At 70.6% G+C, this 113,846-nt stretch carries 98 protein-coding genes and 1 riboswitch (1 of these 99 running past the window's edge); of the genes, 53 read left to right on the top strand and 45 right to left on the bottom strand.

Annotated elements, in window-relative coordinates; all coding sequences use genetic code 11:
- The 4 genes from OO69_RS11320 to OO69_RS11305 all read right to left on the bottom strand — a co-directional run.
- On the bottom strand, positions 1-756 hold the start of the coding sequence (locus tag OO69_RS11320; protein WP_033280383.1) for an ABC transporter substrate-binding protein. 786 nt of this gene lie to the left of the window's left edge; the window shows 756 of its 1,542 coding nt (coding positions 1-756); the start codon lies at positions 754-756; its stop codon lies beyond the left edge, outside the window.
- A complete protein-coding gene (locus tag OO69_RS11315; RefSeq protein ID WP_033280382.1) occupies positions 753-2,834 on the bottom strand; it encodes a hypothetical protein in 2,082 nt (693 codons plus the stop codon). Before OO69_RS11315 ends, OO69_RS11320 begins: the two co-directional genes overlap by 4 nt.
- Positions 2,835-3,209: 375 nt before the next feature.
- A complete protein-coding gene (locus tag OO69_RS11310) occupies positions 3,210-3,923 on the bottom strand; it encodes a DUF4232 domain-containing protein (RefSeq protein ID WP_033280381.1) in 714 nt (237 codons plus the stop codon).
- Between the two features lie 369 nt (positions 3,924-4,292).
- Positions 4,293-5,570, bottom strand: a complete 1,278-nt coding sequence (locus OO69_RS11305; protein ID WP_033280380.1) for a multidrug effflux MFS transporter — start codon at positions 5,568-5,570, stop codon at positions 4,293-4,295.
- A 155-nt stretch (positions 5,571-5,725) separates the two neighbouring features.
- On the opposite strand from OO69_RS11305, the gene OO69_RS11300 reads away from it, so the two are divergent.
- Positions 5,726-6,220, top strand: coding sequence for a MarR family winged helix-turn-helix transcriptional regulator (locus tag OO69_RS11300; RefSeq protein WP_033280379.1), 495 nt, complete (start codon positions 5,726-5,728; stop codon positions 6,218-6,220).
- Between the two features lie 41 nt (positions 6,221-6,261).
- Here the strand turns inward: OO69_RS11300 and OO69_RS11295 are convergent, their stop codons facing one another.
- The gene (locus OO69_RS11295; RefSeq protein WP_033280378.1) at positions 6,262-7,443 is read right to left on the bottom strand and encodes a cytochrome P450; all 1,182 of its coding nucleotides are present in this window, start codon (positions 7,441-7,443) and stop codon (positions 6,262-6,264) included.
- A gap of 607 nt (positions 7,444-8,050) precedes the next feature.
- Here OO69_RS11295 and OO69_RS11290 point away from each other — a divergent pair.
- On the top strand, positions 8,051-10,588 hold the full coding sequence (locus tag OO69_RS11290; RefSeq protein ID WP_033280377.1) for a SpoIIE family protein phosphatase: 2,538 nt from the start codon (positions 8,051-8,053) through the stop codon (positions 10,586-10,588).
- 76 nt (positions 10,589-10,664) lie between these two features.
- Positions 10,665-13,385: a SpoIIE family protein phosphatase/ATP-binding protein gene (locus tag OO69_RS11285; RefSeq protein ID WP_033280376.1), complete on the top strand. Its 2,721-nt coding sequence runs from the start codon at positions 10,665-10,667 to the stop codon at positions 13,383-13,385.
- Between the two features lie 64 nt (positions 13,386-13,449).
- Here the strand turns inward: OO69_RS11285 and OO69_RS11280 are convergent, their stop codons facing one another.
- Together OO69_RS11280 and OO69_RS11275 are read right to left on the bottom strand one after the other, a co-directional pair.
- Positions 13,450-14,937: an FG-GAP-like repeat-containing protein gene (locus OO69_RS11280; protein ID WP_033280375.1), complete on the bottom strand. Its 1,488-nt coding sequence runs from the start codon at positions 14,935-14,937 to the stop codon at positions 13,450-13,452.
- A 126-nt stretch (positions 14,938-15,063) separates the two neighbouring features.
- Positions 15,064-16,899 carry a glycoside hydrolase family 15 protein gene (locus OO69_RS11275; RefSeq protein ID WP_033280374.1) on the bottom strand — a complete coding sequence of 612 codons (1,836 nt, stop codon included), beginning with the start codon at positions 16,897-16,899 and terminating at the stop codon, positions 15,064-15,066.
- Between the two features lie 153 nt (positions 16,900-17,052).
- Between OO69_RS11275 and OO69_RS11270 the strand changes: the two genes are divergently transcribed.
- The 5 genes from OO69_RS11270 to OO69_RS11250 all read left to right on the top strand — a co-directional run bounded on the left by OO69_RS11270 (position 17,053) and on the right by OO69_RS11250 (position 21,688).
- A complete protein-coding gene (locus tag OO69_RS11270; protein WP_033280373.1) occupies positions 17,053-17,241 on the top strand; it encodes a hypothetical protein in 189 nt (62 codons plus the stop codon).
- Positions 17,242-17,310: 69 nt separating this feature from the next.
- Entirely contained in the window at positions 17,311-18,714 is a 1,404-nt protein-coding gene (gene sthA / locus OO69_RS11265; RefSeq protein ID WP_033280372.1) for a Si-specific NAD(P)(+) transhydrogenase, read from the top strand.
- Between the two features lie 225 nt (positions 18,715-18,939).
- On the top strand, positions 18,940-20,412 hold the full coding sequence (locus tag OO69_RS11260) for an APC family permease (protein ID WP_033280371.1): 1,473 nt from the start codon (positions 18,940-18,942) through the stop codon (positions 20,410-20,412).
- An 11-nt stretch (positions 20,413-20,423) separates the two neighbouring features.
- The gene (locus OO69_RS11255; RefSeq protein WP_033280370.1) at positions 20,424-21,383 is read left to right on the top strand and encodes a hypothetical protein; all 960 of its coding nucleotides are present in this window, start codon (positions 20,424-20,426) and stop codon (positions 21,381-21,383) included.
- A 44-nt stretch (positions 21,384-21,427) separates the two neighbouring features.
- Entirely contained in the window at positions 21,428-21,688 is a 261-nt protein-coding gene (locus OO69_RS11250) for a hypothetical protein (protein ID WP_033280369.1), read from the top strand.
- Positions 21,689-21,691: 3 nt separating this feature from the next.
- On the opposite strand, the gene OO69_RS11245 is transcribed toward OO69_RS11250, so the two are convergent.
- The 3 genes from OO69_RS11245 to efeU all read right to left on the bottom strand — a co-directional run bounded on the left by OO69_RS11245 (position 21,692) and on the right by efeU (position 26,358).
- Positions 21,692-22,852 (bottom strand): HoxN/HupN/NixA family nickel/cobalt transporter, encoded by a 1,161-nt coding sequence (locus OO69_RS11245; protein ID WP_199810924.1) that lies wholly within the window; start codon positions 22,850-22,852, stop codon positions 21,692-21,694.
- A gap of 147 nt (positions 22,853-22,999) precedes the next feature.
- Positions 23,000-24,271 (bottom strand): iron uptake transporter deferrochelatase/peroxidase subunit, encoded by a 1,272-nt coding sequence (gene efeB / locus OO69_RS11240; protein ID WP_033280368.1) that lies wholly within the window; start codon positions 24,269-24,271, stop codon positions 23,000-23,002.
- A 56-nt stretch (positions 24,272-24,327) separates the two neighbouring features.
- Positions 24,328-26,358: an iron uptake transporter permease EfeU gene (efeU, locus tag OO69_RS11235; protein ID WP_033280367.1), complete on the bottom strand. Its 2,031-nt coding sequence runs from the start codon at positions 26,356-26,358 to the stop codon at positions 24,328-24,330.
- A 210-nt stretch (positions 26,359-26,568) separates the two neighbouring features.
- Here efeU and OO69_RS11230 point away from each other — a divergent pair, with 210 nt between their 5' ends.
- Genes OO69_RS11230 through OO69_RS11220 form a run of 3 tightly spaced genes read left to right on the top strand, consistent with a single transcriptional unit; the run spans position 26,569 to position 28,552 of the window.
- Entirely contained in the window at positions 26,569-27,246 is a 678-nt protein-coding gene (locus tag OO69_RS11230) for a DedA family protein (protein WP_033280366.1), read from the top strand.
- On the top strand, positions 27,243-27,848 hold the full coding sequence (locus OO69_RS11225; RefSeq protein WP_106971003.1) for a phosphatase PAP2 family protein: 606 nt from the start codon (positions 27,243-27,245) through the stop codon (positions 27,846-27,848). The genes OO69_RS11230 and OO69_RS11225 overlap by 4 nt, the downstream gene beginning before the upstream one ends.
- The gene (locus OO69_RS11220) at positions 27,845-28,552 is read left to right on the top strand and encodes a phosphatase PAP2 family protein (RefSeq protein ID WP_033280365.1); all 708 of its coding nucleotides are present in this window, start codon (positions 27,845-27,847) and stop codon (positions 28,550-28,552) included. The genes OO69_RS11225 and OO69_RS11220 overlap by 4 nt, the downstream gene beginning before the upstream one ends.
- 58 nt (positions 28,553-28,610) lie before the next feature.
- Here OO69_RS11220 and OO69_RS49785 read toward each other — a convergent pair whose 3' ends face one another.
- From OO69_RS49785 to OO69_RS11200, 4 genes are all read right to left on the bottom strand, one after another.
- Positions 28,611-29,294, bottom strand: a complete 684-nt coding sequence (locus tag OO69_RS49785) for an ATP-binding protein (RefSeq protein ID WP_063744427.1) — start codon at positions 29,292-29,294, stop codon at positions 28,611-28,613.
- 143 nt (positions 29,295-29,437) lie between these two features.
- A complete protein-coding gene (locus OO69_RS11210; RefSeq protein ID WP_051800920.1) occupies positions 29,438-30,442 on the bottom strand; it encodes an MEDS domain-containing protein in 1,005 nt (334 codons plus the stop codon).
- Positions 30,443-30,531: 89 nt separating this feature from the next.
- On the bottom strand, positions 30,532-32,847 hold the full coding sequence (locus OO69_RS11205; protein ID WP_234444404.1) for an ATP-binding protein: 2,316 nt from the start codon (positions 32,845-32,847) through the stop codon (positions 30,532-30,534).
- 223 nt (positions 32,848-33,070) lie between these two features.
- Positions 33,071-35,179, bottom strand: a complete 2,109-nt coding sequence (locus OO69_RS11200; protein ID WP_033280364.1) for an alpha-galactosidase — start codon at positions 35,177-35,179, stop codon at positions 33,071-33,073.
- A 169-nt stretch (positions 35,180-35,348) separates the two neighbouring features.
- Between OO69_RS11200 and OO69_RS11195 the strand changes: the two genes are divergently transcribed.
- The 8 genes from OO69_RS11195 (at position 35,349) to araD (ending at position 46,553) form a co-directional block, all read left to right on the top strand.
- Complete coding sequence (locus OO69_RS11195; protein ID WP_051800918.1) at positions 35,349-36,419, top strand: LacI family DNA-binding transcriptional regulator; 1,071 nt, start codon at positions 35,349-35,351, stop codon at positions 36,417-36,419.
- A gap of 142 nt (positions 36,420-36,561) precedes the next feature.
- Positions 36,562-37,875 carry an ABC transporter substrate-binding protein gene (locus OO69_RS11190; RefSeq protein WP_033280362.1) on the top strand — a complete coding sequence of 438 codons (1,314 nt, stop codon included), beginning with the start codon at positions 36,562-36,564 and terminating at the stop codon, positions 37,873-37,875.
- A gap of 77 nt (positions 37,876-37,952) precedes the next feature.
- The gene (locus OO69_RS11185; protein ID WP_199810923.1) at positions 37,953-38,918 is read left to right on the top strand and encodes a carbohydrate ABC transporter permease; all 966 of its coding nucleotides are present in this window, start codon (positions 37,953-37,955) and stop codon (positions 38,916-38,918) included.
- Positions 38,915-39,769 carry a carbohydrate ABC transporter permease gene (locus OO69_RS11180; RefSeq protein WP_033280361.1) on the top strand — a complete coding sequence of 285 codons (855 nt, stop codon included), beginning with the start codon at positions 38,915-38,917 and terminating at the stop codon, positions 39,767-39,769. Before OO69_RS11185 ends, OO69_RS11180 begins: the two co-directional genes overlap by 4 nt.
- Positions 39,770-39,855: 86 nt before the next feature.
- Positions 39,856-42,420, top strand: coding sequence for a CBM35 domain-containing protein (locus tag OO69_RS11175; protein ID WP_234444403.1), 2,565 nt, complete (start codon positions 39,856-39,858; stop codon positions 42,418-42,420).
- Between the two features lie 129 nt (positions 42,421-42,549).
- Positions 42,550-44,232 (top strand): ribulokinase, encoded by a 1,683-nt coding sequence (gene araB / locus OO69_RS11170; RefSeq protein WP_106971002.1) that lies wholly within the window; start codon positions 42,550-42,552, stop codon positions 44,230-44,232.
- A 46-nt stretch (positions 44,233-44,278) separates the two neighbouring features.
- Positions 44,279-45,796 carry an L-arabinose isomerase gene (gene araA, locus OO69_RS11165; protein ID WP_033280360.1) on the top strand — a complete coding sequence of 506 codons (1,518 nt, stop codon included), beginning with the start codon at positions 44,279-44,281 and terminating at the stop codon, positions 45,794-45,796.
- 37 nt (positions 45,797-45,833) lie between these two features.
- Positions 45,834-46,553, top strand: coding sequence for an L-ribulose-5-phosphate 4-epimerase AraD (gene araD, locus OO69_RS11160; RefSeq protein WP_033280359.1), 720 nt, complete (start codon positions 45,834-45,836; stop codon positions 46,551-46,553).
- 25 nt (positions 46,554-46,578) lie between these two features.
- Here the strand turns inward: araD and prcB are convergent, their stop codons facing one another.
- From prcB to OO69_RS11145, 3 genes are all read right to left on the bottom strand, one after another.
- Positions 46,579-47,433, bottom strand: a complete 855-nt coding sequence (prcB, locus tag OO69_RS11155) for a proteasome subunit beta (RefSeq protein WP_033280358.1) — start codon at positions 47,431-47,433, stop codon at positions 46,579-46,581.
- A 72-nt stretch (positions 47,434-47,505) separates the two neighbouring features.
- On the bottom strand, positions 47,506-48,468 hold the full coding sequence (locus tag OO69_RS11150) for a lysylphosphatidylglycerol synthase transmembrane domain-containing protein (RefSeq protein WP_033280357.1): 963 nt from the start codon (positions 48,466-48,468) through the stop codon (positions 47,506-47,508).
- Positions 48,465-49,946, bottom strand: coding sequence for a hypothetical protein (locus OO69_RS11145; RefSeq protein WP_033280356.1), 1,482 nt, complete (start codon positions 49,944-49,946; stop codon positions 48,465-48,467). The genes OO69_RS11150 and OO69_RS11145 overlap by 4 nt, the downstream gene beginning before the upstream one ends.
- 328 nt (positions 49,947-50,274) lie before the next feature.
- Between OO69_RS11145 and OO69_RS11140 the strand changes: the two genes are divergently transcribed.
- The 4 genes from OO69_RS11140 to OO69_RS11120 all read left to right on the top strand — a co-directional run bounded on the left by OO69_RS11140 (position 50,275) and on the right by OO69_RS11120 (position 54,253).
- Entirely contained in the window at positions 50,275-51,057 is a 783-nt protein-coding gene (locus OO69_RS11140; protein ID WP_033280355.1) for a peptidoglycan-binding protein, read from the top strand.
- Positions 51,054-51,911 carry a helix-turn-helix domain-containing protein gene (locus OO69_RS11135; RefSeq protein ID WP_051800916.1) on the top strand — a complete coding sequence of 286 codons (858 nt, stop codon included), beginning with the start codon at positions 51,054-51,056 and terminating at the stop codon, positions 51,909-51,911. Before OO69_RS11140 ends, OO69_RS11135 begins: the two co-directional genes overlap by 4 nt.
- A 319-nt stretch (positions 51,912-52,230) precedes the next feature.
- Positions 52,231-53,823 carry a peptidoglycan-binding protein gene (locus OO69_RS49385; RefSeq protein ID WP_051800915.1) on the top strand — a complete coding sequence of 531 codons (1,593 nt, stop codon included), beginning with the start codon at positions 52,231-52,233 and terminating at the stop codon, positions 53,821-53,823.
- Between the two features lie 127 nt (positions 53,824-53,950).
- On the top strand, positions 53,951-54,253 hold the full coding sequence (locus OO69_RS11120) for a hypothetical protein (RefSeq protein ID WP_033280354.1): 303 nt from the start codon (positions 53,951-53,953) through the stop codon (positions 54,251-54,253).
- 78 nt (positions 54,254-54,331) lie between these two features.
- Here OO69_RS11120 and OO69_RS11115 read toward each other — a convergent pair whose 3' ends face one another.
- Complete coding sequence (locus OO69_RS11115) at positions 54,332-55,036, bottom strand: GntR family transcriptional regulator (protein ID WP_078652381.1); 705 nt, start codon at positions 55,034-55,036, stop codon at positions 54,332-54,334.
- Positions 55,037-55,344: 308 nt separating this feature from the next.
- On the opposite strand from OO69_RS11115, the gene OO69_RS11110 reads away from it, so the two are divergent.
- The 4 genes from OO69_RS11110 to OO69_RS11095 are packed head-to-tail and all read left to right on the top strand — an operon-like array spanning position 55,345 to position 59,471.
- Positions 55,345-56,787, top strand: coding sequence for an MFS transporter (locus tag OO69_RS11110; RefSeq protein WP_033280353.1), 1,443 nt, complete (start codon positions 55,345-55,347; stop codon positions 56,785-56,787).
- A gap of 52 nt (positions 56,788-56,839) precedes the next feature.
- Entirely contained in the window at positions 56,840-57,742 is a 903-nt protein-coding gene (locus OO69_RS11105) for an ABC transporter substrate-binding protein (protein WP_051800914.1), read from the top strand.
- Complete coding sequence (locus OO69_RS11100) at positions 57,739-58,764, top strand: ornithine cyclodeaminase family protein (protein WP_051800913.1); 1,026 nt, start codon at positions 57,739-57,741, stop codon at positions 58,762-58,764. Before OO69_RS11105 ends, OO69_RS11100 begins: the two co-directional genes overlap by 4 nt.
- Positions 58,761-59,471: an aspartate/glutamate racemase family protein gene (locus tag OO69_RS11095; protein WP_033280352.1), complete on the top strand. Its 711-nt coding sequence runs from the start codon at positions 58,761-58,763 to the stop codon at positions 59,469-59,471. Before OO69_RS11100 ends, OO69_RS11095 begins: the two co-directional genes overlap by 4 nt.
- A 144-nt stretch (positions 59,472-59,615) precedes the next feature.
- On the opposite strand, the gene OO69_RS11090 is transcribed toward OO69_RS11095, so the two are convergent.
- Positions 59,616-59,831: a DUF6243 family protein gene (locus tag OO69_RS11090; RefSeq protein ID WP_199810922.1), complete on the bottom strand. Its 216-nt coding sequence runs from the start codon at positions 59,829-59,831 to the stop codon at positions 59,616-59,618.
- 291 nt (positions 59,832-60,122) lie between these two features.
- Between OO69_RS11090 and OO69_RS11085 the strand changes: the two genes are divergently transcribed.
- Positions 60,123-60,506, top strand: a complete 384-nt coding sequence (locus tag OO69_RS11085) for a BlaI/MecI/CopY family transcriptional regulator (RefSeq protein WP_033280351.1) — start codon at positions 60,123-60,125, stop codon at positions 60,504-60,506.
- A 112-nt stretch (positions 60,507-60,618) separates the two neighbouring features.
- Here the strand turns inward: OO69_RS11085 and OO69_RS11080 are convergent, their stop codons facing one another.
- Positions 60,619-61,401: a LysR family substrate-binding domain-containing protein gene (locus OO69_RS11080; protein ID WP_033280350.1), complete on the bottom strand. Its 783-nt coding sequence runs from the start codon at positions 61,399-61,401 to the stop codon at positions 60,619-60,621.
- Between the two features lie 58 nt (positions 61,402-61,459).
- Between OO69_RS11080 and OO69_RS11075 the strand changes: the two genes are divergently transcribed.
- Together OO69_RS11075 and OO69_RS11070 are read left to right on the top strand one after the other, a co-directional pair.
- Positions 61,460-61,843, top strand: a complete 384-nt coding sequence (locus OO69_RS11075) for a DUF5997 family protein (RefSeq protein WP_033280349.1) — start codon at positions 61,460-61,462, stop codon at positions 61,841-61,843.
- A gap of 29 nt (positions 61,844-61,872) precedes the next feature.
- Positions 61,873-62,646 (top strand): GntR family transcriptional regulator, encoded by a 774-nt coding sequence (locus tag OO69_RS11070; protein WP_078652380.1) that lies wholly within the window; start codon positions 61,873-61,875, stop codon positions 62,644-62,646.
- Positions 62,647-62,668: 22 nt separating this feature from the next.
- On the opposite strand, the gene tmpA is transcribed toward OO69_RS11070, so the two are convergent.
- Both tmpA and OO69_RS11060 read right to left on the bottom strand, forming a co-directional pair.
- Entirely contained in the window at positions 62,669-64,303 is a 1,635-nt protein-coding gene (gene tmpA, locus OO69_RS11065; protein ID WP_033280553.1) for a TauD/TfdA family dioxygenase, read from the bottom strand.
- 120 nt (positions 64,304-64,423) lie between these two features.
- Positions 64,424-65,035, bottom strand: coding sequence for a TetR/AcrR family transcriptional regulator (locus OO69_RS11060; protein ID WP_033280348.1), 612 nt, complete (start codon positions 65,033-65,035; stop codon positions 64,424-64,426).
- Between the two features lie 152 nt (positions 65,036-65,187).
- Between OO69_RS11060 and OO69_RS11055 the strand changes: the two genes are divergently transcribed.
- Entirely contained in the window at positions 65,188-66,063 is an 876-nt protein-coding gene (locus OO69_RS11055; RefSeq protein ID WP_033280347.1) for an LLM class flavin-dependent oxidoreductase, read from the top strand.
- A 14-nt stretch (positions 66,064-66,077) separates the two neighbouring features.
- Here the strand turns inward: OO69_RS11055 and OO69_RS11050 are convergent, their stop codons facing one another.
- Complete coding sequence (locus tag OO69_RS11050; RefSeq protein ID WP_033280346.1) at positions 66,078-66,473, bottom strand: YybH family protein; 396 nt, start codon at positions 66,471-66,473, stop codon at positions 66,078-66,080.
- 114 nt (positions 66,474-66,587) lie between these two features.
- On the opposite strand from OO69_RS11050, the gene OO69_RS11045 reads away from it, so the two are divergent.
- On the top strand, positions 66,588-67,268 hold the full coding sequence (locus tag OO69_RS11045; protein WP_033280345.1) for a nucleoside/nucleotide kinase family protein: 681 nt from the start codon (positions 66,588-66,590) through the stop codon (positions 67,266-67,268).
- An 8-nt stretch (positions 67,269-67,276) separates the two neighbouring features.
- Here the strand turns inward: OO69_RS11045 and OO69_RS11040 are convergent, their stop codons facing one another.
- The 6 genes from OO69_RS11040 to OO69_RS11015 all read right to left on the bottom strand — a co-directional run bounded on the left by OO69_RS11040 (position 67,277) and on the right by OO69_RS11015 (position 75,571).
- On the bottom strand, positions 67,277-69,115 hold the full coding sequence (locus OO69_RS11040; protein ID WP_033280344.1) for a hypothetical protein: 1,839 nt from the start codon (positions 69,113-69,115) through the stop codon (positions 67,277-67,279).
- A 53-nt stretch (positions 69,116-69,168) separates the two neighbouring features.
- Positions 69,169-70,887: a hypothetical protein gene (locus tag OO69_RS11035; protein ID WP_033280343.1), complete on the bottom strand. Its 1,719-nt coding sequence runs from the start codon at positions 70,885-70,887 to the stop codon at positions 69,169-69,171.
- Positions 70,888-70,889: 2 nt separating this feature from the next.
- A complete protein-coding gene (locus tag OO69_RS11030; protein ID WP_033280342.1) occupies positions 70,890-71,792 on the bottom strand; it encodes a carbohydrate ABC transporter permease in 903 nt (300 codons plus the stop codon).
- Positions 71,789-72,703, bottom strand: a complete 915-nt coding sequence (locus OO69_RS11025; protein WP_033280341.1) for a carbohydrate ABC transporter permease — start codon at positions 72,701-72,703, stop codon at positions 71,789-71,791. Before OO69_RS11025 ends, OO69_RS11030 begins: the two co-directional genes overlap by 4 nt.
- Before the next feature lie 122 nt (positions 72,704-72,825).
- Positions 72,826-74,148 (bottom strand): ABC transporter substrate-binding protein, encoded by a 1,323-nt coding sequence (locus OO69_RS11020; RefSeq protein ID WP_033280340.1) that lies wholly within the window; start codon positions 74,146-74,148, stop codon positions 72,826-72,828.
- Positions 74,149-74,425: 277 nt separating this feature from the next.
- Positions 74,426-75,571 carry an ROK family protein gene (locus tag OO69_RS11015; protein ID WP_033280339.1) on the bottom strand — a complete coding sequence of 382 codons (1,146 nt, stop codon included), beginning with the start codon at positions 75,569-75,571 and terminating at the stop codon, positions 74,426-74,428.
- Positions 75,572-75,855: 284 nt separating this feature from the next.
- Between OO69_RS11015 and OO69_RS11010 the strand changes: the two genes are divergently transcribed.
- The 5 genes from OO69_RS11010 to OO69_RS10990 all read left to right on the top strand — a co-directional run bounded on the left by OO69_RS11010 (position 75,856) and on the right by OO69_RS10990 (position 82,458).
- A complete protein-coding gene (locus tag OO69_RS11010) occupies positions 75,856-76,755 on the top strand; it encodes an N-acetylglucosamine kinase (RefSeq protein WP_033280338.1) in 900 nt (299 codons plus the stop codon).
- 220 nt (positions 76,756-76,975) lie between these two features.
- Entirely contained in the window at positions 76,976-78,904 is a 1,929-nt protein-coding gene (locus OO69_RS11005) for a phosphatase PAP2 family protein (RefSeq protein ID WP_033280337.1), read from the top strand.
- 92 nt (positions 78,905-78,996) lie between these two features.
- Positions 78,997-80,730 (top strand): ArnT family glycosyltransferase, encoded by a 1,734-nt coding sequence (locus tag OO69_RS11000; RefSeq protein ID WP_033280336.1) that lies wholly within the window; start codon positions 78,997-78,999, stop codon positions 80,728-80,730.
- 67 nt (positions 80,731-80,797) lie between these two features.
- The gene (locus tag OO69_RS10995; protein WP_019064418.1) at positions 80,798-81,718 is read left to right on the top strand and encodes a MurR/RpiR family transcriptional regulator; all 921 of its coding nucleotides are present in this window, start codon (positions 80,798-80,800) and stop codon (positions 81,716-81,718) included.
- A 365-nt stretch (positions 81,719-82,083) separates the two neighbouring features.
- A complete protein-coding gene (locus OO69_RS10990) occupies positions 82,084-82,458 on the top strand; it encodes a hypothetical protein (RefSeq protein ID WP_033280335.1) in 375 nt (124 codons plus the stop codon).
- Between the two features lie 253 nt (positions 82,459-82,711).
- Here OO69_RS10990 and OO69_RS10985 read toward each other — a convergent pair whose 3' ends face one another.
- The 3 genes from OO69_RS10985 to OO69_RS10975 form a co-directional block, all read right to left on the bottom strand.
- Positions 82,712-83,371 (bottom strand): peptidoglycan-binding domain-containing protein, encoded by a 660-nt coding sequence (locus OO69_RS10985; RefSeq protein ID WP_033280334.1) that lies wholly within the window; start codon positions 83,369-83,371, stop codon positions 82,712-82,714.
- A gap of 76 nt (positions 83,372-83,447) precedes the next feature.
- A complete protein-coding gene (locus tag OO69_RS10980) occupies positions 83,448-84,287 on the bottom strand; it encodes a hypothetical protein (protein WP_033280552.1) in 840 nt (279 codons plus the stop codon).
- An 80-nt stretch (positions 84,288-84,367) separates the two neighbouring features.
- On the bottom strand, positions 84,368-85,483 hold the full coding sequence (locus tag OO69_RS10975; RefSeq protein WP_033280333.1) for a substrate-binding domain-containing protein: 1,116 nt from the start codon (positions 85,481-85,483) through the stop codon (positions 84,368-84,370).
- Between the two features lie 178 nt (positions 85,484-85,661).
- Here OO69_RS10975 and OO69_RS10970 point away from each other — a divergent pair, with 178 nt between their 5' ends.
- The 3 genes from OO69_RS10970 to OO69_RS10960 all read left to right on the top strand — a co-directional run bounded on the left by OO69_RS10970 (position 85,662) and on the right by OO69_RS10960 (position 89,882).
- The gene (locus OO69_RS10970; RefSeq protein WP_078652379.1) at positions 85,662-86,333 is read left to right on the top strand and encodes a TetR family transcriptional regulator; all 672 of its coding nucleotides are present in this window, start codon (positions 85,662-85,664) and stop codon (positions 86,331-86,333) included.
- 150 nt (positions 86,334-86,483) lie between these two features.
- Positions 86,484-86,897: a Zn-ribbon domain-containing OB-fold protein gene (locus tag OO69_RS10965; RefSeq protein ID WP_033280331.1), complete on the top strand. Its 414-nt coding sequence runs from the start codon at positions 86,484-86,486 to the stop codon at positions 86,895-86,897.
- A 198-nt stretch (positions 86,898-87,095) separates the two neighbouring features.
- Entirely contained in the window at positions 87,096-89,882 is a 2,787-nt protein-coding gene (locus OO69_RS10960) for a hypothetical protein (protein ID WP_033280330.1), read from the top strand.
- Between the two features lie 79 nt (positions 89,883-89,961).
- Here the strand turns inward: OO69_RS10960 and OO69_RS10955 are convergent, their stop codons facing one another.
- Genes OO69_RS10955 through OO69_RS10945 form a run of 3 tightly spaced genes read right to left on the bottom strand, consistent with a single transcriptional unit; the run spans position 89,962 to position 91,625 of the window.
- Positions 89,962-90,432, bottom strand: coding sequence for a DUF1003 domain-containing protein (locus OO69_RS10955; protein ID WP_033280329.1), 471 nt, complete (start codon positions 90,430-90,432; stop codon positions 89,962-89,964).
- Positions 90,433-90,469: 37 nt separating this feature from the next.
- On the bottom strand, positions 90,470-90,856 hold the full coding sequence (locus tag OO69_RS10950; protein WP_033280328.1) for a PPOX class F420-dependent oxidoreductase: 387 nt from the start codon (positions 90,854-90,856) through the stop codon (positions 90,470-90,472).
- Positions 90,857-90,866: 10 nt separating this feature from the next.
- Positions 90,867-91,625: a type 1 glutamine amidotransferase domain-containing protein gene (locus OO69_RS10945; protein WP_033280327.1), complete on the bottom strand. Its 759-nt coding sequence runs from the start codon at positions 91,623-91,625 to the stop codon at positions 90,867-90,869.
- Positions 91,626-91,872: 247 nt separating this feature from the next.
- Between OO69_RS10945 and OO69_RS10940 the strand changes: the two genes are divergently transcribed.
- A complete protein-coding gene (locus tag OO69_RS10940) occupies positions 91,873-93,240 on the top strand; it encodes a S1 family peptidase (RefSeq protein ID WP_033280326.1) in 1,368 nt (455 codons plus the stop codon).
- Positions 93,241-93,383: 143 nt separating this feature from the next.
- On the opposite strand, the gene OO69_RS10935 is transcribed toward OO69_RS10940, so the two are convergent.
- Entirely contained in the window at positions 93,384-93,569 is a 186-nt protein-coding gene (locus OO69_RS10935; RefSeq protein WP_033280325.1) for a hypothetical protein, read from the bottom strand.
- Positions 93,570-93,668: 99 nt separating this feature from the next.
- Entirely contained in the window at positions 93,669-94,829 is a 1,161-nt protein-coding gene (locus OO69_RS10930) for an ROK family transcriptional regulator (RefSeq protein ID WP_033280551.1), read from the bottom strand.
- 182 nt (positions 94,830-95,011) lie between these two features.
- On the opposite strand from OO69_RS10930, the gene OO69_RS10925 reads away from it, so the two are divergent.
- From OO69_RS10925 to OO69_RS10910, 4 genes are all read left to right on the top strand, one after another.
- Positions 95,012-95,929: a carbohydrate ABC transporter permease gene (locus OO69_RS10925; protein ID WP_033280324.1), complete on the top strand. Its 918-nt coding sequence runs from the start codon at positions 95,012-95,014 to the stop codon at positions 95,927-95,929.
- Positions 95,930-95,944: 15 nt separating this feature from the next.
- Positions 95,945-96,901 (top strand): carbohydrate ABC transporter permease, encoded by a 957-nt coding sequence (locus tag OO69_RS10920; protein WP_199810921.1) that lies wholly within the window; start codon positions 95,945-95,947, stop codon positions 96,899-96,901.
- Between the two features lie 10 nt (positions 96,902-96,911).
- Positions 96,912-98,255: an ABC transporter substrate-binding protein gene (locus OO69_RS10915; protein ID WP_234444402.1), complete on the top strand. Its 1,344-nt coding sequence runs from the start codon at positions 96,912-96,914 to the stop codon at positions 98,253-98,255.
- Between the two features lie 98 nt (positions 98,256-98,353).
- Positions 98,354-99,553: a Gfo/Idh/MocA family protein gene (locus OO69_RS10910; RefSeq protein ID WP_033280322.1), complete on the top strand. Its 1,200-nt coding sequence runs from the start codon at positions 98,354-98,356 to the stop codon at positions 99,551-99,553.
- 32 nt (positions 99,554-99,585) lie between these two features.
- Here OO69_RS10910 and OO69_RS10905 read toward each other — a convergent pair whose 3' ends face one another.
- Positions 99,586-100,284 carry a L,D-transpeptidase family protein gene (locus OO69_RS10905; protein ID WP_033280321.1) on the bottom strand — a complete coding sequence of 233 codons (699 nt, stop codon included), beginning with the start codon at positions 100,282-100,284 and terminating at the stop codon, positions 99,586-99,588.
- 336 nt (positions 100,285-100,620) lie between these two features.
- Between OO69_RS10905 and proP the strand changes: the two genes are divergently transcribed.
- A complete protein-coding gene (gene proP, locus OO69_RS10900) occupies positions 100,621-102,105 on the top strand; it encodes a glycine betaine/L-proline transporter ProP (protein ID WP_106970999.1) in 1,485 nt (494 codons plus the stop codon).
- Positions 102,106-102,189: 84 nt separating this feature from the next.
- Entirely contained in the window at positions 102,190-103,590 is a 1,401-nt protein-coding gene (locus OO69_RS10895) for a pyridoxal phosphate-dependent decarboxylase family protein (protein WP_033280319.1), read from the top strand.
- On the opposite strand, the gene OO69_RS10890 is transcribed toward OO69_RS10895, so the two are convergent.
- Positions 103,564-104,367 (bottom strand): SDR family NAD(P)-dependent oxidoreductase, encoded by an 804-nt coding sequence (locus tag OO69_RS10890; RefSeq protein WP_033280318.1) that lies wholly within the window; start codon positions 104,365-104,367, stop codon positions 103,564-103,566. The genes OO69_RS10895 and OO69_RS10890 overlap by 27 nt on opposite strands.
- 50 nt (positions 104,368-104,417) lie before the next feature.
- Between OO69_RS10890 and OO69_RS10885 the strand changes: the two genes are divergently transcribed.
- On the top strand, positions 104,418-104,945 hold the full coding sequence (locus OO69_RS10885; RefSeq protein WP_033280317.1) for a hypothetical protein: 528 nt from the start codon (positions 104,418-104,420) through the stop codon (positions 104,943-104,945).
- A 9-nt stretch (positions 104,946-104,954) separates the two neighbouring features.
- Here OO69_RS10885 and OO69_RS10880 read toward each other — a convergent pair whose 3' ends face one another.
- From OO69_RS10880 to OO69_RS10870, 3 genes are all read right to left on the bottom strand, one after another.
- Positions 104,955-105,869, bottom strand: coding sequence for an SDR family oxidoreductase (locus OO69_RS10880; protein WP_033280316.1), 915 nt, complete (start codon positions 105,867-105,869; stop codon positions 104,955-104,957).
- Between the two features lie 87 nt (positions 105,870-105,956).
- Positions 105,957-106,586 carry an MBL fold metallo-hydrolase gene (locus tag OO69_RS10875; protein WP_033280315.1) on the bottom strand — a complete coding sequence of 210 codons (630 nt, stop codon included), beginning with the start codon at positions 106,584-106,586 and terminating at the stop codon, positions 105,957-105,959.
- Positions 106,586-107,674 (bottom strand): S-(hydroxymethyl)mycothiol dehydrogenase, encoded by a 1,089-nt coding sequence (locus OO69_RS10870; protein ID WP_033280314.1) that lies wholly within the window; start codon positions 107,672-107,674, stop codon positions 106,586-106,588. The genes OO69_RS10875 and OO69_RS10870 overlap by 1 nt, the downstream gene beginning before the upstream one ends.
- A gap of 158 nt (positions 107,675-107,832) precedes the next feature.
- Here OO69_RS10870 and OO69_RS10865 point away from each other — a divergent pair, with 158 nt between their 5' ends.
- On the top strand, positions 107,833-109,587 hold the full coding sequence (locus OO69_RS10865; RefSeq protein ID WP_033280313.1) for an ABC transporter ATP-binding protein: 1,755 nt from the start codon (positions 107,833-107,835) through the stop codon (positions 109,585-109,587).
- A 79-nt stretch (positions 109,588-109,666) separates the two neighbouring features.
- Here the strand turns inward: OO69_RS10865 and OO69_RS10860 are convergent, their stop codons facing one another.
- Entirely contained in the window at positions 109,667-109,963 is a 297-nt protein-coding gene (locus tag OO69_RS10860; protein WP_033280312.1) for a hypothetical protein, read from the bottom strand.
- 171 nt (positions 109,964-110,134) lie between these two features.
- Here OO69_RS10860 and OO69_RS10855 point away from each other — a divergent pair, with 171 nt between their 5' ends.
- The 3 genes from OO69_RS10855 to OO69_RS10845 all read left to right on the top strand — a co-directional run bounded on the left by OO69_RS10855 (position 110,135) and on the right by OO69_RS10845 (position 111,704).
- Positions 110,135-110,500 (top strand): nuclear transport factor 2 family protein, encoded by a 366-nt coding sequence (locus OO69_RS10855; RefSeq protein WP_033280311.1) that lies wholly within the window; start codon positions 110,135-110,137, stop codon positions 110,498-110,500.
- A complete protein-coding gene (locus tag OO69_RS10850; RefSeq protein ID WP_033280310.1) occupies positions 110,488-110,712 on the top strand; it encodes a hypothetical protein in 225 nt (74 codons plus the stop codon). The genes OO69_RS10855 and OO69_RS10850 overlap by 13 nt, the downstream gene beginning before the upstream one ends.
- 37 nt (positions 110,713-110,749) lie before the next feature.
- Positions 110,750-110,834, top strand: a riboswitch (ZMP/ZTP riboswitch).
- A gap of 21 nt (positions 110,835-110,855) precedes the next feature.
- Positions 110,856-111,704: a bifunctional 5,10-methylenetetrahydrofolate dehydrogenase/5,10-methenyltetrahydrofolate cyclohydrolase gene (locus tag OO69_RS10845; RefSeq protein WP_033280309.1), complete on the top strand. Its 849-nt coding sequence runs from the start codon at positions 110,856-110,858 to the stop codon at positions 111,702-111,704.
- On the opposite strand, the gene OO69_RS10840 is transcribed toward OO69_RS10845, so the two are convergent.
- Together OO69_RS10840 and OO69_RS10835 are read right to left on the bottom strand one after the other, a co-directional pair.
- Positions 111,705-112,604, bottom strand: a complete 900-nt coding sequence (locus OO69_RS10840) for a CU044_5270 family protein (RefSeq protein ID WP_033280308.1) — start codon at positions 112,602-112,604, stop codon at positions 111,705-111,707.
- Positions 112,605-112,691: 87 nt separating this feature from the next.
- Positions 112,692-113,213, bottom strand: coding sequence for an RNA polymerase sigma factor (locus OO69_RS10835; RefSeq protein WP_033280307.1), 522 nt, complete (start codon positions 113,211-113,213; stop codon positions 112,692-112,694).
- 105 nt (positions 113,214-113,318) lie between these two features.
- On the opposite strand from OO69_RS10835, the gene OO69_RS10830 reads away from it, so the two are divergent.
- Positions 113,319-113,846 (top strand): cbb3-type cytochrome c oxidase subunit I (locus OO69_RS10830; protein WP_234444401.1); only part of this gene is annotated, 528 nt, incomplete at its 3' end.

Genomic DNA, 113,846 nt, shown 5'->3' with positions numbered 1-113,846 from the left:
GTCGTTCCGCGCGTCCTCCACCAGCACGGTCTGCCGCACCCCGACCCCGCGGTCGGCGTGGGCGAGAGCGGCGGCCTGGTCGGTGTTGCTGGGGTTGACCCGGACCAACCCCTCGTAGTCGTGCGGGTGTTGGGGCGTGTTGGCGATGTCGTCGGCGGTGAGCGCGCCGCCGACGACGGGGATCTTCTTCTCGTTCGTCAGATAGGCGATGGACTGCTGGGTAGTAGGCAGGCTGATGTCAAACCCGAAGACGGCACGCAGCCGGTGCTCCGGCGAGGCCGCCATCTCCGCGAGCTGGTCGGCGACCGGGCGCCAACGACCGCCCCCGAGACCGGGGTTGGCCAGCACCAGACGGATGGCCGGTGCCTGGCCGTTGGCCCTGTGGTTGGCGCGGTACTGGGCGAAGTAGGCGCCCTGTACCTCCCACAGCACGTGTTTGCGATCGACCGGAGCCGTCGGACCGGCGACGTCCATCGGGACCATCAGCGCGATCGTGGCGTATGGGGCACCTGAGTTGGTCACCCTGTCGTTCTCGGCCTTGACGCGGGCGAACACCTGGTCCAGCGCGGGGTCGAAGCTCACGCTGCCGTCGGTGACTCCGACGCACTCGTGCGGGGACGACTCCTCGTGGACGCCTTCGCCGCAAGAGGTGTCGCTGTAGACGCGGTACCCGAACCAGGAACCCGCCGACACGACGAGCAGGAACACCGCGAGCAGCGCGTGGCGGGTCAGCCGACCCGGGGTGCGGAACCTCATCGCCCGCTCCCTTCCGGCACGGTCAGGTACGGGGCCTGAACCCCGTCGCGCAGCAGCGCGGACCAGTGCCGTAGAACGTGCCGGAAGGCGTCGGTGGCCTCGTGCTCGTGCAACGTGCGCAACGCGGACTCCACTTGGTCGATTCGGTCGGGGCAGGGCGCGTTGAGCGGGTCCGACTGCTCCCACAGGGCTTCCACCAGCCGGGCGACGGCCCGGTGGACGACCTCGTCCCGGGCGGCGAGTTGGCCCTGTCCGCAGCCGCCGCACGATCCCTCGTCCGGTACGGCCTCGGCCTCGAACCCCGCCGGAGGACGCGGCGCGGCGCAGACGATGTTCACGGCCGACAGCCACACGGACGGTGTGCTGTGGCCGAGCCAATGGTGCAGGGAGCGGACGACCGGTTCCGTGAGCCCCAGCGCGAGGGTGTGGTGCAGATACGCGAACGGGATCGGGCCCAACTCGCCGTCCGGCAGCGGCTCCCGCGGCACGTAACCGCTCCGCAGGTGCTGATGGATCTGCCGCCAGCGTTCCGGTGCGGTCCCGGTCCGCAACTGGTGGAGCAGCAGGCGCCGTAGTCCCCGGTCCGCGACGAGAGGCACGGACCCGTCGGTGCCCGGCCAGGGAGCGGATTCCCAGCAGACGTCCTCGAGCAGTTCGAGGGCATCGTCCACGCGCCGCGCCAGGGTGTCGCCGGGGTGGAGTCCGGTCCACAGCCGACGGGCGGCCGCGATGTCGAGGGCCGGGGCCAGCAGTGTCAGCCGGGAGCACTTGGCGGGGTCGGGCAGCAGCACGGCCAGCAACCGCTCCACCGTCGTACCGCTCCCGTCCCGCGCGGTGGCGTCGAGCAGCGAGGCCGCAGGCTGTGCGTCGGGCGCTCGGCCGTGGGGAACGGCGTCCGCCGCCTCGGCGAGGGTCCGGGCGCTGCCCGCCCGGCCGCCGGCGAACCGGTCGATCAGCAGCGGCAGATACGCCGGCCGGTCCGAGGCGCCGAGGATGCGGCCGATGTCGCCGCGCTCCAACGAGGGCAGCCCCAGGCGCAGTTCACCGTCCGCCAGGACGGCCGCCGGGTCGGCGACCTCGCGCAACGCACGGTGGGCCGAGGCGTCGCCGAGTCGTGCGGCCACGACGACCGGCCCCATCGCATCCTTGTCGGCGCCCTTTCGCCGCAGCGGTCCGAGGAGCCGCGAACCGAGGGGCACGTGCGCGTTGTCGAGGAGGATCAGCGGCGGGGGCACGTCGTTCTTGCGGCGCAGCGGGCCGTAGTGGTGGGTGATGTCCGCGATGAAGGCGCTGATCAGGATCTCTTCCAGACGGGCCTGGTCGCCGCCCGGCCGACGGAAGTCCCGTACGAATCCGAAGAGTTTCTGTACGGCGTCGCCCTGCTCGTGTTCGAGATGGTCGCCCCACCAGCGCAGCGCGCCGCGATTGACGCGTGACCGCAGCAGCCGGGGCGCGGCGGTCCTGAGCGCGGCCCGGCCCGCGCCCTCCAGCGCGCCGAGGCCCGACACCCCGGCGGGAACGGCCCGTTCGGCGGCCTGGATCCACTCGGCGAGCCGGGCCTGGCGCTCCGGTCCGCCGTCTCCGTTCTGGCTGATGACGTCCTTGAGGCGTCGCTCCGCGCGCCGCAGATCCTGCGGAGCCAGGGCGGCGCCGGCGTCCTCGGAGGCCCCGTCGGGGCGCCAGACCGTCACGGCCAGCAGTCCGAGGGCGAGGCGGGGGAAGCGCAGGGGCTGAGTGGTCCGTCGTACCCTCAGGCCGAGTTTGTACGACAGCAGGTACAGCAGGTCGGTGAGGCGCGAGCCGTCGGGGCGGGCGTCGGGCAGACCGGCGAGGAGCGGGTCGCCGAAATCGGGTGCGGCGAGGTCCGCGCGCACGAGCGGGACGAGGGGTGCGTAGGCGGCGGCCAGGGTCGCGAGCACGCTGGTCTTACCGCTGCACCGGCCGCCGACCAGTTCGATGACGGGGTTCCCGCCGGCCAGTTCCACCCGGTCACACCGACCGTCGTTCCGGTCGATCCCGACGACACCGGGCACCAACCCGTCGAGCAACGGGTCCACCCCGTAAAGCCGTTCAGCCACTGTCTCCTCAACCCCCTTGGCACCGGCGCCGCGTGGGCTCGGCACCGAGGGACCGAAGGTAGGGGCAGGAAAGGGCGGAAATCCGCGTCATCGCCGATGTGGCGGATTGTGGGCGTCTTGCGCGGCCAGCCCGGCGGATGACGGCGGTTTCCTGACCGGTTTCGACTTCCTGACCGTTTTCGACGCGTGGGCCTCCTACGAGTCGAAGCAGCGCGGGACCAGCACCGGATCGACACCGCCCTCACAGGCGTCTCCGGTGCGCGACGGTCGCGGCGTATCGCGCCCGGGCGGCGAAGAACTCCTAGTCGCGATCGGGCCGAAGGAGTTGGCGGCGGTAGAAGCCCTCAAACAGGGCGTCGCTCATCCCTGGGCCGGTCAGCCGCCCTGCCCCGCGCTGCCGACCGGGCCGACCGTCACGGAGGTGCCGGAACCGTCCGTGACGGGCAGGCTGGCGGCGCCCGGCCAGTTGAGGGTGACCGACTTGGTCTCGTTCGGCGGGGTCACCACCAGGCCGGTGATGCGGACGCCGGAGCCGCCCGACTTGTTGAACGGGTAACTGATGGGGAAGTAGGTCGACTTGCCGTTCTTGAGGACGGCCGACGTGGTCTCCTGGCCGGTGCGCTTCGCGGACACCGTCCCCGCGTTGGTCTTCAGGTCGACGCCCGCGTACCCGGAGATCGTGCAGTCCCGGCCGCCGCCGTTCTTGAACTCGACCACGACGGTCCGGTTGGCGTCGCCGTCGATGGTGTTGTCCGTCGCCGTGACCTCCAGTTCGTCGGTACGGCACCTGCCGGCCTTGGCGTTCGCGTCGGAGCCGGTACCGGCCGCCGTACCCGTACCCGTACCCGTACCCGTGCCGCCGGAGCTCGACCCACCGGAGCTGGTTCCCGTGGTGGCCTTCGCTCCGCCCTGGCTTGAGCTGCCCGAGTCCGAACTGCCGCCCGACGACGAGACGTTGGACGCGGGCGACGCCGTGGGCGCGGACGACGGGTCACTCTTTCCCGTGCTGGTGTCGTCGCTCTGGCAGGCCGTGAGCGAGAGACCGGCGGCGACGGCCAGGGCGGCGAAGGTGAGCTTGTGAACGCGCATCGATTCATCCTCAGGATCGGTGGTGTCAGTGCCTGCCGCGCCGTACGGATCGTCGGTACGAGCGGGCGTTTCTGATCATCAAGAGCGGCTCGGCCGGGTCGACCGTTCCGCACAACCACCGCATAGGACATTCCTGTTACACGCACCTCCCCGTACGGCGCCCGCCATCACCAGGCACAACGCACCGGAACCCCTCAACCGCAAGCCCGCACGGCCGTTCCCGCCGCCGTCGCCAACTCGTCGGCGGTCACGGTCCGTTGGGACAGACCCGTAACCCGGGAACCACAACCGATCGCCGGCCTTGAGCATCCCGCCGACCGAACGAAGGAACTCGCGGAAGACTGAAGGCCCCAGACGGACCGTCAGTTCCTATGCGGCCGAGGTCGGTTCACCCTGCCCCTCCCACGGCCTTGCCAGCCCCACCAGTGCGACTCCCGCCGCCGCCACGGCGATCAGCATGATCACCGCCATCGGCAGGGAACTGTCCTCCCCGAACGCCCCCACCAGCGGTGCCGCGACCGCGCCGAACAGGAACTGCAGTCCGCCGAGGAGGGCGGAGGCCGCGCCCGGGGCGTTGCGGCCGAGGGCCTGGCCGATGCTCAGGGTCGACGGGAAGACCATGCCGATGCCGCCGGCCGTGATGAACAGGGCGATCCAGGTGCCGGCGAGGGTCTCCCCCACCGTCAGCACCAGCAGCACCTGCCCCAGCGCGCCGACCGCGGCGACGGCGACCGCGCCCACGAGGAGGTTGTTCAGCCGTACCCGTCCGGCCAGTTGGGAGAAGGTCGCACCCGCGATGAGCATCGCCACGGCGTTGCTGGCGAAGATCAGGGAGTACGTCGTGGCGGACACCCCGTGCAGGTTCTCGAAGACGAAGCTGGAGCCGCTGATGTAGGCGAACAGCGCCGCCGAGATGAACGCGAGGACAAGGACGTAGCCCATGAACGCACGGCGGCCGAGCAACTCCCCCATCGCGCGGAAGGTGTTGGTGATCCCGCCGGCGTGCCGCCGCTCCGGCGGCAGGGTCTCCGGGACCTTGCGGACCACACCGAGCAGCAACAGGCCGCCCATCACGGTCAGTACGACGAACACAGCGCGCCAGGTCGACACGGCGAGGATCGCGCCGCCGAGCACCGGTGCGGCGACCGGAGCGACACCCATGATCTGGGAGAGGACCGCGAAGTAGCGGGGCAGTTCGGCCCCCTGGAAGCGGTCGGTCAGGACGGCGCGGGCCAGCACCATGCCGGCCGCGCCCGACACGCCCTGGAGGAACCGGGCACCGGTGAGGAGCTCGATATTGGGGGCGAGCGCGCAGGCGACGGAGAAGACCGTGAACGCGGCCGTTCCGGACAGCAGCAGTCCGCGGCGGCCGAGGCTGTCGCTGAGCGGGCCGATCAGCAGCTGACCGACGACGAGTCCGGCCAGGAACGCGGTCATCGTCAGCTGCACGGCCGAGCTGCTCGCCCCGAGCGTGTCCCCCATCGCGGGGAAACCGGGGACGTACATGTCGGTCGCGAGCGGGGCGACCGCGGTCAGCGCGGCGAGGACGGCGACCAGGGCGACGGCTGTGCGCCGCGAGGGGTCGGTGGAGTCGGCCGGCGCGGTGGGGCGCGCGGCGGCGGAACTGGAGGGGGACGGCGATACCATGACCGTAACGGTAACCGATGGTTCACCGGTTAACAATGACGGACCGGTGAAGGCCGATGAAGGCCCTCGTCAGCCCGTGAAGACCCATGAAATCCTGCGGACCGGGCCTGCGAAGGCCTACGAAAGCCCGGTCCAGGAAGCGAGAAACGAGCCGCATGTCGCCCTCCCCCGCCGACGTCCGCGCCCAGTGGACCGAGCACAACCCCGGTCTCGACACCTCGCCCATGGAGCTGATCGGCCTGCTCAAGCACGCCACCGGCCTCCTGAACCGCGCGGTCGAGCCCCTCTACGCGGGCGCCGAGCTCACCGCCCCCGAGGTCGACATGCTGATCCCCCTGCGGCACGCGACCGACCCGGTGATCGCCCGCCGCCTCGCCGAATGGCTCGGCCTGTCCCGCGCGGGCGTCAGCAAGGCCCTGGGCAAGCTGGAGCGGCGCGGCTTCATCGCCCGCACCCCGAACCCGGCCGACCGGCGCGCCGCCCTGGTGACCATCACCCCGGCCGGCGCCAAGGCCGTGGACGACCTCTTCCCGCGCCAACTCTCCGCCGAGGTACAGCTGTTGGCGGGGCTGGGCGGGGACCGGGAGCAGGTGCTGAGTGCGCTGGGGCGGCTGGTGGAGGTCATGGAGCGCCAAGTGGGCCGTGAGTGAAGGGTCTCTGACGGGTCGTCAGAACGGTCGCACCCCTCGTGTCAGGTCACGGCGTCCCACAGGACGTGCAGCGTCGGCGGCTTGCGGAACACCAGGCCGTGCGGGGCGGTCGGGTGGTCCGGGTCGAGGCGCAGGGCGGGGAGTCGTTCGAGGAGGTGCCGGAGAGCGATACGGGTCTCCAGGCGGGCCAGGTGGGCGGCGAGGCAGTAGTGCGGGCCGTGGGCGAAGGCGAGTTGGAGGCGGGCGTTCTCGCGGCGGACGTCGAACCGGTCGGGGTCGGGGAAGACGGCCGGGTCGCGGTTGGCGCCGGTGAGGGAGACGGTGACCAGGTCGCCCTCGCGGATCGTGGCCGGGCCGAGGACGGTGTCGCGGGTAGCGTAACGGTCCACGACGGCGGCGCCGGGTTCGAGGCGCAACGACTCCTCGATCGCGCCGTCCAGCAGACTCATGTCGGCCTGGACGAGGGCGAGTTGGTCGGGGTGCCGGAGCAGATGCAGCAGCGCGTTGGTGATCATCGCCTCGGTGGTCTCGATGCCGCCGAACATCAACACGGCTGCGTTGGAGGCCACTTCGGGCAGTGTCAGCTGCGCGGCGGCGGAGCCGAGGAGTGAGGCTCCGCCCCGGTAGGCGACGGTCGCTTCGACGGAGGCGCGCAGTTCCGCGTACGCCGTGGTGCCGTCGGCTCCCGCCTCGTGCCCGGCCGTGATGTCCGAGACCGCGCGCACGATCGCGTCGTACCAGGCGAGAACCGTGTCCGGGGTGGTGCCGGTCAGTCCGAGGGCCTCGGTCACGACGGCGACCGCGAGCGGGCCCGCGAAGGCGCGCCGCAGTTCACCGGCGCCGGCCGGCCGCAGCGCGGTGACGAGCCGGTCGGTCTCGCCCTCGATGAACGAGGCGAAGCCGTCCCGTACTTCGCGCGGGCGGAAGGGCGCGGTGAAGGGTTCACGGTGCCGGGCGTGCCGCTCCCCATCGAGGGACAGCATGCTCGGCCCGACGACCTGGGCGGTGGAGAAGCGCGGGTCGTCCACGGTGAAGGTGACCGCGTCCTTCATCACGCCGAGCGCGAGGTCCCGCCGGGTGACCAGCCAGCCGTCCAACTCCGGCAGCCAGGACACGGGTTCACTCTCCCGGAGCCGCGCCAGCCGGGGGTGCGGGTCGTGGGCGAGTTCGGCGAGCGTGGTCTCGGCGCCGAGCGGGAAGGGGGCGGCGGCGGTCGTACTCATCGCGAGCCGTGACGGAGCAGGGGGTAACTGGGCATGACCGAGGCTAACAATCGGGGTGCGAGTGAGATGGGCGGGGGCTGTGGGCGCTGGTCCGCGGTACATGGCCGGCGAAGCGGAGGCCGACCGGTCACTACCGGCTAGGGCAACAGATCGAATTCGCCCCGCGCGAGGCGTAGTTTGCGCCATCCTGAACGCCATGGGTCGAGGACCGATCGCTGACGCGGGTCGGATCTCAACTCCCTTTTCCTGCCTGCCTGCTCATCTTCCCTGTCTGTTCACTTGTCGCGTCGATCCGAAAGGGCTCAGTCCCATGGCCACACCCCGGTCCGCCGGAAGGACGCTCGCGTGCGACAACCGCACCCCCGGCGACCGCGGCACCGCCCCTGGTCGGCCCGCCCCCGTCGCCTGACCCGCGAAACGCCGGCGGCACCCCGTACCCGACCCCATCCACACGTGAGTCACTCTTGATCACTTCATCAGCCCCCGACGGACCGGCGATACCCGTGCCCCACCAGCCCATCCCGTCCGCCCAGGTGACCCCGGCCGCGTCCTGGCGCATTCTTGCTGTGTCACCCACCCGGCGCCACAGGGACGAGGTAGAGCCCCAATGACTGGGAGTGCCGAGCGCGAGAAGGGGACGCCCGGACGGCTCGCCGAGCCGCTCATCGACGCCTCGACGGAGGCGATCGACGCGGCCGGCGGCCACTCCGGGGGCGTCTACCTGCGGTCGAGCACGCCCGGACTGCTGCGTCTCGGCGTGCTGGCGGGGCTGCCAGGGCCGCTGTTCCGGCCCTGGGGGCGGCTGCACGTCGACAGCAAGTTCCCCGTCGCCGACGCCTACCGCCTCGGCGTCCACGTGGTCCTGCCGAACGCCACCGAGACCATGCGCCGCTATCCCCAGTTCGCCGCGAGCCTGCCCTTCCAGTTCGGGTCCCTGTACGTCCCCGTCATCGGCGGGTCGACGGCGTACGGCGTGCTCACCGTGCTGCGGCCCTCCGCCGCGGACGCCACCGAGGTGCTGTCCGGCCTGGACCGGATGACCCGGCTGGCCGAGGAGCTGGGCCGGGCGCTGGCCGAGCTGGAGGACGAGCACAAGGACGAGGACGGTCCGTACGTCGCCTGGGACGGCGAGCCCGTGTGCGTCCGGACGGCGGCCACGCATCGCCCCGAGGGGCGCATGGCACGGTTCTCGTGGGATCCGAGGACCGCGGCCGTGACCGGGGACGGCTCCCTGCACGCCCTGATGGGGGTGGAGCCCACGGAGTTCCCCGGCACCGCGCAGGCGCTCGCGGACGTCGTGGCGCCGGGCGACACCTACCAGGTCATGGCCGCGCTGCGGGCCACGGCCGCCGGGAAACCCCCGCCGCTGCCCCTTCGCGTGCGGGCGGCGGACGGTTCGGCCCGCCTGCTGGACCTGTGGACGCCCGCCACCGGGCCACTCCCGCCGGACGGCGGGTACCCGGTCAGCGGTGTCGTCGTCGACCCGGGATCCGGACCGCTCGCCGACAGCGTGGCCGATCTGCTGCCGGACGGCGTGTTCTGCCTGGACCGGCTGGGGCTGGTCACCTACGTCAATCCGCGTGCCGCCCGGCTGCTGGGCCGGCCGCGCGAGGAGCTGCTGGGCCGCCCGCTGTGGGAGGGCGTGCCCTGGCTGAACCAGATCGGCTGCGAGGACCAGCTGCGCGGCGCCCTGCTGTCGCTCGGTCCGGTGCACTTCCACGTCCGGCGCCCGGACGAGCGGGAGCAGGGCGAGGAGACGTACGAGAGCGACTGGCTCGCGATGGCCGTCCATCCGGGGCAGGACCAGCTGACGTGCACGGTCGCCCCCTCGACCCGGGTGGTGGGACCGCCGCTCGTACCCGTGCACACCGACGGGGACAGCGCCCCGGGGAACGGCGTCACCTCGCTCGCGCCGCTGTACCGGCCGATCGTGCTCGCCATAGCGCTGACGGAGGCGGTCACCGCCCGCCAGGTGTCCGCGGTGGTCATGAAGGAGCTGCTGCCCGCGTTCGGCGGACGGCGGCTCGCGATCTATCTGCTCCAGGAACGGCATCTGTACCTGGCCTGGGAGACCGGCTTCCCGCAGGGCTTCCTCGCCCCCTTCGACGGCGTCGGACTCGACACCCGGCTGCCCGGGGTCGAGACCCTCACCACCGGACGCCCGCTCTTCTTCGACTCCATGCAGCAGCTCGCGGACGCCTACCCGGGCATCCCCCTGGACGCGGAGGAGGGCGCCCGCGCGTTCCTGCCGCTGATCGCGTCCGGGCGCCCGGTCGGCTCGGCCATCCTGGGCTTCGACCGGTCCCGCAGCTTCAGCACCGAGGAGCGCGCGGTGCTCACCGCCCTCGCCGGACTGATCGCCCACGCGATGGAGAAGGCCCAGCGCTACGACTCCGAGGCCGCCCTCGCCCGCGGCCTCCAGCAGGCGCTCCTCCCCCGCCGGCTCTCCGCCCACCCGCAGGTGGAGACCGCGGGACGCTATCTCCCGGGCACCCAGGGCATGGAGGTGGGCGGCGACTGGTACGACGTCGTCGAGGCCGGTGACGGTCTCGCCCTGGTCATCGGCGACGTCCAGGGGCACGGCGTCCAGGCGGCCGCCACCATGGGTCAACTCCGCAGCGCGGTCAGGGCGTTCGCGCTCGGCGACCGGCCGCCCGACGAGGTGATGAGCGGTACGAACCACCTCCTCATCGACCTCGACCCCGGGCAGTTCGCGAGCTGCTGCTACCTCCGCCTGGACCCGGCGAGCGGGCTGGTCCGGGTCGCGCGGGCCGGGCATCCGCCGCCGCTGATCCGTACCCCGGACGGGCGCACCCGCGTCTGGGACATACCCGGGGGCGTGGTCCTCGGGGTGGACCCGCACGCCCAGTACCCGGTCGCGGAGCTGTACCTGGAGCCCGACTCCATCCTCGCGCTTTACACGGACGGCCTCGTCGAGCGGCCCGGTGTCGACATCGACGACGGCATCGCCGCCCTGCGCGTCGCCCTCGCGAAGGCGGGCGGGCCCGCAGCGCGGCCGGGCGGGCGGTCCCTGGCCGGTGTCGCCGACCGGCTCACCACGGCGGCCCGGCACGCGGCCGACCGCCCCGACGACATCGCGCTGCTGCTCGCCGCCCGCCGCGCCAAGCCCGGACGGCACCCATGACCCCCCGCCGGCCACGGCCTGTCACCGCCTGTGACGCCCCTCGCCTCCTGAGGTCGGGCAGTGTAGACATGGGCACATGGTCCGCCTGACGGGTCGGCCCGGGGCCCGGTCGACCCACCGCCCCGACGGTCTGCGCGCGCAGCGCCCGTACGACCGTGCCCGTCGGACGCCCGAACACCGGCGGGCGCCGCTGGGCGGCCGCAGCGTCGCCGGGCAGGTGTTCATGCTGCAGGTGGTGATCGTGCTGCTGCTGGTCGTGGCGGCCGTGGTGGCGCAGGTCCTCCAGGTGCGGCACGACAGCACGCAGGAGGCCCGCAACCGCTCGGTGGCCGTCGCCGAGACCTTCGCCAACGCGCCGGGCACGGTCGCGGCCCTGCGCAGCGCCGACCCCACCGCGATCCTGCAGCCGAGCGCCGAGGCCGCGCGGAAGACGTCCAAGGTCGACTTCATCGTCGTGATGAACACCGAGGGGATCCGCTACACCCACCCCAAACCGGACCGCATCGGCAAGAAGTTCGTCGGGGACATCGCCCCCGCGCTCGCCGGGCACGTCGTCACCGAGGAACTCACCGGCACCATCGGACCGCTGGTGCAGGCCGTGGTCCCGGTCAGGGGCCCCGGGGGCAAGGTCGTCGGTCTGGTGTCGGCCGGGGTGACGAAGGCGAACGTCGGCGGCGCCGCCGACCAGCAGCTGCCGCTCCTGCTGACCGCCGCGGGTGCGGCACTCATCCTCGCCCTCGGGGGCACGGCCCTGGTCACCAGACGCCTCCAGCACCAGACCCATGGCCTGGGCCCGCACGAGATGACCCGGATGTACGAGCACCACGACGCGGTGCTGCACGCCGTACGGGAGGGCGTGATCATCGTCGGCGGCGAGGGCCGCCTGCTGCTCGCGAACGACGAGGCGCGCCAGCTGCTCGACCTGCCCGAGAACGCCGAGGGGCGTCTGGTCCTCGACCTCGGGCTCGACGCCGACATGACCGCGCTGCTGGCCTCCGGGCGGGTCGCGACGGACGAGGTGCACCGGGTCGGCGACCGGCTGCTCGCCGTCAACCAGCGCCCCACCGACCTCAAGGGCGGCCCGGCCGGCAGCGTCACCACGCTCCGCGACTCCACGGAACTCCGCGCCCTCTCCGGCCGCGCCGAGGTCACCCGCGAACGCCTCAACATGCTCTACGACGCCGGAGTGGGCATCGGCACCAGCCTGGACGTCACCCGCACCGCCGAGGAACTCGCCGAACTGGCCGTCCCCCGCTTCGCGGACTTCGTCACGGTCGACCTCTACGACGCCGTCCTCAGCGGCGAGGAACCGCAGCCCGGCACCGACCTGCGCCGCACGGCCTCCAGCGGGGTCCGGGACGACGCCCCGCTCTACCCGGTCGGCAAGCAGATCCAGTTCATCGCGTCCTCCCCGCAGGCACGCAGCCTGGACACCGGCGAGGCCGTCGTCGAACCCCGGCTGAGCGACGCGCCCGGCTGGCTCACCCAGGACCCCGAACGCACCGCGCAGGTCGTCGAGTACGGCATCCACTCGCTGATCACCGTGCCGCTGCGGGCCGGTGCCCTCATCCTCGGCGTGGTCAACTTCTGGCGCTCCGACAAGCCCGACCCCTTCGACACGGAAGAGCTGGCCCTCGCCGAGGAGTTGGTCGCCCGCGCGGCCGTCTCGATCGACAACTCCCGCCGCTACACCCGCGAACACGGCATGGCGGTGACCCTCCAGCGCAGTCTGCTGCCCCGCCGGCTGCCCGAGCAGAGCGCCCTCGAAGTCGCCTACCGCTATCTCCCCGCGAAGGCCGGGGTCGGCGGCGACTGGTTCGACGTCCTGCCCTTGTCCGGCGCCCGCGTCGCCCTGGTCGTCGGCGATGTCGTGGGCCACGGTCTGCACGCGGCGGCGACGATGGGCCGACTGCGCACGGCGGTCCACAACTTCTCCGCGCTGGACCTTCCCCCCGACGAACTCCTGGGCCTGCTGGACGAGTTGGTCGGCCGCATCGACCAGGACGAGACGACCGAGGACAGCGTCGCCCCGGTCACCGGAGCGACCTGCCTGTACGCGATCTACGACCCGGTGACCCTGCGCTGCACCGTCGCCCGCGCCGGCCATCCGCCACCGGCGCTGATCCGGCCGGACGGCACCGTCGAGTTCCCCGACGTCCCGGCCGGTCCCCCGCTCGGCCTCGGCGGACTCCCGTTCGAGACGGCCGAGTTGGAGCTGGCCGAGGGCACCCGGCTGGTCCTGTACACGGACGGCCTGGTCGAGGACCGGGAGCGGGACATCGACGTCGGCCTGGAGATGCTGCGCACCGCGCTCACCGACTCCGGCGACTCCCCCGAGGACACCTGCCGGGCCGTCCTGGACTCGGAGTTGTCGGTACGCCCGAGCGACGACATCGCCCTGATCGTCGCCCGCACCCGCGCCCTGGGCGCCGACCGCATCGCCGAGTGGCGCGTGCCGTCCGACCCGGCGGCCGTCTCCGACATGCGTGCCTCGGTCACCCGCCAGCTCACCCACTGGGGCCTGGACGAGCTGACGTTCACCACCGAACTCATCCTCAGCGAACTGGTCACCAACGCGATCCGCTACGGCAACGACCCCGTCCGCGTACGCCTGTTGCGCGACCGCACCCTCATCTGCGAGGTCTACGACGGCAGCACCACGTCACCGCATCTGCGGTACGCGGCGATGACGGACGAGGGCGGCCGGGGTCTGTTCCTGGTGGCCCAGCTCTCGGAGCGCTGGGGCACCCGGTACACCCCGGCGGGCAAGGTCATCTGGGCCGAACAGGCGCTGTGATCGCCCCAGTTGACGGACGGCGCCCGTACCGGCTGCCGAGCCGGTACGGGCGCCACCATACCGCTTACTCGTCGATCGCCGCCCCGAAGTGCGCGCCCTTCGCCGCGCCGCCGAGGTCGGCCGCGCTGTAGAGCGAAGAGCCGTCCGCGAGCAGGCCGTTGGGGCCGGCCTGGAGCAACCAGACATAGCCGTCGGCGGAGTTCTCGCCGGGCGCGGAGGCGACCAGTTCGCTGCGGCCGTCCGCGTCCGTGTCGGCCAGCCGGACCTGGGTGCCCCAGGCGTCGTCGGCCTCGGCGGTGCCGGGGATGCCGGCGGTGTTCTGGTCGAAGGACTGGGCGCCGGTCGCGGTCACGCCGTTGCCCGAACCGCGCAACAGCCATACGGCGCCCGCGTCCTGGACGGTGCCGATGTCCTCGCCGGGCGCGCCGACGGCGATGTCCGCGTAACCGTCGCCGTTGACGTCACCGACGGAGAGGTCGTTGCCCCAGGCGTCGCCGTGCTCCGAAGTGCCGGGTACGCCCGGGGAGTTCTGCGACCACCAGTCCGCGGGACCGGCGGCGCCCTCCGAACTGCCGTAGTAGACGGCGATCTTGCCCCCGTCGTCGCCCTCGGCCTTGTCGTCGGCGCTGCTCAGCTGTCCGACCACCAGGTCGTCGTAGCCGTCGCGGTTGATGTCGCCGGACGCGGTGCCGAGGCCGCCGTTCAGGTCCTGACGGTACGTCAACTCGGTGTCGCCGCCCGCGTAGAGGGCCGACCAGCCCTGCTGGTAGTCGTCGTCGGGGCTGTAGCCCGAGATGACCAGGTCGGCGAAGCCGTTGTTGTCGTAGTCGCCGGTGGTGAGGTAGGCGGGCTGGATGCGGTGGCCGCCGGGGGCCGTGGTCGTGTTCAGCGTGCCCATCAGGTGCAGGATGTCGGTGTGGTAGGCGAAGATCTGGGCGCCGTTGTCGTCGAGGACGGCCATCTCGTCGGCGTCGGTGGCGCCGGTGAAGCGGGCCGCCGTCACGGCCTGGCCGAAGCGGGCGCCCGCGGCGGGCTTGGTGGAGGTGAAGGAGGTGTTCGCCTCCGCGCCCAGGCCGGCCTTGGAGCCGTAGAGGACGGTGACGCGGCCGGCGTTCTCGAGGCTGCCCTCGTCCTCGCCGGGGGCGCCGATCAGCGCGTCGTCGTAGCCGTCGCCGTTGACGTCGCCGGTGGCGATGGCCTGGCCGAAGGAGTCGTAGGTCTCCGAGGTGCCGGGGACGCCGGGCGTGGACTGGCTGATGACGGCCGTCTTGCCCTTGGGGACGGTGTTGTTGGTGGCGATGCCGTTCGGGGCGCCGTACTGGACGGTGACGTAACCGGCGCCCTGCTTGCCGTCGACGGTGCCCTCCGGGGCGCCGATGAGGACGTCGTCGTAGCCGTCCCCGTTGAAGTCGCTGTTGCGGTCGACGGCGCTGGTGCCGCCGGGGACGCCCGCGTAGCTGGCCGGGGCGGCGACGATGCCGGCGCCCGCCAGGAGCAGGAAGGCAGCGGACGCGACGGCGGCGGAGACCTTCTTGCGTGACACGTTCGTCATGATGTGTTCCCCCGTGGATCAAATGTGTTGCGGTCAACGGGTTCGACACGGGACATGACGCGGTAGTTGTGGCGTCACGGAGGGCTGTGACACCTCAGTGACGTTTGTTGCGCGACACGGACGGGATCAGCCCAGGGCCTTGTCCAGGTTGAACGCGGCGCTGATCAGGGCGAGATGGGTGAACGCCTGGGGGAAGTTGCCCTGTTGCTCGCCGGTGCGGCCGATCTCCTCGGCGTACAGGCCGAGATGGTTGGCGTAGGTGAGCATCTTCTCGAAGGCGAGGCGGGCCTCGTCGACGCGGCCGGCGCGGACCATGGCCTCGACGTACCAGAAGGAGCAGATCGAGAACGTGCCCTCGTCGCCGCGCAGGCCGTCGGGGCTGGCTTGGGGGTTGTAGCGGTAGACCAGGGAGTCGGAGACCAGTTCCTCGGTCAACGCGTCCAGTGTGGAGAGCCACTTGGGGTCGGTGGGGGCGATGAACTTCGCCAGCGGCATCATCAGCAGCGCGGCGTCGAGGACGTCGCTGCCCTCGTACTGGACGAAGGCCTGGCGTTTGACCGACCAGCCGCGGTCCATGATGCGGCGATAGATGGTGTCGCGGCACTTCAACCAGTGCGGGAGGTCGGCGGGCAGGCCGCGGCGGTTGGCGAGGCGGATCGCGCGTTCGATCGCGACCCAGCACATCAGGCGTGAGTAGAGGAAGTTCTTGCGGCCGCCGCGGGTCTCCCAGACGCCCTCGTCGGGCTGGTCCCAGTTGTCGCAGACCCAGTCGACGAGGGCGCACACGTCGTCCCACTGGGAGCTGGAGATGGGCTCGGCCCACTTGTCGTAGAGGTAGATGGAGTCGATCAGGGCGCCGTAGATGTCGAGTTGGAGCTGGTCGGACGCCGCGTTGCCGACGCGGACCGGGGCGGATTTCTGGTGGCCTTCGAGGTGCGGGAGTTCGCGTTCGGTGAGTTCGGTGCGGCCGTCGATGCCGTACATGATCTGGAGCGGGCCGGAGGGGTTGCCGTCGCCGGGGCTGATGTAGCGGGTCACGAACTGCATGAACGCCTTCGCCTCGCCGGTGAAGCCGAGGCGCAGGAGCGCGTAGACGCAGAAGGCGGCGTCGCGGATCCAGACGTAGCGGTAGTCCCAGTTGCGCTCGCCGCCGAGCTGTTCGGGGAGGCTGGTGGTGGGGGCGGCGACGATCGCGCCGGTGGGGGCGTAGGTGAGCAGCTTGAGGGTGAGGGCGGAGCGGTGGACCATCTCGCGCCAGCGGCCGCGGTAGCGGGACTGGGAGATCCAGCGCCGCCAGTAGGCGACCGTCGAGACGAACTCGTCCTCGGCCTCCTGCCGGGCGCAGGGGCGGGAGGCCACCTCGCCGTCGACCTGGTCGAGGGCGAACACCTCGGACTCGCCCTCGTCGAGCTTGAAGTCGGCCCACACGTCGACGTCGTCGCACTCCAGGGGGACGGTGGCGGTCAGCGCGAGGGACCTCTCGGCGGACTCGAAGAGGGCCACGTCGCCGACCATCCGCGCGGTGTGCGGAGAGGCGCCGTAGTCAAACCTCGGGGCGACCCGCGTCCGGAACGGGACCGAGCCGCGCACGCACAGCACCCGCCGGATCAGCCGGTGCCGGGCGGACGCGTCCGACTCCCCGGTCACCGGCATGAAGTCCTGGACCTCGCCGACGCCCTCCTCGGTGTAGAACCGGGTGATCAGGACGTTGGTGTCGGGGAAGTAGAACTGCTTGGTGCGCGCGGGCACGGAGGCGGCGAGCTCGAAGGAGCCGCCCCGCTCCGCGTCCAGGATCGCGGCGAAGACGCTGGGGGCGTCGAAGGACGGGCAGCAGTACCAGTCGATCGTGCCGTTGGTCCCCACCAGGGCCACGCTCCGCAGATCGCCGATCAGTCCGTGCTCGGCGATGGGCAGATATCCGGGTCCGGTGGGGGTGTCCTGCTCGGGCGGGGTCTCGACCATCGCGGCAGCCTCCCTGGTTCGGGCCCGCGGGGGCCGGTTCCAGCTTAGGTTCAGGTTCTCGATCGGCCACTCTTCCGGATGCACACTGGGGATGGGCGGGGAATCGTGGGAGTGGGACCCACGGCACGTGCCCAGTCTCAGGGAGGAAGCACCATGTCGACAGCACAGCCCGACGACCGCGCCACACCGGACGCCCTGCTGCACGCCCGCACCGGTACGGAGGTGGCCCCGGAGGACGTCGTACTCGCGGCCGGCCGGGACGTGACGCCGGAGAATCTGGAGTGGGCGCGGCGGAAGATCGAGGTCGAGGGGGCGGCGGCGCTGGACAAACTGCTTCCTTAGCCGTCTCGCCGGCACCTGGTTACCCGTTCACCCTTTCGGAGAAGGCACCCCGGCTGACAGACTCCGGAGGTGCCCGACTTCGACATGCTTGTCATCGGTTCAGGACCGGGTGGCCAGAAGGCCGCCATCGCCGCGGCCAAGCTGGGCCGCCGGGTCGCCGTCGTAGACCGCCCCGACATGGTCGGCGGGGTCTCCATCCACACCGGGACCATCCCCTCCAAGACGCTGCGCGAGGCGGTGCTCTATCTCACCGGTCTCACCCAGCGCGATCTGTACGGGCAGAGCTACCGCCTCAAGGACGACATCACCGTCGGCGACCTCACCGCGCGCACGCAGCACGTGGTCAGCCGTGAAGTGGACGTCATCCGCAACCAGTTGTCCCGCAACCAGGTCTCCCTGTTCGCCGGCACGGGCCGCTTCGTCGACCCGCACACCGTCGCTCTGACCGAAATCACCGGCCACGAACGGCTGTTGACGGCCGAGAACATCATCATCGCCACCGGTACGCGTCCCGCGCGGCCGGACACCGTCGAGTTCGACGGGCGCACCATCATGGACTCGGACAACGTCCTGGACCTGCCCAAGGTCCCTCGGTCCATGGTCATCGTCGGCGCGGGCGTCATCGGCATGGAGTACGCCTCGATGTTCGCGGCGCTCGGCAGCAAGATCACCGTGGTGGAGAAGCGCGCCGGGATGCTCGACTTCTGTGACCTGGAGGTCATCGAGTCGCTCAAGTACCACCTGCGGGACCTCGCCGTGACCTTCCGCTTCGGGGAGACCGTCGCCGCCGTCGAGCGGCACACCAACGGCACCCTGACCGTCCTGGAGAGCGGCAAGAAGATCCCGGCCGACGCCGTGATGTACTCCGCGGGACGGCAGGGCCTGACCGACGAACTCGACCTGGACAAGGCCGGGTTGTCCGCCGACCGGCGCGGCCGGATCGATGTCGACGAGAACTTCCGCACCGCGGTGCCGCACATCTACGCCGTCGGCGACGTCATCGGCTTCCCCGCTCTCGCGGCGACCTCGATGGAACAGGGCCGTACGGCCGCGTACCACGCCTGCGGTGAGCCCGTGCACCGGATCGACGACCGCCAGCCCATCGGCATCTACACCATCCCGGAGATCAGTTTCATCGGGAAGACCGAGGACCAACTCACCGAGGAGTGCGTGCCGTTCGAGGTCGGGATCTCCCGCTACCGCGAACTCGCGCGCGGCCAGATCATCGGCGACTCGCACGGCATGCTCAAGCTGCTGGTCTCCCCCACGGACCGCACCCTGCTCGGCGTGCACTGCTTCGGCACCGGCGCGACGGAACTCATTCACATCGGCCAGTCGGTGATGGGCTGCGGCGGCACGGTCGACTATCTCGTGGACGCGGTCTTCAACTACCCGACGCTCGCGGAGTCTTACAAGGTCGCCGCCCTCGACGCGACGAACAAACTGCGGCAGATCGACCGACTCGGCGACTGACCGTTCACAGGAGATTACTCGCTGGTCAATCTTGAAAGGTCAAGAGGTACGGCTATCATCACACCCACACACGGTGTGACCGTCCGCCGACGCAGCGGTTCAACGGGTATCCACCACCCCCTATTTGTTGTTCCGACCGGCCACTGACCCGAGGCCACCCCTCTCCGGGTCCGGGGCCGGTTCGCGCAACCCCCCACGTCGTGCAAGACGGAAAGCAGCGCATCCATGAGCAACAACAGGGGCAGAGGGCTGCAGGCCAACGCCCTCGGTACGTTCGACACCGTGGTGATGGCCGTGGCGGGCAGCGCACCGGCGTACTCGCTGGCCGCGACCACCGCGGTCCTGGTCGGTGCGGTCGGCCTGGCCAGCCCGGCGGCGCTCCTCTACTGCGCGATACCGATGCTGGGTATCGCGCTGGCGTTCAGCTATCTCGGCCGTATCGACGTGAACGCGGGGGCGAGTTACTCCTGGGTGGGCCGCACCCTGCACCCCTTCCTGGGCTTCATCAGCGGCTGGGCCCTCGTGGTCTCCGCGACCATCTTCATGGTCGCCGGGTCACTGCCCGCCGGGTCTATGACACTGTCGCTCTTCGACCAAGGCCTCGCGGACAACACGGCGTTGTCGACGGTGGTCGGCGCCGCGTGGTTCGTCATCATGCTGCTCGTGGTGCTCGGCGGGGCCAGGCTCACGGTCCGGGCCCAACTCCTCATGTCCGGTGTGGAGTTGAGCATCCTGGCGCTGTTCGCGGTGTTCGCCCTCGTCCACACGGACAACGCCCGTGCCTTCGACTGGTCCTGGCTGGGCTTCAGCCACTTCGACGGGGTGTCCGGCTTCGCGTCGGGCGCGCTCATCGCCGCGTTCTACTACTGGGGCTGGGACGTCACCAGCAACCTCAGCGAGGAGACCCGCAACAGCCGTCGTACGACCGGACTCGCGGGCCTGATCGGCGTCGGCATCGTCTTCCTGCTCTTCGAGGTGTTCACCATCGCGGTGAACATCATCCTGACCTCGCGGCAGATCGAGAACAACGACGCCAACGTACTGGCCGTGCTCGGCGACGAGCTGTGGCCGGGCTGGGGCGGCAAGTTGCTGATCGTGTCGGTGATGCTGTCGACCATCGCGACGCTGGAGACCACCCTCATCCAGGTCACGCGGTCGCTGTTCGCGATGGGCCGCGACCGTACGATGCCGGCCGCGCTGGGCAAGGTGCACCGCACCTGGAACACCCCGTGGGTCGCGATCACCGTGGTCGGCGGGGTGGCGCTGATCATGTTCATCGCCTCGAACGCGCTCGGTTCAGTGGGCGAGATCCTCTCCGACGCGATCTCGGCGATCGGTCTGCAGATCGCCGTGTACTACGGCCTCGCGGGCCTCGCGGTCGTCGTCGCCTACCGCAAGATGCTGTTCAAGTCGGCGGCGAACTTCCTCTTCGGCGGACTGTGGCCGCTGCTCGGCGCCCTGTTCATGTTCTGGATCTTCGTCGAGTCGCTGGGCGACCTGAGCAACGCGGCGATCACCATCGGCATCGGCGGACTGGCCGTGGGGCTGGTCCCGATGTTCTGGTACTGGAAGCAGGGCAGCGACTACTACCGCCCCTCACGCCTCGACGCCACCCGCACCGTCGAGACGGACTACGTCCCGGACGACTTCGTGCCCGAACAGTCCCGGGTCCATCAGGGTCTCCCGACCGACTTCTGAGGGGCACCCCGATGGCGCGAGACCGCTACACCCCCGACTTCGACCCCGACTGCGGGGACGCTCCGCTCAGTTCGGCCCGCCAGGACATCGTCATCGGCCGCTGGCAGGGCCTGCGGGACCTACTGCGGAACACCGGCGCGCACTGGCTGGGCCGGGGCCACCGGGTCCGGACGCTCGCGCAGGCCTGCGCGAGCAGTTCGACGGTCGAGTCGTGGCTGGCCGCCGAGCCCCACAGCGGCGACGCGCTCACGCTGCGCGCGGCGACGGAGACGGCCCGCGCGTTCAACATGGCCATCGCGGCGGGCCGGGGCGTGCCGATCGACCGGAACCGCATCGACGCCGCCGTGATGGCCTGCCTCCAGGCCTCGGAGGCATACCCGGACGACCCCACCCCGTGGATCTCCCTGATCTCCGTGGCCCGCCTCTATCCATCAGGCGTACGGCGCCAGGAACTCGCCCGCTGGTGGGACGAGTTGCACCGCCGCGACCCCTACAGCGTCGAGGGCCACCTCCAGGTCCTCCACTACTACTCCTCCCGCTGGCACGGCAGCCACGGCCTGATGTACGACTTCGCCCGCGACGCGGCGGGCGTCGCACCGCCCGGCTGCACCCTTCCGGTGCTGGTGCAGTACGCCCGCGTCGAGGAGTACCGCTACGCCCTCGACGCCGCGAAGGGCCACCAGGCCGCGGTGGGCCTCGGCCAGCACTGGACCCACGACGGCGCCGTCAGCGACGTCCGCCGCACCTGGCAGCGCTGGATCACGGCCCGCGAGGACGGCCCCTTCCCGCCCGGCGAACTCCGCGACCTCAACTACCTTGCCCACGCGGCCTGTTACGCGGGCACGAAGGACATCTCGACGACGGTCCTGGGGATGATGGGGCGCCGGGCGACGACGACTCCGTGGTCGTACACCGGGGACGCGGAGAAGCAGATCGTGAAATGGCGGAGGGAGTTGGGGGTACGGACGTGACACTGGGATGAGCCGAAAGTCGCCGCACAAGGAGGTCGTACGCCATGACTGACTCCGAGCTGGCCGCGCTGCGGGAGCGGGCCCGAGGCGGGGACGTGGACGCCGTGGACGAGCTGGTTCAACTCGCCGCCGAGCGGGGCGACTTGGCCGAGCTGCGGCGGCTCTCCGATGGCGGGAGCGCGACCGCCACCGACCAGCTCATCGAGACCGCCACGGAGCTTGATGATCTGGACGAACTGCGGCGGCTTGCCGACGGGGGCAATGCGACCGCCGCCGAGCAGCTTGCGGACCTCGCCGCTGAATAGCCGTTATTCCGCGGACTGTTCCGCCGGTTGGGCCAGGTGCGCCGTCCACTTGTCCTCGATGCGGCCGAACTTCCAGACCAGCAGGGCCACGATCCAGGTCGCGAAGAACAGGCCGACGATGAGGAAGCCGATGACGTTGAGGTCTAGGCCCGCGACCCAGTCCCAGAAGAAGCCGTGGAGGTCGAGCTTCTCGGCGAACAGGCCCAGGAGTTCGACCGTGCCGATGATCAGGGCGACGGCGACGGACAGGCCGGTGATCGTGAGGTTGTAGTAGACCTTGCGGACCGGCTTGGAGAAGGCCCAGCCGTAGGCGAAGTTCATGAACGTGCCGTCGATCGTGTCGAGCAGCGACATACCGGCGGCGAACAGGACCGGCAGGCACAGGATCGCGTACCAGGGCAGGCCGGACGCGGCGCCCGAACCGGCGAGCACCAGCAGCGCGATCTCGGTCGCCGTGTCGAAGCCGAGGCCGAAGAGCAGGCCCAGCGGGTACATCTGCCAGGACTTGGTGATCGACTTCATGAAGCGGCCGAGGATGCGGTTCATGAAGCCGCGGTTGTTCAGCTGCTCCTCCAGCGCGGCCTCGTCGTAGTGCCCGGAGCGCATCTGGCGGAACACCTTCCAGATGCCGGCCATGATGACGAGGTTGATGCCCGCGATGACGTAGAGGAACGTGCCCGAGACGGTCGTACCGATCAGGCCTGTGACGTCGTGGAGTTGGGAGTTGTCGTCGCGGACCGGGTTGGCCAGGGCCTTCACGCCGAGGGAGAGCAGGAGGGTCAGGCCGAAGACGATGCTGGAGTGGCCGAGCGAGAACCAGAAGCCCACCGACAGCGGTCGCTGGCCCTCGCTCATCAGCTTGCGGGTCGTGTTGTCGATCGCGGCGATGTGGTCCGCGTCGAACGCGTGCCGCATGCCGAGCGTGTACGCGGTCACGCCCATGCCGATGCCGAAGGACTTCTCGCCGACGCTGTAGTGCCCCGGCGCCACGATCCACACGAGCGTGAACCAGCCGATGACGTGCAGCCCCAGCACGAACGCGGCCATCCCGCCGACCCGGGTCCACTCCTGCCGCGTCATCGACGTGCGGACGCGGTGCCAGAGCGAGGGCTTCGCGCCGGCCGTGACGGGGAGGGTCGACGTGGATTCAGGGGCGGCCGTCATCTAGGAGGGTCTTTCTTCCGGGTACGGGTGTGGCTGTGCGGTTGCCGCGAGCAACCTCGTGCCATCCTCCCGTACCTGCAACCCATTCGCAGTAACGGTCGGCAAAGACCACGGCAGGTCTTGCCCAAAGGGAGGAAAAATCCCTGGTCAGGTCGCCAGCAAACCCCTGCCGAGCCAGTCCTTGGCGTCCTTCACACCCGGCAGCGCGTAGAAGTAGCCGCCGCCGGTCGGGGAGATGTAGTCGACAAGAGGCTCATCGATCAGCCTCGTCTGGGTCGCCTCGAACTGCCGCCGCACGTCCTGCTGGTAGCAGCAGAAGACCAGGCCCATGTCGAGGTTGCCCACGGCGTCGACGCCCCGGTCGTAGTTGTAGCCGCGGCGCAGGATGCGCGAGGTGTCGGTGGCGGCGGTGCGCGGGTTGGCGAGGCGGATGTGGGCGTCGAGCGGGATCGCCGTGCCCTTGGGGTCCTTGGCGTAGTGCGGGATGTCCGTCTCCTTGGCGCCGTCCAGCGGGGCGCCGGTGTCCTTGCGGCGGCCGAACATCAGCTCCTGTTCGCTGAGCGAGACCCGGTCCCAGAACTCGACGAGCATGCGGATGATCCGGATCACCTGGTAGCTGCCGCCGCTCGCCCAGGCCGGTTCGTCCTGGCCGTCGCCGACCCAGATCAGCCGGTCGGTCTCGCGGGTGGACTTCACATCGGGGTTGGCTATGCCGTCCTTGAAGCCGAGCAGGTTGCGCTGGGTGCCGGTGGGGCGCGGGGTGTTCTGGAAGCCGTCGACGCGCCACTTGATCTGCACGCCGCCGCGCGTGTGCCGGGCGATGTCGCGCAGCGCGTGCAGCACGGTGTCCTGGCGGGCGCCGCACACCTGGAGCGACAGGTCACCGTGGCACTCGGCGGCGCGCAGGTTGTCGTTCGGGAACGTCTTCATCGGGGTCAGCCGACGCGGCTTGGCCTTGGCGAGCCCGTAGCGGTCGTCGAAGAGGGACGCGCCCACACCCACGGTGACGGTGAGGGCGTCGGCGGGAACGTCCGGTCCGAGGATGCCGTTGTCGGCGGGCGGCGCGCCGACGCCGAGGTCGGCGGGGGTCCCGCCGGAGGTGAGGAACCGGGCCCGTCCGGTGATCGTCCGCAGCAGCTCGGTCAGTTCGGCCCGGTTGTCGGCGATCACGTCGAGCGAGACGAAGGTCGCGGCGGCCGGGGCGGGGGTGAGGATTCCGGCCTGGTGGGCGCCGTGGAAGGGCACCTTGGCGGCGTTGGTCGTGTCCGCGGCCTGAGCCTCTGCACTCCCGCCGGTCTCGGCGAGCGCGAAGGCTCCGCCGGCCAGCACCGCCCCGGCGGCCCCGGCACCGAGCGCCGTCCGCACGAAGGAGCGACGACCGGCTCCAGCCGGACAGCCAGGGGTTTCGGCGGACTGCATCGGACGGGTCCCTTCATTGCGCGCGTTCTCGGAGCCAGGTGTGTTCTCGGTACTCATCAGGCGGACTTCCTGATCTCCAGCAGGTCGGGCACCGGCGCCAGATCCTCCAGCAACTGCCCGGTGGCACCGTCGAGTCGAGCCTTCGCCGTACCGTCCAACTGCTCGACCGGCGTCCAACTCCCGCCCCGGTGCGCCGAGTCGAGGAGCTTCTGCAGCCGGGCGATGTCGGCGTCGACGCCGGGGAGCAGCTTCGGCGACTCCTTGGTCAGCAGCGGCTTGAGTACGGTCAGCAGCTCACGCGTGCCCGCGAGGTTGCTGTCGACGGTCGCGAGGTTGGTGCCGCTGCCCTCGTCGGTGTCACCGGTCAGCTCGAACTGCAGGGCGTTCTCCAGGATTTCGTGGGCCCGCAGCGGCAGGTCCCCCGGGTCGAAGTCCTGAGTCGGGAACGCCTTCCGCAACCCCACCACCGCTGCGGCGAGTTGCTGCGCGGGCACCTTCAACTCGCCCGCCGACTGGCCGTGCCAGAGCCCGTACTCGATGCGGTGGAAGCCCGCGAAATCCTTGTCCTGGACGCCCCCGGCCAGCCCGTCGGCCCTGCCGTTGATCTTCTGGTCGAAGTCCTCGAAGGTGCCGTAGGCCGCGCCGAGGGAGGAGTACGTGCGGTGCGCGGTCAGCCAGTCGGTGCGCGCCTTGGCGAGGTGGTTGCCGGCGATGTCGTCGCTGAGCTGCCGGGTCTGGGTGACGAGCGTGGCCAGGCCCTGGTCGACGTACGCCTTGTAGGTCTTCAGGGGTGCGGCCAGGTCCTTCTCGGAGACGGGGACGACCGCCTTCACCGCGCCTCCCCCACCGCTGACATGGACCGTGGCGGAGGTGACGGCCTTCGCGCCGGTGGGTACGCAGCGCCAGGCGTACGAGCCGCCCGCGACGGTGGCGACCAGGTCCCGGGTGGTGCCGGGAGCGAGGCCCTCGACCTCGCCGTAGACCGCGTTCGTGGCGGGGTCGATCAGGTACACCTCGGCGGTCTTGTCGCCGGTGTTGTGCATCTGGAAGGTCTGGCGGCCGGTGTCGGGCGCGGTGAAGCCCTTGCCGCACTCCGTCTCGGAGACGGCCACCGTCTGCGAACTCGCGGGCTTGGGGCGGGAGATGGCGACGACGAGACCGGCCACGACCGCCGGTACGGCCACCACGGCGACCGGGACGACCCAGACGGGCCGGCGGCGCGGCGACGGGGCGGGCTCGCTCAACTCGGCGGGCGTGGGCGCGGGTTCGGGCGCCTTCGTCTTCACACCTCGCACGAACAGCGGCATCACCACCGCCAAGTAGCCGACGTAGCCCACCACTTGCAGCCAGGTCATCGTGGGCATCAGGTTGAACACGCCCTGGATGAGGGTGCTGTACCAGGAGCCCGCGTCGACACTGCCGCTCAGGTCGAAGGCGTAGGAGGTCAGGCCGGGGAGGACGCCGCCCTCCTGGAGGTCGCGCAGGCCGTAGCCGAGGACACCGGCCGCGATGACGATGAGGACGACGCCGGTGGCGGTGAAGAACTTCGTCAGGTTGATCCGGAGGACCCGGCGGTACAGGCCCCAGCACAGGGCCGCCGCGAGGACCAGCCCGATAGCGGCGCCGGTCAGGGGGCCCGCGGACTCGCCGGCCGCGCGGGCCGTGGTCCACAGGAACAGGGCCGTCTCCAGGCCCTCGCGGCCCACCGCGAGGAACGAGGTGAGCATCAGCACGCCCGCGCCCATGCCGAGCGCGCCGGTCACCTTCTCCTTGATCTCGCCGGAGAAGGTGCGGGCCGAGCGGCGCATCCAGAACACCATCGCGGTGACGAACGCGACGGCGATCACGCTGAGGACACCGCCGAAGGCCTCCTGGGCCGTGGCGGAGAGGTTCGCCGCGGTGAAGGTGAGGACGGCGCCGAAGCTCAGCGCGAGGGCGATCGCGGCCAGGACGCCCGTCCACACCTGCGGCAGCCGGGACTTGGCGTCGGCGCGGACGAGGGTGGCGACCAGGATCGAGACGATGAGTCCCGCCTCCAGCCCCTCCCGCAGCCCGATCAGAAAGCTCGGAAACGCGTCGTCCCACATTGGGTGCGACCCCTCCTGGGTTAGTGCAGGCATGCCTTACTTCGCGGACCATCATGACTACATGCGTGTAGTCGATCAGTCATGAATCGGCAACGTCCGGGCAAAAGTGCGGAACTCCTCGCCCTCTGCAATCGTCTACAGTTGAGTAGACCGTCTACAGATTTGTAGTCAGAGACGTTTGTAGTCATACCTGCGGAAGGGCGCGCGCCGATGACCACACCCCTCGACCTGGCCTCCCAGCTCGCGGTGAACGTGCTGGACGCCAGGTCACTGCTGGCCGCCTTCGGTGTGCTGGGTGTCGGCGTGGTGATGTTCGCCGAGACGGGGCTGCTGATCGGGTTCTTCCTGCCCGGCGACTCCCTGCTGTTCACGGCGGGGCTGCTGTGCTCCGGCGGCGCCGACAGAGCCGTGAAGCTGTCGTTGCCGCCCCTGCTGGTCGCGGCGGCGGTGGGCGCGCTCGCCGGGGCACAGTGCGGGTATCTGCTCGGGCGGAAGGCGGGCGGCGCGCTGCTCGCCCGCAGCCGCTCGGCCCGCCTGCACGAAGGCGCCCGGCGGGCCGAGGAGTTGCTGGAGCGGTACGGCTACGCGAAGGCGGTGGTTCTGGCGCGCTTCGTGCCCGTAGTACGGACGGTGCTGAATCCCGTGGCGGGCGCGCTCGGGGTGCCCGTGCGGACGTTCACCGTGTGGCAGGTGGCCGGTGGTCTGGTGTGGAGCCTGGGGCTGACGCTCGCCGGGTATGCCCTGGGTTCCTCGATCCCGAACGTCGACAAGTACCTCCTGCCGATGGTCGCCCTGATCGTGGTCGTGTCGCTGCTGCCTCTCGTCGCCGAGGTGTACCGCTCCCGCAAGGCGTCTCGGGCGGCGAAGGCCGGGGAGGTGCGCGGATGATCCTCGTCGCCTTCCAGGGATCGTCGATCGACGGCGAGGCCTACACGGATGTGGTCAACTCCGCCCAGCACGCGCCCGGTTGGCTGGACGGCGCGGTCTCGGCGTGGTCGACGTACGGGCTCGTGGTGTTCGCCGTGCTGATGGTCGTGGGCTGGTGGCGGGCGCGCCGGGTCGGTGCCGAGGCGGCGGTGACGGCGCTGGCCGTGCCGGTGGTCGTGGTCGCCGCGTACGGCATCGACTCGCTGCTCAAGTCGGCGGTGCGGGAGAGCCGGCCCTGTCAGACCCTCCGGGTGGTCACACTGGAGGCGTGTCCGATGCGGGGCGACTGGTCCTTCCCCAGCAACCACGCGACCATCGCCGCGGCGGCAGCGGTCGCCCTGTTCTTCGTCTCCCGCCGCCTCGGTGCGGTCGCCGCCGTGGCCGCGCTCGCGATGGCGGGCTCCCGGGTCTGGGTCGGCGTCCACTATCCGCACGACGTCGTGGCGGGCGTGGCGGTCGGCGCGCTCCTGGCGCTCGGTGCGATGGTCCTGCTGAAGCGCCACCCCGGCCCCCTGACCCGGCGGATCACGGCCACCCGGCTGCGACCGCTGCTGGTGTCATGAACCGCAAGGACGTCTCCGAGCTGGCGGGCAGCGCGGGCCTCGGCGCCTGGACCGCGTTCGGCGTGCTGACCATGGTGGTGCTCGGGCACGAGGGCGCCCCGCTCTTCGGGGACGAGGACGCGGTGTCCTGGTCCGTCGCGCACCGCCCGGACGTGGCGCTTGCGGTCGCCCGCGGTCTGACCGCGACCGGCACGGGCGTCATCCCGTACGCGCTCCTGATCCTCGCCGGACTCCTCACCGGCCGCACCGCCCGCCAGCGCCTCCTCGCCGCGACCCTGGCCCCGGCCTGCCTCGCCACCGGCCAGGGCCTGCGCTACGGCGTGATGGAACTGGTCTCGCGGCCCCGCCCGGCGCTGGGCAACTGGGCCACGCACGCCTCGGGTTGGTCCTTCCCCTCCGGCCACACCACCACGGCGGCGCTCACCGCCGGTCTGTTGATCCTCGCGATATCCGTGCGCGCCCCGCACGGCAGAACCCCGCTCTGCCTGGCCGTCGGCTGCTGGGGTGCGTTGGTCGGGCTGACCCGGGTGTATCTGGGCGTGCACTGGTTCACGGATGTGGTCGGTGGCTGGCTGTTCGCCGTCGGCTGGCTCGGGGTGTGCGTGTGCGCGGCGGCCTGGTGGCTGCCGACGCGGCTGACAGCCGACGAGGCGGATCCGGCCGGGCCCAGCACGGAACCACCGCGTGAGCGGACCCGCCCGTAGCCGCGCTCAGCGGTAGGCGTGCTCGAACCGGTAGGCGTGCTCAAAGCGATAGGCGTGCTCAAGCGGAAACGGCGGCCGGTGCCGGACCATGGGCCGCCCGGGACACCGTGCCCGGCACCGGACGCCGTGGGCGGTGCCGGCCGAGCAGTCCGAGGTCCTCGGTGCGGTCGCCGTCAGGGCTGTAGTGGTGGTCCGCCCGCTCGTGATCCAACTCGGCGCAGCCGTGCGCTACTTGAGCCCGTGGCCCGGCCGGTGCCGGAAGGTGCACATCTGTCCTCGCCGCGTCGTCACCCGTGCTGTCCGACGCGTCAATCTCCAGCTCGAACCACACTTCCTTGCCCTCCTCCACGAGCCGGCTGCCCCACCGGTGGGCGAGCGCGTCGACCAGGAACAGCCCGCGGCCGTTCTCGCTGTCGGGGTCCACGTCGAGGCCGTCGTCACGCTCGACCCGCCGGTGCGGCGGCCGGGGAAGGTGTCGCCGCTCGTCCGCGACCTCGCAGCGCAGGATGCCGACGCCGAGGGACAGGGTGAGCCGGTAGCGGCCGCCCGCGTGCACGACGGCGTTGGTGGCGAGTTCGCTGACCAGCAGTTCGGCGATGTCCACCAGGCTCTGGAGGCCGTACTCGGCGAGCCGTTTGCGGACGAGTTCCCTGGCCTGGCGGACCGAGGACTTTCCCGGGCCCAGGATCGTGGTGCAGCCGTCGCCCACGGTCGGCAGGCCGCGTGGACGGTCGTTCGGCATGGTCGTTTCCCTTCGGCCCCTGGGGCGTTCGGCTCGTGCGGTGCGAGGCCGGGTCCGCCAACAGACCCGGCCTCCTGTCCACCATGCGTCCGCCCTGCCCTTCGAGGCGCGGGGGGAACTACCCGAATCCGCGGGCCGGTTCGTCAACCTGCCGATACGAGAGCCGTCTCCATACGGATGGTCCACCCCTCCTTCGCCCCGTCGCCGGACCTCATGTCCACGAACTCGCAGACCTGGCGGGTGTGCCAGAGCCCGTCCTCCGGCCGTACCTCGGCACCTGGCGGCCGGAAGCCTAGGAACGGGTCGGTGATACGGCCGCGCTGGGCGCGCAGTTCGCAGATGACGCGCTGCCGGGTCGACCACAGCCGCAGGTCTGCGCGGTCGCAGCCCTGGGAGGCGGCATACCGCGTGGCGCCGGACACGGCCTGCCCGAAGCGGGCCGCCTCGTCGGGTGCCATGCCGCGCGCCCGCGCCTGCTCCGCCGCGAACCGGTGACCGGCGGTCAGGTCCCCGTCGAGGCCGACGCCGACCGCGTCCCCGGGCGGTGCGGGCAGCGGCCCGAGGCCCTGCATCGCGTAGACGGCGGGTTCCGTGAAGAGCGAACTGGGCTGGACGCCTTGCCGGTTGAGTTCCGTCGGGTGGGTGTGTCGGGCGGCGTCGACGACGTCCGGCGGTGCGGTCCGGGTGTCGTACAGGCACATCAGGTCGGGCGGGGCGCCGGTGAAGAGCTCGGTGGCGAGGGCCTCGTACCGCTTCCACTCGGGGATCTGGCGCGGCGTACGGCCGTCCCAGACCGGCTCGCCCGTCATGTGGAGCAGGCCCTCGGGGCTCGCGTGCGTGACGTAGTAGTCGAGGGCGGTGGCCATGCTGTTGGCGGGGCTGCCGCGGTACCAGCGGGCCGAGTCGCGGAAGTCGACCTGGCGGGCGTCCGGGCCGAGCGTGTCCCGTAGCAGGTCGAGTTTGCGCGGGGTGGTGATGACCACCGGGTCCGGTTCGTCCTCGGCGACGATGCCGTCCCTGAGGAACGGCACCACCACCGCCAGGAACTCCTCGTCGGACGAGTGGATGCCGGCGTGGTGCTTCACGGGCGGGACGGGTGGGACAGGTGTGTTGGGCGTGGTGGGTGTCGTGGGTTCTCCGTGTGCCATCGGTCTGCCTTCCTTCTCGTTCGGTTCGCGGCCGTACGTGATCTCTGCAGTTCGTGGTCCCGGCGGTACGCCGTCCCAGCCCTACGGCATCAGGGGCGGGTGGCCCGGCGCGACTGGGCCCAGACGGCGACCTGGCTGCGCGAGGTGAAGCCCAACTTGCTGAGGATGCGCTCCACATGGCCCTCCGCCGTGCGCAGCGCGACGACCAGCCGGTCGGCGATCTGCTGGTTGGTCAGCCCTTCGGCGATCAGTTCGGCGACCTCCGTCTCGCGGCGGGTGAGCGGGCTGTCGAGCACCGGCCGGGGCGCGGACTCCCGCTCGCCCAGCGCGTAGGCCACCGCGTGGTCCGAGGTGAGGTCGAGGCCCTCGCGGTAGGCGCACTTGAAGCCGTCGCCCAGCAGTGCGCGGGCGCCGTCCTCGGCCTCGGTGCGCACCGGGCCGTGGGACGGGGTGCGGTCCAGTGCGACGTGGGCGTCCTGCCAGATCCGTTTGGCGGCGCCCAGCAGCACGGCGGCGGAACGCCCCTCGCCCTCACGGGCGTTGACGGCGGCGAGCAGTTCCAGCGTCATGCCGATGCCGAACACGTCACCGACCGCCCGCTTGAGCCGCAGGCACTCCCGGGCGTGCACCCTGGCCACGACCTGGTCGCCCTTGGCCCACTCGGCGAAGGCCAGGATGCGCAGGAGGTAGGAGTGGATCCACTGTTCGCCGTAGGTGCGGCAGACCTGCCGGAACTCCTCGCACAGGGCCATGGCACGGTCGAACTCGCCCTGGATCGCGAGGACATGGGCCAGTTCCACGTACTTGAAGCCGACGAGGCTCATCGACTCGCCCTCGCGCGGCGGGAGCGCGAGCGCCTCCTCGTACACGGCCCGTGCCCGCGTGTAGTCGCCGCTGATCAGGAGGGCACCGCCACGGCCGAAGAAGGTGTGTGCCACCTCGGCCTCGTCGCCCAGCCGCAGGGCGAGTTCGCGGGCCTCCTCGACGAGGGGTGCGGCCCGGCCGGCGTTGCCCTGGCTGAGCAGCATCAGGGCGAGGGCCCACAGGGCGCGGGCCCGTGCGACGCTCGGCTCGGGGGCGGCGGCGAGCAGGCGCTCCAGCCAGTACCTGCCCTCGACCAGGGCGCCGGTCGCGAACCAGAAGAACCACAGGTGCCCGGCCAGCTTCAACCCGGCCCGCAGCTCCCCCGGTGTGTTCAGGCAGAACTCGAACGCCGAGCGGATCAGGTCCGACTCCGCGTGCAGCCGCCGTACCAACTCCGGCTGGTCGGGGCCGAACCAGCGCTCCTCACACTCCTCGACGAAATCCAGGCACCAGTCCCGCACCCGGCGCCGGGCCGCCTCCTCCGCGCCCGCCCCGTCCTCGCGGAGCCGGTCGAGGCCGTACTGCCGGATCGACTCCAGCATCCGGTACCGGGCATGGACGGCGTCGCCGTCCCGGACCAGCAGCGACTTGTCGACCAGCCCGGCCACGGCGTCCACCAGTTCGTCGCGGTCGAGACCGGGCCCGGCACAGACCTCCTCGGCCGCGCCCAGGTCGAAGCTCCCGGCGAAGGCCGAGGCGCGCGCCCACACCGTCTGCTCCTCCCGGGTGCACAGGTCGTGGCTCCAGTCGACGGCCGCGCGCAGGGTGCGGTGGCGCGCCAGAGTCTCGTCACCGCCCGTGCTGTCGGCCAGCAACCGGTAACGGCGGTCGAGGCGTTCGAGCAATTGCTGCACTCCGAGGGCGCGCATCCGTACCGCCGCCAGCTCGATCGCGAGCGGCAGCCCGTCCAGCCGACGGCACAGGGCGGCCACCGCGTCCTGGTTGGCCGTGGTGAGGGCGAACCCGGGCAGGACGGCGGCGGCCCGGTCGGCGAAGAGGGCCAGCGCCGGGTACTCCAGCGCGGGCCTGGGAGGCAGCGGCTCGCCCGGCGTGGGAGTCGCCAACGGCTGTACTTCCAGGACGTGTTGGGCGGTCACGTCCAGCGGATGTCTGCTGGTGGCCAGCACCCGCACCGCCGCGGTCTCCGCGAGGAGCGTTTCGACGAGCCGCGAGCACGCATCCGCCAGGTGTTCGCAGTTGTCCAGGACGAGCAGCGACTCCCGGTCCTGAAGATGGTCGACGAGGACCCGCACCGGTGAACGGCCCGACACGTCACGGATGTTGAGCGCCTCGATCAGGGCGAGCGGCACGAGCGAGGCGTCCCGCACACCGGCCAGCTGCACGATGTGCACCCCGTCGGCGAAGGCCCGCTCCAGCCGGGGCACGGCGTGCAGCACCAGCCGGGTCTTGCCGACACCGCCCGTCCCGGTCAGGCTCACCAGCCGGTGGGCGGCCACCAGACGCTTGACCTCGGCGGTCTCCTGACGCCGGCCGACGAAACTCGACGCCCTGACGGGTCGGCCGATGTTCTGCCTTGTCACGGATACCTGCACAATCGGTCCCGCCTCCGAAAGTGGACTTCAAGAACTCTAGGGGCGGTACGTGGATGAAGCATCCACAGCCCGGCATTGCCACCTGAAGGCGCTTTCCTGACGGAATGTGCACGAAATCTGTCGCATGGCGATCACCAGTGGATCAGCCGTGCACCGACGGCGCTGGAGTCCCCCGGCCCACCGGACGGGAGGACTCCACCGGCCGTACGACTCAGCCGGCGCTCAGCCGGACGAGCACAGCGGTGTTCGCACGAGGCAGCGACACCGCCAACTGCCCCTCGGCCGCGTCCCATTCGGCGCCCGCGTCCGAGGTCCCCGGATACAGCACGGTCGCACGGACAGCGGCACCGCGCAGATGCGGGACCGTGAGCGTGCGGCCGGTGTCGTCCGACTGCCGCCGCCAGACCATCACGTACGTCGAGTCCGCCCCGCGCAGCCCGTGCGCGATCCACCCGTCCTCCCACCCGGGAAGCCCCAGCGGCCAGAACGGATGTCCCGTGCCGATCTCCTCCCGGACCTCCTTGTAGGTGGAGACGGCCGAGCGGACGAGGTCGAACTGCTCGTCGTTCATGAGGTTGATGAAGCCGGAGAGGTGGATACGGCTGAGCAGCGGACCGGTGAGGGTGAAGGCGATCTCGTCGAGCGTCTGGTCCGGCTGGGGGTACGCCCACACCGCGGCCTGTTCGGGTGTGGCGGCGGTGGCGGCCGCCGCGGTGATGGGCGGATAGCGCAGCGGGTCCTGCTGGTCGCTGGTGGACTGGAGCTGGGCGACGGCCAGTTGGGCGTAGTCCATGCGCAGACCGCCCGATCCGCAGTTCTCCAGGACGAGTTCGGGATGACGGTCGAGGAGTCCGGCCATCCAGTCGAGGTGGGCGCGGTGGTGCCCGAGCAGTCCGGCGCCCGGGCTCTCGGTCCCGTTCTCCGTGCCGGGGCCGATGTTGATGTTGTAGTCGAGCTTCAGATAGCCGACGCCCCACTCCCCCACCAGCCGGTCCACGACCTCGTCGAGATGCGCGCGGGCGGCCGGGTGGCGCAGGTCGAGGTGGTGCCGTCCGTGTTCCGTGACGCGCAGACCGCCGCGCCGGAAGAACGCCTCGGGGGGCAGGGTCCGGGCCAACGGGCTGCGCACGCCCACGACTTCGGGTTCGAGCCAGAGGCCCGGGGTCATCCCGCGCTTGGTGATGGCGTCGAGGACTTCCTGTATGCCGCCCGGGAAACGGTTGGGCGCGGGCTCCCACGCGCCGACGGAGTCCCACCAGCCCTGGGCGTCGTCGTCGTACCAGCCCGCGTCGATGACGAAGACCTCGGCGCCCGCGTCCGCCGCCGACTCCACGAGCGGCAGGAGCCGTTCGGTGGTGGGGTCGCCGTTCAGGGTGTTCATGTAGTCGTTGAAGATCACCGGGAGGGTGTGGTGGTCGGGGTGGTCGCGGCGGATGCCCCGGCGGTAGTCCGTGAGGGTGCCGAAGGCAGCGTCCAGGCCGCCGGTCTCCGCGCGGACGAGGACGGCGGGGACGGTGGTGAACTCCTCACCAGGAGCGAGGAGTTGGTGCCACTGGTGGTGGGCGTCGTCGGGGCCGAACAGGGCGAGGTAGGCCGCGCCCTCGCGTTCGCCGGTCTCGTAGCGCCAGCCCGCGCTGGACTCGATCTGCCACAGCCAGGCATTGCCCTCCGGGTCGGTGAGGGCGGCGACCGGGAGGTGCCGTCCGGTGGACCAACTCCCCTGCGAATAGCGCTCGAAGCAGCCGCGTCCCTCACGCCCGTGTGCGAACCGGCTCAACGGCACGACCTCGTCGCGGAGTTCGGCCCGGCGCCAACGGCATTCGGCGAGCCAGTCGTTGTCCGCCCAGTGCAACGTCAGTCCGTCGAGGCCGTCTTCGGAGCGGGAGGAGGTGATCCCGCCGAGGGTCAGGGTCGTCACGCTCTCCAACCGGAGCGGTTCCACACCCTCGTTGGCCAGCCGTACCCGCGAGCGCAGGAAGGACGCGCCTGGGTTCGCCTCCAGGGTGACCTCGGCGGCCAGGCCGGTCACCGGGTCCGCGAGCCGGATCGTCGTACGCTCCAGGCCGCCGTCCCGCAGTGTCCGCGTCTCGTGGTCGCGGTAGGCCAGGCGCTCGCCGATGGCCGTCTCGATAAAACGTTCCCCCGACCACAAACGCCCGTGACCGGTCGCGGTGACCTCGACAAGGGGGACGAGGCGGTCCCAGTCCTGGCCGGAACTCCCCAGTCTCACCGACCCGTTGGCGTCCAGGACGGCGTGCAACCCGAGCTCCGGGTGCGACCAGATACGGGACCTCTCGGCTGTTTCGACGACACCGGTCAACGCAATTTCCCCTTCTGGGACGGTTCGGTACTGCGGCTCTCGTATGGACGCTGAGCTGGTGCTTCTCGCCCGGTCGGCGGGAACTCGCCGCTCCGGCCGGTGTGTTCGAAAGGTAAATCCCCAGTTACGGTCTCTTGACGCCCACGTTGTGACCGCTCACAATCCTCGCATGGATGTGACCGGTCACACAAGCTCCGGCGGCCACGGCGACCCCCCTCAGGGACCGCAGAAAGCCGCCAGTATCCGCGACGTCGCGGCTGCCGCAGGCGTCTCCTACCAGACGGTCTCGCGGGTCATCAACGGCCACCCGAACGTCAAGGAGGAGACCCGCAAGCGCGTCGACGCGGCCATCCAGGCCCTCGGCTTCCGGCGCAACGCCACCGCGTTCGCCCTCGCCAGCGGCGTCACCCGATCGGTCACGGTCATCACCTCGAACACCGTCCTCTACGGCTACGCGGCCACCCTGCAGGGCCTGGAGGAGGCGTCCCGCGCCGCCGGATACGCGCTCGGTGTGCGGGTGGTGACCCCGGAGGACGACCTGGACCGGACGATCGCCTCGGCCGCCGACACCGGTGGCGGCCTGGTGGTCATCGGCTACGACCGGATCGGCGCCGCCGCCCTGGACCGCGTACCGGCACATGTGCCGTGCGCGGCGCTGGTGGAGGCGCCGCCGCCGGGCCGGACACCCGGCCGTCCGGCGGTGTGGGCCGACGACCGCGAGGCGGCCCGTGCCGCCACCGAGCACCTGCTGTCGCTCGGGCACGCGAACGTGCACTACGTAGCGATTCCCGCCTCGACCGGAACCCGGCGCCTGGCGGGCCCCCGCGCCGAGGGCTGGCGCCAGGCACTGGAAGCGGCCGGCGTCACCCCGCCCCCGCCGTCCGGCAAGGGCTGGGACGCCCAGGCCGGTTACGAGGCCGGGAAGAAGCTCGCCCGGGACAAGGACGTCACCGCGATCCTGTGCGGCAACGACGACCTGGCACTCGGCGTGCTGCGCGCCCTGCACCACGCGGGCCGACGGGTCCCGGAGGACATCAGCGTCATCGGCTTCGACGACGCCCCGCACTCCGCCTTCGTCACCCCGTCCCTCACCACCGTCCGCATGGACTTCCACGGTCTCGGCCGCGCCGCGTTCGGACTGCTGCGCGCCCAACTCGACGCCGATCAGCAGGAATTGGCGCCGGTACCGGCCGAACCCACCCTCATCCTCCGGGAGAGCTCGGGGCCGCGGGACGCGTGAACCGGGCCGGACGTCCGACCTCGCCGTATCCGTTACGCCCGCCCTGCCCGCGCCCGCCTTACCCGTCAGCCGCCCTCCCCACAGGCATCGCACCTCCGCAGTACCGCCCCGCCTCCCTTCCGCGTACGAACAAGGATCCGCCATGAGAAGAGCCGTCTCCGTCCTTGCCACCGCCTGTGTCCTCGGGCTGACCGCGACCGCGTGCAGTGACAGCACCGGTGGCGCCACGACCGCCGCGCCCGAGGGCTCGGTCAACCCGACCGCCTCCCTCAAGGGCGTCAGCCTCACCATGTGGGTCGCCCAGAACAGCGTCTCGGAGCCCAAGCAGGCCATCGAGGCGTTCGAGAAGGCCACCGGCGCCAAGATCAACACCGAGGTCATACCGGACCCGTACGAGTCGAACGTGCCGACGAAGCTGGCCTCGGGCGTCAAGCCGGACCTGATGTTCTGGCAGCCCACGGGCAGCACCCTGCCGTTCGTGCAGCCGGCCAAGAACCTGCTCCAGCTCGACAACGAGGACTGGGTCTCCAAGCTCGGCACCACGGAGAAGACCCTCGGCCAGGTCGACGGCCACCGCTACGCGGCCATCGTCACCAGCCCGGCCGTGCTCGGCGTCTACTACAACAAGGACGTCTTCGCGAAGGCCGGCATCACCACCATGCCGACCAGCTACGACGAGCTGCTCGCCGACGCCGCGAAGATCAAGTCGAAGGTCTCGGGCGTCGCCCCGTTCTTCGAGGTCGGCGGCGACAAGTGGCCGCTGCAGTGGCAGGTGCAGGCCCAGATGACGGATCTGCCGCAGTCCTTCTGGGACAACCTCAACAAGAACAAGGACAGTTGGACCAACAAGACCATCGTCGACGCGATCACCAAGTACAAGACGAAGGTCCTCGACGGCGGTCTGGCGCAGAAGAACTACAAGACGGCGACGTTCGTCGACCAGGGCAAGGCGATCATGGACGGCAGCGCCGCGATGGCCGTCAACGTCACCGCGCTCCAGTCGGAGATCCAGGCCACCGCCAGCACGGCGGACATCGACAAGAAGCTCGGCTGGTTCCCCATCGCCAACAGCTCGGCGAAGGCGGAGTACTCGCCGGACCAGACGAACGGCGTCGTCGCCTTCAACACCGGTGACACCAAGCGGCAGAACGCGGCCCGGCAGTTCATGTCCTTCTGGCTCGGCCCGGACTACCCGGCCTACATCAAGGCCAACAAGCTGGTGTCCGTGGAGCCTTCGGTGGCCAACCCCGACGGCCTGCCGCAGACCGCGATCGCCCAGGCCAAGGCCCTGTCCAGCGCCTCCGGTGTCTTCCAGGTCAAGGCGCTCACCGCCCCGGACATGCACCTCGCGCTCGCCGACATGATCTACGGCAAGAAGACCCCGCTCCAGGTCGCCCAGGCCGCCGAGGACCAGTTCAAGCAGGTCCTCAAGGCGCGCGGCGTCACCGGTTTCTGACCGGCGCCACTGAGCCAGCCCTTCCCCCCGGGCCGCCCGTCGGCGGTGTGCCCGGGGCCCGTACCGGAGGTAAGAAAGTGGTGGACACCGCCACGATGGACGCTCTCGACGCCCCGCGCGCGAAGAGCCGGGAACAGGACGAGGCCCAGGTCCGGCCGTCCCGGCGCAACCGGCTCCGAAGCAAGGCCAACCAGCCGTGGTGGTTCGCGCTGCCCGCGCTCGCCGTGTTCGGCGTGTTCTTCCTGCTGCCGAACCTGCTGAACTTCGTCTACCCGTTCACCGACTGGTCGGCGTTCCACTCGCAGATCGGCTTCGTGGGACTGTCGAACTTCAGCACCATCCTGCACGACGGGTCGATGGCCCGTGACATCCGCATCACCCTGGAGTACGCGGTCCTCGTGGCCGTCTTCCAGAACGGCTTCGGGCTCGCCCTCGCCCTGCTGCTGGAGCGCGACACCCGCTTCAACCGCTTCTTCCGCGCGGTGTTCTTCCTCCCGGTCCTGATCTCCGCGCTCGCCGTCGGCTACATCTTCCGCGCCCTGCTCGCCCAGGACGGCGCGCTCAACAGCGTGCTGTCCTCGCTCGCGGGTCACCATGTCGACACCCCCTGGCTCGGCTCGACCACCTGGACGCTGGTCGTGGTGACCCTCATCCACGGCTGGAAGTGGATGGGCCTGGCCATGCTGATCTACCTGGCGGGGCTGAAGAGCATGCCGGGCGATGTGCTGGAGGCGGCCCGGATCGACGGGGCCGGCTGGTGGCGCACCTTCTGGTCGGTGCGGTTCCCGCTGCTCGCGCCCGCCGTCACGTTCAATGTGACGACCGCGCTGATCGGCTCCATGAACACCTTCGACATCGTGCAGGCGACCACCGGAGGCGGTCCCGGCAGCGAGACCGAGGTCTTCAACATCTACATGTTCCGCATCTTCGGCCAGGGCCTGTACGCGCAGGCGTCCGCGATGAGCCTGGTGCTCTTCCTCATCGTCGTCGTCCTCGCCGTGCCCGTCATCGTCGGCCTGCGCCGCAGGGAGAACAACCAGTGACCACCGCTACCGCGTTCGCCCCCGCGCACCGGCGCCCGCTGCGCTGGGTCCAGCCGCTCGTCGTCCTGATCGTCGCCGGCGTCACCATCGGCATCCCGCTCTGGCTGGTCGCGGTCACCTCGTTCAAACCGCAGGCCGAGGCGATCAAGCCCAACCTCTCGCTGCCGCACCACGTCCAGGCCGCCGCGAACTACAAGCAGAGCTTCGACGAGGGCAAGATCGTCCAGGGCTTCGTCAACAGCCTCCTGGTCGTCGCCCCGTCCGTCGTCCTCGTTCTCCTCCTCGGCGCGGGCGCCGCCTGGGTGTTCGCCCGCCGCAAGGGCCGCCTGGTCAACACCCTGTACGCGCTGAGCATCAGCGGACTCCTGCTGCCGCCCGCCGTGATCACCATCGTCATGGAACTGCGCCAACTCGGCCTGGCCGGCACCCGTCCCGGCATGATCGGTGTCTACGCCGGGATGTACCTGTCCACCTCGATCTTCTTCATGACCGGGTTCATCCGCGCCCTCCCCGAGGAGCTGGAGGAGGCCGCCCGCATGGACGGCGCCGGTCCGGTCCGCGTCTTCTTCCGCATCATCCTGCCGCTCCTGCGCCCGGTCATCGCCACCGCCACGATCATGGTGATGCTCTACGCCTGGAGCGACATCTTCTACGCCTTCTTCGTCCTCGGCGGCGGCGACAAGGCCACCCTGCCGCTCAACCTCTACCAGGTCGCCAACGCCCAGCTGTACCTCAACAACTGGCACCTGATCTTCGCCTACGTCGTGATGATGAGCCTCCCCATGGTCCTCGTCTTCGTCATAGCGCAGCGCCGCATCGTCTCCGGCATCACGAGCGGCGCCGTCAAGTAGCCCCGGGGCCAGGCCAGTTGAGCCGCCCCGGTCCCCCGAAGTACCCCGACAGCCTCCCGCAACGCCGCGGGAGGAGGAGGACAGCCATGCCTCGAACACCCCGTAGATCCCGTTCCGTTCGCGCCCTCATGGGCGTGACCGTGGTGACCGCCGCCCTCCTGGGCACGGCGCTGACCGTCCCCGCCGCGCAGGCGGCCACCCCGACGCTGAGCGTCGACCTCGGCACCACCACCGGCGCGGTCATGCACGGAGCCAACGGCGCCCTGTACGGCCTCAGCGACGACGGAGTCCCCGGCGACAACCTGGTAACTCCCCTGCACATGACGTCCATTGCCCAGAAGGCACCGGACGGCGCCCAGCACCCGAACGGTGACGCGCTGGTCGTGCAGCCGGAGTTCGCCCGCGGTGGCGGCGGCGACAACCTCATCTACATGCAGGACATCTACGCCTCGTGGCCGTACGAGAACCTCGGCCTGAGCGACTACCTCACCAAGGTCACCACGATGGTCACCAAGGTCGCGGCCCGCTCCGACGCGAGCACGTTCGTGTGGGTGCCGTTCAACGAGCCGGACGGCAACTGGTACACCGGGCTTGGCAGTTCGACCACGTCGACGTACAACAGCGCGCTCGCCAGCTTCGAGAGCGACTGGACGACGGTCTACAACAAGATCCGCTCGATCATCCCGAACGCGCGGATCGCCGGCCCGAACGAGACGCACTACGACGCCCGTCTCATGGGCGACTTCTACCCGTGGGCCAAGGCCAACAACGTCCTTCCGGACATGACCACTTGGCACGAGCTGGACCCGACCTCCCTCTCCAACTTCGAGGGCAACCTCGCCGCCTACCGCACCATCGAGACCAACGCCGGCATCAGCCCCCGCCCGGTCAACATCAACGAGTACGGCGACCGCCGCGACCTCTCCGTGCCGGGTCAGATGATCCAGTGGATGTCGATGTTCGAGCGGAACAAGGTCTACGCCGACCAGGCGTACTGGGACATCGCGGGGAACCTGGACGGCAACGTCAGCCAGACCAACATCCCCAACGGCGACTGGTGGCTGCTGCGTTGGTACGCGGGCCTCACCGGCCAGACCGCCAAGGTGACCCCGCCGCAGGCGAACGTCACCGACACGCTCCAGGCCATCGCGTCCCTCGACACCGGCCGCAAGCAGGCCCAGGTGCTCCTCGGCGGCGGCACCTCCGGCTCGGCGAACACGGTCGTCAAGAACATACCGTCGTCGTTCGGCAGCACCGTCAACGTCTCGGTGGAGCGCACCGCTTGGAGCGGCTACGAGGGTGCGGGCCCCGCGCCGACCGTGCTGGCGCGCAGCACCTACACGGTCGCTTCTGACGGCAGCATCACCGTCCCGCTGACGAACCTCGACCCGATGTCGGCCTACCGCATCGTCGTCAACCCGGCCGGCACCGGCACGCCCACCGCCGCGAGCACCCCGTCGACGTCGTCGTACGAGGCCGAGAACGCGACCATCACCGACGGCACCGTCTACACCCAGGGCAGCGTCACCAACGCCTACGGGTACGCCACTTCGGGCACCAAGGACGTCGGCAGCCTCAACCAGACGGACAGCAAGGTCGCCTTCACCGTCACCGCCCCGACCACGGGCACGTACAACCTGAACGTCTTCTACGGCAACCAGTCCGGCGGCCCGGCCACCCAGACCCTCACGGTCGACGGCGGTTCCGCCCAGACGGTCACCTACACGCCGACCCTGAACTGGACCTACCGCTCCACGGCGAGCGCCTCCGTCTCCCTGACGGCGGGCACGCACACGATCACCCTGGCCAAGGGCACAAACGAGGTCACCCTCGACAAGATCGACCTCACGGCCGCTTCCACGGCGGACACGTCCTACCCGGCCACGTACGCCGACATCACCGGCTCGCCGACGTACAACTACACCGCGTCCGGTACGACGGGTGCCGGCGCGCTGGCCCTGACCTCGGGCACCTCGGCCGCCTTCGACGTGTACGCGCCGACCGACGGCTACTACACCGTGCACACCGACTACTCGTCCAACGGGTCGGGCACGCTCACGCTGGACGGCGCGACCGCCGTCACGCTGGCCTCCACGAGCGGCACGCTGACCGACAAGAGCTCCCGGCTGTACCTGTCGGCGGGCAACAACCGCATCACGGCGGCGACTTCGGGCTCCACCACGCTGACCCTGCGCGATCTGCGGGTGGCCGCGAGCGGTGACACCACCGGCGTCTCCGCCTACGAGGCCGAGAGCGCGACCCTCGCGGGAACCGCCGTCGCCACCTCGGACAGCTGGGCGTCGGGCGGCAAGTACGTCGGCTATGTCGGCAACGGCTCGGCCAACACGCTCACCTTCCAGGTGACCGCGGCCAGTGCCGGGCGGTACGTCATGAACGTCCGCTACGCCAACGACCAGGTCTCCGGCTCCGGGAACTACAACACCAACGTCGTCTCCCGGGCGGCCCAGATCTCCGTCAACGGCGGTACCGCGCAGACGGTCATGTTCCGCAACAACTACAGCTGGTCCAGCTACTGGGACCTGCCCGTCCCGGTCACCCTCACGGCCGGCACCAACACGATCAGTTTCGCCAACGCGAGCGCCTACGCACCCAACATCGACCGCATCACGGTCGCGCCGGTCTCCGGCTGACCGTCAACTCCGGTCGGGGCCCGGGCACTTGCGCCGGGCCCCGGCCGGGGGTTCCATCCCAGAGATTTACCCTGCACCACATTCGACACCTCGAACAACGACTGAAATATCGAACAGAAGGGCGGCCCGGTGGTGAACGCCGAGAACAGCGAACACACCCATCCCGACACCTACGTCATCGGAGTCGACTACGGGACGCTGTCCGGACGGGCCGTGGTGGTCCGGGTCGCCGACGGCGCCGAACTGGCCGCCGCCGAGCACCCGTACACCCACGCCGTCCTCGACCGCGCCCTCCCCGACGGCACCCCGCTGCCGCCCGACTGGGCGCTACAGGTCCCCTCCGACTACATCGACGTCCTCCGCACCGCCGTCCCCGAGGCACTGGCCCGCTCCGGCGTGCGCCCCGACCAAGTCGTCGGCATCGGGACGGACTTCACCGCCTGCACGGTCCTGCCGGTCCTCGCCGACGGCACACCCCTGTGCGAACTCCCCGACCTGACCAGCCGCCCGCACGCCTACGTCAAACTCTGGCGCCACCACGCGGCACAGGCCCAGGCCGACCGCATCACCGCACTGGCCGACGCCCGCAAGGAGCCCTGGCTCCAGCGGTACGGCGGGAAGATCTCCTCGGAGTGGGAGTTCGCCAAGGCCCTGCAACTCCTCGAAGAGGACCCGGAACTCTACGAGTTGACCGAGCGCTGGATCGAGGCCGCCGACTGGATCGTCTGGCGGCTCAGTGGCACTTACGTCCGCAACGCGTGCACCGCCGGGTACAAGGGCCAGCTCCAGGACGGCAGTTACCCCTCCTCCGACTACCTGGCCGCGCTCAACCCCGCTTTCGCCGGCTTCGTGGTCGACAAGCTGGACCAGCCGATCGGCCAACTCGGCGACCTTGCGGGCGGGTTGACGGCAGAGGCGGCGGCCTGGACGGGCCTGCCGGAAGGCATCGCCGTGTGCGTCGGCAACATCGACGCACACGTGACGGCACCTGCGGCCACCGCCGTTGAACCGGGCCGGATGGTCGCCATCATGGGCACCTCCACCTGCCATGTGATGAGCAGCGACCAGTGGGCCGAAGTACCGGGCATGTGCGGGGTGGTTGAGGGCGGCATCCTCCCGGGACTGTGGGGATACGAGGCCGGACAGAGCGGCGTCGGCGACATCTTCGGCTGGTTCGTGCGCACCGGGTTTCCGGCGTCGTACGCCGAAGAAGCCGCCGCACTCGGTCGTGACCCGCACGAGCACCTCACCGCCCTCGCCACCCAACAGCGGGTGGGCGAACACGGGTTGATCGCCCTGGACTGGCAGAGCGGCAACCGTTCCGTGCTCGTCGACCACGACCTGAGCGGCGTCCTGGTGGGCCTCACCCTGTCCACCCGCCCCGAGGAGATCTACCGCGCCCTGCTGGAGGCGACAGCCTTCGGCACCCGCACGATCATCGAGGCGTTCGAGACGTCCGGCGTTCCGGTGCGCGAACTGATCATCGCGGGCGGCCTGATGAAGAACCCGCTGCTGATGCAGATCTACGCCGACGTCACCCGGCTCCCCCTCGGCGTCATCGACTCGGCGCAGGGCCCGGCGCTCGGCGCGGCGATGCACGCGGCGGTCGCGGCCGGGGTGTACCCGGACATCCGGGCCGCCGCCCACGCGATGGCCAAGGCCCGCCCCGCCGTCTACCAGCCCGACCCCGAGCGGGCCGCCGCCTACGACCGGCTGTACGCCGAGTACCGGCTCCTGCACGACTACTTCGGGCGTGGCGCCAACGAGGTCATGCACCGTCTGCGCCACCTCCGCGCCGAGGCCTCCGCCTGAGCCGCACGCTCCGCCCGGTGGTCAACTCCCTTTGAAAGGAACCCTCATGGACACCAACGCCACGCCCTACCCCGACCAGGAGATCTGGTTTCTCACCGGCAGCCAGGGCCTGTACGGCGACGACATCCTGCACCAGGTCGCCGAACAGTCCCGGAGCATCGCCGAGATCCTCGGCGGCCCGGGGAAGATCCCGGTCAGGATCGTGTGGAAGCCGGTCCTCACCGACGCCGACGCGATCCGCCGGCTGTGCCAGGAGGCGAGCGCCTCCGACACCTGCGTGGGCGTGATCGTGTGGATGCACACCTTCTCCCCGGCCAAGATGTGGATCGCCGGACTCAGCGCCCTGGACCGGCCGTTGCTGCACCTGCACACCCAGTACAACCTGTCGCTGCCCTGGCCCAGCATCGACATGGACTTCATGAACCTCAACCAAGCCGCCCACGGGGACCGGGAGTTCGGGCACATCGAGTCCCGGCTCGGCATCGACCGCAAGATCGTCGCCGGTCACGCGACCGACCCGAGGGTCGTGCGGCGCGTGGCGGCCTGGGCCCGTGCCGCCGTCGGCCGCCACGCCTCACGCACCCTGCGCCTGGCCCGCTTCGGCGACAACATGCGCGATGTCGCCGTGACCGAGGGCGACAAGGTGGAGGCCCAACTGCGGTTCGGCTACTCGGTGAACACCTACGCGGTCAACGACCTGGTGGCCGTCGTGGACGAGGTCGAGGACAAGGAGGCCGCCGAACTCGCCGCCGAATACGTCGAGTTGTACGACGTCGCCCCCGCCCTGCGCCCCGGCGGCATCCGCCACGACTCGCTCGTGTACGCGGCCCGTCAGGAGATCGGCCTGCGTACCTTCCTCACCGAGGGCGGCTTCACCGCGTTCACCACCAACTTCGAAGACCTGGGCGGACTACGGCAGTTGCCCGGTCTCGCCGTCCAGCGCCTGATGGCCGACGGCTACGGCTTCGGCGGCGAGGGCGACTGGAAGACCTCGGCGCTGCTGCGCACGATGAAGGTCATGGGCGCGGGTCAGCCCGGTGGCACCAGCTTCATGGAGGACTACACCTACCACCTGGGCCCCGGCACCCCGCGCATCCTCGGCGCCCACATGCTGGAGGTCTGCCCCTCGGTGGCGGCCGAGCGCCCGCGCTGCGAGATCCACCCGCTGTCCATCGGCGACCGCGAGGACCCGGTCCGCCTCGTCTTCAACGCGGCCCCCGGCCCCGCCGTGGTCGTCGGCCTCTCCGACCTCGGCGACCGCTTCCGGCTGACCGCGAACACGGTCGACGTCGTCACCCCGAGCGAGCCCCTGCGCCGGCTGCCGGTGGCCCGGGCCGTGTGGAAGCCGCGCCCCTCCCTCGCGGAGTCCGCGGAGAGCTGGCTGCTGGCCGGCGCCCCGCACCACACCGTGCTCAGCTCGGCCGTCGACACCGAGACGCTGACGGACTACGCCGCGATGGCCGGCGTAGAGCTGCTGACCATCGACGAGACCACCAGCACCGGGCAGTTCACCAAGGAGATCCGCTGGAACGCTGCCTATCACCGGCTCGCCCAGGCCCTCTGACCCCCATGATCCTGATCCACGCGCAAGGAGAACACCGATGACCGCGCGAGTCCGTGACGGCCTGCGGCAAGAGGTACTGGACGCCAATCTGACCATCCCCCAGGTCGGTCTGGCGACGCTGACCTGGGGCAATGTGAGCGGCGTCGACCGTGAGGCGGGGGTGTTCGTCATCAAGCCCTCGGGAGTCCCCTACGAGGATCTCGTCCTCGACGATCTGGTGACCGTCCGGCTGTCCGACGGCAAGGTGGTCGACGGCGACCTCCGCCCCTCCACCGACACGGAGACCCACCGCTGCCTCTACCTGGCGTTCCCGTCCATCGGCGGCGTCACCCACACCCACTCGACCCACGCGGTGGCCTTCGCGCAGGCCCGCCGTGACATACCGGTGCTGGGCACCACCCACGCCGACACCTTCAACGGGCCGGTCCCGTGCACCCCGGACCTCACGGCCGACCAGTGCGCGAAGGACTACGAGTACAACACCGGCCGGGTCATCGTCGACATGCTGAGAGGCGACGACCAGCGGGCGGCCGAGGTCCCGGCCGCCCTCGTCGCCAACCACGGCCCCTTCACCTGGGGCGCGACCGCCCGCAAGTCCTTGGAGCACGCGATCATCTGCGAGGCCGTAGCCGACATGGCCATCAACACCCTGGCCCTGTCTCCCCCGGCCCCGCCGCCCCCGCATCTGCTGGCCCGGCACTACACCCGCAAGCACGGACCGGACGCGTACTACGGCAACCCAGCCCCCGTCCTCTGACCGAGGCCGCGGCCACCCGTGTCGCTCAGGGCGCGACGGTCGGACCGTCCGGGTGGCTGCTGCGGTGTTCGACCATCTCCCGGGTCAGGGCCTCGGTCTCCGACTCCGGGAGCCGTTCGAAACCGTCCTCGGTGATGACCGAAACGATGGGAAAGATACGGCGGTTGATGTCCGGGCCGCCGGTGGCCGAGTCGTCGTCGGCCGCGTCGTACAGGGCCTGGAGCGCGGTCAGGGCCGCGTCGCGCCGGGTCATGCCCCGGTGGAACAGCTTCTTCAGGGCGCCCCGGGCGTACGGGGAGCCGGAGCCCTCGGCGTGGAAGTCCGGTTTCTCGTAGGTGCCGCCGACGACGTCGAAGGTGAAGATACGGCCCTTGGCTCCTTCGGGGGCTACGGGGTCGTAGCCGACGAGGAGTGGTACGACGGCGAGGCCCTGCATGGCCTGCCCGAGGTTCTGGCGGATCAGTCCCGCGAGGCGGGTGGCCTTCGCGTTGAGGGTCATCGGGATGCCCTCGATCTTCTCGAAGTGTGTGAGTTCGACCTGGTACAGCTTCACCATGTCGACGGCGAGGCCGACCGTGCCGGCGAAGGCGACCGCGGTGTAGTCGTCCGCGGGGTGCACCTTCTCCAGGTCGCGCTGTGCGATGACGTTGCCCATGGTGGCCCTGCGGTCGCCGGCGATCAGCACGCCGTCTCGGTAGGAGAGGGCCAACACCGTGGTGCCGTGCGGGAATTGACCGTCGGTGGCACGGACGCCCTCCGGGAACGGGCGGCGGGTCGGCAGCAGTGCGGGCCGGTGCGTCGCCAGGAACTCGGTGAAGGACGAGGTCCCGGGAGTGAAGAACTCGTCCGCCAACCGGCCGCTCGTCTCGTTCTCCGCCATCCAACTCCCTTTCACCCGCTGACAGATATCGGACTCCTACCTGAACCGGCCGCGCGGGAAACGCAGTTGAGGTCAGAGCGCCTTGCGCCGGACCAGCACCCCGAGCACCAACAGGCCCGGGATCAACGGCAGCCACACGGTGAGCAGCCGGTAGCCGAGGACGACGGAAGCGGCGGCCGACGCCGTGGTCCCCGAGGCGGTGAGCGCGAAGACCAGGGCCGCGTCGAGGGAACCGATGCCGCCCGGCGTGGGCAGCAGCGCGGCGGCGCTGCTGGCGGCGAGGTACAGGAGCGCCACCCGGGCCGGGGACAGCGGCAGTTCGACGGCCTGGGTGACACAGATCAGCACCAGGCAGTTCAGCGCGGCGAAGGCCAGCGAGCCGCCCCACAGGGCGGCCGCCCTGTGCGGCCGAACGTGCACGGCCCGGATGTCGACGAGTACCGTCGCGAGAGCGCGCCGACACCGGGGCCACAGCGGGCAGTTGAGCAGCACGGCGACGAGTACGACGACCGCGAGGACGACACACACCACGCCCAAGGAGATGTCCGGGACGCGCAGCACACCCGGGCAGACCGCGGCGAGCACGCCGATCAGCACGATCCGGACGGCCACGCCCGCGGTCGCCTTCACGGCGAGCGCGCTGGCCGAGCGGCCGACCGGCAGCCCGCAGCGCATCAGGAACCGCAGATTGACGGCACCGGCGCCGAGTCCGGCGGGCAGTACATGATTGGCGGCGGACGCGGCGAGCTGCGAGGCCACCAGCCTTCTGCCGGGCAGCCGTTGGGGCACGGCACCCTGCTGGGCGAGTGCCGAGGACACCCATGTCCCGAGGGCGGCGGTCCCGGCCACCAGCAGCCACCCCTGATCGGCGACGGCGAGCCGCCCGGCCCCGCTCTCGAGCACGGGCCAGTGCCGCCGCACCATACAGACGACGGCGACCAGGACGGCGAGGGTCAACGCGGTCTGCCAGTAAGCGTGTCGGCGACGGCGGGTGGTGGTGGTCGTCGTCCGGTTGGGGGCGGGCGGTGCCGTCATCCGCCTCCGCCCTTCTCCGCGCTCGGAGCGACACGTAGCTCCAGCGCGCCGAAACGGTGGGCGGGCCAGTCGCGGGCGTACGCGGGTGGGCGGCTGCCGACCGGCGTGATGTCGGCGACGGGCATACGGCGGGCCGTACGGTCGAGGGTCGTCCGGGACGTGTTGGCGTTGTGGCCGCCGGTCGCGGCCGAGGCACAGCCCGCGTAGAAGCCGATCGGGATGGCGTCCTGACCGGTGAGCAGGCAGGGCTTGCGTACGCCGAGGCGGTGGAGTTCGGCGACGGTGCGGGACCAGTCGCGGTGCTGGGCGTTCGTACGGCTCACCGTCCGTTCCAGGACGGCGAGTTGGACCGCCAGATGCCCGGCGAGCCCCACCACGAGCAGGGTCACGGCCACCCGCCGCCATGCTCCGGTCGGCCTGGTGACCAGGTGGATCAGGGCGTCGGCGACCGGGATCGCCACCAGCGCGTAGGCGGGCAGGAGGAAGCGGGGAGCCGCGTACCCGATCATGAACAGGTACGGGAAGGCGGCCGTGGCGGCGCAGGCGAGCGGGACGAGGGTCGCCGTGGCGCGCCGGGCGCGGACCGCCACGACGAGGCCGATGACGGCGAACACGGGCAGCACGAGCCACCACACGTCGACCGCCGGGTTGGGCATCGCCCCCGTGCATGGGCGGCAAAGGGCGCGTCCGCCCAGGCTGCGCAGTTGGTCGAGCACCGCGACGTTCCAGCCCAGTCCGCCCTCGATGGCCGAGGCGTCGTGCAGCCGCTGGGTCAGGCCGCCGTAACTGACGTAGGCCTCGATCACCCATTCCAGGGCGCCGGACGCGAGCCCGGCGAGGAGGGCGACGAGGAGGCGCCAGTGGCGACCGGCCACGAGGAGCGCCAGCAGCGGCAGCGTCGCCCAGACCGCGTCCGTCGGGCGCATCCACGCCATCAGGGACGCGCTCGCCGCCAGTCCCCACAGCGCGGCCCGGTCGGAGCGGTCGGCCCTGGCGCGCAGGCAGCAGCCGGCGGCGGCGAGGGCGCCCACGGCGACCCAGTAGTTGGGCATGGCCTGGAGGCCGTAGAGGAGGGTCACCCAGAGGGAGGCGAACAGGGCGCCCGCCAGGGCGAGGACGCGGACCGGGAACAGGCCGCGCCAGACGCGGAGGGCGACGAACAGGGCGAGGCCGGAGAGGACGGCGAGGTAGACGCGCAGCAGGGTGGTGGACGAGGACCAGGAGGTGACGGGGGCGACCAGGAGCGAGATGCCACGGGCCCTGGGTGCGCTGAAGAAGGCGGCGGGGGCGTGCGCGCTGAGCTGGCTGACGTAGACGGTCTCGTCCCAGCCGAGGCCCAATCCGGGGCGTACGAGAACCAGTTGGGCCAGGGTGAAGGCCGCCGCGACCGCGGCGAGCGGGTACTCCGAGCGGCGGGACGCGGTCGGCGGTCCGAGCCGTCGGGTCCCGGCGAGTGTGGCGTACGCGCTGCCGGACATTGCCCACCCCTCCCCCTACAGTTTGTAGGGTTTCCAGCACCCTACAGCCTGTATTTCTGAAGGCAGGAGCCGGGGAAAACATGGACAAACTACCTCGCGGCAGGCGGGACCGCGTCCTGCGATTCAGCCAAGCGGCTGACGGCCCCACACGTCGCGGAGCGGCGGGAAACTGAACCGATGCGCCTGAACTCGTTGAACGCTCCGCGCGTGCCGCTGGGCCAACGCCTCGGAAACATCGGCCAGTTGAGGCCGGAAGAGGTCCGGGATGGGATGATCCGAGCCGCTATGCTTCGCGCCGGAAGAGGGCGCAGTCTTCAAAGGGGGCGGGATGGCGCGGTGGCGTGCCTTGCCTGCGGGGATCGACCCGGCGGTGGCCGCACTGGTGGCGCACCTGCGTAAGGTCAAGGACTTCAGCGGGTTGTCGATCAGGGAACTGGCCTCGGCCACCGGGTACAGCACCTCCTCCTGGGAGCGCTATCTGAGCGGCCGCGCGCTGCCGCCTCCCGCGGCGGTACGGGCCCTCGCGGAGGTGGTGGGCGCCGATCCGGTACGGCTCCTCGCGCGCCTGGACGCGGCTGTGAACGCGCGGAGGTCCGGGTCCTCCTCGGAGCCGGCCTCGGCGTCCGAGCCCGAGACGACCGAGGCCGGGGCAGCGGTTGACGACCGTCCGGACACCGTCGTGCACAGCGCGCGTCACCACCTCGCCGGGTGGCGGCAGTTGGGATTGGTCGGCTGCGGGGCGGCCGTGGGCGCCGCCGTGGTCCTGCTGCTCGTACAGCCCAGCCAGGTCGCCGCGGCCCGCAACACCAGCGGTACGACGACGGCGGCGGTCCCCGCGCCGACGGCCTTCACCTGCGCGTACGCCCGACGGGACGGGCGCTGGTACGCCGGGAACAGCACGACGCGTACACAGCAGCTGGTCGTCGACATGTCGGGACCGGCGGTGGCCGAGCTGCAGTGCCTGCTCCAGCGTGCCGGCATCACCCCCGGCGGCATCGACGGGAACTTCGGGCCCCTGACCGAATCCGCGGTGATCCAGGCGCAGAAGAAGTACCACCTGGACGTGGACGGACAGGTGGGGCCGCCGACCTGGGCCGCCCTGCGCGGATGAGCGGGGCCCGCCCGGAGTTCGTCCTGCTGGCCGCCGAACTGCGGACACTTCGCGGACGTGCCGCGCTGTCCATCACCGAACTGGCCGACAAATCCGCGTACAGCAGATCCTCCTGGCACCGCTACCTCGGTGGCACCGCGCTGCCGCCGTGGCTCGCCGTACGCGCCCTGTGCCGGCTGGCCGACGAGCCCACACCCCGGATACGGGCGCTGTGGGAACTGGCCGAGGCCGCGGCCAGCGGGCGCGGCGCCGTGCGGGAGGCGCCGGTGACAACCGCCCCGGCGGAGACGGTAACCGCTCCCCCGCAGCAGCCCGCGGCGGAGGCCGGTCCCGGACCGCGCCGACGCGGGCGGGGCCGGTGGAGTCCGGGAGCGCCGGCGGTCATCTGCGTACTGGCGCTGTGTGTGGCCTTCGCCGTGACGACGGCCTGGCAGCGGGTCCAGACGCCGGATGGCGCCTCACCGGGAGCGGCCAGGCCCAGCGCGTCCGGTTTCCACGTCGGCTGCGTGGCCGGGGCCTGCACCGGCCACGATCCGGGGGTGAACCTGTGCGGGGTGGAACCGCAGACGCTGCTGCACCGGCTGACCCCGAGCGGTGCCGGACTCGAGGTCCGCTACAACCCGCTGTGCCGGGCCGTCTGGGCCCGGGTCTGGAACACCCGCCTCGGAGACAGACTCACGCTCTCCGAACCCGGGCAGCCGACACAGAGCATCGCGGTGCACGACACCCACGAGTTGGACGCCTTCGTGTACACCCCGCTGCTCGGCCTCCACCGTGGCGGCACTCCCCTGACCGCGTGTCTGTCGGGGTCTTCGCACACCGCCGCCACCTGTTACCGCCTCACCGCGCACTGAGGCAAGCCGGACCAACACACCGCCCAACTGGGCGGCGGCCGCCCCGGAACCGTCCCGCTCAACCGTCACGCTGCTGCGGATACCGGCAGGTCAGCGCCGGTGCCGTCCCGCGATCCCACCAGATCTCGACCCGCTGTGGACACGACCCGGACCGGGGCCCAAAGATCACCTGCAGCGCTGCTTCCGACTGGCACCACCCAAGCACCGACCCGGCACCGCCCAAGCACTCGACAGTTGGCTCCGGCAGGACTCGCATGCCGCGTCGCCCAACGGCCCCACGTTGCTCACCGCATTCAGACGTCAAGGATTGGAACGTGTCATGGACCTGTTTGACAACGGCCGTCATCTGTCCCGCCGCAGACTCCTGACCCTCGCCGGCGGCGCCGCGGTGGCCACCGCGACCGGCATCGGATTCGCCCAGTCGGCATCCGCCGCTTCCCCCGCGGCCGCGGCGACCGGCTACGGGATCGACTACTCCGACGCGTCACTCACCGCGGGTTCGGTCGCCTCGGCGGGCTACGGCTTCGTGTGCCGTTACCTCAGCTGGCTGCCGAACCCGAAGGTCCTCACCCTGTCCGAGGCTCAGGCCCTGACCGCCGCGGATCTCGGCATCGTCTCCAACTGGGAGTCCGACGGACTCCAGGACTGGCAGAGCGGCGTCCCCGCGGACCCGTACTCCCAGGGTGCCGGGCATGCCACCGAGGCGGAGCGGCAGGCGCTGGCCAACGGGATGCCGTCGACGCGGCCGATCTACTTCAGCGTCGACTTCGACCTCCAGTCCTCGATGTACTCCGCGCTCAACTCCTACTTCGACGGCGTCGCCTCGGTGATCGGCCGGTCCCGGACCGGTGCGTACGGCGGCTACCACGTGATCAAGGAACTCTTCGACAACGGGAAAATATCCTGGGGCTGGCAGACGTACGCGTGGTCCGGCGGGAGCTGGGACAGCCGCGCGCAGTTGCGTCAGGTCCAGAACGGCATCTCGGTCGCCGGGCACGACGCGGACCTCGACCAGGCGATGGCCGCCGACATCGGACAGTGGGGCGGCTCGGGCGGCGGCGGTACCGGTGTCATCCTGCCGTCCTGGCCGAACATCACCGACGGCATGACGGGGCCCAGCGTGCAGGCGGCGCAGTACCTCCTGCGCTACCACGGCGCCTCGATCACCGCCGACGGCCAGTTCGGGGCGGACACCCTCGCCGCGACCAAGAGCTTCCAGTCCGCGCACGGCCTCGGCGTCGACGGCCAGATCGGCCCGCAGACCTGGTCCGCACTGATCGTCCAGGTACAGACGGGCTCCACCGGCGACGCCGTCCGGGCCGCCCAGGTGGAGTTGAACCGCTTCGGCTACGGCCTCACCGTCGACGGCAACTTCGGCTCCGGCACCGACACCGCCGCCCGCGCCTTCCAGTCCGCGCACGGCCTCGGCGTGGACGGCCAAGTCGGCCCGCAGACCTGGCAGATGCTCGTGGGTACCGGGAACGGCGCCTCGGGCGGCAGCACCGTCGCGCCGCCCTGGCCGAACGTCATCGACGGCGACACCGGGAACAACGTGCTGGCCGCGCAGTACCTGCTGCGCTACCACGGTGCGTCGATCAGCGCCGACGGCCAGTTCGGGGCGGCCACCCTCGCCGCGGCCAAGAGCTTCCAGTCCGCGCACGGGCTGAGCGTGGACGGCGAGATCGGCCCGCAGACCTGGTCCGCACTGATCGTCCAGGTACAGACGGGCTCCACCGGCGACGCCGTCCGCGCCGCCCAGGTCGAACTGAACAAGTTCGGCTACGGCCTCACCGTCGACGGCACCTTCGGCTCCGGAACCAACACCGCCGCCCGCGCCTTCCAGTCCGCGCACAGCCTCGGCGTCGACGGCCAAGTCGGCCCGCAGACCTGGCAGATGCTCGTCGGCAGCTGACCCCTCCGGTGAGAAGTGTGCGGGGCGGAGTGACCGCGACGGTCGCTTCGTCCCGCACTCGCTCACCACGGCGCGAACACGCCCGCTTCCCGGGTCCTCAAAGCTGCGGGAACTAACCTCACTTCACATGAACGCGCCCAACTCACCCGCCGCGCTCACCCGTTCGGTGGCCGAGAGCATCGCACGACGCATCGCACGACACCTCGCCGACCAGAAGATACCGGCGAGGTCACTGGCATCGGTCGTCAATCTGGTCGAGAACGACGAGACCGAAGAGGCCCTGGACGATCTGGCACACGTGATCGCATACTTCCGCATCTCCATCCACCGCACCGAGTACGACCAACTCGTCGCAGCGGCACAGCAGTTGGACGCGATGGACTCACTCACCAACCTGAAAGTGGAGCAGTTCGTGACCGAGCAGACCTGATCCGGGTCTCCACTCGCAGACCACAGGGCTCGGGCAACGAACCAGGGCTACCCGCTCGGCCGAGTGACAGACCACCGGTCACCCCGGCCCACCCTCCTCGGCGGGGTCGACACCGGCCGGCAGCACCCCGGCCAGCGACTCCAGGGACGGCCGCCGCCCCCGCTCCACGTGCACGAAGGCCAGGGACGCGGCGAGTTCGGTGTCGCCGGCGCAGATCGCCTCGTGCAGTTCGCGATGTTCGGTGCACAGGATGCCCGGGTCGCGGTCGGAGGTCAGCCGGAACAGCCAGCGCACCCGCGCGCTGATGGGCGCCATCATCGAGTTGAGCAGGCGGCTGCCCGAGAGCCGCACGATCGCTTCGTGGAAGGCCGCGTTGGCGGCGGCGATCTCGGCCTGTTGCCCTTCGGCCGTGGCGAGTTCGGCGCGGGCGAAGGCGGGTGAGAGCAGCGCGGTGGAGCGCTCGGCGGCCTGCCCGCTGGCGAGCCGGGCGGCGAGCACTTCGAGGCTCGTGCGCACGCTGAACAGTTCGTCGATGTCGCGCAGGGTCAGCTGGGTGACCATCGATCCCCGCCGGGGCAGCGTGGTGATCAGCCCTTCCGCCTCGAGCTGCGGCAGGGCCTCGCGGATCGGGATCCGGGAGACGTCGAGGCGCTCGGACAGCTCGCGCTCCAACAGCCGTGTGCCGGGCGGCAGATCGCCTTCGATGATGCCGTCGCGCAGGTACTCGTAGACCTTGTGGACCAGGGAACGGCCATCGGCGCCGGAGGAGTCCGTAAGTGACATGGCATACAAGATAGCCGAGGCTCCGCTTGGGCCATCAAGCCCCTTGATCAACATTCACGCCACTCGCATCCCTCAGCTAGCGCCCCCACCTGGCATTTTAACCGGGATGGAATCTGAAGCCCCCACCTCTTACATCGAGTTAACATCGCAGCCCTGTGGCCACCGGACCGCCGTTGGTATACCAATAGCACTCACTGGTTGACGGAGGCCCTCATGGATCGCACCGAACCGAGTCACCTGGACAGCACGACCCCGACCTCGACCCCGATCACCGCACCGGCATCCCCGGCATCCCTGGCAGGTGCCGCATGAGCGCCCCGCAGCTCTCCGCGCCGACGGCGGCGCGCCCGGCGACCAACACCCTCGCGCGGGCCCTGGACGAAGCCGGCTTCACCCGGGCCCAGTTCTGGGTCCTCATGATCATTCTCGCCGGGATGTTCTTCGACACCCTGGAGCAGAACTCCGTGGGGGCGATGGGCAGCCTCATCAAGTCGTCCCTGCACATCGGCAACAACGAACTGACGGCGATCAACAGCTTCACCGTGATCGGCGGCCTGATCGGCCGGTTCGCGGGCGGCTGGATCGCCGACCGCTACGGCCGCCGCACCTCGCTCAGCGTCAATCTCCTCGTCTACACCCTGGGCGGCCTGCTCAGCGCCGCGGCGATGAACTACCCCACCCTGCTGGCGAGTCGGCTGGTCGTGGGGATCGGCCTGGGCGGCGAGTTCACCATCGGCATCGCGATGCTGTGCGAGATGGTCGCCACCCGCCACCGCGGCACGCTCGTCGCCATCCTCAACGTCGGCTCCGGCGGCGTAGGCAACTTCCTCTCCTACGGCCTCTTCCTCCTGCTCCTGGGCCCGCTCGCCCCCGCGCTCGGCGGCGACCACCTGGTGTGGCGCTGGACGTTCGTGCTCCTCGCCCTGCCCGCCCTGATCGTGGTGGTATACCGAAGGCGGCTGCCCGAGACCCCCCGCTTCCTCCTCTCCCAGGGCCGCGTCGACGACGCCAACCACTCCCTGGCCCGCCTGACCGGCGACCGGCTCGACCCGAAACACCTACCGGCGTCCGTCCCGCCCGTACTGACCGAGGCGGACATCCCCGCCCGCCAGGTGAAGGCGTCACCGGCGGCGGTCTTCGGCCCCTCGGTCCTGTCCCGTACGGTCACGATCGGCGCCGCGTCCTGGATGGCGTTCGGCGCCCAGGTCACCCTCAACTTCCTGATGCCGACGCTGCTGACCGAGCGCGGCTACACCCTGTCCGACAGCCTGCTCTACACGATGATCATGAACGTCGGCTCGCTCCTCGGAGCCTGCGCCTCGGCCCTGCTCGCGGGCCGCTACGGCAGGCGGTCGGTCATCGGCGTGGCCGGCAGCCTGGGCTGCCTCACCGCCGTCGCCTTCGCGGTGTTCGCCCACGAGACCGCGGCGATCCTCCTCCTGGGCGCGCTCTTCCAGTTCTTCACCATGCTCACCAACACGACCCTCGCCGTGTGGTCCCCGGAGCTGTACCCGACCCCGATCCGGGCCAGCGGCACCTCCATCGTCAACGGCATCGGCAACATCGCCGGAGCCGTCATGCCCTTCGCCGCCGTCGCGCTGTGGGACCGGTTCTCCTTCGCCGGTGTCTTCGGGATGGTCGCGGTGATGTACGCGGCGCTCGTCATCGCCTCCCGGTTCGCCCCCGAGACCCGCAGCCGCACGCTCGAAGAGGTCAACGAGACGACGGCCCCCACCCCGACCCACGCCTGACCAGCGGCACCCGCACCCCGTACCCCTTCACCCCCTAGAGAGGACCACCAACATGGACAAGCTCACCATCTCCGCCACCGCCAACGGCCTGAACTACCTCCCCGAATACCTCGCCGACCAGGAAGGCCTCTTCCACGACGCGGGCCTCGATGTCACCGCCGTCGCCTGCGACCCCTGGACCGGCGTCCTCGACGACCTCGAATCCGGCCGCGCCGACATAGCGCTCGGCGGCCTGTGGGTACCGGCCATGTACGCAGGCAGCGAGCGCGAGTTGAGCGTCGTGTGCCAGCTCAACCACCAGTTCCCGATGGCCATCGCGGTACGGGACGGCGGCTCCGACAATTTCTCCCTGGAGGACCTGCTCGGCAAGGTCGTCCTGGCTCCCGGCGCGGGCGGCAGCGCCCCCTACGAGTTCACCGCCGGACTGCTGCGCGAGGCAGGCGTGGACCCGGTCGGCATCCGCTTCGTCCGCGACCTCTCCACGGCGATGCTCGTGGAGTTGTTCACCGCCGGACTCGGCGACGCCATCATCGCCGACCTGGTCACCGCCACCGAGTTGGAGGCGTCGGGCGCCGCCCGGATCGTCTTCCGGCACCTCGACGACGGCGGCATCATGCCCAACAGCGTCTACTACTGCCGCACCGAGCGCGTGGCCGAACTCCGCGACCGCATCACCCAGTTCGTCACCGGCATCGACACCGCGATGCGGCTGCTGCCGACCGTCGACCCGAACACCGTCGACGCCGTCCTCAAGCGCCGCTGGCCCGAGAAGGACCAGGGCATCCTGCGCGAGGCACAGCGCCAGATGGCGGAGAGCGCCGTATGGGACACCGTGGCCATCGACGAGAGCGCCAGCGACCGCTGGATGCGCATCTTGGCGGAGGGCGGCCTGGTACGCACCGCGCCTTCCTACGACTCCCTCGCCGACGACAGCTTCATGGCGGACTACCGATGACGCTGCTGCTCGGCCCCGCCGACCTCACCGGGCTGGTCAGCCGCGCCGAGGTCATCGCCGCCGTACGCACCGCACTCATCGACCTCGCCGAGGGCCGGGCCGAACAGCCCGCCCCCGCGGCCTTCCCCGGCACCGGCACCACCCAGTTCCTCCCGATGACCGCGACCTCCCACCGGCTGGGCCTCTCGGCGGTCAAGGTCATGTCCGACGCACCCGACAACCGCGCCGCCGGCCTGCCCACCCAGCGCTCCACGGTCCTGCTCCTGGACGCACGCACGGGAGAGTGCCTCGCCGTACTGGACGGCGAGGTAGGCACCCGGACGCGCACGGCGGCGGCAAGTGCCGTGGCCACCGACGCCCTCGCCCGCCCGGACGCCCGCGTGCTGGGCCTGGTCGGCGCGGGGCGGCTGGCGATCGAGCACGTGCACGCGCTGCGGGAGGTCCGCGCCCTCGACACCGTGCACGTCTGGTCCCGTTCCGCCGCGACCCTGTGCGCCTTCCACGACGCGGTGGGCGACGTCGTCGAGGTCGTCGAGGAACCTGATCCGCGGCGAGTGGTCAAGGCGGCGGACATCGTCTGCACCCTCACCCCCGCCCGCCTCCCAGTCGTCCACGGAGAGTGGTTCCGCCCCGGCCAGCACATCAACGCGGTCGGCGCCCCGCCACGCCCCGACCACCGAGAGATCGACGCGGCGGGCATGGCCCGCGCGACGGTCGTCGTGGACAGCACCGCCACCCAACTCCTCAAGTCCGGAGAAGCCGTGCTCTCGATCGCGGAAGACGCCACGACGAGGGAGACCTTCACCCGCGAACTCGGCGCGGTCCTGGCCGAGTTGACCCCGGGCCGCACCGATCCGCAGCAGGTGACCCTGTTCAACTCGGTCGGCATCGCCCTCCAGGACCTCGCCTACGCGGCACTGGCCGTGGACCGTGCCCGCACCGCCGGAATCGGCATCAACACCCGCACGGCGTACGGCACTTCGGGCCTACGCCGCACAGCGGGAGCGGGGGCGGCACGATGACCGTGATCGCCGTGGTGAACTGCAACACCAGCACCACCATGACCGAGACCATCGCCGCCGGGGCGCGTGCCGTCGCCCTGCCCGGCACGCACATCCTGCCCCTCACCCCGACCTGGGGCGTGGCCTCCGCGGAGGGATGGTTCGACAGCTTCCTCAGCGCGGCCTCGGTCCTGGACCTGCTCCAGAACCTCGACCAGCCGGTCGACGGGGTCGTCATGGCGGGCTTCGGCGAACACGGCCGCGAGGGCGCACGCGAACTCCTCGACGTCCCCGTGGTCGACATCACGGAGGCAGCCGCCCTCTACTCCCTCGTCCTGGGCCGCCGCTTCGCCGTCGTCACCACACTCGCCCGGGCAGCGGGCCAGATCGAGGACAGCCTGCGCACCGCCGGACTCCTCGACCGCTGCGCCGGTGTCTTCGCCACCGGCCTGGGCGTACTGGACCTCGAACTCGACCCGGCCACCACGGAACAGGCGTTCATCGACGCGTCCCGCCAGGCGATGGCCGCCGGCGCGGAGGTCATCTGCCTCGGCTGCGCCGGCATGACCGGCCTCGACACCCGCATGACCGACCGGCTCGGCATCCCGGTGGTCGACGGCGTCAGCTGCGCGGTCGCCCTGGTCGAGTCCCTGGCCCACCGCCGCCTCACCACCAGCAAGAGCGGGACGTACGCGGCTCCGCTGCCGAAACTCCGCACGCTCAGGTAGGCATCCCCGAAACAGAAGGGGCACCCGAGCGAACCGCAGTCACCGGCGTTCTCAGCACATGCCCGAACAGAGGCAGCAAGGCCCGGACCGCTCGTCGCGGTCCGGGCCTTGCCTCGTGCGGTGCCGCCCCGCGGCGGCGGTGCGTCAGCTCTGCGCGGTGCCGTCGCCCGTCTGCCCGGCGTCCTCAGCCGCGCGTGCCTTCTCGCGCATCTTGCGCACCAGCTCCGCCTTCTGGTCGGCCGCGCCCTGGCGGTCGAGGTTGCGGTGCGGACCGTGGTTCTGGCGTTCGGCGCGGGACTGCTTCTTGCGCTGGCCGCCGCCCATGCCCACGGGGTTGTTGATGTTCTTGCTCACGGTCACGGGTTCTCCCGGTGGTGAAGTGGAGTGATCTACGGATTCATCGGTGGGGGACGGGCGGCGACGTCGAAAGACGTCAGCAGAGGCCCATCACGCTCTCACTCGTAAATCGGCGTCTGGAAGAACATGCCAAGGACGTTACCCGGTTCCGTCGGTCCCGCGCACCAACCTTTTCGCCGCCCCGGCGCCGGACGGAAACCCCCAGCGCATCGATCGACCCCGCCCAGGCAGAAGACCCAGGTCAGAGCGCCGACGCTAGGCAAGCCCCGCCCTACACGCTGTAAGGTGAACGCCATGGCTGGCAGAGACCCGCGCGTCCGGGCGGAGCGGCGCAGCGCCGGTGAGCTGGAGAGCGAGGTCCTCGCCTCGTTGTGGGCGACCGACCGGCCGCTGACCCCGGCCGAGATCCATGCCCGGATCGACGGCCCGCTCGCCTACAACACCGTGCACACGATCCTCAAGCGGCTCTACGACAAGGGGCTCGTCCTGCGGGACGCGGACGGGCGGCGCGGTTCCTACCGGCCGGCGAAGAACGCGGCCGAGTCGACCGCCGCAGCGATGCACGAGGCCCTGGACCGGGGGCCGGATCCGATCGGCGCGCTCCAGCAGTTCGTGAGCGGTCTGAGCCCCGAGGAGGAGAGCGCCCTGCGCGATCTGCTGACCGGCGGTGCGGGATGACGCGGCTCGGCGAGGGGCGGACGGCCGCCCGCCGCGAGATCGTGCCGACGCCGCGTCCTGCGGTGCGGGGTTCTACGGCAGCGATCTCAGCCTGAAGGGACCGCGTCGGCCGTCAACGACCTCGGGGCTTGCCGCGCTTGGTTCCCTTGGCGCCGCCCGAGGAGCCGCGAGCGTTCTTGCCGGTGTTTCCGGTCCTGCCACCGGTCGACTTTCCGGCGGCGGGCTTGCGGCGCGCGGGGGTCTCGGCGCGCTTCGCCTTCGTCTTCGGTTGCGGGGGCGTCGGCGTACGGCCTCGCGTGCTGTTGACCGTACGGCCGCGCACGATGCCGATGAAGTCCTCGACCAGTTCGGTGGTCGCGTCCTCGGGCCAGGACAGGGCGACGTCCGACTGCGGGGCGTCGACGACGGTCCGGTAGGTGAGGTCCTTGCGGTGGTGCAGCCGGGCCAGGGACTGGGGGACGTAGAGGATGCCAATGCCCGACGCCACGTGTTCGACAGCGTCCTCGGTGGTCGCGGGACGCTCGAACGCGGGCTCCCCGGGCGGCTGTTCCCAGTCGAGGACGTCGTCGAGGGGGTGCAGGACCACCTCGTCGGCGAGTTCGTCGAGGGACACCTCTTCGGCCGCCGTCACGACGTGGTCCTTGGGGGCCACGACCACGGTCGCCTCGGTGTAGAGGGGGATCGCGCTGAGGAACGTACGGTCGACCGGCAGTCGTACGAGTCCGGCGTCGGCCTCGCCGCGCCGCAGCACATCGGATGCCTCGACGGCTGCCACCGGTACGAGGACGAGGGGGACGTCGGGCAGGCGCTCGTTCCAGATCCGCACCCACTTGGCGGGCGTCACCCCGGGGACGTACGCGAGCCGAAATGTGGGGGATGCTTCCGAGCCTGTCACCCCGCAAGGTTACCCGGCGTGGTCGGAGGTCTCGAACGCGGTCGATACTCTTGACGGTATGAAGTCGCACCAGACCACCCAGACCATGAAGCCCGCCACGGCGGCGAAGAAGCTGGGTGTGTACCTAGAGGCCACCCCCGCCGAGTTCCAGAAGGCCGAGGTCTCCCGCGCCGAGCTGAACGAGCTGCAGGCCAACCCGCCCGAGTGGCTGCGCGAGCTGCGCGCCAACGGCCCGCACCCGCGTCCGGTCGTCGCGGCCAGGCTCGGCGTCTCCATCGCCGGTCTCGCCCGCGGCGGGGTCACCGAGCCCCTCACCACGGAGCAGATCGAGGCGCTCAAGAAGGACGGCCCCGAGTGGCTGGAGAAGGAGCGCGCCACGCAGGCCGAGGTCCGCAAGGAAGCCGAGCGGATCAAGAACAAGAAGAACGCCGACAACGACTGACAGCCTCGGGACCTGAGGAGAGGCGCGCGGTGACGGACGGCCCGGCCGGCACGGGAAAACCCCCGGCGATGTACCGGAAGGTCGCGGCCGACCTCGGCCGCGAGATCGGCGAGGGCCGCTACGGCTCCGGCGGCCGGCTGCCCGCCGAGGGCGAACTCGCCGAGCGGTACGGCGTCTCCCGTGGCACGGTCCGCCAGGCGATGGCCCTCCTGCGCACCGAGGGCCTGATCGCCTCCCGGCGCGGCACCCGCCGGGTCGTGATCGGCTCGCCCCGCCCGCAAAGCTTCGGCGAACTCCTCAGCTTCACCCGCTGGGCCCGCTCCACGGGCGAGGAGCCCGGCGCCCGGACCGTCACCGTGGAGACCCGCCCCGCCGACACGACCGAGCGGGACCAACTACGCCTGCCCGCAGGGGCGGAGGTCTACGAGGTACGACGGCTGCGCACGCTCTCCGGGCGGCCGGTGATGATCGAGCGGACCGTATACCCGTCCGCCGTGGGCGAGTTGATCGCGGAGCTGCCGCCGGACACCGTGTCGCACACCGTGGCCCTGGAGGAGTCGGGGGTGCTGATCGCGGACGCCCAGCACACCATCGACCTGTGCCGGGCCGACGAGGAGGACGCGCGGCTGCTCGGCTGCGGGCCCGGCGACCCGCTGTTGCGCGAACGCCGGTGCAGTACGGATCCGGCGGGCACCCCGGTCGAATGGTCCGAGGACCGCTACCTCCCGGAGACCGTGGCCTTCACCGTCCACAGCTCGGCCGCCTCCGGTTCGCTGGCCCGCCGCCCGGCCGACGACGCCTGACTCAGTCCTTCTGCCAGTCCCCTCAGTCCTTGCGCAGCAAGGCCGTGAGCAGCGGCCGGAAGTGCGCGAAGTGCGGGGTCGGCGCCTCGGGGTCCTTTCCCTCGTCGTCCCAGCGGCGCACCGCGACCCCGTCCGCCGCGTAGGGATTCGCCTCGTACGCGGCGACCTCGGCCGGAGACATCGGACCACCCTGTACCTCCAGCGTGTACACCGACGCCTGGGAGAGTCGGCCGAAGTAACCCGGCTCGACCGCGCACAGATACCGCTTGGCCGCCACGTGCAGCCGGATCGGCTCGGTGACCTCGGGACCGAACCACTCGGCCAGCCGGTCCGCCCCGGTGTGGCTGTGCCGGTTGTCGGTGCCCTCCATCAACTCCTCGCCGCTGACCGGCCCGTGGAAGTGCCCGAGGTCGTGCAGCAGCGCGGCGGCGATCAACGCGTCGGGCGCACCCGCCTCTTCGGCACGCGCCGCCGCCTGGAGCATGTGCTGCGCCATCGTGACCTCCTCCCCCAGGTAGGCGCTCGCACCCTCGCCGGCGAAGAGTCCGGCCAACTCGTCCACGAACTCCCTTGCGGCTACGGCCCGTTCGCGACGCAGTACGGCCAGGGTGCCGGCGAGCGCGTCGATGTCGGCGTAGGCCCCCTGGAGGTGACGGGCGCCGCTCTCCTCGAAGGCCGTTCGCGCGTGCAGCAGCCGTACATTGTCGAAGATCAGGCAGTCGCCGGGCAACAGCCGGAATTCCAGCTGGAGTTCGGGGCGGAGGGTGATCTCGGCGAAGGTGCGGTAGGCCCGGTAGAAGGCCTCCAGTTCGTCGGCGGGCAGCAACAGGGTGCCGATGGAACGGTTGTTGAAGCGCACCTCGCGGATCCGGCCCCGGCCGTCCACGTCGATCAGCGGCCGGTCTGCGGACAACTCGGTCCGCGCATCGCTGAATTGGAACGGCACGGGGGTGCGCGTCAGCACGGCGAACGCCTCCGCGTCCTCGGCCCGCAGCAGCGCGGCGGCCTTGAACCCGTCGACCAGCCCGGAGTCACCGCCGACCGCCGCGTTGGTCAGGCAGTGCAGGAGTTGGAGTGTGGGCACCGGGTCGCGGTACGGGTTGTCGGTGTGCGGGGTGATCCGGGCGCCGGTGAAGGCGAGGTTGTTGGGGTCCGGTTCGACCCGTACGTCGAAGAGCCGCCCGTAGTTGGTCTCGCGGACGTATCCGAAGGTCTCCGCGACCTCCAGCACCTGCCCCTCGCGGCAAGGTACGTCACGCAACAGCGCGAACCCGAGCCCGAGGACCGACTCCAGTACCCGCGCCTTGACCGCCGGGTCACCCAGATACTCCGCCCAACTCGCCTCGGGGAGACGGCCGTTCAGGTCGGCGGCGGCCCACAGAGTCTTGCTGTTCTCGCCACGCCGGTCCCCTGAACCGTCCCCGCCGTGGGGCCGGTTGACGGTCAGCCACTGCGCGGAGTACGCGGAACGGTGCCCGTCCGGCGCCCAGTCGACCTCGACACCGTCGGCGGTCCGTCGTACGGCGTCCAGCGCGAGGCCGGTGGGCAGTTCGGTGATCTGGAACAGCTTCTGCCCGTTGCGGGGGTCGCGGCAGCGGGGGCAGGGACAGTTGTCCCGCAGCCAGGTGAGCGGCAGATCTTCTACTGACAGTGACATCGCCATCACTCCCTCTTCAAGTTGTATAGCCAACTTTTCCGTCAGAGGGAACGTCTCAGTGCCGGATGACCGGGAGATGACACCCCGGCCACCCGTTCATGAACGAGAGCGGCGACTCCGTCAGTTCGGCAGACGCAGGCCCGCGATGAGGACGTCGACGAGGCGGAGCGCGTCGTAGCGCTCGTCGCCCTCCGCGCCGACACAGAGGTTGCCGACGCCGCGCATGATCTCGTAGGAAGTCAGGTCCGACCGGACCTCACCGGCGGCGACCGCCGCATCGAACAGCTCGGCACACACCGGCAGCAGACGGTCCAGGAAGTAGCCGTGCAGCGCCTCGAAACCGGCGGTGTCGGACCGCAGCACCGCGGCGAGCCCGTGCTTGGTGACCAGAAAGTCGACGAAGAGATTGATCCACTCCCGAAGCGCGGCGTACGGCGTGGCACTGCTCGCCAGCAGCGCCGGACCGGCTTCCGCGCAGGCCTCGACCTGGTACCGGTAGACGGCGATGACGAGATCCGCCCGGGTCGGGAAGTGCCGGTAGATCGTGCCGAGTCCGACGCCGGCCTCGCGCGCGATGTCACGCACGGGAGCGTCGACCCCGGACGCGACGAAGACCTTGGCGGCGGCGTCGAGGAGGGTCTCCTTGTTGCGCCGGGCGTCGGCCCGCTTGGACTGGCCGTCCGCCTTCCCGGGCCGGGTCGCGCGTCCCGCGTCCGCACTGTTCTCAGTCACCGCGCAACTCCTCCACCTTCGCGACTTGCCAAACCGGAACCTTGTTCCGTATCGTTTCCGGAACAAGGTTCCGCTTGCCCATGATGCCAGAGCAGAGGCCGGACGACCAAGCCACGCCTGCCATCGCACCTTGTCGAGGAACGGACGCCACCATGCCCCACACCCCCCGCCCCAGCTTCGGAATCATGACCGCCCCCATGCAGGTCGGCTACGACGACCTCCTCCGTGTCTGGCGGGAGGCCGACACCGTCCCGGAGATCGAGCACGCCTGGCTGTTCGACCACCTCATGCCGATCGGCGGCGACCCGGACGGCCCGGCCTTCGAGGGCTGGACCATGCTCTCGGCCCTCGCCGCGCAGACCCGGCGCCTGCGGCTCGGCGTGATGGTGACGAGCAATCGCATCAGGCCGCCCGCGATGCTGGCGAAGATCGCCACGACCGTCGACATCGTCTCCGGCGGACGGCTGGACTTCGGCATCGGCGTCGGCTCCCGCCCCGACCATCCTCTGGCCAGGCGGGAGTACGAGGCGCACGGCCTCCCCTTCCACGACTCCGCGCACGCCGTGGCGAGCCTCGCCGAGGCCTGCACGGTGATCCGGCGGCTGTGGACCGAGGAGAAACCGTTCGACTTCCACGGCGCCCACCACGACCTCACCGGCGCGTTCGGCAACCCCAAGCCCGTCCAGCACCCCCACCCGCCGATCCTCATCGGCGGACGCGCGGCCGCGACCCTGCGTGTGGTCGCCGAGCACGCCGACCTGTGGAACATCCCCGGCGGCGACATCGAGGACGCCGTCGACCGCAGCGCACTCCTCGACCGCTACTGCGCCGAGATCGGCCGCGACCCCGCCACGATCACCCGCTCCATCCACCTCGCCGTCTCCTACGACCGCCCCGAGGCCACCCGGGCCGCGATCCGCGAGGCACTCGACGCGGGCTTCCCGCACATCGTGCTCGGACTCCCCGCGCCCTACCCCGCCGACGTCGCGCACTGGGTCGCCGACGAGCTGATCGCCAAGGCGACCTGAACGCCCTTGCCCCATCAGTCGTGCGGGAACGAGTGGTGCTCATGCGCGACCAGCCACCGGCCCCGCTCCTTGCGCAGGCCGAAGGTGAGCCGCAGGCGCAGCGTGGGGTGTTCGGCGAACTCCTCGGGGGTGCCGCACCGGAGCAGGGCATGGGCGTAGGCGACGTCCGTGCCGGCCGTGATGTCGAGGGAGTCGATGTCGAAGCGGGCGCCCTGGGCCTGCCAGTCGAAGAACGGTGGCCAAGTGGCGCGGTAGGCGGCCAAGCCGTGGATACCGGCGTGGGGCGGCGGGACGTCGTACATGACGAGGTCCTCGGTGTGGTCCGCCATGACGCGGTCAAGGTCGCCGCGGTGGACGGCCTCGGCCCAGCCGGTGATGAGGGTGCGGATCTGTGTCGCGTCGTCGGTCATGGACGGCTCCTGTTCCTGTCCCCCACTCCATGGTCTCTCCACCGGGTCGACTCCCCGATCTTCCGCACATCATCGCCCCGGCCGGGCAACCGAGACGGATGGCACACTCTCCGTGTGCCGCTGACTTTCGACGATCTCCTCACCCGTGCCACCGCTCTCGCCATCCCGGGGCGACGTGCCGTCCTCGGGATCACCGGCAGCCCCGGCGCGGGCAAGACGACCCTCGCCGAGCACCTGGTGCGGACTCTGAACGGGAGCGGCGCGGAACCCTGGGTCGCGCACGTCCCCATGGACGGCTTCCACCTCGCCGACGTCGAACTGGACCGCCTCGGCCGCCGCGCCCGCAAGGGCGCGCCCGACACCTTCGACGCGGCCGGTTACGCGGCACTCCTGCGGAGGCTCCACGAGGAGACCGACGAAGTGGTGTACGCGCCGGGCTTCGAGCGCGTGCTGGAGCAGCCGATCGCCGGCGCGATCCCGGTGCTGCCCACCGCCCGGCTGGTGGTGACAGAGGGGAACTACCTTCTGCTGGAGGCGGGTTCATGGGCGCGGGTACGGCCCTGCCTGGACGAGGTGTGGTTCTGCGAGGCCGACGAGGACGAGCGTGTCCGCCGACTCGTCGCCCGGCACGAGGAGTTCGGCAAGGACCACGACACGGCGGTGGCCTGGGTGTCGGGCAGCGATCAGCGCAACGCCGACCTGGTGGCGACGACCCGGGACCGGGCCGACCTGGTCGTGCCGGTCGGTGCACTGCCCGCGCCGGAGCGGAACTCGGCGGCGCAGGCAGGCAGTTGAGGGCGCCCTCAGGCTCGCAGGGTGAGCTCGGGCTCGGCGTCGGCATCGCCCGCAGGGTCGCCGATCACCGCGGTGAAGGCCTCCGTGCGGACGGTCAGGGTCAGGCCGTCCTCGCCGGTCTCGAAGGCGGGCGTGAACTCCCCTGCCCCGGGCCCGTACCGCACGGCGAACACGTGCAGGTTCTCCGGCGCGCCCGGCGCCGGGTCGGCCTCCAGCGCTGTCGAGCTGACCAGGTGAAGCCAGCCCTCGTCGGGGTTGCCGTAGCCGCGCGGGTCGGCGGCGAGGGCGAACGCCGCCTCCTGCTGGGTGAGTTCGGAGCGGGCGTCGAAGTGGTCGGCGCCCAGGCCGGTCGGGTGCGTGAGGCGCAGGGCGCCCGCGGAGGTGACATCGCCCTCCGCCGTCCTGCGCACCCGGTCTCCGTCGTCCGCCGCGTAGGGCAGCCCGGCCAGCAAGTACGGTGCTCCGTCGAGGCGTTCGAGGGCCACCGTCATCCAGAGCCGCGTGCCGTCGGTGACGTACAGGGAGCGGATGTGCCGCAGGACGTGGTCGCGGCCGACGACCGGCTTGGTGACCAACTTGGCGGTCAGGCCGTCGACTTGGACGTCACGGACCCGCACCTCGCCCATCGGGCGGCACAGCAGGAAGCCGTCGAGCACGGGGCCGAAGCCGTGCTGCCGGTTCACGGCCGCGGGCAGGTAGTAGGTGCCGTCCGCCTCGACGAGTGACGGGGTCATCTCGCTGTCGAAGGCCACCGAGACGATTCCCGACCGGAGTTGGTGCCGGGCGGCGGTCGTGGACGGTGTGCGGTGCCAGCGCGTGCTGTCCTGGATCTGCCAGACCAGCATCCACGCGAAGTGCCCGTCCACTCCCCCGTCCGGCTTGACCGCGTGCCGACCCCAGCGGGTGTCTCCCCGGTAGCGGCCGATGTCGGAGCCGATGCGGCTGCCGAAGTAGCGCAGGCCAAGGACCGATTCGAAGCCGGAGTGCTGTTCGCTGTAGCGCGGGCCGCCGTTGTCGAAGCCGCCGCCGGTGAGGCGGGCGTCGATGTAGCGGGCCAGCGCCTCCCCGTCCTCGGCGAAGACGTCCTCGCCGCTCTCGATGTGGGCCTTGGCGAGGAACGACAGGGAGATCGGGCCGTAGTTGTTGTCGTACGCGCCGCCGTGCTCGGGCGGGAGGAGGGCGCCACGGTCACTCACGCGGTGGGCGCGGATCTCGTCGCCGTACACACGGAGGGCACGCGCGCGGACCAACTCGCCTTCTTCCGGAGGGAGATGGCGGGCCAGCATCAGGCCGCCGACGACACAGCCGATGGCCTGGTTGCCGGCCTCCTGCGGGTTGAAGAAGGTCGCCTCGGTGAGCCAGCGCCAGTAGCCGTGCGCCAACTCGACCAGGGCGGTGCGCTGTTCGTCGTCGACGAGGCCGTCCGTCGCGTCGAGGAGGTTGACCGCCTGGAGCAGCGCCCACGCCGTGCTCGGCCAGTCGCCGATGGGGTGCGCGCCCGCTTCCAGGACGTAACGGGCGTACGGGAGACCGGAGTTGCGGACCCGGAGGTTCGGGTAGCCGGGGTTGTCCTCGGTGTAGACGCGCTCGCGGAGGTGGAAGGCGAGGCTGCGCCGTACGGCCTCCGGCAGTCGCGGGTCCTTGCCTCGCTGCCAGGCGAAGGCCAGCAGGGACGTCATGCCGAGCGAGGTGTCCCCGATGTCGTCGTAGCAGTCGGGGTGTTCGAGGTTGCCCTCCGGCGTGATGCGGCGCAGGGCCTGCTCGACGACGTCGGCGAGGACCGCGTCGTAGGCCTCCGGGGTGTCGGGGAGGTCGTGCAACGGGCCGCGCTGGTGAGGGAGTTGCATCGCGGTGGATCAGCCCTTCATGCCTGAGGTGGCCATGGCGTGGGTCGTCGGAGTCAGCGGGCGGGTGCGGGGCGGACGGCGCGCAGTGCGACGCGCAGTGTCTGGGGGCCGTTTCCACCGAGGTAGACGCGGTTCCCGGTCGTCGCGTCGGTGCCGCCGGCCACGGTGTAGTCCTGTCCCGGGTCGTACCGTAGTACGTCGCTCCGGTCGGGTCCGGCGAGGGGTTCGCCCGCCTCGACGGTGGCCTCGACGCGGATCTCGTCGTCGCCGACGCGGTAGGTCAGCGGGCCGGTCGTCAGGCACCAGCGGCCGTCGTCGAGCGGTTCGGCGCCTTCGGCAACTCCCCCTGGACGGAAGGTCAGTTCGAGGGCCCAGGGCACCCGTGGGCCGCTGATGTCAATGCGCAGGTCGGCGCCGTCCTCGCGCAGTTCCACGTCGATGCGGGTCGTCCGGGAGACCTCGTCCTGGGGCCGGTCCGGGAAGGCCATCGCGGCGGAGAAGCGTCCCTCGTCCGCCAGGTAGTACGCGCCGTCGGGCTGTCGTAGGTCCGGCGGGAGCGGTTGGTAGTAGGCGGCCGAGAGGGTTTCGGTGAGCCGGTACCGGTTGTCGGCGAGCTGCTCCATGTGGGCGGCGCGGAACGGGCCCAGGTCGAAGAATCCCTGCGCGAGGCGGACGGCGTCGAGGACGGCGTCGCCGGCGAACAGGCGCAGGAAGGTGGGGTTGCAGGCGAGGCCCGAGCGGATGCGCCGGAACGCTGGCACGTCCGAGCCGCCGTAAAGGACGCTGTGCGCGGTGGTGGAGGTGCGGGACGCGAGGCGTGCCGTGGTGAAGTACCGGTCGCGGGAAAGGAGTTCCGGCGTCGGGCTCGGCAGCTCGCGGCAGAGGTCGGGGGTGAGGATGGACTCTGCTAGGAGGTCCGGGTCGTCGATGCCGCCGGCTGCCGCCCGGTGCGCCGCTCGGCTGAGGTCGCCGCGGCCGGTGCGGATCGCGAGGAGCCGGTAGTGCGCCAGGTAGGGCGCCAGCGGGAACGGGTGGTTCTGGTCCTGCCGTCGCGAGTGGACGGTCTCCACCGTGCCGTCCGGCCGGATGAGGTCAAGGCTCGCGGTGAGGTTGCGTTCGACGGCGTCCCGCAGGTCGGGGCGGTCGAGGACGTCGGCCAGGAGCAGGAGCGAGGGGTTGGACACGTGGGACGCGTAGACGGCACTGCGCTCCGAGTACAGACCCTCCGCGTCGATGTCGACGCCCTCGGCGAGCCACTCCTCGACGCGGGCGAGCAGCCGGTCGTCAGGGAACGAGCGGTGCAGCCGGGCCAGCGCCGAACTCAGTTCCCAGCGGTGGTTCGGGGTGTGCACCCCGCCGGTCAGGAGACCGGGGGTGGCGGCGCCCGCGATGCCGGCGAGCGCGGCCGTGACCTCGCTCAGTTCCGGACCCGCGCCCGCGGCGAGGACGTGCGCGTCGCACACGTCGTTCACCGTGAACGCGGAGTCCGGCGGTGACTGCACGTTGTCGCCGCCGGCGAAGAGGCCGGTGCCGGTCTGCGTGGCCCGCAGGGCGCGGAGGTGGGTCGTCGCGGCGGCGACGGCCTGCCCGCTGCCGTGCAGCGCCGAGTCCGGGGAACGGTAGGCCGCGATCAGGGTCTTGACCCGGCGCGCCAGACCACGGTGCGCCACACCGGCGGGTTCCTCGTCGGGGCCGGCCGCCAGCGGGGCGGCCGACCGGTCGGCGGCGCGGGCCGCCGCGCGGACGAACTCGTGGTCGAGCGGGGTGTGCAAGGTCAGTCCTTCAGTCCGGCGTTGATGTCGGCGCTCATGACGTAGCGCTGGAACACCAGGAAGATGATGATCAGCGGGATCATGGAGATGACCGAACCGCCCAGCAGCACCGACCAGTTGATGTTCTGCGCGCCGACGAGGCTCTGGATGCCGATCTGCACGGTGAACTTGTTCGGGTCGTTCAGCATCAGCAGCGGCCAGATGTAGTCGTTCCAGCGCCACTGGAAGGACAGGATCGCCAGCGTCAGCATGATGGGCCGGGAGATCGGCACCATGATCCGCAGGAAGATCGACAGCTCACGGGCGCCGTCGATGCGCGCGGCCTCGACGAGTTCGTCGGGGACCGTCAGGAAGAACTGGCGGAACATGAAGCAGCCGGTCGCGGTGAGCACGGCCGGGAGGATGATGCCGGCGAACGAGTTGTAGAGGCCGAGGTCGCGGACCACCAGGAACTCGGGGGCGAGCATGACCTCGGACGGCAGCATCGTGGTGGCCAGGATGCAGAGGAAGAAGAACTTCAGCCACCGGTTGTTGTACTTGGCCAGCGCGTACCCGGTGCAGCAGCTGACCCCCACCGTGAGGATCGTCGTGATCACGCACACGAGGGCCGTGTTGATGAAGTACTGGGAGAAGTTGGCGCTCTCCCACGCCGCCTTGTAACCCGAGACGGTGGGGTTGTGCGGAAGCACCGTCAGCGGGAGGGAGAAGAGGTCGCCCGCCGGCTTGAAGGAGCTGAGGACGAACCACGCGACCGGCAGCCCGTAGAGGGCCGCCAGGATCCACAGCAGTGTCGTCGCGGGTACCGCGCTGCGAAGGCCGCCGTCGCGCCCGTTGCGCCGCCGCCTCTTGGAGAGGGTCCGGGCGGAACCGGTGTCGACCGGACGCGGCGTGTCTGTGGTTGTCATCGGTTCTCCACCCGCCGGTTGACGATCAGCTGGATGATCGCGACGGCCATCAGGATGAGCATGAGCACGAAGGACGCGGCGCTCGCGTAGCCGATCTGGCCCCGGTTGAAGCCGGTCTCGTAGATGTACTGGACGAGCAGGTTGTTCGACGTGCCCGGTCCACCGTTGTTCAGGGAGACGAACAGCGGATATTCCTTCATCGCGTTGATCGTGTTGAGCAGGATCACGATGAACGAGGTGGGCGCGATGCTCGGCAGCGTGATACTCCTGAACTGGCGCCAGGGGCCGGCTCCGTCGAGCGAGGCCGCCTCGTAGTACGACACCGGCACGTTCTTGATCGCCGCGATGAACAGCAGCATCGAGAAGGCCGTTCCCCACCAGGCACCGGCCATCACCACGACGCCCAGCGACAGGTCCGCGTTCGACTGCCACGCGATCGCGTGCCCGCCGAGCTTCTCGATGACGTAGTTGATCAGTCCGAAGTTCTCACCGAACAGCCACCGCCACAGGACACCCACGACGATGGGCGAGATGAGCCACGGGATGAAGAAGACGACACGCGCGACCGACGCGCCCTTGGCCTGCTTGCTCACCACGAGGTTGGCGATGAACAGCGAGAGCACGAAGTTCAGCGGCACGACGAGCACGGCGTACAGCAGCGTCCGGAACAGCGCGTCGTAGAAGGTGGAGTCCCCGAACAGGTTCTGGTAGTTGTCCAGTCCGATGAACTGGAACGCCCCCACACCGGTGTAGTTCGTGAACGAGTAGACGAGCCCGATCACCGCCGGCCACACGAAGAACAGCGCGAAGAGCACGACATTGGCCGCGATGAGGACGAGCGGCGCGAGTGTGTAGGAGCTACGTCGTTTCCTGGGCGGCCTCACGGACACGTCCGCGGCGCTATTTGTCATCTTCCTGACTTCCGTGCTGGTGGAATGGATCGCTGTGGGCTCACGTCATGAGCCCGGCATCACGGGGCGACCAAGGCGGGCGGCGGTGTCTGGATCCCGCCGCCCGGCCCTGTGGCCCACGATCAGCCGCCGACCGCCGTGTTGTAGCCGTCCACGATGTTCTGCAGGGCCTTGTCGGCCGACTGCTGGCCGTTGATCGCCTTGCCGAGCTCCGTCTTGGTCGGGTCGGTGGTGAGGCTCTTGCCCTTCAGCACCCAGTTCGTCTGCGCGCTGTTGAAGTAGCCCGAGATCGGCGCGTAGAGCGGGATCTCCTCGTTGTAGAGCTTGAACGCCGCCTGCGCCGCCGCGGACTTGAAGGGGTACTTCGGAGTCAGACCGCTCTCGACCGGGAGGAACCCGGAGCTCTCGACCAGCTCGGTGTAGTTCTTCGGCTCGTACACCCAGGACATGAACTTCGTCGCGGCGGTGGCCGCGGCGCCGTTGTTGTTGAAGCCGACCATCATGCCGCCGCTGTTGACGTCGCTGGCCTGCACCGGCTGGGCGGGGGTCGGGACGCTCGCCCACTCGAACTTCTTGATGCTGTCCGCGAAGGCGGGCACCTGCCACACACCGGACCAGTAGGCGACGACGTCACCGCTCTGGAACATGGCCGACGGGTCGGCGCCGCTGGTCCACACCGACTTCGGCATGACCTTGTCGTCGTTCAGGCCGACGAAGTACTCCACGGCCTTCTTGGTCGCGGCGTCCGCCGAGAACTTGCCGGAGGAGTCCGCGTGGACGTACTTGCCGCCCATCTCGTACACCATGGCGCGCAGCCGGGACGGCGACTGGTCGAAGGTCAGGGAGTACTTGGCGCCGGTCTTCTCGCGGACCTTGTTGGCCGCCGCGATGAACTCGTCCCAGGTCCAGGTCTTCGCGGGCGAGGCGGGAACGGCGACGCCGGCCTTCTCGAACAGCGACTTGTTGATGAACAGGCCGGACGCGGTGACGTCCGACGGAATGGCCAGCACCTTCCCGGACGAGTCCTTCGCCAGGAAGTTGGAGTTGATGTTGTAGCTCTTGTTGTTGGCGATGGACTTGAGGTCGACCAGCTTGCTCGACCAGATCGGGTCCAGCGCGGGCACGTCCGCCACGTCGGGCAGCGAGTTCGCCTGCGCGGCGTTGTGCAGCTTCGTCGGGTACCCGTCGTAGGGGATGTTGACGAGCTTGACGTTGACGCCGGTTTCCTTCTTGTACTGCGCGACCAGCTTCTTCCAGCCCGCGTCCTGCCCCGGAACCGTGGAGATCCAGAACGTCAGCGACTTCGCGTTACCGCCCGAGCCGGACCCCGACCCGCAGGCCGAGAGCAGCAGGGCACCTGACACAGCGACGGCAGCGAGGGGAACCAGGCGGCGCATGCCGCCGCGGCCGAGTCGGCTGGAGCGCCGCACACCCACAGTGGTCATCTTCGATCCCTTTTTCGTCGTAGGAGACGGAGCACGGCGCCGACCTATGCGGCACGGGTGCATTTTGCAGGAAAGGTCACTTTCCGGGGGCACGGCCTCGCCCGGCCGCGTCATCCACACGGGGCGAGATCCCCGGCCGTCCTGGCCGTCACCGCACTGGCACGCCCTCGTGCGGTTGCCGTACGTCGTGTACGGGCTGGGAAGCTCACCCCAAGTCGGCGTCCCGGCCGACTTAGAAAGCGCTTGTCCGGACATTGGCAGACCAAGTCGGAGGCCGTCAATCCTTCGCCCCCGCACCATCGGTCACGGTTTGGACTCCTCTGGCGACCGCGAGCCGGGCGGCGCCCACCACGGTGCCGAGATCACCGACCGTGCTGCTGACCACCTCGGTGGGCCAGCTCAGCCGCCCCAGCTCGGTCCGCACACCGGGCAGGAGCTGCGGGTCCGTGCCCGTGCTGCCCCCGAGGACGATCAGCCCCGGGTCCAGTACGGCGGCCACGGCGGCGGCCAGTCTGCCCACGTCGGCGGCGTGCCGGCCGACCAGGGCGCTCGCCGTGTCGTGTCCCTGCCGGGCGAGGGCGAAGAGCTGGTCCGCGCTGCCGGGGCACGGCTCCCCGGTGTCCGGCCAGGCGGCCGCCGCCCGGCGCAGCAGCGAGCGGGCGCCCACGTACTCCTCCAGGGCCTCACGGCGCGGCTGCACGGCGTCGTCCCAGGGGTACGGCAGCCGGGCGAGCTCACCGGCCGCGCCGTTCGCGCCGCGCAGCACATGGCCGCCGACGACGATGCCGAGGCCGATACCGACGCCGATCCGCAGATAGCCGAAGGTGGTACGGCCCCGGGCGGCGCCCTCGTGCAGTTCGGCGAGGGCGGCGCAGTTGACGTTGTTCTCCAGGTGGACCGGCACGCCCGGCGGCAGGGCGACCGTCATCGCGTCGAACACCGGGCCCGCCTTGGCGGTCGCGGGACGCATGCCCGCGCCCGCCCGGTCCCGCGCGGCGACGTCACCGACGGCGACGACGACCGTGCGCAGCGGAGTGCCTGCGGGCAGCGCGCCGAGGGCCTCGCGCACGGCGTCGGCGGCGTCCTCCCGGGAGCCGGTCGCCTCGGCCAGCAGGGTGCCGTCGAGGGCGCAGCCGCGCACCCGGGTGAGGGCGGGGCCGAGGTCGACGGCTAGTACGGCGCCGGCGGCCGGGCCGAGGCGGTAGACGGCGGCGTTGCGTCCGGTGCCGCCGGAGGCGGTGCCGGAGTGGGCGGCGAGCCCGACGTTCTCCAGCTCCACGACGGCGGAGGACACCGTCGGCTTGGAGAGGCGGGCCAGGCCGGCGAGCTGCGGCCGGGTCGCGCTGCCGGCTCTCGCCAGCACCTCGAACACCGCGCTCGCGCTCTCGGTCAGCCGGGCCGCCCGCGCCACGACGTGTTCCACACTTCCCCCAGTTCACAGGCCGCTTTCCCGGTAGGTGTCCGTGGGATGCGGCGATGGGATGTCCTGACGTCACGCGGGCCCGGACAGCAGTCCCTGTGACCGAGTTCGCGATGAGTCTTGACGCACTGTACTTCGTTAGTTAACTTCCTAACGAACGTCACGGTACTCGCCTGCCGTGGTCCGTCAGAAGCCCGTCCCGGGGCTTCCCTAGTGCTTGAACTGCCGTTCCCCCGGACACGGTTCGCCCAGCCGTCGCAGCACTGCGCAACGACGAAAGAGGTTCCGTGCAGGACTTCACGCCCCTCGTGGTCGGCATCGACGTGGGTGGCACCAAGACACATCTGCGCGCGTGCGCGGGCCCGGATGTCGTCGCCGACCACATCCGTGCGAGCAGCGGCTGGCGGCCGCACGACCCCGCGACCGCCGCCGACTGGCTGACCGCGCTCGTCCATGACGCCCTGCCCGCACCCGCGCGACCGTCCGCGGTCGCGGTGGGCGGGCACGCCTGTGAGACACCCCGCCAGTGCGCCGAGATCCGTGCCGCGCTGGAGGAACGTCTCAAGGTGCCCGTACTGGTCGTCGGCGACGCCGAACTGCTCGTCCCCGCCGCCGGGTTGGACAAGGGCGTCGGCCTGGTCGCCGGCACCGGATCCGTCGCGGTGGGCCTGCTCGCCGACGGCGGCCGGCTCCAAGTGGGCGGCTGGGGAGCGGTGTTGGGTGACGAGGGCGGAGCCGCCGGCCTCGTCCGCGAGGCGGCCCGCGCCGCCTGGGCCGCGCACGACCGCGGCGAGGCCCCGGACGAACTCGCCCTGGGACTCGTCGAGGCGTTCGGCGTGGCCGAAGTGCCCGGACTCGGCGCCGCGTTGGAAAGCGCTTCCGACGTCTCCGCCGACTGGGGACGCCACGCCCGTGTCGTCTTCACCGCGGCCGACGCGGGCTCGCTCCTCGCGCGCGAGGTGATAGCGGAGGCAGGCCGGTCCCTCTCCGCGCTCGTCGTACGGCTCGCCGAACGCGGCGTCCCCGTCGACGACGTGGTGGTCTCGGGCGGCACCGTCCTCGCCCAGCCCCGCCTGTACGACGCCCTCACCGCGGCACTCGCCGAGCAGGTGCCGGGGGCGCGGCCGTGGCCCATCCAGGTGCCGCCCGTCGAGGGCGCCGTGGCACTGGCCCGATCGATCCTGTGAACCGCACGGCCCCCGTTCACCCGGGGGTCATGTCGTGGACGCCGAACCCCCTCCGACGGGACACGGCCCACCGTAAACCTTCGCACGTACGCACCAGTTGACGTATGCGCTTTCCCACGTCGTACGGTGCACCCCGAACCACAGCCGATCGCACGACCCCCTCCCTGGTCGCACGACCTCGCCGGCCCCATAGGCCGTAGAACTCAAGAGAGGCACACCCATGCCGTCACCCGCCGGGCAGCGCACGAACGCCGTTCGACCCGCCGTGAACAGACGTGGTTTCCTCAAGACCTCGCTCGGCGCCTCGGCCGCCGTGGTCGCCGCGCCCACGCTGGTCAGCTGGCTGGCCACCGCGGACGCCAAGGCCGCCACGGCTCCGCTCGCGTTCGTCGACGACTACAAGACGAACGTCATCGCGAACCTGACGCCCGAGACCAACGCCGTGGTCCGGATCCTCGGTGGCATGGCCCGGATATGGAAGACCGGCGCCGCCTGGAACACGGGCACGCCGCTGCGCCCCGAGATCCTGCGCGCCAACATGCGGTACTGCGTCGACCTCACCGCCCACCGCACCGAGGCCCAGGCGAAGGAGGCGTTCCTCTACGACCGCCAGCACCAGAGCTACGCGATGATCGCGGGCCTGGGTCCGCTGGCCGATCTCTACAAGTCCGGTGCCCTGGCGGTCACTTCGATCACCAGCGCCCCCGACGGCACGCCCGCCACCACGATCAACGACGCCGTCCCGGCCGACGCGCCCGCCGGTGCCGCACTCGGCGCCGGCTCGCACGACTCCGCGCTCGGCAAGGTCGCCGAACTGGTCGACACCCTGCGCGGCAACTACGCGTCGGGCAACCCGGGCAAGTACGCCTACCAGTACCCGCGTCCGTGGCGCATGAACGAGAAGAGCGAGGTCGTCGACACGGGCAAGGTCGACGCGCTCGGCTTCCCGGTCTACGACTCCAAGGTGATCGTTGCGCCCCAACTCCTGCGCCAGCGCAGCACGTCACCGGTCGACGACGGCGGTTTCCCCAGCGGTCACACCAACGCCTTCCACCTGGCGGGCCTCGCCTACGCGTACGCCGTACCGGAGCGCTTCCAGGAACTGGTCACCCGCACCCTGGAGTTGAGCCACACCCGGATCATGGCCGGCATGCACTCCACGGTCGACGTGATGGGCGGCCGCATCATGGCCACCGCGCTGGCCGCCGCCACGCTCGCCGACCCGGCCAACGCCGAACTCAAGGCGGCCGCACGCGCGCAGGCCCTCGCCTACTTCGAGGCGAAGACCGGCACGACGGCGGACACCCTCTACGCGTACGCCCACTCGGCGACCACCGCGACCGACCCGTACGCGGACCGGACCGCCAACTCCCGTCTGGTGGAGCCCAAGTTCACCTACGTGCTGACCCGCAGCGGCCGTGACAAGCCGCTGACCGTGCCCAAGGGCGCGGAGGTCCTGCTGGAGACCCGGCTGCCGTACCTCTCCGCGGCCCAGCGACGCGAGGTGCTGCGGACCACCGCGCTGCCGTCCGGATACGTCCTGCTCGACGGCCTTGAGCAGTGGGGCCGCCTCAACCTCTTCGCGGCGGCGGACGGTTACGGCTCCTTCGAGTCCGACGTCGTCGTCGCCCTCGACGCGGCGGCCGGCGGCTTCGGCGCGGCCGACGCCTGGCGCAACGACATCGACGGCTGCGGCGGCCTGACCAAGCAGGGCACCGGCACGCTCACCCTGACCGGGCACAACGCGTACACCGGCGGGACCGTGCTCAAGTCCGGTGCGCTGGTGGCCGGTTCGGCGCACGCGCTGGGCCACGGTGACGTGAGCGTGCTCGGCGGTGCGCTGCGGGTCTCCGAGTCCGTGCAGATCCACGGCAACCTCACCCAACAGTCCGCCACCCTGGAGGTCACGCTCCGCTCGGGCCACCAGCCCGCCGTCGAGGTCACCCGGCGCGCGACCCTCGGCAGGGGCAGCGCGCTGTCCCTCCAGTTCGACGCCGAGCACCCGCCGGTCGCGGGCTCCACGGTGCGGGTCCTGAGCGCGTCCTCGCTGCGCGGCCAGTTCGACACCATCAAGGTGAACTCGGACAAGCTGCGGGCCGTACCGGTGTATACGGCGGAAGGTCTGTCGGTACGACTCCTGAAGCGGTGACGCCCCTGGTGGCGGGAGCGGTGCGACAGTAGGGCCATGAAACGGCCCCGGCCCGCTCCCGCCACCGCGCGGCCGGCCTCACCGCAGGGCGGATGATGGCGCGCGAACAGCACTCGGTCCTCGACCCCGACACCCTCGACGACGGCGGTGGCGGAGACGCGCCGCCGCGCGCCGAGGGCTCCCGGTCGGCACGCCTCTACGCCGGGCTGCGGCGCCGTAAGCGGTGGCTGTTGCCCGTCCTCGTGGTGGTGCTCCTCGCGCAGATGGCCGCCGTGATGATCACGACCGCCGTGCAGCAGACACCGACCATCGACGAGCCGGTGTACGTGGCCACGGCCACCGTCTATCTGCGCGAGCACAGCCTCGACTACAACCCCGAGCACCCGCCCCTCGGGAAGCTGGTGATCGCCGCCGGAATCGCGATCGCCGACCCCCACTTCGACGCCAACTACCAGAGCGATCAAGGCGCGTTGGGCCGTCACCTGCTCTACGAGTCGGGCAACGACCCCTGGCGGCTGATGTTCTGGGCCCGCTTGCCGGTGATCGTGCTGACCCTGCTCTTCGGGCTGGTCGTGTTCGCCTTCGCCCGTGAACTCGTGGGCCCGGCACGGGGGTTGGTGGCGCTCGCCCTGTACGCGTTCTCGCCCGATGTCATCGCGCACGGTTCGCTGGCGACGCTCGACGTGCCGGAGGCCGGCTTTCTGCTGACATCGGTGTGGCTGCTGTGGCGGGCCCGACGACGCCCGAAGCTGTATCTGCCGCTCGCGGGCGCCGCGCTCGGGGCCGCCGTGGCCACGAAGATGAGCGCCCTGCCCGCCGTCCCCGTCCTCATGCTGCTCGCCGTCGCGTCGGTGTGGTCCGCCCGCCGCCCGGCCGAACGCACGGCCCGGCTACGGGTGTTGGCGCTCGGAGCCGCGGGCGCGGCGGTGGTGGCAGTGGTGGCGCTCGCCGTCGTATGGGCGTCGTATCTCGTCGTCGATCCGCAGCTGCGGTTCACATCGACGGAGCCGGTGCCCGTCATCGGTGGGCTTCGCGGGCAGTTGGTGCCGCTGCTGCCGTTCCCGCAGGCGTTCCGGGACGGGATGCTCATCCAGTTCGGCATGGAGGACTACCCGTGGCAGGGCTTCCTGTTCGGGCACCTCTACACCGGGTCGCACTGGTACTACCTGCCGGTGGCGCTGATGGTGAAGACCCCGCTCGGCATGATCGCGCTGTGGGCGGCGGGTGCCGTCGCGCTCGTGGCGGTACGGCGGTTGCGGCCCGCGGCGCCGTATCTGCTGATCCCGACCGCCGTGCTGCTGGCCACGGCGATGGACGGCTCGCGGGACTTCGGCACGCGGTACGCGATCTTCGTGCCGATGTTCCTGGCGGTCGCGGCGGCCTGTGTGCCGGCGCTGCGGTCGTGGTGGCGGTGGGCTCCGCTGTCCGCGGGGGTGCTGGTGGCGTTCGTCGCGGTGAGTTCGCTGCGGACGTTTCCCTACTATCTGCCGTACTCCAACGAGGCGTTCGGCGGTCCGTCCAAGACCTATCTGCGGCTGCACGACTCCAACGTGGACTGGGGCCAGGACCTCGGCCGCCTCGCCGACCGGCTCCACGAGCGGTACGCGGGCGAGCGGGTCTGGCTCGTCTACAAGGGCAGTGGTGTGCCGTCGTACTACGGCATCGAGTCATCCGATCCGCGCAAGGTAGGGGTGCGCGACGTGCACGGGCTGCTGGTCGTCTCGGACACCGCGATCGACAAAGCCCGGGGAAAACTGGCCGAGTTGATCGACAGCAGTCGTCCGATCGATCAAGTCGGTCATTCGATCACGATCTACCGGCGATGATCACCCTCTGGTCACAACGCTCTGTGAGCTATGTTGAGTGGCTGTGGGAGACAAAGGAGGCGCACCGGTGCCATCGCCGCAGCAGGCACGCGCCCAGGCATCCGTGATCACCTCGGGAAAAACCGACCCGGAAGTCGGCGCGGCACCGACGTCCCAACTCAGGGAACTCTTCGACGGGCCACGGCTGTCACCGGGCCAACGGCGCATCGCCCAGTACCTGATCGAGCACATCACCGAGGCGGCGTTCCTCTCCATCACCGACCTCGCGGAACGCGTCGGCGTCAGCCAGCCCTCGGTGACCCGGTTCGCCGCGGCGGTCGGCTTCAGCGGTTACCCGGCGCTACGGGAGCGGCTGCAGGCGATCGCCCTGCGCACCCTCGCGGGCGGCCCGGCGGCCGAGGAGAACCGGAGCAACGAACTGCAGGCCGCGGTCGACGCCGAGATCGCCAACCTGGAGAACCTGCGCCGGGACTTCGCCGACCCCGACCGGCTGATCGAGGTCGGCCGCGAACTCTCGGCGTCCACCCCGCTGACCGTCCTCGGCCTGCGCATCTCCGTCTCGCTCGCCGAGTACTTCGCGTACGCGGCGCGCCGCATCCACCCCGATGTGCGGCTGGTGACCCGCGGCGGCAGCGTGGCCTACGACGCGATCCTGCAGTCCCGGGAGGCGGGCGGCACCTGGCTGCTCGCGTTCGACATGCCCCGGCACGCGCACGAGACGCTCACGACGCTCCGGGTGGCGCGCAGCGCCGGGCTCAAGGTGGCCCTCGTGACCGATCTGGCGCTCGGTGCGCTGGCCGACGAGGCCGACGTCACCTTCGCCACCGGCACCGGCTCCCGCCTGGTCTTCGACTCGTACGCGGCCCCCGGGGTGATGGCCTCCGCCCTGCTCCAGGCCATGACGGACGCCGATCCGGAGCGGACCCAGGCCCGCCTGGAGGACTACGAGCAGATCGCCGAGCAGCACCAGTTCTTCATGCGGGACTGACCCGCCACTCCCCCCTCATAGGTATGCACACCGGGACGATTACGCCCTTTTCGCGCATGAATGTTTTCATACGCCTTGCAAAGCGGACGGCATATATAAATACTGCTCACGGATCGCACCCGCCCCGAGAAAGCCCGGTCCGCCCATGCGCACCTCCGCTCGACCCGCCGCGCCGGCGACACCCGCTTCCCGGGGCCCTCTCACGAGCACGCCCTGCCGCCGTCTCCTACCCGCGTCGGCGCCGGGCGTGTTCGGTAGGGCATCGCCTCCGCGAGCGCCCAAGGCGGCCTCGGTCATCCCCTGGGCCGGGGCCGCCTCATACCGTCGACCCACCCCCGCGACGCCGCACACCGGGAAGCGATGACATGCAACTGACCACCACGCGCATCAGCCAGGACTGGCCCTGTCAGGTCAAGACGCCCGGCAGCTACGACTGGGAGCGCTCCGCGGCCAAGTGGCTGCGCGAGCTGGTGCCGGCCCGCTACGCCAGCTACCCCACGTTCATCCGCCACCCCGTGCTGCTCGCCCGCCACGCGCAGATCCAGGTCCAGCACGAGATCCGGGTGGCCCGCACCGCCCTGCAGACCGCGCGCGCCGACCTGCCCGGCATTGGCCTGCCCGAGTCGGTCATCGAGCACACCATCAAGCTGTACGCCGCCGAGGTCCTCCAACTCCAGCACATCGCGCGCAGCGTGCGGGCCGTGACCGAGGCGCTGGTCGGGCACAGCACCGGACGCTGACCGCAGCGCCGACCGGGGTCAGTCGTCGTCGCGGTGCCGCCAGTACCAGAACGCGCCCACGACGAGGGCGAGCAGCAGGACTCCGGGCAGGATCAGACCAGGGACGCGGGAGCCGCTCATCGGCGTGGCCTTCGGTTCGCAGCGGGCACGACACCGCCGACCTGCGGCGCCGCGCTGTCCATGATGAGGCCCTACGGCCCCATCAGCACCGAACTTTCCGCAGGCTGTGCCCCGCGTCCGGAACCCCGTTCGCCTACTGCCCGTTGTCGAGCGTCGTGCGGGACTCCAGGTCCTTGCGGGTGTCGTCGCCGTACACGCCGTTCTCGTCGCCCCGGATGCCGTACCAGAGCTGGAAGCGGGCGACCGCGGCCGTGAGCGTCGCGTCGTACTGGCCGCTGGTCGAGCCGTTCTCGTAGACGTTGGGGATGCGCAGGAGGCGCTGTTCCAGCTCCTTGACCTCGGGGCCGCTGTCGCCCTCGCGGAGGGTTCCGGCGCCGTCCGGGTCGGCGGTCGCTGCGGTGGTCGCCGTAGCAGACGCCACCGGAGTGGGTGTGCTGACCGGCTGGGCCGTACTGGCCTCCCCCTTGCCCGGCAGCAGCAGGGCGCAGGCGAAGCCGACCAGTGCCGCGGCGCTCACGCCGACCACGATCGCGGCCCGGCGCAGACCTGGTCCGAAGGGACCCGCAGTCGTCGGCAGCGGGTGCAACTCGCTGGGTACGGGCGGGAGTTCCTGTGTCTCGGCCTCGGAGCCGAAGAACGGCCGGGGCACCGGCACCGACTCGAAGACGGAGGAGTCCCGGCGGGGCTCCCGCATCAGCTCCGCGAGGTTGTCGGAGCGGCGGCGGCGCAGGACCCGGGCGGGTTCCAGGACCGGGCCGCCGGGCGACGATCCCGGTTCGGGCGGTGTAGACACACTGCTCTCCTTCCGTTCCGCGCGCACGGATGTCCGCCATCCCCCTGGAGAGATACGCGCGCACGGCCGCCGGAGTTCAGCTCGGCCTCACCGCTCGCGCGAACCGGTGCAGGGAGGCCTTCAGCGCGGCGACGAAGGCGTCCCGCCGGGTGTCGTCGAGCGCGTCCAGGGAGAGGTACGGGTTCAGGTCCTCCAGCTCGACCAGGAGCAGCTCGCCGTCCGGGGCGCGGCAGGCGTCGACGCGCTGGATGCCGTGGTCGATGCCGTTCCAGTCGACGAACCGCTGCGCGAACTCCAGGTCCGCGGGGGCGGGTTCGTAGGGTTCGAGCTGCCAGCGCTTCTCGGTGTCGGGGGCGTAGAGGGCGTACTGGAAGTCGTGGTCGACGAAGTAGAAGGACACCTCGTACGAGAAGTCGACGCACGGCTGGATGAGGACGCTCCCGTCGGCCAGCGCGGGCAGGCGGTCGGCCGGGACGATCTCCAGCCCTATGGAGTCGGCGCCGAGTTTGGGCTTGACCACATAGCGGTCCGTGCGGGGCAGCCGGTCCAGGTCCTCGACGCGGTCGACGGTCGGGATGACCGGGAACCCGGCGGCGCTCAGGTCGAGGAGGTACTGCTTGCCCGCCATGTCCGCCCGGCCGGAGAGCTGGTTGTAGACCCGGGTCCCGGTGCGGAGCGCGCGCTCGCGGAACGCGTCGTACTCGGCCTGATATCCGAGGACCGGACCGCTGTTGCGGACGACGACCGCGTCGAAGCCGTCCATCAGCGCGGCGGCGTCCAGCGGATGACACAGCGCCAGGTCGAAGTCCTCGCGCAGCCGGGAGGTCAGGTCGATGTCCTCGTCGCAGTAGCGGCGCCCGCGCGCGGGGTACGTCAGGTCGGTGACGTACAGGATGCGGGGGCGGGCGAGGGGGATGGAGGGCATGCCGGTTCTCCTTGGTCGAGCGCGTTCACCGAGAGCGTTCGCGCGGAATGATCAAAACGGTCGGCCCGCGGTCAATGGGCGAGCGTTCCGGCTCCGCAGGACGAGCGGATCCTCAACTCGGGGAGGAGTTCGACGTGTTGACGCGGGGTCGGCCGGCATCCGGTCGCGCGCTCGGTGAGCCGTTGCAGAAGGAGTCTCGCGGCCGACTCCCCCACCGCTCGCTTCGGCGGGGCCACGGCGGTGAGCGGTACGTCGGCGAGCGGGGCGACCTCGTCGTCGTAGGCGATGAGTGCCAGGTCGTCCGGGACGCGGATGCCGCGGGCCTGGAGCCGGGGCACGAGCACGATCGCGTCCTCGTCGCTGTGCACGAGGGCGGCGGTGACTCCGCGCTCGCGGACGGCGTCGACCAGGTAGTCCACGCTCGACTCGTAGTCGCCGTGTTCGCGGACGGACGGGGCACCCCGGGCGTCGTCGAGACCGAGGGAGCGTACGGCCGACTCGTAGCCCGCGAGGATCCGCTCGGCGTGCGGGCCCTCCTGGAGTACGGCGGTGATCCTGCGGTGGCCGAGGGCGGCGAAGTGGCCGACGGCGACGGCGGCTCCGTGGGCGCGGTCGGTGCGCACCCGGTCCAGGGCGGCCGCGGGGTTGCCGGGCGGGGCGGAGCGTTCGACCAGGACGGTGGGCACGCCCCGGTCCAGAAGCCACTGTTCCTGGCCGCCGACGGGGACACCGCCCGACCAACTGGGCGCTACGAGCAGCCCCTCGGCGCCGCCCGCGACGAGGTGCGCGGCCTGGACTGCGTCCTCCGTGTCGACGTATCCGGAGACTCCGAGGACGAGTCGGCCGCCCTGTGCTCCCACGGCCTCGCGGGCGCCGCGCACTATGTCGGCGAAGAGCGAGGCGGTGGTCGGCACGATCATTCCGATCACGACGCCCTCGGCGGGCGCGGTGGACTCGGCGGACTTCTTCCGTGCCGCCCGCGTCCCGGCGGTGCTCCCGCCGCCCGGCCACACCACCGAGCCGTGCAGCCGGCGCACCCGCCCCTGGCCGGCCAGCGCTTCCACGTCACGCCTCAACGTGACGGCGGAGACGCCGAGTTCGGCCGCGAGCTCGGCGACCCGCAGGCTGCCGCGCTCACGGACGAGTTCGAGCACCCGCTCATGGCGCTGGTCGACGTGCGGTCGCATGGGTCCCCCTGAAGGTGAAACTGGTCGCGGTCACTCTATGCGGCGGATCGTATCGATCGTTTTGATCACATCGGTCGCTCCAGACCCGCAAGGGGACTCAGTTCCCCGCATGGAGCGCACTGAGTGCCATCCGTGTCGCCCTGGTGCTACGTTCCCGTCCATGAGCTCCAAGCCGCCCATGCGGGACGCCCTGGTGGCGGCCGCGTTCCAGTTGTTCCTGGAGCGGGGCTACGAACAGACCACCATCGACGACATCGTGGCGCTGGCCGGGGTCGGGCGGCGGTCGTTCTTCCGCTACTTCCCGTCCAAGGAGGACGTGGTCTTCCCCGACCACGAGCGCTGCCTGGCCGACATGACGGCCTTCCTCGCCTCCGGCGGCGACGAGCACGAACCCGTACGGCGGGTCTGCGACGCGGCCCGGCTCGTGCTGCGGATGTACAACGAGAACCCGACCTTCTCCGTGCAGCGTTACCGCCTCACCAAGAAGGTGCCGGGGCTGCGCGCGTACGAGCTGTCGGTGGTGTGGCGCTACGAGCGTGCCCTCGCCGACTATCTGCGCGGGCGCTTCGCCGGTCGGCGCGACGGCACCCTGCAGGCGGACGTGATCGCGGCCGCCGTGGTCGCGGCGCACAACAACGCCCTGCGTTCCTGGCTGCGTTCGGACGGGCAGCGCGACGCGGGTGCCGAGGTGGACCACGCCCTGGGCTATGTGCAGTCCGCCTTCGGACTCCCTCCGGAACTGCCCGTCGTGGAACAGCGTCCCGAGGACGTCGTGGTGGTCGTCTCCCGGCGCGGGGTCCCGCTGTGGCGTGTCGTCCAGGAGGTGGAGACCGCGCTCGGCCGTAGCTGAATCCGCGCAGTCAAGGGTACGCAGTGTCTTTACGCTTGGCACTCAGTGCCATACGCTGAGGTCGTGCACGGTGGCACGGCAAGCCGCGCACATGCGTGCCCGGCTCGGCCGCGCGCGCGGGATTCCGGCCGAGCGCAGGGAGTTGACAGCGTGTACCACCACTCAGGATTCGCGACCCGTCCGGCAGTCGGCTCCCCGGCGGGCCTCCTCGATCCGCCCACGGCGGACGGGGACACCATCCTCTTCCAGCGCTGCACCTGGTGCGGAACGGCCATGTACCACCGGCTGTTGTGCCCGGTCTGCCAGGGCGGCGACCTGCGCACGGAGCGCAGCGAGGGCACCGGCACGGTCCGCCACTCCACGGTCGTGCACCGCAACACCCCGGCCGCCCGCAATGTGTCGCTGATCGAGATGGCCGAGGGCTTCGTGGTGCGCGGCCGGGTCATAGGCCCGCCCATCGGCATCCACAGCGGCGACCGCGTCCGGCTGTCCACGGCCAAGGACCCGGTGCGCGGCGAGCCGGTCTTCCAGCTCCTCGACGAGCCGTACCGCGCCTGGCACTGACCTCACCCCGATCGGCGTCGGCCCACGGACCGCGACCGAACGGCCGTGGCGCGAGGCCGGGTTCAGGCCCGGCCGACGAAGATCGGCCGAATCCTCTCCCACAGGCAACCCACAGGCTCTGCTTCTCGTCCTCCGGGGCGCGAGAGGCTCCCGTGACACACGGGGCGCCTGAGCCTGGGGTTCGAGGAGGAGAACACATTGTTCCGTGCCCGGCGAATATGGGTCACGGCCGCGACGGTGCTCGCGGTGGCGGGAGGGATGTCCGGGTCGGCGCAGGCTGCGCCACCGTCGGACGCCGGACCGTTCACGGCGGCGGCGACGGCCAACGACGGTACTCTCCCGCCGGGTTGGCGGATCACGGGGAAGGGTTCCGCGCAGCAGCTGGTCTGGCGCTCGGGCAAGCGGGTGCCCATGGGGGACGCGCGCGTCGAGTTCCATGCCGGAGGCCGGCTCCTCGGGGTGCCGAGACCGGCGAAGGACGGACGGACGTTCCGGCTCGGCCTCGGTGCCGCCGCATCCAATCAGCTGACGGACCTTCAGGTGCTGGCCGCAGGACGGCGGTTGGACGCCGCCGGTGACAACAGCGGCTCCGGCAAGGGTCGTTCGGAAGCCGCCGCGCGGCCCGCGGCCCCGCTCCCGGCCGGTGCGATCGACCCCGGCAAGCCGGGCACGTACCGTACGACGACCGGCGAGTACACGCTCGACTCGGTCCGGCTGCCCGGGTATCCGCAGCCGATCGAGATGCAGGCCGTCGTGGTCGCGCCGAAGGGCGCCACCGGCAAGCGGCCGCTCGCGCTGTTCCTGCACGGCCGCCACTACACCTGCTACAAGCCCGGCACCGAGGACATCACCGGCGACTGGCCCTGCCCCACCGGCCTCAAGTCGGTCCCGAGCTACCGGGGTTACCTGCGCGACCAGCAACTCCTCGCCTCCCAGGGCTATGTCACGGTGTCGATCTCCGCGAACGGCATCAACGCCCAGGACGCTGACGTCGAGGACGCCGGCGCGGAGGGCCGTTCGTCGCTGATCCGGCAGCACCTCGCCCACTGGGCCGAGTGGTCCGCCCACCCGGAGACGGCTCCGGCGGTCGTCCGCGACGCGCCCCAGGCCGACCTCTCCCGCGTCCTGCTGATCGGCCACTCGCGCGGCGGCGAGGGCGTCAACCGCGCGGCGATGGACAGCCTCTACCCGCCGCCGGCCGCCCAGGACGGCTACCGCGGCCCGGTCCGCTGGAAGATCCGCGGCACCGTCCTCATCGGCCCGACGATCTTCGGCCAGAACCCGGTGGCCGACGTCCCGTCGGTGACGATCCTGCCCGGCTGCGACGGTGACGTCTCCGACCTCCAGGGCGAGGTCTACGTCGACGGCACGCGCGGAGTCAGCCGGGGCGCCGCCCTGCACAGCGCGGTCTACGTCGAGGGCGCCGACCACAACTTCTTCAACACCGAGTGGACACCGGGCCAGGCCCAGGCGCCCGCCGAGGACGACTTCTACGACGACCCCGACCAGCGGGACGCGGTGTGCTCGCCCGGCGCGGCGACGCGCCTGACCGCCGACCAGCAGCACAAGGCCGGTTCCACCTACATCGCCACGGCGGCACGGCTGTTCATCGCCGGGGACGACCGCGTGCGTGAGCTGCTCGACGGCTCGGGCCGCCGCGCCCCCTCGGCCGACCCCGCGCGGGTCCTCACCCACGCGGTGGGCGCGAACCGCGGCGCCGGCTTCCTCCCCGACGGTCAAGTCACCGTGTCCGGCGGCAAGTTGTGCTCCGCGGTGGACCCCGACCCGGCCGTCGCCTGCCTGAGCGACGACTCCAAGGGCATCTCGCCGCACTTCGCGCGGTGGGAGGCCACGAAGGAGGTCGGCCGCCGCGCCGTCGCCCTGCGCTGGTCCGCCGCCGGTTCGAAGGTGACGGTGCGTCCCAGCAAGCCGGTCTCCCTCGGCGGCGCCAAGGGCCTGGCCCTGCGGGTGATCGTGCCGCCCAACACCACCGGCACCCAGCTCGACGTGTCCGTGACCGACACCTCCGGCCACCGGGCGACCCTCGGCCGCGTCCGCGTCGACGGCCTGCCCGGCACCCAGCGCACCGCCTCCTACTGGGCCCGCGAGGTCCGCGTACCGCTGGCCGCCGCCTCGCACGCCGGGCTCGACCTGCGCCACATCAAGTCCCTCGACCTGACCCCGCGTTCGCGCTCCGGCCAGGCCTGGCTGATGGACGCCTGGGCCTGGCGCCCCGGCACTCCGGCGGTCACCTCGGCCCCGCTCCCCCGCGTCGACATCGGCCGGCTCACCGTCAAGGAGGGCGACTCGGGCGTCAAGACGTACCGCGTGCCCGTCCAGGTCTCCGGCCACGGCAACGGCCAGGTCCGCGTCTACATCAACAACCCGGCCACGAACCAGGACACTTCACGTCTGGTGACGGTACGGCCCGGTGGCGACACCATCGACGTACCGGTGAAGGTCGAGGGCAACACCCGCTTCGACTACGGCGTCCAGCACGACATCTTCGTGAAGGCGGTGCACGGCGCGGTCGTCGGCGCCCACCGGGGTGGGGTGACCACGGAGAACGACGACCCGATGCCCACATTCAAGGTCACGCCGATCGCGGACCGGGTCACCGAGGGCCAGCCCCTCAAGTGGAAGGTGACGCTGTCCGCGCCCGCCGACGTGGAGCTGAACCCGGCGTTCCTCGTCCAACCGATCGCCTCCGGCGCGGAGTTGTCCACCCTGGACGTCGACCCGCAGTGGCTCAGTGAGAACTCCGGTGAGGAAGCAGCGCCGGAGCGCCCGCTGTCCAAGGTCCTGGGCCTGTTCCTCTGGACCACTGTCCCGGCGGGGCAGCTCAGCGGGGAGATCAGCGTGCCGACGATCACGGACCAGGTGACCGAACAGCCCGAGTCCGTACGGTTCGTGGGCGTGGACGAGAACGGGGATCCGCAGAGCGGCGGACCGGAACTGACCGGCACGGTGCTCGACGCGTCATAGCGGAACGCCGTACAAAAGGAAGGGGCCGCAGCTCGAAAGCTGCGGCCCCTTCCTCGTGCGGAACGACTGGCGCGGACACTCAACTCGCCTTCTGCGTCCCGCTGTTCATCTTGGCCCGGTTCTCGGTGAGGAGTTCCTGAACGCGTTGTTCGACCTCGCGGGGGTCGAGGCCGAGCGCGGCTCCGATGTGGGCGGACCACACCTCGGAGCGGAGGTTGGTCTCGAAGTCGAGGTCGGCGCGGACGTTCTCGCGGGTGGCCTGGCGGTTCTGGCTCACCATGACGAAGGTCGACAGGAAGATGGCCTCCAGGCTGACGATCATCGTGAGCAGCCCGTACGGATACGGGTCGAAGATCCCGCCCTGCCCGAGGAGTCCTTCGTTGAGGGCGATCCAGACGGCGAACCACAGCGCGTGGATGTAGACGAAGAGCATGGTGCCGGCGAAGGCGGTGATCGCGTCGGCGACCCGGTCCTGGGTACCGCGCATCCGGGCGAAGACGACGCGCTCCTGCCGCAGCGGCAGGTCGTCCGGGTTCAGCACGGGGTCCACGGGCGGTTCCTGAGTTCGGTGTGCAAGGGGTTCGTCCTCAGGGGGTGAGCGTCACGCGGATGCCGAGGGTGCCGTCGAGCCCGCGGCGCAGCCGGCTGCCGAGGAGCGTGATGCGCCCGGTGAGGCCGTACTTGCGGGTGATCAGCTTGCGGTAGCGGGCGGTGGTCTCGGCGTCGCAGATCTCGGCGATGCCGGGCACCTGGTTGCCGGTCGGGTTGCCGCGCAGGTCACAGGGGCCGACGAGGACATCGGCGCGGGCCCGGATGCGCTTCACCTTCCAGGAGTCGGCGACCGTCCACACACCGAGGGTCACGCCGTCGCGCACCACCCACACCGGGGTGGCGACCGGGGAGCCGTTCTTGCGGAAACTGGTGATCAGCAGGTACTGGCCTGCGCCGAGCCGGTCCAGCGGGGTCTCGTCCATGGTCGGCAGTCTAAGCACCCGCGGGTGCCCGCAGGAGATCGAGATAGCGGCGGGCGAAAAGGTAGGCGTCGCCGGGCCAGCGCGCCGACAGATAGACCCCGTCCCGCACGACGAACGCGTGCGTGTCGTCGCTCGCGGTGCCCCGCCGGGTGAGCTCCTTGGGACCGCGCTCGAACTGCGCGCCGGGGTCGTCGAGGGCGGCCCGCACCTCGTCCTCCACGTAGGCGGGGTAGGTCCGGTAGTAGCGCCCGAGACGCCAGGCGGTGCTCAAGTAGGCAGTACGTTCCATGTACTTGGGCAGACAGGTCGTACGGCGCCCGGCGAGCACGCTGCGGCCGGTGTCCGGGTCCCGGGTACGGGCCAGCACGAGAACCCCGTGACAGATCGCACCGACCGGACGGCCGAGCTTCCAGAACTCCCCCACCTTGGCGCTCAGTTCGGGGGATCCCAGGTACTGCCGCATACCGGGCGCGTGTCCGCCGGGCAGCAACAGTCCGTCGAAGCGGGTCACGTCCAGGTCCGCCCACGCCACCGTGTCACCGAACTCCGGTGCGGCGGTGAGCTGTTGGTAGAACAGCTTGGGCTCGTCCTCGGCACCGAGCTGCCCGAAGAGCACGCCGGTCAGCAACCGGGGATCCGCGGCGGGCAAGGTCCCGGCCCGCTCGGTGGCGAAGACGACCTCGTGCCCGGCATCGGTGAGCAACCGCCACGGCACCGCGACCTCGGTGACATCGAAGTCCCGGTCGGGGACGGGCATCAGCACGCGCATGGGGTCATCATGGCAGCCGGGGCGGGTGTCCATGACAGCACGGCGAGGTCCAAGCGAGGGCACCGGGCTCCGCCTGGGTATCGCCGAGGCCAACTCGGCCGTATGGAGCGCTCGTTGAACCTACGCGCTGAAGCCGATCTTCCGTCCGGTGAACACACGAGCACCCGGCCACGTATGGAGGAAGGGCACTCAACGACCGGAGAGCCCCGCGGTGTCGCACCGCACGTTCGGGGTTCGGGAGCCAAGCATGAGGCACGCACGACGACGGGTCATCCGGCGAGTTACACGGTTGGCGGCCGTCGGCGGACTCCTCCTGGGAGGCGCCATGGTCACCCAGGCGGCCATGGCCAGTGACTCTTCCGGCACGTCCGCCGCCACGCTCAGCGCGCCGCAGACACCCGCGGACAAGGGTTCCGCCCTGGTGGCGAAGCTCGGTTCGGCCCGTACGGCGGGCAGTTGGGTCGATTCCGGCGGCCGTACGGTCGTCGCGGTGACCGACGCGAAGACGGCGGCCGAGGTGACGAAGGCGGGCGCCGAGGCGAAGGTCGTGCGGTACAGCATGAACGTGCTGAACTCGGCCGCCTCGACGCTGAGTTCGGCCCCCAAGGTGCCGGGCACCGCCTGGGCGATGGACTACCGCAACAACAGGGTGCTGGTGGAGGCCGACAGCAGCGTCTCCGCCGCCAGCTGGAACGCCATGACGAAGGTCGCGTCCGGCATCGGCGCCTCGGTCCAGATGCAGCGCACGCAGGGCAAGTTCACGACCCGGATCAACGGCGCGCAGCCCATCCTGTCGACCGGCGGGCGCTGTTCGGCGGGCTTCAACGTGACCGACGGGACGAACGACTTCATCCTCACGGCCGGGCACTGCGGGCCTGTCGGGTCGATCTGGTTCGCCAACAACCAGGGTGACCAGCAGTTGGGCAAGACGGTCTCCGACAACTTCCCCGGCAGTGACTTCTCCCTGGTGCAGTACGCGAGCGGTTCGGCGGGCGACGGCGCGGACGTCGTCGCGATCGGCAACGGCAGCGGGGTGACCATCACGGGCCTGGCCGACGCTGCCGTGGGCGAGAAGGTGTTCCGCAGCGGCAGCACCAGCGGGCTGCACGACGGCGAGGTGACCGCGCTCAACGCGACGGTGAACTACCCCGAGGGCACGGTCACCGGCCTCATCCAGACCACGGTGTGTGCCGAACCGGGCGACAGCGGCGGCCCGTTGTTCGCCAACGGCATCGCGCTGGGCGTCACCTCGGGCGGCAGCGGTGACTGCACGGCGGGTGGTACGACGTTCTTCCAGCCGCTGACCAAGGCACTGGCCGCGCTGAACGTGAAGCTGCTGGTGGCGCCGAAGACGGCCGCCTCACCCGCGCCGTCCGCCTCGGCAGCAGCCGGCGCCGCGGCCGGCTCGGCCACGCCCGGGACCTCCGCACCGGCGACGAACACCACGGCGGCGGGTTCGACGACACTGGCGTCCCGGCTGACGGACCCGAAGAACGTGGGCCCGGGCCTGCTGGTCATCGCGGGAAGTCTGATCGCGCTGGTGGCGACGCGCTGGATCCGCGCCGAGCAGGACCGCAAGGCGTTCCAGCGGCACTACTCGGCGATGTGGGGCTGATCACTCAAGGGAGTTCGACGGAGGTGATCGGGTCGGTCGGGTCTACAGGGGCTCGGCCGGCTGGACCGGGGTCACGAGGATGGCCGGGCGGCGGGATACCGAATACCGACAACGACACCTGCGTCGGTCGACAGCGGCGGCGCTCAGGCCGCCTCGGCCGGCTCGGGAGCCGCGGCGGCCCACTCCATCACAAGCCGTCGGTACTCCTCGCGCTGCTCGACGCTCAGTGTCCCGCCCGATCGGTGCCACAGGGCCCTGATCTCCTCGTTGACCTCGGCTGCCGATCGCTCGGTGGCTGATTCAACGCTGGTGGACATGGTGTGAAGCATACGTCGCCGAAGGTGAAGGCGATGTGAGTAATCACGAGCTAACCGGACATATCGGACCGTGTTGCTGATCACGTCATCTGTCAAGCCCCGTAACGCAATTCACACCTCGGCCACACCGAGCACCAGCACCTGGATCGCCAACACCGCCGCGCCACGCGCCCAGTCGTGGAAATCGGACACCTTCGTCTCCACGTCGAGCGGGGCGGCCAGCGGATGCCTGTGCGCGCGGAGCGTGTCGTCCACCGTCTTGCCCGCCACGTCGATCAGGCCGACGCCTTCACCAGCGAGCAGGATCTTCTGCGGGAGCACGAAGTTGGCGATCTGGGCGACCAACGTGCCCAGCGCGCGGGCGGCTTCGTCGATGACACGGGCGGGCATGGCATCACCGGCGGCGGCGCGGGCGAGGATCTCCTCGTAGCTCAGGTCGAGTCCGGTGGCGGCGCGGATCTGGTAGCGGATGCTGGGGATGGTCAACAGCGAGACGGCGCTGCCCCGTTGACCGGCGGGGGTGATCGGGCCGTTGGGGTTCAGGATCCAGTGGCGGCCGAACCCGCGGTCCTCCTCGGCGTACGGCACCCGCTTGCCGCCGAGGACGAGGCCGTAGCCGATGCCCGCGCCGATGGTGAGGACGACGAAGCGGTCGAGGCCGCGCCCGGCGCCGAACCAGGTCTCGGCCTCGACGAGGGCGGCCACGTCGTTCTCGACGACGACCGGCAACCCGGTGCGCTCCTCGACGAGTTGGGCCAGCGGGACGTCGCTCCACTGCAGGAAGGCCGACTCCCCCACCACGGCACGGTCCTGGACGAGTCCGCCGACGCCGATACCGATGCCTGTGAGCGTGGGAAAACGGGCGGTGAGTTCACCGGTCATCTCGCCCAGCAGATCGGCCACTTGGGCGGGATCGTGGGTGGTGAGCGGCCGGTCGAGGCGGGCGACGATGTCGCTCCTGAGGGTGGTGACGACGCCGTAGACCATGTCCTCGGTGACCTTGAGGCCGAGGAACGTGCGCGACTCGGCGACCACGTCGAGGGGTTGGGAGGGGCGGCCCTGGCGGATCTCGGCCGGGCCGCCGCCGTCGGGGACCTCGACCAGCAGGCCGGACTCGATCAGCGGTTTGGTGAGGCGGGTGAGGCTGCCCGCCGAGAGGTCGAGCCGGCGCGCGAGGTCGGTGCGCGACAGCGGGCCGTGGACGAGGACCTCGATCGCGACGGAGCGTTCACCGGGGCTCAGCGGCTGCCAACTGGCGGCACGTGTGGTCATGAGGGTCACACTCCCACAGGGTTTCTCTCCCCGAGGTTTCTTTTCCTCTGGAAGTAACAGAGCCACTCTACGACCACAATCCCGCACAGAAAAGATCCATGCACGGCTATTGACGCCTGGATTCTTTCGTGACGAAAGTAAGTGGCCCGAGGACGAGCCGTCGTAGACAAGGGAGTCTCCAGATGACCATCGCCTCAAGCAGTCCCCCGAACCGCAGGCCGCGGGCCCGTGAAGACAGCGGCGACGGTCGGCTGGCGGCGGTCTTCATCGCCCCGGCCCTGCTGGGCTTCCTGGTCTTCCTGCTCTGGCCGACCCTGCGCGGCATCTATCTGAGCTTCACCCGCTTCAACCTGCTGACCCCGGCGAAGTGGGTGGGCCTCGACAACTACGACCGGATGGTCCACGACCCCATCTTCTGGTCGTCGTTGAAGGTCACCGTCGAGTACGTCCTCATCAACATCGGCATCCAGACGGTGGCGGCCCTCGCGATCGCGGTCCTGCTCCAACGGCTCACCCAGTCCGCCCTGTTGCGCGGGATCGTGCTGACGCCGTACCTGATGTCGAACGTGGTCGCCGGCATCGTCTGGCTGTGGATCCTCGACACCCAGCTCGGCATCGGCAACGAGATCATCGGCGGGCTCGGCTTCGACCACATCCCGTTCCTCGCCGACAAGACCTGGGCGATCCCGACGATCGCCCTGATCAACGTGTGGCGGCACGTCGGTTACACCGCGCTGCTGCTGTTCGCGGGGCTGCAGGCCATCCCGGGTGACATGTACGAGGCGGCGAAGGTGGACGGCGCGAGCGAGTGGCGCATGTTCTGGCGGATCACGATGCCGCTGCTGCGACCGGTCCTCGCGGTCGTGCTGATCATGACGGTGATCGGTTCGTTCCAGGTGTTCGACACGGTCGCGGTGACCACCGCGGGCGGCCCGGCGAACGCGACGAACGTCCTGCAGTACTACATCTACGGCTCCGCGTTCGGCCGCTTCCAGTTCGGCTACGCGTCCGCGATGTCCGTGGCCCTGCTGATCGTGCTGAGCGCGATCACGTTCCTCCAGTACCGGCTCACCCGCGCCGGCCAGACCGACCTCGGCTGACCGGAAGGAGTCGACATGGCCACCCTGACCACCACGCCCAATGTGCCCAACACCCCTACGCCTACGGCAAAGCAGGAGATCCTACGGCCGCCCCGGCCCCGCCCGTCCATAGGCAAGGTCGCCGCCTGGGTCGCGATGGCCGCGATCATGCTGATCACCCTGCTGCCCTTCTACTGGATCCTGCGCACCGCGCTCTCCAGCAACACCGGGCTCGCCGCCCACCCCTCGGACCCGCTGCCGGTCGACTTCACCACCGGCGGTTTCGAGCGGGCGCTCGGCCTCCAGTCGACCAAGGAGGCGATCGCGCAAGGCGGTTCGGGCGGTGGCCTCAAGTTCTGGCGCTATCTGCTCAACTCGGTGATCGTCTCGACCCTGGTCACCGTCTGCCAGGTGTTCTTCTCCGCGATGGCCGCCTACGCCTTCGCCCGGCTCCGCTGGCGCGGCCGGGACCGGATGTTCGGTCTTTTCCTGGCCGGGCTGATGGTGCCGGCGATCTTCACCCTGCTGCCGAACTTCGTCCTCATCAAGCAACTCGGGCTCGTGGACACCCTGTTGGGGATCTCGTTGCCGACGATGTTCATGACGCCGTTCGCGGTGTTCTTCCTCAAGCAGTTCTTCATGAACATCCCGCGCGAGGTCGAGGAGGCGGCTCTGCTCGACGGCGCGGGCAAGGTCCGCGTCTTCTTCCGGGTGCTGCTCCCGATGGCGGCCACCCCGGTCCTGACCCTGGGCGTGCTGACGTACATCACGTCCTGGAACGACTACTTCTGGCCGCTGATGGTGTCCTACAGCGACAGTTCGCGCGTGCTGTCGGTGGCGCTGGCGATCTTCCGCTCGCAGACCCCGCAGTCCGGCTACGACTGGTCGGGCCTGATGGCGGCGACCCTGATCGCCGCGCTCCCGATGCTCGTGCTCTTCGGGGTGTTCGCGCGCCGCATCGTGAGTTCCATCAGCTTCACCGGAATCAAGTAAGGGGCAGGGCATGCGATTTCGTACGGTCATGGCATTGACCGGGGCGCTCGCGCTGTCCCTGACGGCGGGCTGCGCCAAGGGCGACTCCGTGGGCTCGGCCTCAGACACGGTGACGTACTGGCTGTGGGACGCCAACCAGCTCCCCGCCTACCAGGCCTGCGCGAAGGGCTTCGAGCAGCAGAACCCCGGACTCAAGGTGAAGATCACCCAGTTGGGCTGGGCCGACTACTGGACCAAGCTCACCGCGAGCTTCATCGCGGGCACCCAGCCGGACGTGTTCACCGACCACATCCAGAAGTTCGGCCAGTTCGCCGACCTGAAGGTGCTCCAGCCGCTGGACGACCTCGACATCGACGCGTCCGCCTACCAGCCCGGGCTCGCCGCCAACTGGCAGGGCCAGGACGGCCATCAGTACGGCACGCCCAAGGACTGGGACACGGTCGCCCTCTTCTACAACCAGAAGATGGCCAAGTCGGCGGGTCTGAGCGCCGACCAGCTCAACAGCCTGTCCTGGAATCCCACGGACGGCGGCACCTTCGAGAAGGCCATCGCCCACCTCACCATCGACAAGAACGGCAAGCGCGGGGACGAACCGGGCTTCGACAAGCACCACGTCAAGGTGTACGGCATGGCCACCGGAGGCGCCGGTGACTCCGACGGCCAGACGACATGGAGTCCCTTCACCGCCTCGGCCGGCTGGAACTACACGGACAAGGCGCGCTGGGGCACGAAGTACCAGTACGACAGCAAGACCTACCAGCAGGCGGTCAAGTGGTACTTCGGCCTGGCGAAGAAGGGCTATCTGGCGCCGTTCACGGACTACAGCGACGGCGCGAACCCGCCCAACGTGCAGATCGCGGGGGGCAAGGCGGCGACCGCCTTCGACGGCGCCTGGATGATCTCCACGTACGCCGCGGCCAAGGGAATCAAGATCGGCACCGCATACACCCCTACCGGTCCGACCGGGAAACGGGCGACCATGATGAACGGACTGGCCGACTCGATCACCAAGAACGCCCCCAACAAGGCGGGCGCGCGGAAGTGGGTGACCTACCTGTCATCGGACAACTGCCAGAGGACGGTGGGGAGTTACGGCATCGTCTTCCCCGCGACCCCGGACGGCACGAAGGCCGCCGTCGCCGCCTACAAGAAGAAGGGCATCGACGTCACGGCCTTCACCCGGCCGGTCGCCGACAAGAAGGACTTCGCCACCTTCTCCTTCCCGATCACCAACTACTCGGCGGACGTGTACGCGTTGATGCGCCCCGCCATGCAGGACGTCTACGCCAACGACGCCCCGGTCAGCGGCCTGAGCAAGACCAACAAGCAGATCAACTTCATCCTCGGCCAGTGACGTTCGTGCAGTGAAGTTCGTGCAGTGAAGTTCGTTCAGTGAAGTTCGTTCAGTGATTTCCGCTCAGGGAAATCCCCGTCAGAGAAGGACACGCACCCATGACGTTCTCCCTCGGCATCGTCGGAGCAGGCCAGTTCTCCGGCCAGTTCGCCCGACTGTTCCAGGCCCACCCGGGCGTGAGCGAGGTCTATGTGACCGACCTCCTGCCCGAGCGGGCGGAGCAACTGGTCGCCGAACAAGGGCTGGCGGGCACTTTCCCCTCCTACGAGGCGATGCTGGAGTCGAAGGCCGTCGACGCCGTCGCGATCTTCACCCAGCGCTGGACGCACGGCCCCCTGGTCCTCCAGGGGCTCGGCGCCGGCAAGCACGTGTACTCCGCGGTCCCCATGGCGATCAGCACCGACGAGATCGCGGCGATCATCGACGCGGTCAAGGCGACCGGACTGACGTACATGATGGGCGAGACCAGCCAGTACAACCCGGCGACCGTGCACGCCCGCAACCAGATCGCGGAGGGCGCCTTCGGGCGGATTTTCTACGCCGAGGGCGACTACGTCCACGACATGGATCTGGGGTTCTACGAGGCGTACCAGTACAGCGGTGGCGAGGACTGGAAGGCGACCGCCAGCTATCCGCCCCTGCTCTACCCGACGCACTCGGTGGGCGGGGTGCTCGGCGCGTGGCAGACGCACGCGGTGAGTGTGTCGGCGATCGGGGTCGTCGACGAGCGCGGGGACGGTGTCTTCGACAAGGAGGTCAGCCAGTTCGGCAACGACTTCTCGAACGCCACCGCGCTGTTCGAGGTCGCGGGCGGCGGTTCGTTCCGTACGAACGAGTTCCGCCGGGTCGGCTATCCCTCGCAGATCCGGGAGTCGCGTTTCCGGTTCTTCGGGACCGACGCGAGCATGGAACAGCTCGCGACGGTGGCCTTCTGGCAGGACAAGAAGGGGGTGCAGGACATCAGCGAGCTGCTGGAGCCCAAGCCCACCATGTCTCCTGACGATCCGTCACTCCAGCACATCGCGCCGGACCTCCGGGCCGCCTTCACCTCGGGCTCGGCGCCGGTGCACGACCGGTCGCGGCTGCCTCGGGAGTTCGACAACCTGCACAACGGCCATGAGGGCAGCCACCACTTCCTGGCGGACGACTTCGTGACCGCGGTCAACTCCCGCACCCTGCCCAGCGTGAACGCGTGGGTCGCGGCCCGCTACACCCTGCCGGGCATCATCGCGCACGACTCGGCACGGCAGGGCGGGGCGAGGCTGGAGATCCCGGACTTCGGGGACGCGCCCGCGTAACCGGGGTGATACGCAAGCCGGGTGACTGTCTGTCAGGTGCCCGGCTTGCGGCCGTACACGAAGACGTCGTCGCCGTTCTTCAGCAGCGACCAGTACTTCTTGGCGGTGGTCGGGGTCATGTTGACGCAGCCGTGCGAGCCCGGCGGGTTCCACATGCTGAGGTTGACGGAGTGGAAGGCCTGGCCACCGTCGAAGAACTGGCTGTAGGGCATCGGCACGTTGTAGATGTTCGAGACGTGGTCGATGTCCCGCCAGTAGATCTTCTTCAGACCGGTGCGGGTCTCGTAGCCGTTACGGCCGGTGCGCACCGGGACCGGGCCGTAGACGAGCCGGCTGCCGTCCTGGATCCAGCTGATCTGCAGCGTGAGGTTGACGCAGGCGATGCGGCCCTTGTTCGTCGGGCACTTGCCGGCCGCGTTCGGCTTGTTGCCCACGGCCTTCTGCTTGTTCATGAGGTCCATCACGCCCCAGGTGACGGATCCCGCGTAGCCGATGTTCGGCGTGATGCCGTGCTTGGTCTGGAAGGCCTTGATCGCCTTGCAGTCGGCGGCGGACTGCTTCCCGTCGACCGGCCGGCCGAGGAACTTCTCGACCTGCTTCTGGTACGGCCCCTTCTGCGTCGTACAGCTCGTCGCCGCCTGCGCCGGAGCGCTCCCCAGCACGAGCGTGAGCGGCGCCACCAGCCCGGTGATACCGAGCGCTATGGCACCTCGTCTGCGTATGTCCCCCATGTCGGACCCTCCCCCTCAGCCGGAACTGCGATCTCTGCCACCTAGACCGGTGCACGGGCGACAGGGTTGTGGCCCGGGCCGGACCGCGACGAAACGGTGACATTCTCCGCCGCCGGGCCGGCTCCGGGGAAGACGGCCTCCGTAAGCGGACGACGGGTTTCCAGGTGGCCCGCACCGGTTAGGCGTGCTCAATCAGCATTCCGCGGACCGCACGGAGCGCGAAGCGGAACCCACCGACGACACGCACAGGTGCACATGAGGTCAGACAGGCGGGACCCCGCAGGCCCGAACCAACCGCGACGTGGGCTCGGCTCGGGAAACGCGCGCACCGAACGGATGGTGCGGACGCTGCTGCGCCGGCGCAAGAAGGCCCTGAGCCCGGACGACGTGAAGGTCGCCGACCGGCCGACCGTACGACGGGCCGTGTCGGCCGCCGCGCTCGGCAACACCATGGAGTGGTTCGACTTCGGCGTCTACGCCTACGTCGCCTCGACCCTCGGCAAGGTCTTCTTCCCGGGCAGCTCACCGGGCGCCCAGGTCATCTCGACGTTCGCGACCTTCGCGGCGGCCTTCCTCGTCCGGCCGCTCGGCGGGCTCGTGTTCGGGCCCCTCGGCGACCGCGTGGGACGCCAGAAGGTCCTCGCCGTCACCATGATCATGATGGCGATCAGTACGTTCGCGGTGGGATTCCTGCCGGGCTACAAGACGATCGGCCTGGCCGCACCGGTGCTCCTGCTGCTCTGCCGGCTGGTGCAGGGCTTCTCGACCGGCGGCGAGTACGCCGGGGCCACCACCTACATCGCGGAGTACTCCCCCGACCGGATGCGCGGTTTCCTCGGCAGCTGGCTCGACTTCGGCACGTTCGTCGGCTACTCCCTCGGCTCCGGCCTGGTCACCGTCCTGACCGCCGCCCTGTCCGAGGACCAGATGGTCGACTGGGGCTGGCGGATCCCGTTCTACGTCGCGGGTCCGCTCGGGATCATCGGCCTCTACATGCGGCTCAGGCTGGAGGAGACGCCCGCGTTCCAGGAGGTCGAGGAGAAGCGCGGGGAGGAGGCCCGGATGTCCGGGAAGGGCCGCCTCAAGGAGGTGTTCACCGACCACTGGCAGGCCCTGCTCGTCTGCGTCGGCCTCGTCCTGCTCTACAACGTCACCAACTACATGGTGACCTCGTACCTGCCGACCTACATGAGCTCCACCCTCGGCGAGTCCGAACTCACCGCCCAGCTCCTGGTGTTGGGCACCATGGTGCTGGTCGCCCTGACCATCACCGTCGTCGGCCGCTCCTCGGACCGGTACGGCAGGCGTCCCCTGTTCCTCTGGGGCGGCGGCGCCATGGTCGTCCTCTCGATCCCCGTCTTCCAGCTCATCCGCCAGGGCGGCATCGTGCTCCCCGCCATCGGCTGCGTGATCCTCGGCCTGTTCCTGGTCTGCTTCGCGGGCACGAGCGCCGCGACCCTCCCCGCGCTCTTCCCGACCCATCTGCGCTACGGCGGCCTGTCCCTGGCGTACAACTTCTCCGTCTCCCTGTTCGGCGGCACGACCCCGCTGATCGCCTCCGCCCTGGTCGACGTGACCGGCGACGAGCTCGTGCCCGCCTACTACCTCATGGTCGCGGGCGTGATCGGGGTGATCGCCGCCCTGTTCCTGCGCGAGACGGCACGCAAACCGCTGCGCGGGTCCTCGGCCATGGCCGCGTCCGAGCAGGAGGCGCGCGAGATGGTCGCGCACAGCCGCACCCGCGCGGGCCGCCGGGCCCGCGACACCTGGCTCCGGCTGCGCCAAGGGCACCTCCCGCACCGCTCCCACCGGGACGACTGACACCGGCGCGCTCGCGTGTGATCCAGTCCAGTTCCCCCGAATTGGCCCGATACCCGGCCCTCGGCCTCCGCCTACGCTGCCGCCATGCACCGCACTCTCGCCGACGACCTCTCGCGGCTCCCCGCCCTCCTCCAGTCCGCCCGCGACCTCGCCGCCCGTGAGCTGGACGGGATGGCCGAGCGGCCGGTCGTCCGGCTCGACAAGGCGCCCGACGGGGAACCGCTCCCGGCCGAGGGGACCGGCGGCGAGGCGGCTCTCGCCCGGTTCGCCGAGCGGTGGGCGCCCGGTCTCTCGGGGTCGGCGGGCCCGCGCTACCTCGGCTTCGTCACCGGTGGTGCCACCCCCGCGTCGATCGCCGGGGACTGGCTGACCAGCGCGTACGACCAGAACGTGTCCGGCGCGGCCGGTTCCTGGGCGGCGGCGCTCGAGCGGGAGACGGTGGGCTGGCTGCGCGAGCTGTTCGGGCTCGGCGAGGCGCACTCGGGGGCCTTCGTCACCGGCGCGACCGTGTCCAACATGGTGGGTCTCGCCGTGGCCCGCGAGTGGCTCGGCGAGCGCCTGGGCGTGGACGTGTCCCAGGACGGCGCCGCCGCGCTCGGCCCGGTCCACGTCCTCTCCGGCAGTCCGCACTCCAGCGTCACCAAGGCACTGTCCGTGCTGGGCATCGGCCGCGACCGGATGCACTACGTGCCCGTGCTCGCCGGCAACCGCGAGGCCGTAGACGTGGACCAACTCGACGCGGCACTCGGCGAGTTGAAGGGCCGCCCGGCGATCGTCGTCGCGAACGCCGGCACCGTGAACACGGTCGACTTCGACGACCTGCGGGCGATCGCCGCCCTCAAGGAACGGCACGACTTCTGGCTGCACGTGGACGCCGCGTTCGGCGGCTTCGCCGCGCTCTCCCCCGCCTACGCCCACCTCGTCGACGGACTCGACGCGGCCGACTCGGTCTGCGTCGACCTCCACAAGTGGCTCAACGTGCCCTACGACGCGGCCGTCCAGTTCACCCGCCGCCGCGACCTCCAGACCAGGGTGTTCCACAACGCGTCCCCGTACCTGGGCGCACCGACCGGCGACCCGGACTTCCTCCACCTCACCCCCGAGAACTCCCGGCGGCTGCGCGCCCTCCCCGCCTGGTTCTCCCTCCTGGCCTACGGCCGCGCCGGGCACCGCGAGATCGTCGAGCGCAACGTGGCCCTCGCGCACCGGCTCGGCGAGGGCATCGCCGCGCTCCCGGGGCTGCGGCTGTCCGCGCCGGTCCGGCTGAACGTCGTCTGCTTCACCCTGGCCGAGAACCCCACACGGGAGCGGGTGGCCGCCGTGGCGGAGGCCGTGGCGGACACCGGCGAGGCGTTCCTGACGCCGACGGTCCACGACGGGACACCCGCGCTGCGCGCCGCGTTCAGCAACTGGCGTACGTCCGAGGCCGATACGGACCGGGTGCTGGCGGCGCTGGCTTCACTGCCCCTCGGCCCCGCGCTCTGAAAGGGACAGCCGGAACCCGGAGTTGACCGCGGTGAGCCCTCCGTCGACGGCGAGGGTGGTCCCGGTGATCCAGGAGGCGTCCCGCGAGGCGAGGAACGCGACGGCCGCGGCGATGTCCTCGGGCTCACCGACCCGACCGAGCGGGAACAGCCCGCTGACAGCGTCCAGTTGCTCGTCCCGCCCCTCCCACGCGGAGGTCCGCACCGTGCCCGGCATCACCAGATTGACCCGCACACCGCGCCGTCCGGCGTGCCCGGCGAGGGTGCGGGTCAGCGAGGCGAGTCCGGCCTTGGCCGCGCTGTAGGCGTGGTTGCCGAAGTCCTGACTGCCGTTCACGGAACCGATGTTGACGATCGCCCCGCGTCTCGAGGCGACCAGGTGCGGGAGTGCGGCGCGGCAGCAGCGGTAGGTCCCCGTCAGCGTGATGTCGAGGTCCCGGTCCCACTCGCCGTCCGGCTCGTCCTCGAAGAGCGGGAGGTCGGGCGTGCAGTGCGCGGCGCTGTTGACCAGGACGTCGAGCGCCCCGAAGGACTCGACGGCCCGGGCGACGGCCCGCTCCACCGCCTCCCGGTCCCCCACGTCGCAACCGAACGCCTCGGTGGCCAGCCCGAGTTCGCGCAGTGCCGCCGCCGTCTTCTCCGCCTCGGGCAGATCGACGTCGGTCACCAGCACCCGCGCCCCCTCCTCCGCGAGCCGCCGGGAGATGGCCGCGCCGATGCCCCGGGCCGCACCGGTGACGAGAACTCCGTACCCCTGGAAGCGCGTTGTGTCAGTCATGGTCCCGAACGTACTGCCGGAACGATCAACTCGGCAGATACCGTGCGGACATGAACGCGTTCATCCAGCAACTCCCCGCGCTGATCGGTGTCGTGATCGGCGCCCTCGGTTCCTACGTCGCGATCGTGCGGGGCGATCAAGCGAGGTTCCGCCGTGAGCGGGACGCCCGTTGGGAGGAGCGGCGGTTGGAGGTGTACGCCGAGTACGCCCGGACGCTGAAGAAGTCGGTGACCCTGACGTATCGGGTCGCCTCCCACTTCGGCAACGACCCGCATCCGCACCCGCTGTCCCCGGCCGAGGCGGAACCGCTGCTGGCCGAGGCGACCGTGGACCGGGATCCTCCAGGTGAGGCGCTGCTTCTGCTGGGGAGCACGGAGGTGGTGGACAAGGCGCGGGCGTGGGTCGGCGCGGTGATGGCGATGGAGCGGTTCATGCGCGCGGAGACCCACGACCCGGAGGCCTGGCGGGAGTTGATGGAGCGTCAGCGTGCCAGGCGCGAGGGCTACTACGCGGCCGTACGGGACGATCTGGCGCTGCCGCCGGGCCACTCGGGGCGCTGGCCGGTGACCCAGATCTGACCTCGCACGTCACCGGTAGCCGGTCACGTCCGCCGGCTTCCCCGCGTCCTGTACCTCCACCAGGTACCGCCACGCGTCCGGGTGGCTGCCGTCGAGGTCCGTGAAGCCGTACACCGGGGCGAGTCCGCCGCTGGACAGCGACTGCCCGTTCCAGCGGGCCACTTGGGGGTCGGCGGCGAGGGCGGCGACAGCGCGGCCGACATAGCGCGGGGTCTCCGAGATGGCGAAGTGCGGGACTTGGGCCAGGGCGTCGCGCCAGTTGTCCTCGCGCACGCCGAACTGGTCGAGCATGATCTCCGAGCGCAGCCAGCCCGGGGTCAACGCGACGGCGGTGGCGCCGCGTTGACCGAGTTCGTGGCCGAGGGCGAAGGCCATGCGCAGGACGGACGTCTTGGCGAGGTCGTAGAAGAAGGAGACGCGGTAGGTGTCGCGGTTGTACTCGGCGGTCCCGTCGGTCATCTCGACGACCAGGCCGCCGGGCCTGCGCAGCAGCAGGGGCAGCGCGTGGTGGCTGGTGATCGCGTGCGTCTCGACCGCCAGCCGCAGGATCCGGAGCCCCTTGTCGAGGTCGTGTTCCCACACGGGGGTGTCCCAGGCGAAGAGGTGCTCGCCGCCCCAGATGTCGTTGACGAGGAGGTCGAGGCGGCCCTGTTCTTCGTCGATCCGGTCGACGAGGGCCCGGACGGCCGAGGGCTCCAGGTGGTCGGTGGGGACGGCGATACCCCGGCCGCCGGCCGCGGTGACGAGGTCGGCGGTGTCCTCGACGGTCTCGGGCCGGTCGTACTCGGAGCGCTGCGCGCGGGTGCTGCGACCGCTCACGTAGACGGTGGCGCCGGCCGCGCCCAGTTCCACGGCGATCCCGCGTCCCGCTCCGCGCGTCGCCCCCGCGACCAGCGCGACCTTGCCTTCCAGTGGACCCGGCATGTCCGGCCTCCCGTGCTCGTTCGACTCGCTGTCATGTCGATCGTGCAGGAGAAGCCGGACACCTTCTGTCGGGTATTCGCCGGTGTCTCAGTGACCCCGCGCGATCCACTCCTCCAGGTGTGCGGCCTCCGCCCCGACGGTCGTCGAGTCGCCGTGTCCGGTGAGCACCTTCGTCTCCGGCGGGAGGGTCAGCAACCGGTCCCGGATGGAGTCGATGATCGTCGGGAAGTGGGAGTACGACCGTCCCGTGGCGCCCGGGCCACCGTGGAAGAGGGTGTCGCCGGTGAAGACCGTGCCGAGCCCGGGGTCGTACAGGCAGACCGCGCCGGGCGCGTGTCCCGGCGTGTGCAGGACCTTCAGGTCGGCGCCCGCGGCCTCGATCACCTGGCCGTCGGCGAGATGGGCGTCGGGGTCGCGGTCGGGGTGGGTCTGCTTCCACAGGGGCAGGTCGTCGGGGTGCAGCCAGATCGTGGCACCGGTGCGGTCGGCGAGTTCCGGCGCGGCGTCGATGTGGTCGTTGTGCGCGTGGGTGCAGATGATCGCGGTCAGCCTGCGGTCGCCGATCGCCGCGAGGATGGCGTCGGCGTCATGGGCCGCGTCGATGACGACGACCTCGTGGTCGTCGCCCACGATCCACACGTTGTTGTCGACGTCCCAGGTACCGCCGTCGAGGCTGAACTGCCCTGAGGTGACGAGGTGTTCGATACGAGCGCCCATCACAGCTCCACCACCGAACGCAGCACATCGCCACCGTGCATCCGCTCGAACGCCTTCTCCACCTCGTCGAGTTGGATCGTCTCCGTGACGAACGCGCCCAGGTCCAGGCGCCCTTGCTGATGCAGGTCGATCAGCATCGGGAAGTCGCGGGAGGGCAGACAGTCGCCGTACCACGACGACTTGAGCGAACCACCCCGCCCGAAGACGTCCAGCAGCGGGAGTTCGAGCTTCATCTCGGGCGTGGGCACACCGACGAGCACGACCGTGCCCGCCAAGTCCCGGGCATAGAAGGCCTGTTTGTACGTCTCCGGGCGGCCGACCGCCTCGATGACGACATCGGCGCCGAAGCCACCGGTCAGCTCGCGGATCGCCTCGACGGGGTCGCTCGTCTTGGAGTTGACGGTGTGCGTGGCCCCCATGGAACGGGCCTTCTCCAGCTTGCGGTCGTCGATGTCCACGGCGATGATCCGTGCCGCGCCCGCGAGCCTGGACCCGGCGATCGCCGCGTCACCGACTCCACCGCACCCGATGACCGCGACAGTGTCACCGCGGCCGACGTTGCCGGTGTTGATGGCGGCGCCGATACCGGCCATGACCCCGCAGCCCAACAGCCCGGCGACGGCCGGGGAGACGGACGGGTCGACCTTGGTGCACTGCCCGGCCGCGACCAACGTCTTGTCGGCGAAGGCTCCGATGCCCAGGGCCGGGGAGAGTTCCTGGCCGGTCGAGGCGAGGGTCATCTTCTGCTTGGCGTTGTGGGTGTTGAAGCAGTACCAGGGGCGGCCCCGCAGACAGGCGCGGCAATTGCCGCACACGGCACGCCAGTTGAGGATCACGAAGTCACCGGGGGCCACGTCGGTGACGCCCTCTCCGACCGACTCCACAACGCCTGCGGCCTCGTGCCCGAGCAGGAACGGGAAGTCGTCGCTGATGCCGCCCTGTTTGTAGTGCAGGTCGGTATGACAGACCCCGCAGGCCTGTACCTTCACCACGGCCTCGCCGGGTCCGGGGTCGGGTACGACGATCGTCTCGACCCGGACCGGCTCGTTCTTGCCCGGTGCGATCACGCCGCGTACTTCCTGCGCCATGGTCCTGAACCCTTTCGTCGCCGTTGTCCCTGCCTCCGACCCTACGCGTGACTGATCGGTAAGGGCACGCTGACGTCCCGGCCACGCCCCCTGACCGTCACCGCGAACGATCGCGGCCGACGTAGCCTGAAGGTTCCGACCGACTCCCGAGGAGCGCCGTGAGCATCGCAGGGACGCAGAGCGGTCCGCCGGCCTGGCGGCTTCTCCTCGACTACGTACGGCCGCACCGCTGGGCCCTGTTGGCGGGCGCGCTGCTTTCGCTGGTCACCGGGGGCACCGGGCTGCTGCTTCCGCTGGTGGCGCGGGGGCTCATCGACGACCTCTCGCACGACCGGACGATCACCGGGGCCCTCCTCGCGATGTCGGCGCTGGTGGTCGCCAACGCGGCGCTGGGCGCGCTGGGTTCCTACGTTCTGCGGCGGACCGCGGAGTCGGTGGTGCTCGGCGCCCGGCGCAACCTGTCGTCGTATCTGCTGCGGCTGCGGATCTCCGCCGTGGACCGCAGCGAGCCCGGCGACCTGATGGCCCGCATCACCTCGGACACCACCCTCCTGCGCGAGGTCACCACGGACTCGCTGGTCGGCCTGGGCACCGGAGGGCTCACGCTCGTCGCAACTGTCGTCATGATGGGGGTGGTTGACCCGGTACTGCTCGGCGTCACCCTGGCCGTGATCGCGGGCGCGGGCACCGTGCTCACCCTGATCCTGCCGCGCATCAACCGGGCCAGCAGGCAGGCGCAGGACGCGGTCGGCGTGATGGGCGCCTCGCTGGAGCGGATCCTGGGCGCGCTGCGCACGGTGAAGGCGTCCGGCGCCGAGGACCGTGAGGAACGCACCCTGCACGCGGCGGCCGAGGAGTCGTGGCGGCAGAGTGTGCGGGCCGCCAAGTGGAGTGCCGCCGCGGGCAATACGGCGGCACTGTCGATGCAGGTCGCCTTCATCACCGTCCTCGCGGTGGGCGGCGCACGGGTGGCGACGGGCGCGATCAACATCGGCACGCTGGTCGCCTTCCTCCTCTACGTCTTCTATCTCATGCAGCCGATCCAGCAGGTAGTCGGCGCGATCACCCAGTACCAGACGGGCGCCGCGGCCCTCGCTCGCATCCAGGAGGCGCTCCACCTCCCCGCCGAACCCCCGTCCCCGCCCGCCCAGTTGCCCTCCCCCGGCGCCGAACCCGCGGCCCTCGCCTTCGACGACGTCCGCTTCCGCTACGCCGACGACCTCCCCTACGTCCACCACGGCGTGACCTTCGCGATACCGGCCCAGGGCATGACGGCGTTCGTCGGCCCGTCCGGCGCGGGCAAGACCACGGTGTTCTCCCTCATCGAGCGTTTCTACGACCCCGAGTCCGGCGCGATCACCCTCGACGGCCGGGACCTGGCGGACTGGGACCTGTCCCAACTCCGGTCCGCCATCGGGTATGTGGAGCAGGACGCCCCGGTCCTGTCGGGTTCCCTGCGCGACAACCTGCTGCTCGGCAACCCGGACGCGGACGACGACGCCGTGACCCGCGTCCTGAAGACGACCCGCCTCGACGGCCTGCTCGCCCGGCTGCCGAAGGGCGTCGACACCCTGGTCGGCCACCGCGGCACCCGCCTCTCCGGCGGCGAACGCCAGCGCGTCGCCATCGCCCGCGCGCTCCTGCGCCACCCCCGCCTGCTCCTCCTGGACGAGGCGACCTCGCAGCTCGACGCGGTGAACGAGGCGGCCCTGCGCGACACCGTCGCCGAGGTGGCCCGTACGACGACGGTCCTGGTCGTCGCGCACCGGCTGTCCACGGTGACGATGGCCGACCGGATCGTCGTCATGGACGCGGGCCGGGTCCGCGCGGTGGGCACGCACCGGGAACTGGTGACGGCCGACCCGCTCTACGCGGAGCTGGCGGCGACGCAGTTCCTGGCGACGGCGGGCTGATCCTGGGGCACGGCTGAGGGCCGCCCGTTTCCGGACGACCCTCGAGGTCCGCGTGCTCCGCGGGATCAGTACCGCGGGCTCACGGCTCGATGCTGGGGAGGAGTCCCGTGACCGGCGCGGCCATGTCGGTGACCTGGTGCAACTGCTGGAGGTCGTTCAGGTGGTTCAGTCCCTGCAGCTGGTTGGCGACCTTCGGGACCTCCGCCCGGTGCTCGGCGGGGATCTCACTCACCGCGAGCGAGTCCAGCAGGGCGACGGGGCTGACCTTGCCGTCCTTGAAGGCGGGCGCGTCGGCGGCGTTCGCCATCGGCGCGACGAGGCCGGTGACCCCGACGGCGAGACCAACGGCGGCGGCAATACGTCGTGTTGAGATCATGCCCTCAGCAACGCGGCCGGTCCCCGCGCGGTCACGGGTACCGGGCACCGCTCACCCGTGAGGCGGAGCGCGCCGCCCGGTTTGCCGACCGCGGCAAGGCGGAGGAGTCTCGTAGGAGAGGCCCGTCGCGGCTCGCTCCGGTGTGGGCCGCGGCCCTCCGAGGAGGTCACCATGGGCACCGCGGCACGCCCCGGCTTCGACTCCGAAGCCCTGCGCCGGGGCATCGAAGAGCACACAGCGGCGACACTTCTGTCGCTCTACGCGGACGACGCCGAGATCCACGTCGTCGACCACCAGACCCAGCCCAGCCACCCCAAGGTCCTGCACGGCCGGGACGAGATCGGCGCGATGCTCGCCGACGTCTACAGCCGCGACATGACGCACAAGCTGGAGGAGTGCGTCGTACAAGGGGACCGGGTCGCCTACAGCGAGTCGTGTCAGTACCCGGACGGGGCCCGTGTCCTCGCCGAGTCGATGCTCCTGCTGGAGGACGGCAAGATCACCCGGCAGACCATGATCCAGGCATGGGACGGCTAGCGGGACTGGTGCCGAAGGTCCGGATCAGCACCCGTCTGACCTGGACCTTCTCGGCGAGCACGGTACCCGCGCGCTCCGCTGCGACTCGGCGCCGGGCACCGGTCTCCGCAGCGGGTCTGCGGGCGTCCGCCGCCCTGCTGGGTTCGGTGCTGCGGGCGGCACGGTCCCGCACGCCTCCGGTCGGCCGGACCCGGGACGCCCGGCGCGGGTGAGCGGGCCGGGGCTGTCGTAGGACTGTCGGTTAGGCTGATCGTGGGCCGTGACTGGCGCTGAGGTGGAGCACCACCGTGGAGCGGCCCACGCGGAGTCGATGCCGTGCGCCTGGGCGATTGGTCAACCAGCTCAGGAGTGGATCATGTCCCAGGCACGCCTCATGGACGGCACCGCGCTCGCGCGGCGCATCGTCGAGGACACCGCGAAGAAGGCCGCCGACCTCACGCGGCGCACCGGTACGGCGCCCTGTCTCGCGACGGTCCTGGTCGGCGCGGACCCGGCCTCCGTCACGTACGTCCGGATGAAGCAGAACCGCAGCCGCAAGGCCGGCATCGAGTCCCGGCACGTCGAGCTGCCCGCCGCCACGACCACCGCCGAACTGGTCGGCACCCTCGACGAACTCTCCGCCGACCCCGCCGTGCACGGCATCCTGCTCCAGCACCCGATGGGCCAACACATCGACGAGCGGGCCGCGTTCGAGGCGATCGCGGCGGAGAAGGACGTGGACGGCGTCACCTTCGCGTCGTTCGCGTCGATGAGCTTCGGCCTGCCGGGCTTCGTGTCCTGCACGCCCGGCGGGATCATGCGGCTGCTCGACGAGTACGACGTCGACCCGTCCGGCAAGCGGGCCGTCGTGGTCGGCCGCAGCGCGATCCTCGGCAAGCCGGCCGGCATGCTGCTCCTGGCCCGCGACGCGACGGTCACCTACTGCCACTCGCGCACCCAGGACCTGTCCGCGGTGGTCCGCGAGGCGGACATCGTCGTCGCCGCCGTCGGCCGCCCCCGGCTGATCCGCGGCGAGGACATCAAGCCCGGCGCGGTCGTGCTCGACGCCGGTTACAACGCGGGCAACGTCGGCGACGTCGACTTCGAATCCGCCGCCGAACGCGCCTCGTTGATCACGCCGGTGCCGGGCGGCGTCGGCCCGATGACGATCGCCACGCTCCTGGAACAGACCGTGACGGCCGCCGCCCGGCAGCTCGGGGTGTGATCAGCGGGTCCACGCGCTGTAGTCCATGACGTCCCCGGCCTTGACGCCGTACTCGGGCTGGTCCTTCGTGAAGGTGCTCTCCATTCCGAGGACGGCGCCGGTGGCCGGGTCCATGATCAGCATCAGCCGGGTGGCGGACCGCTGATAGACGTACGCCTGCCCGTGCCGCCCGAGCCGGTCGGTCACCTCCCCCACCGGCCGCAGCCCGTCCGCCCCCGCGAGCAGCCGCGCCAACGCGGCCGACTCACGCGCCCCGAGCGTCCAGCGGTCCAGCAACTCCCCCACAGCGCCGAGGAGTTCGGGCGTGGTCAACGGCGTCTTGCTGTACGCCGTCTCCTGGAGGTACGCCCGCAGTCCCGCCACGTCGTGCGGGGGCCGGGCATCGGGCGGGACATCGCTCCAACTCGGCGGAAACGTCGTCTCCTTGAGGACATGCCCGTCCTCGACGACACGTTCCGTGTGACTGGCGTCCGCGTTCCAGCGCACGATGCGTTCCTCGGGAATGGTGACCGGCGGCTTGTCGTCGGACATACCGAGGCTCCACGTCTGCACGTGAGTCCCCTTGCGCAGAACGGGAGTTCCGTCGGCGGCGGTCGCCACGGCGAGGGCGGCGAGCTGCTTCAGGGATACGGGGGTGGAGTGCGCCTGCACCACGAGCGGCCGCGGAGCCGCCACGGCGGGAGTACCGCTCGGCCCGCCCAGCACGAGGGTGAGCACGGTCGCACAGACGGCAGTTACGGCCGCGAGGCTCCAGAGCATTCGCCGACGCCGTGAACGCCGTTCGTGCAGCAGCCTATTGAGCCCGCGCTCGGCCTGATGATCAAGCGGCCCGTCACCGTAACGGGACCCGTCGCCAGTGAACGGGTTGGCGCTACGCAGGAGTTCAAGCTCATCAGCCATGGCGACGTTCCTTCAGGGTGACCGTGGCGCCCCACAGGGGCGCGGGGAACTGCGCGACCAGCCACGACGGCGCCGCAGAATACTCGATCAACACCCCGCCCCTCCAAGCACCGCAAGCCGATCAATCTCCGCTCTCAACCGACGCCGCGCCCGGTGCAACCGCATAGCCGCCGCCCGCGAACCACACCCGAGGACGACGGCGACCTCGTCCACCCCCAGCTCCTCCCACGCCGTCAACCGCAGTACCTCCTGATCCGTCGGAGACAACCGCGCCAACGCCTCGTGCACCCACCCGCCGGGAGCATCCGCATCGGGGCTGGCCACGACCTGCCGCCCGTGCGCGGCCTCGTCATTGCCCAGCCGATCGACGAGCCGACGCCGCCGTCCATACCCCCGCACCGCATTGGCCAGACAGTTACGGGCCACGCCGTACAGCCACGGCAACGGCGCCAGCGGCAGATCCGCACGGCGACGCCAGGCGACGGTGAAGACCTCCGCCACCACTTCCTCGACCTCACCGCTCCGCCCGTCCAGTCGCCGCGCAACATAGCGGCTGACCGCCCAGTAGTGCTCGCGATAGGCAGCGGCGAAGTTCTCGTCGTTGCTCATGTCCCGTTCGTGTCCGGCACCGGGGCGATCGTCACACCCGGTTTCGTGATTCTCCTCGCGTCACTCGAGTGTGACGTGCGGGTGGCGCGCGGACACAGGCGGGGCGTGAGAGACCTCAAGAGCATCAAGTGGCTGACGACCACGGACCACAAGACGATCGGCACGCTGTACCTGGTGACGGCGTTCGGGTTCTTCTGCATCGGCGGCGTGATGGCGCTCCTCATGCGCGCCGAACTCGCCAGACCCGGCCTGCAGATCATGTCCAACGAGCAGTTCAACCAGGCGTTCACGATGCACGGCACGATCATGCTGCTGATGTTCGCGACACCCCTGTTCGCGGGCTTCGCCAACTGGATCATGCCGCTGCAGATCGGCGCCCCGGACGTCGCCTTCCCCCGCCTCAACATGTTCGCCTACTGGCTGTATCTCTTCGGCTCGACGATCGCGGTCGGTGGCTTCCTCACCCCGCAGGGCGCGGCCGACTTCGGCTGGTTCGCGTACAGCCCGCTGTCGGACGCGGTCCGTTCGCCGGGTATCGGCGCCGACATGTGGATCATGGGTCTGGCCTTCTCCGGCTTCGGCACGATCCTCGGTGCGGTCAACTTCATCACCACGATCATCTGCATGCGCGCA

It is taken from the genome of Streptomyces sp. NRRL F-525, assembly GCF_000716605.1.
GTDB lineage: Bacteria > Actinomycetota > Actinomycetes > Streptomycetales > Streptomycetaceae > Streptomyces.
The sequence above is the reverse complement of the archived record's forward strand: the minus strand, read 5'-3'. Positions and strand labels throughout refer to the sequence as shown.

What these genes read in the sequence shown, in the direction of transcription:
- OO69_RS11310 (WP_033280381.1), bottom strand. Translation starts at nt 3,923, where the DNA reads ATGCGCGTTCACAAGCTCACCTTCGCCGCCCTGGCCGTCGCCGCCGGT.
- OO69_RS11305 (WP_033280380.1), bottom strand. Translation starts at nt 5,570, where the DNA reads ATGGTATCGCCGTCCCCCTCCAGTTCCGCCGCCGCGCGCCCCACCGCG.
- OO69_RS11300 (WP_033280379.1), top strand. Translation starts at nt 5,726, where the DNA reads ATGTCGCCCTCCCCCGCCGACGTCCGCGCCCAGTGGACCGAGCACAAC.
- OO69_RS11295 (WP_033280378.1), bottom strand. Translation starts at nt 7,443, where the DNA reads ATGAGTACGACCGCCGCCGCCCCCTTCCCGCTCGGCGCCGAGACCACG.
- OO69_RS11290 (WP_033280377.1), top strand. Translation starts at nt 8,051, where the DNA reads ATGACTGGGAGTGCCGAGCGCGAGAAGGGGACGCCCGGACGGCTCGCC.
- OO69_RS11285 (WP_033280376.1), top strand. Translation starts at nt 10,665, where the DNA reads ATGGTCCGCCTGACGGGTCGGCCCGGGGCCCGGTCGACCCACCGCCCC.
- OO69_RS11280 (WP_033280375.1), bottom strand. Translation starts at nt 14,937, where the DNA reads ATGACGAACGTGTCACGCAAGAAGGTCTCCGCCGCCGTCGCGTCCGCT.
- OO69_RS11275 (WP_033280374.1), bottom strand. Translation starts at nt 16,899, where the DNA reads ATGGTCGAGACCCCGCCCGAGCAGGACACCCCCACCGGACCCGGATAT.
- OO69_RS11270 (WP_033280373.1), top strand. Translation starts at nt 17,053, where the DNA reads ATGTCGACAGCACAGCCCGACGACCGCGCCACACCGGACGCCCTGCTG.
- OO69_RS11260 (WP_033280371.1), top strand. Translation starts at nt 18,940, where the DNA reads ATGAGCAACAACAGGGGCAGAGGGCTGCAGGCCAACGCCCTCGGTACG.
- OO69_RS11255 (WP_033280370.1), top strand. Translation starts at nt 20,424, where the DNA reads ATGGCGCGAGACCGCTACACCCCCGACTTCGACCCCGACTGCGGGGAC.
- OO69_RS11250 (WP_033280369.1), top strand. Translation starts at nt 21,428, where the DNA reads ATGACTGACTCCGAGCTGGCCGCGCTGCGGGAGCGGGCCCGAGGCGGG.
- OO69_RS11245 (WP_199810924.1), bottom strand. Translation starts at nt 22,852, where the DNA reads ATGACGGCCGCCCCTGAATCCACGTCGACCCTCCCCGTCACGGCCGGC.
- efeB (WP_033280368.1), bottom strand. Translation starts at nt 24,271, where the DNA reads ATGCAGTCCGCCGAAACCCCTGGCTGTCCGGCTGGAGCCGGTCGTCGC.
- efeU (WP_033280367.1), bottom strand. Translation starts at nt 26,358, where the DNA reads ATGTGGGACGACGCGTTTCCGAGCTTTCTGATCGGGCTGCGGGAGGGG.
- OO69_RS11230 (WP_033280366.1), top strand. Translation starts at nt 26,569, where the DNA reads ATGACCACACCCCTCGACCTGGCCTCCCAGCTCGCGGTGAACGTGCTG.
- OO69_RS11225 (WP_106971003.1), top strand. Translation starts at nt 27,243, where the DNA reads ATGATCCTCGTCGCCTTCCAGGGATCGTCGATCGACGGCGAGGCCTAC.
- OO69_RS11220 (WP_033280365.1), top strand. Translation starts at nt 27,845, where the DNA reads ATGAACCGCAAGGACGTCTCCGAGCTGGCGGGCAGCGCGGGCCTCGGC.
- OO69_RS49785 (WP_063744427.1), bottom strand. Translation starts at nt 29,294, where the DNA reads ATGCCGAACGACCGTCCACGCGGCCTGCCGACCGTGGGCGACGGCTGC.
- OO69_RS11210 (WP_051800920.1), bottom strand. Translation starts at nt 30,442, where the DNA reads ATGGCACACGGAGAACCCACGACACCCACCACGCCCAACACACCTGTC.
- OO69_RS11195 (WP_051800918.1), top strand. Translation starts at nt 35,349, where the DNA reads ATGGATGTGACCGGTCACACAAGCTCCGGCGGCCACGGCGACCCCCCT.
- OO69_RS11190 (WP_033280362.1), top strand. Translation starts at nt 36,562, where the DNA reads ATGAGAAGAGCCGTCTCCGTCCTTGCCACCGCCTGTGTCCTCGGGCTG.
- OO69_RS11175 (WP_234444403.1), top strand. Translation starts at nt 39,856, where the DNA reads ATGCCTCGAACACCCCGTAGATCCCGTTCCGTTCGCGCCCTCATGGGC.
- araA (WP_033280360.1), top strand. Translation starts at nt 44,279, where the DNA reads ATGGACACCAACGCCACGCCCTACCCCGACCAGGAGATCTGGTTTCTC.
- araD (WP_033280359.1), top strand. Translation starts at nt 45,834, where the DNA reads ATGACCGCGCGAGTCCGTGACGGCCTGCGGCAAGAGGTACTGGACGCC.
- prcB (WP_033280358.1), bottom strand. Translation starts at nt 47,433, where the DNA reads ATGGCGGAGAACGAGACGAGCGGCCGGTTGGCGGACGAGTTCTTCACT.
- OO69_RS11150 (WP_033280357.1), bottom strand. Translation starts at nt 48,468, where the DNA reads ATGACGGCACCGCCCGCCCCCAACCGGACGACGACCACCACCACCCGC.
- OO69_RS11145 (WP_033280356.1), bottom strand. Translation starts at nt 49,946, where the DNA reads ATGTCCGGCAGCGCGTACGCCACACTCGCCGGGACCCGACGGCTCGGA.
- OO69_RS11140 (WP_033280355.1), top strand. Translation starts at nt 50,275, where the DNA reads ATGGCGCGGTGGCGTGCCTTGCCTGCGGGGATCGACCCGGCGGTGGCC.
- OO69_RS11135 (WP_051800916.1), top strand. Translation starts at nt 51,054, where the DNA reads ATGAGCGGGGCCCGCCCGGAGTTCGTCCTGCTGGCCGCCGAACTGCGG.
- OO69_RS49385 (WP_051800915.1), top strand. Translation starts at nt 52,231, where the DNA reads ATGGACCTGTTTGACAACGGCCGTCATCTGTCCCGCCGCAGACTCCTG.
- OO69_RS11120 (WP_033280354.1), top strand. Translation starts at nt 53,951, where the DNA reads ATGAACGCGCCCAACTCACCCGCCGCGCTCACCCGTTCGGTGGCCGAG.
- OO69_RS11115 (WP_078652381.1), bottom strand. Translation starts at nt 55,036, where the DNA reads ATGTCACTTACGGACTCCTCCGGCGCCGATGGCCGTTCCCTGGTCCAC.
- OO69_RS11110 (WP_033280353.1), top strand. Translation starts at nt 55,345, where the DNA reads ATGAGCGCCCCGCAGCTCTCCGCGCCGACGGCGGCGCGCCCGGCGACC.
- OO69_RS11105 (WP_051800914.1), top strand. Translation starts at nt 56,840, where the DNA reads ATGGACAAGCTCACCATCTCCGCCACCGCCAACGGCCTGAACTACCTC.
- OO69_RS11100 (WP_051800913.1), top strand. Translation starts at nt 57,739, where the DNA reads ATGACGCTGCTGCTCGGCCCCGCCGACCTCACCGGGCTGGTCAGCCGC.
- OO69_RS11095 (WP_033280352.1), top strand. Translation starts at nt 58,761, where the DNA reads ATGACCGTGATCGCCGTGGTGAACTGCAACACCAGCACCACCATGACC.
- OO69_RS11085 (WP_033280351.1), top strand. Translation starts at nt 60,123, where the DNA reads ATGGCTGGCAGAGACCCGCGCGTCCGGGCGGAGCGGCGCAGCGCCGGT.
- OO69_RS11075 (WP_033280349.1), top strand. Translation starts at nt 61,460, where the DNA reads ATGAAGTCGCACCAGACCACCCAGACCATGAAGCCCGCCACGGCGGCG.
- tmpA (WP_033280553.1), bottom strand. Translation starts at nt 64,303, where the DNA reads ATGTCACTGTCAGTAGAAGATCTGCCGCTCACCTGGCTGCGGGACAAC.
- OO69_RS11055 (WP_033280347.1), top strand. Translation starts at nt 65,188, where the DNA reads ATGCCCCACACCCCCCGCCCCAGCTTCGGAATCATGACCGCCCCCATG.
- OO69_RS11050 (WP_033280346.1), bottom strand. Translation starts at nt 66,473, where the DNA reads ATGACCGACGACGCGACACAGATCCGCACCCTCATCACCGGCTGGGCC.
- OO69_RS11040 (WP_033280344.1), bottom strand. Translation starts at nt 69,115, where the DNA reads ATGCAACTCCCTCACCAGCGCGGCCCGTTGCACGACCTCCCCGACACC.
- OO69_RS11030 (WP_033280342.1), bottom strand. Translation starts at nt 71,792, where the DNA reads ATGACAACCACAGACACGCCGCGTCCGGTCGACACCGGTTCCGCCCGG.
- OO69_RS11025 (WP_033280341.1), bottom strand. Translation starts at nt 72,703, where the DNA reads ATGACAAATAGCGCCGCGGACGTGTCCGTGAGGCCGCCCAGGAAACGA.
- OO69_RS11020 (WP_033280340.1), bottom strand. Translation starts at nt 74,148, where the DNA reads ATGACCACTGTGGGTGTGCGGCGCTCCAGCCGACTCGGCCGCGGCGGC.
- OO69_RS11005 (WP_033280337.1), top strand. Translation starts at nt 76,976, where the DNA reads ATGCCGTCACCCGCCGGGCAGCGCACGAACGCCGTTCGACCCGCCGTG.
- OO69_RS11000 (WP_033280336.1), top strand. Translation starts at nt 78,997, where the DNA reads ATGATGGCGCGCGAACAGCACTCGGTCCTCGACCCCGACACCCTCGAC.
- OO69_RS10990 (WP_033280335.1), top strand. Translation starts at nt 82,084, where the DNA reads ATGCAACTGACCACCACGCGCATCAGCCAGGACTGGCCCTGTCAGGTC.
- OO69_RS10975 (WP_033280333.1), bottom strand. Translation starts at nt 85,483, where the DNA reads ATGCGACCGCACGTCGACCAGCGCCATGAGCGGGTGCTCGAACTCGTC.
- OO69_RS10970 (WP_078652379.1), top strand. Translation starts at nt 85,662, where the DNA reads ATGCGGGACGCCCTGGTGGCGGCCGCGTTCCAGTTGTTCCTGGAGCGG.
- OO69_RS10950 (WP_033280328.1), bottom strand. Translation starts at nt 90,856, where the DNA reads ATGGACGAGACCCCGCTGGACCGGCTCGGCGCAGGCCAGTACCTGCTG.
- OO69_RS10945 (WP_033280327.1), bottom strand. Translation starts at nt 91,625, where the DNA reads ATGCGCGTGCTGATGCCCGTCCCCGACCGGGACTTCGATGTCACCGAG.
- OO69_RS10940 (WP_033280326.1), top strand. Translation starts at nt 91,873, where the DNA reads ATGAGGCACGCACGACGACGGGTCATCCGGCGAGTTACACGGTTGGCG.
- OO69_RS10935 (WP_033280325.1), bottom strand. Translation starts at nt 93,569, where the DNA reads ATGCTTCACACCATGTCCACCAGCGTTGAATCAGCCACCGAGCGATCG.
- OO69_RS10930 (WP_033280551.1), bottom strand. Translation starts at nt 94,829, where the DNA reads ATGACCACACGTGCCGCCAGTTGGCAGCCGCTGAGCCCCGGTGAACGC.
- OO69_RS10925 (WP_033280324.1), top strand. Translation starts at nt 95,012, where the DNA reads ATGACCATCGCCTCAAGCAGTCCCCCGAACCGCAGGCCGCGGGCCCGT.
- OO69_RS10920 (WP_199810921.1), top strand. Translation starts at nt 95,945, where the DNA reads ATGGCCACCCTGACCACCACGCCCAATGTGCCCAACACCCCTACGCCT.
- OO69_RS10915 (WP_234444402.1), top strand. Translation starts at nt 96,912, where the DNA reads ATGCGATTTCGTACGGTCATGGCATTGACCGGGGCGCTCGCGCTGTCC.
- OO69_RS10910 (WP_033280322.1), top strand. Translation starts at nt 98,354, where the DNA reads ATGACGTTCTCCCTCGGCATCGTCGGAGCAGGCCAGTTCTCCGGCCAG.
- OO69_RS10905 (WP_033280321.1), bottom strand. Translation starts at nt 100,284, where the DNA reads ATGGGGGACATACGCAGACGAGGTGCCATAGCGCTCGGTATCACCGGG.
- proP (WP_106970999.1), top strand. Translation starts at nt 100,621, where the DNA reads ATGGTGCGGACGCTGCTGCGCCGGCGCAAGAAGGCCCTGAGCCCGGAC.
- OO69_RS10895 (WP_033280319.1), top strand. Translation starts at nt 102,190, where the DNA reads ATGCACCGCACTCTCGCCGACGACCTCTCGCGGCTCCCCGCCCTCCTC.
- OO69_RS10890 (WP_033280318.1), bottom strand. Translation starts at nt 104,367, where the DNA reads ATGACTGACACAACGCGCTTCCAGGGGTACGGAGTTCTCGTCACCGGT.
- OO69_RS10885 (WP_033280317.1), top strand. Translation starts at nt 104,418, where the DNA reads ATGAACGCGTTCATCCAGCAACTCCCCGCGCTGATCGGTGTCGTGATC.
- OO69_RS10880 (WP_033280316.1), bottom strand. Translation starts at nt 105,869, where the DNA reads ATGCCGGGTCCACTGGAAGGCAAGGTCGCGCTGGTCGCGGGGGCGACG.
- OO69_RS10875 (WP_033280315.1), bottom strand. Translation starts at nt 106,586, where the DNA reads ATGGGCGCTCGTATCGAACACCTCGTCACCTCAGGGCAGTTCAGCCTC.
- OO69_RS10870 (WP_033280314.1), bottom strand. Translation starts at nt 107,674, where the DNA reads ATGGCGCAGGAAGTACGCGGCGTGATCGCACCGGGCAAGAACGAGCCG.
- OO69_RS10860 (WP_033280312.1), bottom strand. Translation starts at nt 109,963, where the DNA reads ATGATCTCAACACGACGTATTGCCGCCGCCGTTGGTCTCGCCGTCGGG.
- OO69_RS10855 (WP_033280311.1), top strand. Translation starts at nt 110,135, where the DNA reads ATGGGCACCGCGGCACGCCCCGGCTTCGACTCCGAAGCCCTGCGCCGG.
- OO69_RS10850 (WP_033280310.1), top strand. Translation starts at nt 110,488, where the DNA reads ATGGGACGGCTAGCGGGACTGGTGCCGAAGGTCCGGATCAGCACCCGT.
- OO69_RS10845 (WP_033280309.1), top strand. Translation starts at nt 110,856, where the DNA reads ATGTCCCAGGCACGCCTCATGGACGGCACCGCGCTCGCGCGGCGCATC.
- OO69_RS10840 (WP_033280308.1), bottom strand. Translation starts at nt 112,604, where the DNA reads ATGGCTGATGAGCTTGAACTCCTGCGTAGCGCCAACCCGTTCACTGGC.
- OO69_RS10835 (WP_033280307.1), bottom strand. Translation starts at nt 113,213, where the DNA reads ATGAGCAACGACGAGAACTTCGCCGCTGCCTATCGCGAGCACTACTGG.